The organism is Streptomyces sp. NPDC021225 (genome assembly GCF_044332865.1).
Classification (GTDB): Bacteria; Actinomycetota; Actinomycetes; order Streptomycetales; family Streptomycetaceae; genus Streptomyces.
Window position 1 is genome coordinate 56134 of record NZ_JBIRPV010000018.1, and the last position, 113662, is coordinate 169795.

General features: G+C 70.7%; 101 protein-coding genes, 4 tRNA genes and 1 pseudogene (2 of these 106 running past the window's edge). 76 read left to right on the plus strand and 30 right to left on the minus strand.

What is annotated here, in order from left to right; genetic code table 11:
- The 4 genes from mqnE to ACH4S9_RS43225 all read left to right on the plus strand — a co-directional run.
- Positions 1-303, plus strand: the 3' end of a protein-coding gene (gene mqnE, locus ACH4S9_RS43210; protein WP_311726557.1) for an aminofutalosine synthase MqnE. Its footprint begins 876 nt before the window's first position; 303 of the gene's 1179 nt are visible here — the last part of the coding sequence; its start codon lies beyond the left edge, outside the window; the stop codon is at positions 301-303.
- Positions 304-395: 92 nt separating this feature from the next.
- Complete coding sequence (locus ACH4S9_RS43215; protein ID WP_311726558.1) at positions 396-683, plus strand: DUF4229 domain-containing protein; 288 nt, start codon at positions 396-398, stop codon at positions 681-683.
- Positions 684-1076: 393 nt separating this feature from the next.
- The gene (locus ACH4S9_RS43220) at positions 1077-2408 is read left to right on the plus strand and encodes a dicarboxylate/amino acid:cation symporter (protein ID WP_311726559.1); all 1332 of its coding nucleotides are present in this window, start codon (positions 1077-1079) and stop codon (positions 2406-2408) included.
- 141 nt (positions 2409-2549) lie between these two features.
- Positions 2550-3632 carry an NAD(P)/FAD-dependent oxidoreductase gene (locus ACH4S9_RS43225; RefSeq protein WP_398377090.1) on the plus strand — a complete coding sequence of 361 codons (1083 nt, stop codon included), beginning with the start codon at positions 2550-2552 and terminating at the stop codon, positions 3630-3632.
- An 11-nt stretch (positions 3633-3643) separates the two neighbouring features.
- Here ACH4S9_RS43225 and ACH4S9_RS43230 read toward each other — a convergent pair whose 3' ends face one another.
- Together ACH4S9_RS43230 and ACH4S9_RS43235 are read right to left on the minus strand one after the other, a co-directional pair.
- Positions 3644-4222, minus strand: a complete 579-nt coding sequence (locus ACH4S9_RS43230; protein ID WP_311726561.1) for an XRE family transcriptional regulator — start codon at positions 4220-4222, stop codon at positions 3644-3646.
- A gap of 61 nt (positions 4223-4283) precedes the next feature.
- Positions 4284-5915, minus strand: coding sequence for a GMC oxidoreductase (locus ACH4S9_RS43235; RefSeq protein WP_398377092.1), 1632 nt, complete (start codon positions 5913-5915; stop codon positions 4284-4286).
- Positions 5916-6134: 219 nt separating this feature from the next.
- On the opposite strand from ACH4S9_RS43235, the gene ctaD reads away from it, so the two are divergent.
- The 3 genes from ctaD to ACH4S9_RS43250 all read left to right on the plus strand — a co-directional run bounded on the left by ctaD (position 6135) and on the right by ACH4S9_RS43250 (position 8923).
- A complete protein-coding gene (gene ctaD / locus ACH4S9_RS43240) occupies positions 6135-7748 on the plus strand; it encodes a cytochrome c oxidase subunit I (RefSeq protein ID WP_385345005.1) in 1614 nt (537 codons plus the stop codon).
- A 24-nt stretch (positions 7749-7772) separates the two neighbouring features.
- Complete coding sequence (locus tag ACH4S9_RS43245) at positions 7773-8162, plus strand: hypothetical protein (RefSeq protein WP_311726563.1); 390 nt, start codon at positions 7773-7775, stop codon at positions 8160-8162.
- A gap of 107 nt (positions 8163-8269) precedes the next feature.
- Complete coding sequence (locus tag ACH4S9_RS43250) at positions 8270-8923, plus strand: TetR/AcrR family transcriptional regulator (protein ID WP_398377094.1); 654 nt, start codon at positions 8270-8272, stop codon at positions 8921-8923.
- Positions 8924-8963: 40 nt separating this feature from the next.
- On the opposite strand, the gene ACH4S9_RS43255 is transcribed toward ACH4S9_RS43250, so the two are convergent.
- Positions 8964-9548, minus strand: coding sequence for a hypothetical protein (locus ACH4S9_RS43255; RefSeq protein ID WP_398377096.1), 585 nt, complete (start codon positions 9546-9548; stop codon positions 8964-8966).
- A gap of 68 nt (positions 9549-9616) precedes the next feature.
- Entirely contained in the window at positions 9617-10213 is a 597-nt protein-coding gene (locus tag ACH4S9_RS43260; RefSeq protein WP_311726566.1) for a hypothetical protein, read from the minus strand.
- Between the two features lie 141 nt (positions 10214-10354).
- On the opposite strand from ACH4S9_RS43260, the gene ACH4S9_RS43265 reads away from it, so the two are divergent.
- Positions 10355-12331, plus strand: coding sequence for an AMP-dependent synthetase/ligase (locus ACH4S9_RS43265; RefSeq protein ID WP_311726567.1), 1977 nt, complete (start codon positions 10355-10357; stop codon positions 12329-12331).
- A gap of 159 nt (positions 12332-12490) precedes the next feature.
- Here ACH4S9_RS43265 and ACH4S9_RS43270 read toward each other — a convergent pair whose 3' ends face one another.
- Complete coding sequence (locus ACH4S9_RS43270; RefSeq protein WP_311726568.1) at positions 12491-12694, minus strand: cold-shock protein; 204 nt, start codon at positions 12692-12694, stop codon at positions 12491-12493.
- A gap of 301 nt (positions 12695-12995) precedes the next feature.
- Between ACH4S9_RS43270 and ACH4S9_RS43275 the strand changes: the two genes are divergently transcribed.
- From ACH4S9_RS43275 to ACH4S9_RS43300, 6 genes are all read left to right on the plus strand, one after another.
- The gene (locus ACH4S9_RS43275; RefSeq protein WP_398377098.1) at positions 12996-13928 is read left to right on the plus strand and encodes a menaquinone biosynthetic enzyme MqnA/MqnD family protein; all 933 of its coding nucleotides are present in this window, start codon (positions 12996-12998) and stop codon (positions 13926-13928) included.
- A 96-nt stretch (positions 13929-14024) separates the two neighbouring features.
- Positions 14025-15749, plus strand: a complete 1725-nt coding sequence (locus tag ACH4S9_RS43280; protein ID WP_398377100.1) for a serine/threonine-protein kinase — start codon at positions 14025-14027, stop codon at positions 15747-15749.
- A 95-nt stretch (positions 15750-15844) separates the two neighbouring features.
- Positions 15845-17044, plus strand: a complete 1200-nt coding sequence (gene mqnC, locus ACH4S9_RS43285) for a cyclic dehypoxanthinyl futalosine synthase (protein WP_311726570.1) — start codon at positions 15845-15847, stop codon at positions 17042-17044.
- A gap of 23 nt (positions 17045-17067) precedes the next feature.
- Entirely contained in the window at positions 17068-17517 is a 450-nt protein-coding gene (locus ACH4S9_RS43290; RefSeq protein ID WP_311726571.1) for an imidazolonepropionase-like domain-containing protein, read from the plus strand.
- A gap of 84 nt (positions 17518-17601) precedes the next feature.
- On the plus strand, positions 17602-18294 hold the full coding sequence (locus ACH4S9_RS43295) for a demethylmenaquinone methyltransferase (protein WP_311726572.1): 693 nt from the start codon (positions 17602-17604) through the stop codon (positions 18292-18294).
- A 105-nt stretch (positions 18295-18399) separates the two neighbouring features.
- Positions 18400-19725 (plus strand): geranylgeranyl reductase family protein, encoded by a 1326-nt coding sequence (locus ACH4S9_RS43300; protein ID WP_311726573.1) that lies wholly within the window; start codon positions 18400-18402, stop codon positions 19723-19725.
- A gap of 15 nt (positions 19726-19740) precedes the next feature.
- On the opposite strand, the gene ACH4S9_RS43305 is transcribed toward ACH4S9_RS43300, so the two are convergent.
- Positions 19741-20529 (minus strand): VOC family protein, encoded by a 789-nt coding sequence (locus ACH4S9_RS43305; RefSeq protein WP_311726574.1) that lies wholly within the window; start codon positions 20527-20529, stop codon positions 19741-19743.
- A gap of 217 nt (positions 20530-20746) precedes the next feature.
- Here ACH4S9_RS43305 and ACH4S9_RS43310 point away from each other — a divergent pair, with 217 nt between their 5' ends.
- On the plus strand, positions 20747-21163 hold the full coding sequence (locus ACH4S9_RS43310; RefSeq protein WP_358844096.1) for a CBS domain-containing protein: 417 nt from the start codon (positions 20747-20749) through the stop codon (positions 21161-21163).
- A 140-nt stretch (positions 21164-21303) separates the two neighbouring features.
- Here the strand turns inward: ACH4S9_RS43310 and ACH4S9_RS43315 are convergent, their stop codons facing one another.
- Entirely contained in the window at positions 21304-22137 is an 834-nt protein-coding gene (locus ACH4S9_RS43315; protein WP_311726576.1) for a C40 family peptidase, read from the minus strand.
- Positions 22138-22867: 730 nt separating this feature from the next.
- Between ACH4S9_RS43315 and ACH4S9_RS43320 the strand changes: the two genes are divergently transcribed.
- The 14 genes from ACH4S9_RS43320 to nuoN all read left to right on the plus strand — a co-directional run bounded on the left by ACH4S9_RS43320 (position 22868) and on the right by nuoN (position 39054).
- A complete protein-coding gene (locus ACH4S9_RS43320) occupies positions 22868-23227 on the plus strand; it encodes an NADH-quinone oxidoreductase subunit A (RefSeq protein ID WP_311726577.1) in 360 nt (119 codons plus the stop codon).
- A gap of 38 nt (positions 23228-23265) precedes the next feature.
- On the plus strand, positions 23266-23820 hold the full coding sequence (locus ACH4S9_RS43325; protein WP_311726578.1) for an NADH-quinone oxidoreductase subunit B family protein: 555 nt from the start codon (positions 23266-23268) through the stop codon (positions 23818-23820).
- Complete coding sequence (locus ACH4S9_RS43330; RefSeq protein WP_311726579.1) at positions 23817-24560, plus strand: NADH-quinone oxidoreductase subunit C; 744 nt, start codon at positions 23817-23819, stop codon at positions 24558-24560. The genes ACH4S9_RS43325 and ACH4S9_RS43330 overlap by 4 nt, the downstream gene beginning before the upstream one ends.
- Positions 24560-25894, plus strand: a complete 1335-nt coding sequence (locus tag ACH4S9_RS43335; protein WP_311726580.1) for an NADH-quinone oxidoreductase subunit D — start codon at positions 24560-24562, stop codon at positions 25892-25894. Before ACH4S9_RS43330 ends, ACH4S9_RS43335 begins: the two co-directional genes overlap by 1 nt.
- Before the next feature lie 88 nt (positions 25895-25982).
- On the plus strand, positions 25983-26750 hold the full coding sequence (nuoE, locus tag ACH4S9_RS43340) for an NADH-quinone oxidoreductase subunit NuoE (RefSeq protein WP_398377103.1): 768 nt from the start codon (positions 25983-25985) through the stop codon (positions 26748-26750).
- Complete coding sequence (gene nuoF / locus ACH4S9_RS43345; protein ID WP_311726582.1) at positions 26750-28132, plus strand: NADH-quinone oxidoreductase subunit NuoF; 1383 nt, start codon at positions 26750-26752, stop codon at positions 28130-28132. The genes nuoE and nuoF overlap by 1 nt, the downstream gene beginning before the upstream one ends.
- Positions 28129-30624: an NADH-quinone oxidoreductase subunit G gene (locus ACH4S9_RS43350; protein ID WP_398377106.1), complete on the plus strand. Its 2496-nt coding sequence runs from the start codon at positions 28129-28131 to the stop codon at positions 30622-30624. Before nuoF ends, ACH4S9_RS43350 begins: the two co-directional genes overlap by 4 nt.
- Positions 30621-31991 (plus strand): NADH-quinone oxidoreductase subunit NuoH, encoded by a 1371-nt coding sequence (gene nuoH / locus ACH4S9_RS43355; protein WP_311726584.1) that lies wholly within the window; start codon positions 30621-30623, stop codon positions 31989-31991. Before ACH4S9_RS43350 ends, nuoH begins: the two co-directional genes overlap by 4 nt.
- Entirely contained in the window at positions 31984-32595 is a 612-nt protein-coding gene (gene nuoI, locus ACH4S9_RS43360) for an NADH-quinone oxidoreductase subunit NuoI (RefSeq protein ID WP_311726585.1), read from the plus strand. Before nuoH ends, nuoI begins: the two co-directional genes overlap by 8 nt.
- Positions 32592-33542, plus strand: coding sequence for an NADH-quinone oxidoreductase subunit J (locus ACH4S9_RS43365; protein ID WP_398377108.1), 951 nt, complete (start codon positions 32592-32594; stop codon positions 33540-33542). The genes nuoI and ACH4S9_RS43365 overlap by 4 nt, the downstream gene beginning before the upstream one ends.
- Complete coding sequence (gene nuoK, locus ACH4S9_RS43370) at positions 33539-33838, plus strand: NADH-quinone oxidoreductase subunit NuoK (RefSeq protein ID WP_311726587.1); 300 nt, start codon at positions 33539-33541, stop codon at positions 33836-33838. The genes ACH4S9_RS43365 and nuoK (ACH4S9_RS43370) overlap by 4 nt, the downstream gene beginning before the upstream one ends.
- A 15-nt stretch (positions 33839-33853) precedes the next feature.
- Positions 33854-35749, plus strand: coding sequence for an NADH-quinone oxidoreductase subunit L (nuoL, locus tag ACH4S9_RS43375; protein ID WP_352133196.1), 1896 nt, complete (start codon positions 33854-33856; stop codon positions 35747-35749).
- Between the two features lie 3 nt (positions 35750-35752).
- On the plus strand, positions 35753-37402 hold the full coding sequence (locus tag ACH4S9_RS43380; RefSeq protein ID WP_311726589.1) for an NADH-quinone oxidoreductase subunit M: 1650 nt from the start codon (positions 35753-35755) through the stop codon (positions 37400-37402).
- The gene (nuoN, locus tag ACH4S9_RS43385; RefSeq protein ID WP_311726590.1) at positions 37399-39054 is read left to right on the plus strand and encodes an NADH-quinone oxidoreductase subunit NuoN; all 1656 of its coding nucleotides are present in this window, start codon (positions 37399-37401) and stop codon (positions 39052-39054) included. Before ACH4S9_RS43380 ends, nuoN begins: the two co-directional genes overlap by 4 nt.
- A gap of 86 nt (positions 39055-39140) precedes the next feature.
- Here nuoN and ACH4S9_RS43390 read toward each other — a convergent pair whose 3' ends face one another.
- Complete coding sequence (locus ACH4S9_RS43390; protein ID WP_311726591.1) at positions 39141-39644, minus strand: hypothetical protein; 504 nt, start codon at positions 39642-39644, stop codon at positions 39141-39143.
- A 49-nt stretch (positions 39645-39693) separates the two neighbouring features.
- Complete coding sequence (fahA, locus tag ACH4S9_RS43395) at positions 39694-40923, minus strand: fumarylacetoacetase (protein ID WP_398377110.1); 1230 nt, start codon at positions 40921-40923, stop codon at positions 39694-39696.
- 232 nt (positions 40924-41155) lie between these two features.
- Here fahA and ACH4S9_RS43400 point away from each other — a divergent pair, with 232 nt between their 5' ends.
- The 6 genes from ACH4S9_RS43400 to ACH4S9_RS43425 all read left to right on the plus strand — a co-directional run bounded on the left by ACH4S9_RS43400 (position 41156) and on the right by ACH4S9_RS43425 (position 48358).
- On the plus strand, positions 41156-42406 hold the full coding sequence (locus ACH4S9_RS43400; protein WP_311726758.1) for an ATP-grasp domain-containing protein: 1251 nt from the start codon (positions 41156-41158) through the stop codon (positions 42404-42406).
- Positions 42403-43605 (plus strand): FAD-dependent oxidoreductase, encoded by a 1203-nt coding sequence (locus ACH4S9_RS43405; protein ID WP_311726593.1) that lies wholly within the window; start codon positions 42403-42405, stop codon positions 43603-43605. The genes ACH4S9_RS43400 and ACH4S9_RS43405 overlap by 4 nt, the downstream gene beginning before the upstream one ends.
- Positions 43606-43898: 293 nt before the next feature.
- Entirely contained in the window at positions 43899-44909 is a 1011-nt protein-coding gene (locus tag ACH4S9_RS43410; protein ID WP_358844087.1) for a polyprenyl synthetase family protein, read from the plus strand.
- Between the two features lie 240 nt (positions 44910-45149).
- Positions 45150-46385, plus strand: coding sequence for an outer membrane lipoprotein carrier protein LolA (locus ACH4S9_RS43415; protein WP_398377112.1), 1236 nt, complete (start codon positions 45150-45152; stop codon positions 46383-46385).
- A 64-nt stretch (positions 46386-46449) separates the two neighbouring features.
- On the plus strand, positions 46450-47436 hold the full coding sequence (locus ACH4S9_RS43420) for an ABC transporter ATP-binding protein (protein WP_394816799.1): 987 nt from the start codon (positions 46450-46452) through the stop codon (positions 47434-47436).
- Entirely contained in the window at positions 47423-48358 is a 936-nt protein-coding gene (locus ACH4S9_RS43425; RefSeq protein WP_311726596.1) for an ABC transporter permease, read from the plus strand. Before ACH4S9_RS43420 ends, ACH4S9_RS43425 begins: the two co-directional genes overlap by 14 nt.
- Before the next feature lie 82 nt (positions 48359-48440).
- Here the strand turns inward: ACH4S9_RS43425 and ACH4S9_RS43430 are convergent, their stop codons facing one another.
- The 3 genes from ACH4S9_RS43430 to ACH4S9_RS43440 form a co-directional block, all read right to left on the minus strand.
- Positions 48441-49427, minus strand: coding sequence for a M28 family metallopeptidase (locus tag ACH4S9_RS43430; protein ID WP_311726597.1), 987 nt, complete (start codon positions 49425-49427; stop codon positions 48441-48443).
- A gap of 283 nt (positions 49428-49710) precedes the next feature.
- Positions 49711-50637 (minus strand): EamA family transporter RarD, encoded by a 927-nt coding sequence (gene rarD, locus ACH4S9_RS43435; RefSeq protein WP_398377157.1) that lies wholly within the window; start codon positions 50635-50637, stop codon positions 49711-49713.
- A gap of 153 nt (positions 50638-50790) precedes the next feature.
- A complete protein-coding gene (locus ACH4S9_RS43440; protein ID WP_361187546.1) occupies positions 50791-51648 on the minus strand; it encodes an SDR family oxidoreductase in 858 nt (285 codons plus the stop codon).
- Between the two features lie 100 nt (positions 51649-51748).
- Here ACH4S9_RS43440 and ACH4S9_RS43445 point away from each other — a divergent pair, with 100 nt between their 5' ends.
- Positions 51749-52153: a winged helix-turn-helix transcriptional regulator gene (locus ACH4S9_RS43445; protein WP_398377115.1), complete on the plus strand. Its 405-nt coding sequence runs from the start codon at positions 51749-51751 to the stop codon at positions 52151-52153.
- Positions 52154-52283: 130 nt separating this feature from the next.
- On the opposite strand, the gene ACH4S9_RS43450 is transcribed toward ACH4S9_RS43445, so the two are convergent.
- The 5 genes from ACH4S9_RS43450 to ACH4S9_RS43470 all read right to left on the minus strand — a co-directional run bounded on the left by ACH4S9_RS43450 (position 52284) and on the right by ACH4S9_RS43470 (position 59159).
- Complete coding sequence (locus tag ACH4S9_RS43450; RefSeq protein WP_358844083.1) at positions 52284-53393, minus strand: 2-oxoacid:ferredoxin oxidoreductase subunit beta; 1110 nt, start codon at positions 53391-53393, stop codon at positions 52284-52286.
- On the minus strand, positions 53386-55338 hold the full coding sequence (locus ACH4S9_RS43455) for a 2-oxoacid:acceptor oxidoreductase subunit alpha (RefSeq protein ID WP_358844082.1): 1953 nt from the start codon (positions 55336-55338) through the stop codon (positions 53386-53388). Before ACH4S9_RS43455 ends, ACH4S9_RS43450 begins: the two co-directional genes overlap by 8 nt.
- Before the next feature lie 264 nt (positions 55339-55602).
- The gene (locus ACH4S9_RS43460) at positions 55603-56274 is read right to left on the minus strand and encodes a response regulator transcription factor (RefSeq protein WP_311726603.1); all 672 of its coding nucleotides are present in this window, start codon (positions 56272-56274) and stop codon (positions 55603-55605) included.
- 153 nt (positions 56275-56427) lie between these two features.
- Positions 56428-57768, minus strand: coding sequence for a sensor domain-containing protein (locus ACH4S9_RS43465; protein ID WP_311726604.1), 1341 nt, complete (start codon positions 57766-57768; stop codon positions 56428-56430).
- A 209-nt stretch (positions 57769-57977) separates the two neighbouring features.
- Complete coding sequence (locus ACH4S9_RS43470; RefSeq protein ID WP_385344843.1) at positions 57978-59159, minus strand: sensor histidine kinase; 1182 nt, start codon at positions 59157-59159, stop codon at positions 57978-57980.
- Positions 59160-59395: 236 nt separating this feature from the next.
- Here ACH4S9_RS43470 and ACH4S9_RS43475 point away from each other — a divergent pair, with 236 nt between their 5' ends.
- The 12 genes from ACH4S9_RS43475 to ACH4S9_RS43530 all read left to right on the plus strand — a co-directional run bounded on the left by ACH4S9_RS43475 (position 59396) and on the right by ACH4S9_RS43530 (position 71236).
- Entirely contained in the window at positions 59396-59776 is a 381-nt protein-coding gene (locus ACH4S9_RS43475; protein WP_311726760.1) for an NADH-quinone oxidoreductase subunit A, read from the plus strand.
- Complete coding sequence (locus ACH4S9_RS43480; protein ID WP_311726606.1) at positions 59767-60420, plus strand: NADH-quinone oxidoreductase subunit B family protein; 654 nt, start codon at positions 59767-59769, stop codon at positions 60418-60420. The genes ACH4S9_RS43475 and ACH4S9_RS43480 overlap by 10 nt, the downstream gene beginning before the upstream one ends.
- On the plus strand, positions 60417-61934 hold the full coding sequence (locus ACH4S9_RS43485) for an NADH-quinone oxidoreductase subunit C (RefSeq protein WP_398377119.1): 1518 nt from the start codon (positions 60417-60419) through the stop codon (positions 61932-61934). The genes ACH4S9_RS43480 and ACH4S9_RS43485 overlap by 4 nt, the downstream gene beginning before the upstream one ends.
- On the plus strand, positions 61931-62890 hold the full coding sequence (locus tag ACH4S9_RS43490) for a complex I subunit 1 family protein (RefSeq protein ID WP_311726608.1): 960 nt from the start codon (positions 61931-61933) through the stop codon (positions 62888-62890). The genes ACH4S9_RS43485 and ACH4S9_RS43490 overlap by 4 nt, the downstream gene beginning before the upstream one ends.
- Positions 62890-63477, plus strand: coding sequence for an NADH-quinone oxidoreductase subunit I (locus ACH4S9_RS43495; protein WP_311726609.1), 588 nt, complete (start codon positions 62890-62892; stop codon positions 63475-63477). Before ACH4S9_RS43490 ends, ACH4S9_RS43495 begins: the two co-directional genes overlap by 1 nt.
- Complete coding sequence (locus tag ACH4S9_RS43500) at positions 63474-64097, plus strand: NADH-quinone oxidoreductase subunit J (protein WP_398377120.1); 624 nt, start codon at positions 63474-63476, stop codon at positions 64095-64097. The genes ACH4S9_RS43495 and ACH4S9_RS43500 overlap by 4 nt, the downstream gene beginning before the upstream one ends.
- Positions 64097-64519 (plus strand): NADH-quinone oxidoreductase subunit NuoK, encoded by a 423-nt coding sequence (gene nuoK, locus ACH4S9_RS43505; RefSeq protein ID WP_311726611.1) that lies wholly within the window; start codon positions 64097-64099, stop codon positions 64517-64519. The genes ACH4S9_RS43500 and nuoK (ACH4S9_RS43505) overlap by 1 nt, the downstream gene beginning before the upstream one ends.
- Entirely contained in the window at positions 64516-66519 is a 2004-nt protein-coding gene (locus ACH4S9_RS43510; protein ID WP_398377122.1) for an NADH-quinone oxidoreductase subunit L, read from the plus strand. The genes nuoK (ACH4S9_RS43505) and ACH4S9_RS43510 overlap by 4 nt, the downstream gene beginning before the upstream one ends.
- A 3-nt stretch (positions 66520-66522) precedes the next feature.
- Positions 66523-68184 (plus strand): NADH-quinone oxidoreductase subunit M, encoded by a 1662-nt coding sequence (locus ACH4S9_RS43515; protein ID WP_361187562.1) that lies wholly within the window; start codon positions 66523-66525, stop codon positions 68182-68184.
- Entirely contained in the window at positions 68184-69782 is a 1599-nt protein-coding gene (locus ACH4S9_RS43520; protein WP_311726614.1) for an NADH-quinone oxidoreductase subunit N, read from the plus strand. The genes ACH4S9_RS43515 and ACH4S9_RS43520 overlap by 1 nt, the downstream gene beginning before the upstream one ends.
- A 195-nt stretch (positions 69783-69977) precedes the next feature.
- Positions 69978-70841 (plus strand): zinc metalloprotease HtpX, encoded by an 864-nt coding sequence (gene htpX / locus ACH4S9_RS43525; protein ID WP_311726615.1) that lies wholly within the window; start codon positions 69978-69980, stop codon positions 70839-70841.
- A complete protein-coding gene (locus ACH4S9_RS43530; RefSeq protein ID WP_311726616.1) occupies positions 70838-71236 on the plus strand; it encodes a YccF domain-containing protein in 399 nt (132 codons plus the stop codon). Before htpX ends, ACH4S9_RS43530 begins: the two co-directional genes overlap by 4 nt.
- A gap of 71 nt (positions 71237-71307) precedes the next feature.
- On the opposite strand, the gene ACH4S9_RS43535 is transcribed toward ACH4S9_RS43530, so the two are convergent.
- Positions 71308-71796 (minus strand): YajQ family cyclic di-GMP-binding protein, encoded by a 489-nt coding sequence (locus tag ACH4S9_RS43535; RefSeq protein WP_311726617.1) that lies wholly within the window; start codon positions 71794-71796, stop codon positions 71308-71310.
- 191 nt (positions 71797-71987) lie between these two features.
- On the opposite strand from ACH4S9_RS43535, the gene ACH4S9_RS43540 reads away from it, so the two are divergent.
- Together ACH4S9_RS43540 and ACH4S9_RS43545 are read left to right on the plus strand one after the other, a co-directional pair.
- Positions 71988-72069, plus strand: a tRNA-Tyr gene (locus ACH4S9_RS43540).
- 107 nt (positions 72070-72176) lie between these two features.
- Positions 72177-72815, plus strand: a complete 639-nt coding sequence (locus ACH4S9_RS43545) for a UTRA domain-containing protein (RefSeq protein WP_398377125.1) — start codon at positions 72177-72179, stop codon at positions 72813-72815.
- A gap of 16 nt (positions 72816-72831) precedes the next feature.
- On the opposite strand, the gene ACH4S9_RS43550 is transcribed toward ACH4S9_RS43545, so the two are convergent.
- Positions 72832-75660: an AfsR/SARP family transcriptional regulator gene (locus ACH4S9_RS43550; RefSeq protein ID WP_398377126.1), complete on the minus strand. Its 2829-nt coding sequence runs from the start codon at positions 75658-75660 to the stop codon at positions 72832-72834.
- 108 nt (positions 75661-75768) lie between these two features.
- Between ACH4S9_RS43550 and ACH4S9_RS43555 the strand changes: the two genes are divergently transcribed.
- Entirely contained in the window at positions 75769-77385 is a 1617-nt protein-coding gene (locus ACH4S9_RS43555) for a DUF4135 domain-containing protein (protein WP_398377128.1), read from the plus strand.
- Between the two features lie 11 nt (positions 77386-77396).
- On the opposite strand, the gene ACH4S9_RS43560 is transcribed toward ACH4S9_RS43555, so the two are convergent.
- Positions 77397-77996 (minus strand): hypothetical protein, encoded by a 600-nt coding sequence (locus ACH4S9_RS43560; RefSeq protein ID WP_398377129.1) that lies wholly within the window; start codon positions 77994-77996, stop codon positions 77397-77399.
- Between the two features lie 260 nt (positions 77997-78256).
- On the opposite strand from ACH4S9_RS43560, the gene ACH4S9_RS43565 reads away from it, so the two are divergent.
- Positions 78257-78736, plus strand: a complete 480-nt coding sequence (locus ACH4S9_RS43565; RefSeq protein ID WP_311726622.1) for a DUF3574 domain-containing protein — start codon at positions 78257-78259, stop codon at positions 78734-78736.
- 41 nt (positions 78737-78777) lie between these two features.
- Here the strand turns inward: ACH4S9_RS43565 and ACH4S9_RS43570 are convergent, their stop codons facing one another.
- Positions 78778-79434: an NAD(P)H-binding protein gene (locus tag ACH4S9_RS43570; RefSeq protein ID WP_398377132.1), complete on the minus strand. Its 657-nt coding sequence runs from the start codon at positions 79432-79434 to the stop codon at positions 78778-78780.
- Positions 79435-79538: 104 nt separating this feature from the next.
- Between ACH4S9_RS43570 and ACH4S9_RS43575 the strand changes: the two genes are divergently transcribed.
- Positions 79539-80747 carry a hypothetical protein gene (locus ACH4S9_RS43575; protein ID WP_385347823.1) on the plus strand — a complete coding sequence of 403 codons (1209 nt, stop codon included), beginning with the start codon at positions 79539-79541 and terminating at the stop codon, positions 80745-80747.
- A gap of 32 nt (positions 80748-80779) precedes the next feature.
- Here ACH4S9_RS43575 and ACH4S9_RS43580 read toward each other — a convergent pair whose 3' ends face one another.
- Positions 80780-82039, minus strand: coding sequence for an amidohydrolase family protein (locus ACH4S9_RS43580; protein WP_385347820.1), 1260 nt, complete (start codon positions 82037-82039; stop codon positions 80780-80782).
- 220 nt (positions 82040-82259) lie between these two features.
- Between ACH4S9_RS43580 and ACH4S9_RS43585 the strand changes: the two genes are divergently transcribed.
- The 6 genes from ACH4S9_RS43585 (at position 82260) to ACH4S9_RS43610 (ending at position 85127) form a co-directional block, all read left to right on the plus strand.
- Positions 82260-82332 (plus strand) — tRNA-Thr (locus tag ACH4S9_RS43585).
- A 55-nt stretch (positions 82333-82387) separates the two neighbouring features.
- Positions 82388-82460: transfer RNA gene (locus tag ACH4S9_RS43590), tRNA-Met, on the plus strand.
- Between the two features lie 83 nt (positions 82461-82543).
- Positions 82544-82708 carry a 50S ribosomal protein L33 gene (rpmG, locus tag ACH4S9_RS43595; RefSeq protein ID WP_065962933.1) on the plus strand — a complete coding sequence of 55 codons (165 nt, stop codon included), beginning with the start codon at positions 82544-82546 and terminating at the stop codon, positions 82706-82708.
- Between the two features lie 138 nt (positions 82709-82846).
- Positions 82847-83350, plus strand: a complete 504-nt coding sequence (locus ACH4S9_RS43600) for a MaoC family dehydratase N-terminal domain-containing protein (protein WP_311726626.1) — start codon at positions 82847-82849, stop codon at positions 83348-83350.
- Complete coding sequence (locus ACH4S9_RS43605; protein WP_398377134.1) at positions 83347-83781, plus strand: MaoC family dehydratase; 435 nt, start codon at positions 83347-83349, stop codon at positions 83779-83781. Before ACH4S9_RS43600 ends, ACH4S9_RS43605 begins: the two co-directional genes overlap by 4 nt.
- Positions 83782-84071: 290 nt before the next feature.
- Positions 84072-85127: a UDP-N-acetylmuramate dehydrogenase gene (locus ACH4S9_RS43610; protein WP_311726628.1), complete on the plus strand. Its 1056-nt coding sequence runs from the start codon at positions 84072-84074 to the stop codon at positions 85125-85127.
- Between the two features lie 15 nt (positions 85128-85142).
- On the opposite strand, the gene ACH4S9_RS43615 is transcribed toward ACH4S9_RS43610, so the two are convergent.
- Both ACH4S9_RS43615 and ACH4S9_RS43620 read right to left on the minus strand, forming a co-directional pair.
- Positions 85143-86159, minus strand: coding sequence for an adenosine deaminase (locus ACH4S9_RS43615; RefSeq protein WP_385347815.1), 1017 nt, complete (start codon positions 86157-86159; stop codon positions 85143-85145).
- Positions 86160-86346: 187 nt separating this feature from the next.
- Positions 86347-87585 carry a pyridoxal phosphate-dependent aminotransferase gene (locus tag ACH4S9_RS43620; protein ID WP_311726630.1) on the minus strand — a complete coding sequence of 413 codons (1239 nt, stop codon included), beginning with the start codon at positions 87583-87585 and terminating at the stop codon, positions 86347-86349.
- A 182-nt stretch (positions 87586-87767) separates the two neighbouring features.
- Between ACH4S9_RS43620 and ACH4S9_RS43625 the strand changes: the two genes are divergently transcribed.
- The 14 genes from ACH4S9_RS43625 to tuf all read left to right on the plus strand — a co-directional run bounded on the left by ACH4S9_RS43625 (position 87768) and on the right by tuf (position 105798).
- Positions 87768-87840 (plus strand) — tRNA-Trp (locus tag ACH4S9_RS43625).
- Between the two features lie 109 nt (positions 87841-87949).
- Positions 87950-88240 (plus strand): preprotein translocase subunit SecE, encoded by a 291-nt coding sequence (gene secE, locus ACH4S9_RS43630; RefSeq protein ID WP_311726631.1) that lies wholly within the window; start codon positions 87950-87952, stop codon positions 88238-88240.
- 79 nt (positions 88241-88319) lie between these two features.
- A complete protein-coding gene (nusG, locus tag ACH4S9_RS43635) occupies positions 88320-89177 on the plus strand; it encodes a transcription termination/antitermination protein NusG (RefSeq protein ID WP_311726632.1) in 858 nt (285 codons plus the stop codon).
- Between the two features lie 160 nt (positions 89178-89337).
- Entirely contained in the window at positions 89338-89772 is a 435-nt protein-coding gene (rplK, locus tag ACH4S9_RS43640; protein WP_030412999.1) for a 50S ribosomal protein L11, read from the plus strand.
- A 77-nt stretch (positions 89773-89849) separates the two neighbouring features.
- Entirely contained in the window at positions 89850-90566 is a 717-nt protein-coding gene (gene rplA / locus ACH4S9_RS43645; RefSeq protein ID WP_311726633.1) for a 50S ribosomal protein L1, read from the plus strand.
- A 222-nt stretch (positions 90567-90788) separates the two neighbouring features.
- Positions 90789-91634, plus strand: coding sequence for a hypothetical protein (locus ACH4S9_RS43650; protein ID WP_311726634.1), 846 nt, complete (start codon positions 90789-90791; stop codon positions 91632-91634).
- Between the two features lie 280 nt (positions 91635-91914).
- Positions 91915-92472 (plus strand): 50S ribosomal protein L10, encoded by a 558-nt coding sequence (gene rplJ / locus ACH4S9_RS43655; protein WP_311726635.1) that lies wholly within the window; start codon positions 91915-91917, stop codon positions 92470-92472.
- Between the two features lie 78 nt (positions 92473-92550).
- A complete protein-coding gene (gene rplL, locus ACH4S9_RS43660) occupies positions 92551-92937 on the plus strand; it encodes a 50S ribosomal protein L7/L12 (protein WP_311726636.1) in 387 nt (128 codons plus the stop codon).
- 588 nt (positions 92938-93525) lie between these two features.
- Complete coding sequence (rpoB, locus tag ACH4S9_RS43665) at positions 93526-97008, plus strand: DNA-directed RNA polymerase subunit beta (RefSeq protein ID WP_311726637.1); 3483 nt, start codon at positions 93526-93528, stop codon at positions 97006-97008.
- 101 nt (positions 97009-97109) lie between these two features.
- Complete coding sequence (locus ACH4S9_RS43670; protein WP_311726638.1) at positions 97110-101009, plus strand: DNA-directed RNA polymerase subunit beta'; 3900 nt, start codon at positions 97110-97112, stop codon at positions 101007-101009.
- A gap of 364 nt (positions 101010-101373) precedes the next feature.
- Positions 101374-101745: a 30S ribosomal protein S12 gene (rpsL, locus tag ACH4S9_RS43675; RefSeq protein ID WP_003948652.1), complete on the plus strand. Its 372-nt coding sequence runs from the start codon at positions 101374-101376 to the stop codon at positions 101743-101745.
- Between the two features lie 2 nt (positions 101746-101747).
- Positions 101748-102218: a 30S ribosomal protein S7 gene (rpsG, locus tag ACH4S9_RS43680; protein ID WP_311726639.1), complete on the plus strand. Its 471-nt coding sequence runs from the start codon at positions 101748-101750 to the stop codon at positions 102216-102218.
- 39 nt (positions 102219-102257) lie between these two features.
- Positions 102258-104381, plus strand: a complete 2124-nt coding sequence (gene fusA, locus ACH4S9_RS43685) for an elongation factor G (protein WP_385347807.1) — start codon at positions 102258-102260, stop codon at positions 104379-104381.
- Between the two features lie 223 nt (positions 104382-104604).
- Positions 104605-105798, plus strand: a complete 1194-nt coding sequence (gene tuf, locus ACH4S9_RS43690) for an elongation factor Tu (RefSeq protein WP_311726641.1) — start codon at positions 104605-104607, stop codon at positions 105796-105798.
- A 97-nt stretch (positions 105799-105895) separates the two neighbouring features.
- Here the strand turns inward: tuf and ACH4S9_RS43695 are convergent, their stop codons facing one another.
- Together ACH4S9_RS43695 and ACH4S9_RS43700 are read right to left on the minus strand one after the other, a co-directional pair.
- Positions 105896-108016 carry a PIG-L family deacetylase gene (locus ACH4S9_RS43695; protein ID WP_398377138.1) on the minus strand — a complete coding sequence of 707 codons (2121 nt, stop codon included), beginning with the start codon at positions 108014-108016 and terminating at the stop codon, positions 105896-105898.
- A 285-nt stretch (positions 108017-108301) separates the two neighbouring features.
- Entirely contained in the window at positions 108302-108715 is a 414-nt protein-coding gene (locus ACH4S9_RS43700; RefSeq protein WP_311726643.1) for a hypothetical protein, read from the minus strand.
- A gap of 293 nt (positions 108716-109008) precedes the next feature.
- Between ACH4S9_RS43700 and ACH4S9_RS43705 the strand changes: the two genes are divergently transcribed.
- Complete coding sequence (locus ACH4S9_RS43705) at positions 109009-109440, plus strand: cupin domain-containing protein (RefSeq protein WP_398377140.1); 432 nt, start codon at positions 109009-109011, stop codon at positions 109438-109440.
- Here the strand turns inward: ACH4S9_RS43705 and ACH4S9_RS43710 are convergent.
- Together ACH4S9_RS43710 and ACH4S9_RS43715 are read right to left on the minus strand one after the other, a co-directional pair.
- Complete coding sequence (locus tag ACH4S9_RS43710; protein WP_398377141.1) at positions 109376-110365, minus strand: helix-turn-helix domain-containing protein; 990 nt, start codon at positions 110363-110365, stop codon at positions 109376-109378. The genes ACH4S9_RS43705 and ACH4S9_RS43710 overlap by 65 nt on opposite strands.
- A gap of 775 nt (positions 110366-111140) precedes the next feature.
- Entirely contained in the window at positions 111141-111266 is a 126-nt protein-coding gene (locus ACH4S9_RS43715) for a hypothetical protein (protein ID WP_398377143.1), read from the minus strand.
- Positions 111267-111389: 123 nt separating this feature from the next.
- On the opposite strand from ACH4S9_RS43715, the pseudogene ACH4S9_RS43720 reads away from it, so the two are divergent.
- Positions 111390-111602 (plus strand): annotated as a pseudogene (locus tag ACH4S9_RS43720) (hypothetical protein); the annotation flags it as partial.
- Between the two features lie 33 nt (positions 111603-111635).
- Here the strand turns inward: ACH4S9_RS43720 and ACH4S9_RS43725 are convergent.
- Together ACH4S9_RS43725 and ACH4S9_RS43730 are read right to left on the minus strand one after the other, a co-directional pair.
- Entirely contained in the window at positions 111636-112364 is a 729-nt protein-coding gene (locus ACH4S9_RS43725) for an NAD(P)H-binding protein (protein ID WP_311726646.1), read from the minus strand.
- 97 nt (positions 112365-112461) lie between these two features.
- Positions 112462-113130, minus strand: coding sequence for a nitroreductase (locus ACH4S9_RS43730; protein ID WP_398377144.1), 669 nt, complete (start codon positions 113128-113130; stop codon positions 112462-112464).
- Between the two features lie 148 nt (positions 113131-113278).
- Between ACH4S9_RS43730 and ACH4S9_RS43735 the strand changes: the two genes are divergently transcribed.
- On the plus strand, positions 113279-113662 hold the 5' portion of the coding sequence (locus tag ACH4S9_RS43735) for an FMN-dependent NADH-azoreductase (RefSeq protein ID WP_398377145.1). It continues 276 nt past the right edge of the window; 384 of the gene's 660 nt are visible here — the first part of the coding sequence; it begins with the start codon at positions 113279-113281; the stop codon falls past the right edge of the window.

Below are 113662 nucleotides of genomic sequence, written 5' to 3' on the forward strand. Positions count from 1 at the left end.
CGGCTGCTGTTCGACAACATCCCCCATGTGAAGGTCTTCTGGGTGATGCACGGCGTACGGACCGCCCAGCTCGCGCTCAACCACGGCGCGGATGACATGGACGGCTCGGTCGTCGAGTACAAGATCACTCACGACGCCGACAACTACGGCACGCCGAACAAGCTGACCCGCGACGACCTGCTGGAGCTCATCCGGGACGCGGGATTCCGGCCGGTGGAGCGGAACACCCGCTACGAGATCATCCGCGAGTACGACGGACCGGACCCGGACCGGCGCGAGACGCCGCAGGCCATGCGCGTCTGACGACGGATCTCAGGGTCGTCGCCGGGGCGCTCGGCGGGCCGTGATTCACTGGATGGGCAGGATTTCCCAGGAGAACAGAAAGAAGACGGGCCGTGTCCTTCAAGCCGAGCGCGACGTTCCGCTACACCGCCATGCGCCTGGGGATCTTCGCGGGCTGCTTTCTGGTGATGTGGGGCCTGGTGTACTTCCGGTTGCTGCCCTCCGGGCTCGGCAACGCGAACCTCTTCTGGGTCGTGCTGCTGGCGCTGGTCGTCTCGGCGCCGCTGAGCTTCATTCTGCTGCGCAAGCAGCGCGACGACATGGCGGCCCAGGTCGCGGAGCGGGTGGACCGCGCCAAGGAGCGGCTCGCGGCTAACCAGGGCCAGGAGGACGGCGCCTGAGCCGCGCTCGGCCGCCCACCCCGTCCTGTAACGCTCCTCACACGCCTCCGACGCCCCGCCGGCCAGCTCCCGCTGGCCGGCGGGGCGTTGTTCGCTTCCGCCGCCGTGTGTAAAAGCTTGCCTATGGGGAACTCAAAGCCAGGGTGTTAATGTTTTCGTCATGACGACAGCAGCCGCGCCCCGCATCACCACGAGCGTTCCGCTCGTGGCGCGCCTGCACATCGATCTCTGCCGCTGCCGGTCGGCGGCCTGTCGCCGCCGCTGACCGCTTGTCCCCCGTCCCAGCGGCCGGAGATCCAAGCACGGACTCCTGGCTCACCCCTGTCCGCTTCTTCTCCCCCGACGTCGTCCCCCTGACTTCCCCTGCCTTTTCCTGCCCTCGGAGTGTGTCCGTTGTCATCCGTCCCCGAGACGCCGTCTCAGAGATCCTCCATACGCCTGCCCAAGGTGCCGTTCTGGGCGCAGATCCTGCTGGGCCTGGTGCTCGGCGTGCTGCTCGGCTGGGCCGCCCGCAGCGGTGACGTCGGCTGGCTGGTCACCACCCTCGACAAGATTGGCTCGATCTTCGTCCAACTGCTGAAGCTCGCCGTCGCCCCGCTGGTCTTCTTCGCGATCCTGGTCTCGATCACCAACCTGCGGAACGTCAACAACGCCGCGCGCCTGGCGACCCGCACCCTGCTGTGGTTCATGGCGACCTCGCTGATCGCGGTCGCCATCGGCCTGGCGATCGGCCTGGTCACCAACCCCGGCGCGGGCACCGGCCTCACCCCGCAGGACGGCTCCAAGCCCGAGCACGCGGGCTCCTGGCTGGACTTCCTCACCGGCATCGTGCCGACCGACGTCATCACGCCGTTCACCGAGCTGAACGTCCTCCAGATCGTCTTCATGGCCGCCGTCGCGGGCGTCGCCGCCCTCAAGCTCGGCGAGAAGGCACAGCCGATCCTCACCCTCAGCCAGGCCGTCCTGGAGCTGCTCCAGAAGGCCCTGTGGTGGGTCATCCGCCTCGCCCCGCTGGGCACCCTCGGCCTCATCGGCTACGCCATCGCCGAGTACGGCTGGGACCTCATCGGCAAGTACGCCACCTTCACGGCCGACATCTACGTCGGCTGCGCCCTGGTGATGTTCGGCGTCTACCCGCTGCTGCTGGCCACCGTCGCCAAGGTCAACCCGCTGCACTTCTTCAAGGGCGCCTGGCCCGCGATCCAGCTCGCGTTCGTCTCCCGCTCCTCGGTCGGCACCATGCCGGTCACCCAGAAGGTCACCGAGCGCCTCGGCGTCCCCAAGGAGTACGCCTCCTTCGCGGTGCCCTTCGGGTCGACGACGAAGATGGACGGCTGCGCCTCGATCTACCCGGCCATCGCCGCGATCTTCATCGCCCAGATCTTCGATGTGCACCTCGGCGTCGGCGACTACCTGCTGATCGCCTTCGTCTCGGTCATCGGCTCGGCCGCCACGGCGGGCCTCACCGGCGCCACCGTCATGCTGACCCTGACCCTGTCCACGCTCGGCCTCCCGCTGGAGGGCGTCGGCCTCCTCATGGCCATCGACCCGATCCTGGACATGATGCGCACCGCCACGAACGTGGCAGGTCAGGCGCTGGTCCCGGTCATCGTCTCGGCCCGCGAGAAGATCCTCGACCGGCAGGCCTACGACCACGCCTCGGCGTCCCCCCTGGACGACGCGGCCACCGTCGAAGACCGCCAGGTGGTCCCGGCCGCCGCGTAGCGGCCGCCCGGCCCCGACGTCGCCCCGCTCTCATGGCCCTCGGCCGAGAGCGGGGCGACGTGCTTTTCCGGCTACCGGTCGCGCTTGCTGGAACGGCAAGGAAGTTCGCCGTTCCGGCAGGGGCGGCGCATGGTGGGGGGCATGAGTGAGCACAAGGTTTCCGATGAGTTCGATGTCGTGGTGGTCGGAGGGGGTGTCGCCGGGCTGTCGGGCGCGCTGACGCTGGCGCGCGCCCGTCGCTCCGTATTGGTGATCGATTCCGGCGAGCCGCGCAACGCGCCCGCCGCCGCGGCGCATGGACTGCTGTCCCGGGACGGTGTGCCGCCGCTCGAGCTGTTGCGGATCGGCCGGGAGGAGGTGGTCGGCTACGGCGGGCGGATCCTGTCCGACCGGGCGGTCTCCGCGCGGCGGGTGGAGGGCGGCTTCGCCGTCGAGGCCGGGAGCGGCCGGGTCTTCCGGGCGCGGCGGCTGCTGGTGACGACCGGGCTGGTCGACGAGGTGCCGGAGGTGCCGGGGCTGCGGGAGCGGTGGGGGCGGGATGTGCTGCACTGCCCGTACTGCCACGGCTGGGAGGTCCGCGACGCGCCGATCGGTGTGCTGGGCGGCAGCCCGCTCTCCGTGCATCAGGCGCTGCTGTTCCGGCAGTGGTCGCCCCGGGTGACGCTGTTCCTGCACACCGGTGGCGATCTGGCCGAGGAGGAGTGGGAGCGGCTGGCCGCGCGGGGGATCGCCGTGGTCGACGGCGAGGTGACGGGGCTGGACGTGGTGGAGGACCGGCTGGCCGGGGTCCTGCTGGCCTCGGGCCGCCGGGTGGCGGTGGAGGCCTTGGCGGTGGGGCCGCGGATGGTCGCGCGCGGCGAGGTCCTCGCGGGCCTGGGGCTGAGCGCGGTGGAGCACTCCATGGGGGTCGGGACCTGTGTGGCGTCGGACGCGAGCGGGCTCACCGAGGTGGCCGGGGTGTGGGTGGCGGGGAACGTCACCGATCCGACGGCCGGCGTCCCGGTGGCGCAGGCCGCCGGGGTGCAGGCCGCCGCGGCGATCAACGCGGATCTGGTGAACGCGGACACCGAGGCCGCTGTGGCCCGCCGCAGGGCGGCCGTCTCCGGAGGTTCCGGGGGTGTTTTCAGTGCGGTCGCCGAGGCCGAGGTCGCCGCGCGGGTCCTGGGCGAGCGCCGGCATGGCCTGGACCCGCTGCGGCGCTCCGAAGGGCCCGCGCGACCGTAGCGTGGGCGGGGTCAGCCGGGGCGGACACGCAGGTGGGCGCGTTCGCCCTGCTGGCCGAAGATGATCAGGAGCTCGACCGGACGGTCATCCGCGGGGCCGAGCCAGTGGGGGACGTGGGTGTCGAACTCCGCCGCCTCGCCGGGCGCCAGGACGAGGCTGCGCTCGCCGAGGCGGAGGCGCAGCCGGCCGTTGAGGACGTAGAGCCACTCATAGCCCTCGTGGGTCTTCAGGTCGGGTTCGCCGACGCTGGGCGCGATGACGAGCTTGTGGGCGTGCAGACCTCCGGCGCGGCGGGTGAGCGGCACGAACGTCAGGTGGCCGCGGGTGACCGGGTGCAGATGGACCCGGGGGTCGCCGGTGTGCGGGGCGCCGACGAGCTCGTCCAGGGGGACTCCGTAGGCGCGGGCGAGCGGGAGCAGCAGCTCCAGGTTGGGCCTGCGCCCGCCGCTCTCCAGGCGGGAGAGCGTGCTCTCCGAGATGCCGGTGGTGTGGGCCACGGAGGCCAGGGTGAGGCCGCGCTCCCGGCGCAGCTCCCGGAGCCGGGGACCGACCGCGGCCAGCACGTTGTTGAACTCGTCCACACCCCTCATCGTCCCTCATCGTGCTGAGACGGCATGTTCCTTTGCGACAGCGGCCGGTGGGCGGCGCCGGTCAGCCCACGCCGTCCTCGGCCAGGACGCGGGCCATGTTGCGCTCGGCCAGGGCCGTGATGGTCACGAAGGGGTTGACGCCGATCGAGCCCGGGATGAGGGAGCCGTCGGTGACGTACAGCCGGTCGTAGCCGAGGGCCCGGCCGTACGCGTCCGTGGCGCGGCCCAGGACGCAGCCGCCGAGCGGGTGGTAGCAGAAGTCGGCGGCGAAGGAGCGGGTGTCGCCGAAGAGGTCGAAGCGGTAGATGGTGCCGTTGGCGGAGTTGACGCGGTCGAAGAGGGTCTTGGCGGCGGTGATGGAGGGGGCGCTCTGGGTGCTGGTCCAGTTCAGGACGGCCGCGTCCTTGGCCGCGTCGTAGCTGAAGGTGCCGCGCTCGGGGTTCTTGGTGATGGCCAGATAGAGGCTGGCCCAGGTCTCGAGGCCGGCCGGGAGCGGGGCGATCTCGGCGAAGACCGGGTTGGCGGCGTTGGACCAGTCGTCGAGGGCCATCACCGGGATGGTGGACTGGTTGGCGCCGGTCGGGTTCCAGATGTGGTTGGCGCGGCCGAGCATGACGTTGCCGTTGCCGCCCCAGCCCCGGCCGACCTGGGCGCTGAGGGCGGGCAGCGTGCCGGTCTCGCGGGCGCGCAGCAGGAGTTCGGTGGTGCCGAGGCTGCCGGCGCCGAGGAAGAGCGAGCGGCAGGAGACCTCGTCGGTGGCGATGACGGCGCCCGTGTCGTCGAGCCGGTCCACGGTGAGGACGTAGGTGCCGTCGGCGGCTCTCCGGACGGCTCTGGCGCGGCTGAGGGTGCGGATGGTGACGTTGCCCGTGCCGAGTGCCGCCGGGAGATACGTTTTGTCGAGGCTGCGCTTGCCGAAGTTGTTGCCGTAGATGACCTCTTGGGCGAGGGCGGACTTGGTCGCGGTCCCGGCCGCCTCGCGCTGCATGTAGTCGAAGTCGTAGACGTTGGGCACGAAGACGGTCTTCAGGCCCGCCGCCTTCGCCTGGTCGCGGGCGACCCGGGCGTACTTGTACCACTCGGTGGACTCGAACCACGCGGACGGGACGGGGGCGGCGCCCAGCATGCGGTTCGCGCGCGGGAAGTACGTGGCGTACATCGCGTCCGCGTCGACCTGCGGCAGGACCTCCTGGAGGTACGCGCGGGGCGGGGTGACCGCGATGCCGCCGTTGACGAGCGAGCCGCCGCCGACGCCGCGCCCGACGTAGACGGACATGTTGGGGAAGCGGACGCGGTCCAGGACGCCGGGGTAGGGCGTGATGTCCTTGTTGATGACGTCCAGCCACAGGAAGGTGGCCAGCGGGGCCTCGGTTCTGGTGCGGAACCACATGGAGCGCCGGTCGGGCGAGGTCATGGAGCAGTAGACCTTGCCGTCGGCGGCCGGGGCGTCCCACAGCCGCCCCATCTCCAGGACCAGGGTCCGCACGCCCGCCTCGCCGAGCCGCAGGGCGGCGACCGCCGCGCCGTAGCCGGAGCCGACGACCACGGCCGGGGCGTACTCGGTGCTCGCGGTGGCCGTGGGGCGGTCGGCGGCGGCCGCCGGGGAGAGGGCTATCCGGGTGAGCCCGAGGGCCGCGGCGCCGCGCAGGGCGGCCAGACCAAGAATGTGACGACGCGTCAGATTTGCTGTCATGCCCGCATCATGTGCGGAGGGTCAGGTTCCGGCCATACGGTTCACTCATGGTCTTTTGTCGACCACTCACGCCACACGCCCACCAAAGGGTCATAGCAGCCTCTTCCGCCCCATTCGCGTTATCAACGTCGGACGCGTACGGCGTCGGGTGGAGGAACGATGGCGGTAGAGGCGAGGCGGGCGGAGCAGCGGGAGCCCGATCCGGAGAGCCGGAACAGAGTGGGCACGGTCATCGTCGACTGGCTGACCACGACCGACCACAAGAAGATCGGCACCTTGTACATGGTGACGTCCTTCGTCTTCTTCCTCTTCGCCGGGCTGCTGGCGATGGTGATGCGGGCGGAGCTGGCGCGGCCGGGCACTCAGATCGTGTCCAATGAGCAGTTCAACCAGGCGTTCACCATGCACGGCACGATCATGATGCTGATGTTCGCGACCCCGCTGTTCGCGGGTTTCGCCAACGCCATCATGCCGCTCCAGATCGGCGCCCCGGATGTGGCGTTCCCGCGGCTGAACATGTTCGCCTACTGGCTCTATCTCTTCGGCTCGCTCATCGCGGTGTCCGGTTTCCTCACCCCGGGCGGAGCCGCCGACTTCGGCTGGTTCGCCTATACGCCGCTGTCCGACAAGGTGCATTCGCCGAATGTGGGCGGCGATATGTGGGTCATGGGGCTCGCCTTTTCCGGGTTCGGCACGATCATGGGCGCGGTCAACTTCATCACCACGATCATCACCATGCGCGCCCCGGGCATGACGATGTTCCGGATGCCGATCTTCACCTGGAACGTCCTGCTGACCAGCGTGCTGGTGATCATGGTATTCCCGGTGCTGGCCGCGACCCTCTTCGCGCTGGAGGCGGACCGCAAGTTCGGGGCGCGGGTCTACGACCCGGCCAACGGCGGGGCGCTGCTGTGGCAGCACCTGTTCTGGTTCTTCGGCCATCCCGAGGTCTACATCATCGCGCTGCCGTTCTTCGGGGTGATCACCGAGATCATTCCGGTCTTCAGCCGCAAACCGATCTTCGGATACGCGGGTCTGATCGGCGCGACCATCTCCATCACCGGGCTGTCGGCCACGGTGTGGGCGCACCACATGTTCGTCACCGGGGCGGTGCTGCTGCCGTTCTTCGCCTTCATGTCCTTCCTGATCGCGGTGCCCACCGGGGTGAAGTTCTTCAATTGGGTCGGGACGATGTGGAAGGGGTCGCTGTCCTTCGAGACGCCCATGCTGTGGGCCATCGGATTCCTGGTCACCTTCCTCTTCGGCGGGCTCACCGGCGTTCTTCTGGCCTCGCCGCCCCTCGACTTCCACGTCAGCGACAGCTATTTCGTGGTGGCCCACTTCCACTACGTCGTCTTCGGCACCGTGGTGTTCGCGATGTTCGGCGGCTTCTACTTCTGGTGGCCGAAGTTCACCGGGAAAATGCTTGACGAGCGGCTCGGGAAAATCCATTACTGGACGCTGTTCACCGGTTTTCACACCACCTTCCTCGTCCAGCACTGGCTCGGCGTCAAGGGAATGCCGCGCCGCTACGCCGACTATCTGGCCGCGGACGGATTCACCGGGCTGAACACCATCTCGACGATCGGCGCGTTTCTGCTCGGCATGTCCACCCTCCCGTTCCTCTACAACGTCTGGAAGACCGCCAAATACGGGGAGAAGGTGACCGTGGACGACCCCTGGGGATACGGCCGGTCGCTGGAGTGGGCGACCTCCTGTCCGCCGCCGCGCCACAACTTCCTGGCCCTCCCCAGGATCCGCAGCGAGTCCCCCGCCTTCGATCTGCGCCACCCCGAGATCACCGCCGAGCCGGTGCAGCACGAGCGGGCGTAGGCGCGGGTGCCAGGGCGCCGCGAGATGTCCCGCGAGACGCCGCGCGAGGTCGAGTCGGGCATCGCCCGGCTGGAGGGCTATCTGCTGTGCCGGAGCGAGCTCGACGACGCCCGGGCGGACGCCGAGGCGTTCGCGGGCCGCCTGGCCTGGCTCACCGCCGCCCAGCGCGAGGAGGTGGTCCGCCTGTACGCCGAGGAGCGCGTCGAGCTCTCCCGGCGGATGCTGCGCCGCATCGTCGACCGCTGCGAGGAACTGCGCGCCGAGTACACGGCGCGGTACGAGGAGCTGAGGCGGCGTCTGCTGTGCCGGTGCGTCGCGCTGGCCCTGGTGGCGCTGGCGGTTCTGGTGCTGGTGGCGCTGGTGGCAGCCCCGGCCGCCGTAGCGCTTGACCTTGATCTTCCGGACCCGGTGTGAGGGGTCCTCGGCACCCGTAGGCTTGGCGGCGATCAAGGCGGCCGAGGGGCGCCGGGGCACGGGCGAAGGGGGCGGCCGGCGTGGGCGGGGCGACGAAGAACAGGCGGATGCCGAGGGCGGTGCGCGAGCAGCAGATGCTCGACGCGGCCGTACGGACCTTCGCGCGGCGCGGCTACCGGAACGCCTCCATGGACGACATCGCCGAGCAGGCCGGGGTCTCCAAACCGCTGGTTTATCTGTATCTGCACTCCAAAGACGAGCTGTTCGCGGCGTGCATCCGGCGGGAGGCCGCCTCGCTGGTGGCGGCCATACGGGCCGCCGTCGAGTACGACGCGCCCGCCGACCGCCGGCTGTGGAGCGGGCTGCACGGCTTCTTCGCGCACACCGCCGAGCACCCGGACGGATGGGTGCTGCTGCACGTACAGGCCCGTACACACGGCGGTCCCTTCGCGCTGGAGGTCGTCGCGATGCGGGCGGAGATCGTCGAGTTCGTGACCCAGGCGCTCACGGCGGCCGCGCGGGAGAAAGCGCGGTGCGGGTCGGCGCGGGGGACGGGCCGGATAACCGGCGGCGAGGCGTCCGGGCTCGCGTACGCGCTGGTGGGCGCGGCGGAGTCGCTGGCCGAGTGGGCGGGCGACCCGGCGGGCGGGGGGCCTTCGGCCGAAGAGGCGGCGGCCACACTGATGAACTTCGCCTGGACGGGGCTCGGCAGCCTGATGCGGGGCGAGCGGTGGTCGTCCGGGGAGCACACACCGGCGTAGGCGCGCGCCCGTACGCGCAGGGCGTACGCGGACGCGGGCCTCAGCCGATGAGGGCCTTCGCGTACAGGGCCTTGGGGTCCTTGGCCCGGGAAACCCCGGAGGGGTGCGCGTACCGCTGCGTGGCCGGGTGCGCGGCGCCCTCCTGCCACACCGCGGACACATCGGCCCCGCTGCCCGAGCCGCCCTCGGCGGGGGACAGGTCCACCGGAGTGAAGTTGGACGGGGCGGTGTGCCAGCCGTCCGGGGCCAGCCGGGTGGCCAGGACGTAGGTTCTGCCCGGCTGGAGCGCCGGGGCGTCGCCCACCACGATCCGCTGCCGCCGCAGCGGGTCGTCGCCGCCCTCCTGGGCGACCCGCACGCTGCCGCTCACCTCGCCCTTGAGCGTCTTGCGCACCTCGACCACATAGGTCGTCCACAGCAGCCGGTCGCCGTCGGTGCGCCGCGGCCCCTCGCGCGCCGTGACCTCGCCGATGAACACGTCGTCGGCCCAGCCGGCGGCGAGCTCCGGGGTGTCGAGCCGTACCGCGTAGGTGGGGTGGTACCGCGTGGTGCCGTACGGCACGGTGAACCACGCGGCCGCGCTGCCGCCGATGGCGACGAGGGCCGTGCCGAGCGCGATCGCCATGCCGCGCGCTCCCGTGCGCGTCGCGCGCGCTGCTCCGTCGTAGCGAGAGCCGGTGAACACGGCGCCGTTCACCCCCAGATGGCCCGGTAGGCCGTGATGTCGAGGTCCGACGGGGCGATGGCGGTGCGGGTGTCGTCGCAGTACATGACCGCGCCGGAGGCGGTGCGGTGCCCCAGCCGCAGCGCGTGGCCGAGTTCATGGGTGACCACGCCGCGCCGGGTGTCGGCGGAGTAGTCCTTCAGGAAGTGGTCGTTGAGGATGATGTCGTCGGAGCCGAGGTCATGGGACTCCCACATGCCGGACCAGCCGACGTCGTCGCGGTCGATGTCGCTCGCGTCGACGTCCGCGTACGCGGTGTCCTTGCCCTTCGTGCCGGTGCCCGTGCCGGCGTCGGTCCCGGCCTCCGGCCTGATGTCGACCCGGCCCAGGGCGTTCCACTCGGCGCGGGCCCGGTCCCACTCCGCCGTGTACTTGGTGTGCAGCACATAGGTCAGCACCGCGCCGTCCACGGAGCCGACGGTGTCCGGGTCGTCCCCGCAGGCGGCGAGGGCGGGTGTGGCGGGCAGCCCGGCGCACAGCCCCGCGGTCAGCGAGGCGGTCGTCAGAAGGCGTACGGGGAGGCGTAGGGACCGCCTGGTGAGGCGGCCGCCGCCGGTGCGCACCATGTGCACCACCCCTCGTGGGTGTACGGCCCGAGGGCATCAACGTAAACAGGCGCCGCCACACGGCGCATGCGCACAGGTCTTCCCGGGGGAATCCAAGCATGATTACTCTGAAGTAAGGTTACTGACGGGTCAGGAGACGTCATGGCACAGCGGTCAGCACCTCCCACGGCCACCTCCACGGCCCCGCCCGCGGTCGCGTCCCCGCCCGCCCTCGCCCCGCCCGAACTGCGGTCCGTGGACGGCCGGATACGGCAGGCGGCCGTCCCGCCGCTCGCCCCGCACCCCACCCGCGGCAGCCTGGCCGACATCCCCTTCGACAACGCCGCCCAGGCCCCCGACGCCCCCGTCCTCAGCCGCCCGACCCCGGACGGCGGCTGGCGGGACGTCACCGCCGCCACGTTCGCCGCCGAGGTGCTGGCCTGCGCCAAGGGCCTGATCGCGCACGGTCTGCGCCCCGGCGACCGGCTCGCCATCATGGCCCGCACCACCTACGAGTGGACGCTGTTCGACTTCGCCGCCTGGGCCGCCGGTCTTGTCACCGTCCCCGTCTACCCCACCTCCTCACAGGAGCAGACGCTGCACATCCTGCGGGATTCGGGCGCGGTCGCCTGCGTCGTGGAGAGCGTCGAGCAGTCGCGGCTGGTCAGCGCCGTACGGCGGGAGCTGCCCGGCCTCGCCCACCTCTGGCAGTTCGACGCCGGGGCCGTCGCCAAGATCGACGCGGCCGGGCGGGCGGTCCCGGACGCGGACGTGGCGCGCCGCCGCGTCGGCCGCGGCCCCGACGACCTCGCGACCCTCGTCTACACCTCGGGCACCACGGGCCGTCCCAAGGGCTGTGCGCTCACCCATGGCAACTTCTTCGCCGAGGTGGACAACGCCATCGAACTGCTCCACCCGGTCTTCAAGTCGGTCAGCGTGGAGCCCGCCGCCACACTTCTCTTTCTCCCGCTGTCGCATGTCTTCGGGCGCATGATCGCGGTCGGCTGTCTGCGGGCACGGGTGCGGCTCGGCCACGCGCCCAGCCTCCGCACCGAGGACCTCCTCGCGGGCCTGGCCGGATTCCGGCCGACCTTCCTGCTGGCCATCCCCTATGTACTGGAGAAGGTCTTCAACTCGGGCCGCGCGACGGCCGAACGGATGGGCCGCGCCGCCTCCTTCGACCGCGCCGCCGGGGTGGCCCGGCGGTACGGCGTGGCGCTGGAGGAGGCCCGGCGCGGCGGCCGCGGCCCCGGGCCGGTGCTGCGCGCCGCCCACGCGCTGTACGACCCGCTGGTCTACCGCCGCATCCGGGACGCGCTCGGCGGCAAGGTGCGCTATGTGATCTGCGGCGGCTCCCCGCTCGGCCGCCGGCTCGGCGCCTTCTTCGCGGGCGCGGGCATCGAGATCTTCGAGGGCTACGGCCTGACCGAGACGACCGCGGCCGCCACCGTCACGCCCCCGCTGCGCCCGCGCCTGGGCACGGTGGGCTGGCCGCTGCCCGGCAGCGCCGTGCGGATCGCGGAGGACGGCGAGGTGCTGCTGCGCGGCGGGCAGGTCTTCTCCGGCTACTGGGACGCGGGGCTGGGGCGGGCGGTGCCCGAGGGCGGCGCGGAGGCCTGGTTCGCCACCGGTGACCTCGGGGCGCTGGACGACGAGGGCTATCTGGCCATCACCGGCCGCAAGAAGGAGCTGATCGTCACCTCGGGCGGCAAGAACGTGGCCCCCGCCCCGCTGGAGGACCGGCTGCGCGCCCATCCGCTGGTCGGCCAGTGCATGGTGATCGGCGACAACCGCCCGTATGTGACGGCGCTGCTCACCCTGGACCCGGACGGGCTGGCGCACTGGCGCCGGATGCGGCAGCGGCAGGGTGTCCCGATCCGCCGGCTGGTCGAGGACGAGCTGCTGCTCGCCGAGGTCCAGCGCGCGGTGGACGACGCCAATGAGCTGGTCTCGCGCGCCGAGTCGATCCGGCGCTTCACCGTTCTGCCGGTGCCCTTCACCGAGGAGTCCGGGCATCTGACCCCGTCCCTGAAGCTGCGGCGGGCGGCGGTCGCGCGGGACTTCGCGCGGGAGATCGAGGCGCTGTACGCGGGGGCCGCCGTAAAGGTCAGGGGCGAGGGGCGCGACGAGGGCCTATGAGGCCCTATGCGGGCCGATGGGGATAAGCGAGAGAAAACGCCGGAGAAACCCGAAGTGAATACGCGAATGCCGGAATGCGGGGGCGCGGCGGGCCGGAAAACAAAGGCAGGAGCCCCGGCCCCCGCCGAAGCGGGGTCGGGGCTCCTTGGGTACTGCGGATCAGACCGGGCTGACATTCTCCGCCTGCGGACCCTTCGGGCCCTGGGTGACGTCGAAGGTAACGGCCTGGTTCTCCTCGAGCGAGCGGAAACCACTCGCGTTGATCGCGGAGTAGTGAACGAAGACATCGGGGCCGCCGCCGTCTTGGGCGATGAAGCCGAAGCCCTTCTCGGCGTTGAACCACTTGACGGTTCCGGTAGCCATAAGCCCTCCTTGGGCCAAAGGGTTGCCCTGCTCCAGAACCTGCAAGAAGTCTGAAAATTACAAAAGCCCGCGGTTACATGCTCCGCAGGCTTTGTACTGCAAGGAAACCTAACTGCAACTTGCGGTGAGCTTAGCACGCTGCGTGTGCGCGGGGAAAGAGCCGAAGATCACGAATTCGAGGGGTTTCCCGGGCTGGTGGATTGGATAGTACCGCAGGTCGGGGCCTTACAGCCGGGCTCGGGGCGGAGGCGGGGCGGGCCCCGCCGCCGCCGCATGTGACGCGCGGGTCTAGCCTCCGTATGTGGACAATTCACCGAGTTCCCCCGCCCGGAGTACACCCGACGCCACGACCACCGAGGGCTACCACCCGCCCGGTCGTACTCGGCCAAGGGTCGGCCACATCCAGTACCTCAACTGTGTGCCCCTCTACTGGGGCCTGGCCACCAGCGGGGCCCTCCTGGACCTCGAGCTCACCAAGGACACCCCCGACGCGCTCAACGACAAGCTGGTACAGGGCGATCTCGACATCGGCCCGATCAGCCTGGTGGAGTTTCTGCGCAACGCCGACGACCTGGTGGCGCTGCCCGACATCGCGGTCGGCTGCGACGGGCCCGTCATGTCCTGCGTGATCGTCTCGCAACTGCCGCTCGAGCAGCTGGACCGGGCCCGGGTCGCCCTCGGCTCGGCCTCGCGCACCTCCGTACGGCTGGCGCGGCTGCTGCTCGCCGAGCGGTACGGGATCTCCCCGGACTACTACACCTGCCCGCCCGACCTCAGCCTGATGATGCAGGAGGCGGAGGCGGCGGTGCTCATCGGCGACGCCGCGCTGCGCGCCAATCTGCACTACGCCGAGAAGCTCGGCCTCCAGGTGCACGACCTCGGCCAGATGTGGAAGGAGTGGACGGGGCTGCCGTTCGTCTTCGCGGTGTGGGCGGCGCGCCGCGAGTATCTGGAGCGCGAGCCGGAGATCGTCCACCAGGTGCACCGGGCCTTCCTCGACTCCCGCGACCTGTCCCTGGTGGAGGTCGCCAAGGTCGCCGAGCAGGCGGCGCGCTGGGAGGCGCTGGAGGCGCCGGTCCTGGAGCGCTACTTCACCACCCTGGACTTCAGCCTGGGCGAGCGGCAGTTGGAGGGCATCGCCGAGTTCGTCCGGCGCACCGCCCCGGCGGCCGGCTACCCCGCCGACGTACGGGTACGGCCGCTGGACCTGGCCGGCCCGCGCGGGCTGGTGTAACGGCTTCGCGCCCATCAGGTATTGCCCCGGTGGCCTGTCCGGGGCAGCACCTAAGCTGGAGCGGCGCAGTCGAGGGGAGCGGGGGAGGCAGACGGGATGGAGCCGCTGGGGGCGGACGATCCGCGGGTCATCGGCGACTACCGGCTGCTCGGGCGGCTCGGCTCGGGCGGCATGGGCCGGGTCTTCGTGGGGCGCAGCGCGGGCGGCCGGACCGTGGCGGTGAAGGTCGTCCACGCGCACTTCTCGCTCGACGAGCAGTTCCGCGCCCGGTTCCGGCGCGAGGTGGAGGCCGCGCGGCGGGTCGGCGGGGCGTGGACCGCGCCAGTGCTGGACGCCGACCCGGACGCCCGGGTCCCGTGGGTGGCCACCGGCTATGTGGCGGGCCCGTCGCTGAGCCAGGCCGTCGCCGACGAGGGGCCGCTGCCCGAGCCGTCGGTACGGGCCCTGGGCGCCGGGCTGGCGGAGGCGCTGGCCGCCGTGCACGCGCTGGGGCTGGTCCACCGCGACGTCAAGCCGTCGAACGTACTGCTCGCCCTGGACGGCCCGCGCCTGATCGACTTCGGCATAGCGCGGGCCACGCAGGGCACGGTGTCGCTGACCACCACCGGTGCCTCGATCGGCTCGCCCGGCTATATGTCGCCCGAGCAGATCCTGGGCAAGGGCGTGGACGGGGCGGCCGACGTCTTCTCGCTGGGCGCCGTGCTGGCGTACGCGGTGACGGGCGAGCCGCCCTTCCCCGGCGACAGCTCGGCCGCGCTGCTCTACAAGGTGGTCCACGAGGAGGCCCGGCTCGGCCCCGGCCTGACCGGTGACCTGCGGGACCTGATCGCCGCCTGCCTGGCCAAGGACCCGTCCGCCCGGCCCACCCCGGAGCGGATCGTGAGCCGCCTCGCCCCGGACGGGGGCGCCGCGAGCCTGGTGCGGCCGGGGTGGCTGCCGGGGCCGCTGGTCGAGCGGGTGAGCCGGCGGGCGGTGGAGCTCCTCGACCTGGACGCGTCGGATCCGCCCGCGCCCCCGGCGGCTCCGCCAACCCCCGCGGCCGTGTCGGCTGTGTCGGCATCGGGCGCGCCCGTGCCGCCCCTGGGTGCGTTCGGCCCGCCCGACCCCTCGTACGGCCGCCCGGCCCAGCAGGCGCCCGGCGCGCCCGCCCCGCCCGATGCGCCGCCGTCCGGCGGGCGGCCGTCCGAGGGCCGCAGGGTCTCGGTCTCCGCCGCCATCGGGCGCCGAAACCGTCCGAAGGCGCTCAGCTGCACGCTGGTGTTGTCCGTCGCGGGCGCGCTGGCCGCCGCCACGACCGCGGCCTTCGTGTTCCACCTGCTGCCGGGCACCGGCGGGGGCGAGGGGACGGGCGCCAAGGACTCCGCCTCGTCCCCGAGCCCGGGGTCGGAACCGACGGCGACGGAGGGCCCCGGCGACTACGGCGACGACCCCGGCGGCGACCCCGTCAAGAGCGTGCCCAAGGCGTTCCTCGGCACCTGGAAGGGGCAGCTCACCACCGAGTCCAGCATCCCCGGAGGCGAACTGACCATCACCATCCGCGAGGGGACGCCGGGGGAGAAGGTGGGCAGCGGCCGGGTCGAGCTGGCGGTGCTCCGCTGTGACAGCAGCTGGAAGCTGGTCTCGGCCACCTCGAAGGAGCTGGTCCTCGACTCGCGGGTCGGCAGCGGCGGCCAGACGCAGACCGGCTGCACCGATGGCTCGGCCGAGGATCGGTTCACCCTCACCTCCGACGGCTCGCTGCGCTACAAGACGGCCGATGAGCAGGGGGGCAACCCGAGCGGCACGCTGCGCAAGGTGACCGCCGGATCAGGGGACCGCTGAGGGCCGCGGCGGGGCCGCGGGGCCTCGGCAGAGGCCCATGACCACTGGCGTACGCTGGGGCAGTCCGTCCGCAACCCGCCGAAAGGGACGCCCCGGTGACCGAGAGCGCATCGCTTCAGGCCGTCCTCGACCGCGCCGCCGCCGGGGGCCGTATCACCCCGCAGGAGGCGCTCGACCTGTACCGGTCCGCGCCGCTGCACGCGCTCGGCGCCGCCGCCGACGAGGCCCGCCGCCGCCGTTACGCGGGCATCGAGCACATCGCGACGTACATCATCGAGCGGAACATCAACTACACCAACGTCTGCGTGACGGCCTGCAAGTTCTGCGCCTTCTACGCCGCGCCCAAGGACACCGCCAAGGGCTGGACCCGCGACCTCGACGACATCCTGCGCCGCTGCGCCGAGACCGTCGAACTCGGCGGCACGCAGATCATGTTCCAGGGCGGCCACCACCCGGACTTCGGGGTGGAGTACTACGAGAAGCACTTCTCGGCCATCAAGAAGGAATTCCCGCAGCTGGTGATCCACTCGCTGGGGGCCTCCGAGGTCGAGCACATGGCGCGGATCTCCGGTGTGCCGGCCGAGGAGGCGATCCGCCGCATCCACGACGCGGGCCTGGACTCCTTCGCGGGGGCGGGCGCCGAACTGCTGCCCGAGCGGCCGCGCAAGGCCATCGCGCCGCTCAAGGAGTCGGGCGAGCGCTGGCTGGAGATCATGGAGACCGCCCACAACCTGGGGGTCGAGTCCACCTCCACGATGCTCATGGGCACCGGCGAGACGAACGCCGAGCGGATCGAGCACATCCGCATGATCCGCGACGTACAGGACCGCACGGGCGGCTTCCGCGCCTTCATCCCGTACACCTACCAGCCCGAGAACAACCATCTGAAGGGGCAGACGCAGGCGACCGTCTTCGAGTACCTGCGCATGATCGCGATCGCCCGGCTGTTCCTCGACAACGTGGCCCATATCCAGGGCTCCTGGCTGACCGTCGGCAAGGAGGCCGGCCAGCTGTCGCTGCACTACGGGGCGGACGACCTCGGCTCGGTGATGCTGGAGGAGAACGTGGTCTCCTCGGCGGGCGCCCGGCACCGGTCCAACCGGATGGAGCTGCTCCATCTCATCCGTACGGCGGGGCGGGTGCCCGCGCAGCGCGCCACCACCTACGAGCACCTGGTGGTGCACGACGACCCGGCGAACGACCCGGTCGACGACCAGGTCGTCTCCCATCTGTCGTCGACGGCGATCGAGGGCGGGACCGCCCACCCCGAGCTGAAGCTCATCGACGCCTCCTGACCCCTCTCCTGACACCCCTTCCGATGCTCACCCTTCACGCGGCGCCCCTCGTCCGGCTCACCCCCGACGACGCGGCGCCGCTGCACGACGCCGCCGTCGCGGTCGACGGCGACCGGATCGCCGCGGTCGGGCCGCTGGACGCGCTGCTCCGCACGTATCCGCGGGCCAGGGTGCGCCACTGGCCCGGCACGCTGGGCCCGGGCCTGGTCCACGACGCGCCGGTGCCGGACGCGCCCAGCCCCCGCGAGCGGATCCACGCGCTGCTGCGGCGGGGCGCCACGGCGGTCGTCGCGGCGCGGGTCGCCGACCCCGAGCTGCTGGCCGCCGCGCGGCGGGGCGGCCTCGCCGTCCTGGACCGGCCGCGCCCGCCCGCGCTGGCGGAGACCGGCCGCGCCGACCTGGCGGCCTTCGACGCGGACGGCGCGTGCGTGGCCACGGTGCTCGCGGGGCGGCTGGTGCACCGGCGGCGTTGAGCGCGGCTCGCGCACCGGCGCCGACGGGCGGCGCGGGCGGGGTCCGGCGCCGGGCGCGGCGGGGGCCAGGTGAACAATGGGGGCATGACCCGAGCATCCCTGGACAAGCAGCCGCACGAAGTCGCCGCGATGTTCGACGGCGTGGCGGCCAAGTACGACCTCACCAACGATGTGCTCTCGCTCGGGCAGGCCCGGCTGTGGCGCAAGGCCGTGACGCGGGCCGTCGCCGCGCGCCCCGGCGAGCGCGTGCTCGACCTCGCCGCCGGCACCGGCACCTCCTCGCTGCCCTTCGCCGCCGCGGGCGCGTACGTCGTCCCCTGCGACTTCTCGCTCGGGATGCTGCGGGTGGGCAAGCGGCGCCACCCGGGGCTGCCGCTCACGGCGGGCGACGCGACCCGGCTGCCCTTCGCGGACGGGGTCTTCGACGCCGTCACGATCTCCTTCGGGCTGCGCAACGTCCAGGACACGGACGCCGCGCTGCGCGAGCTGCTGCGCGTGACCAGGCCCGGCGGACGCGTCGTGATCTGCGAGTTCAGCCACCCCACCTGGGCCCCGCTGCGCACCGTCTACACCGAGTACCTGATGCGCGCGCTGCCGCCGGTCGCCACCGCGGTCAGCAGCAACCCGGACGCGTATGTCTATCTCGCCGAGTCGATCCGCGCCTGGCCCGACCAGCCCGGGCTGGCGGCGCGGCTGGGCGAGGCGGGCTGGGCGAAGGTCGCCTGGCGCGATCTGTCCGGCGGGATCGTCGCGCTCCACCGGGGCGTCAAGCCGTAGGCCCACCAAGGCGTCAAACCGCGGGCGCCGCCGGGTTCTCCCGGGGGTGGCCCTCCGTATCGGCCGCGGCACGCCACATAGACTGCAACCGTTCCAGTGCCCGGCGTGACCGGCACGCCGTTACCGAGCCTTCGGGAGACCCGCGTGAGCGAGACCGCATCCACGGAGCGGACCGCCGATGTCATCGTCGTCGGCGCCGGGCCCGCCGGCTCCACCACGGCGTACTACCTCGCCAAGGCCGGGCTGGACGTGCTGCTGCTGGAGAAGACGGCGTTCCCTCGCGAGAAGGTGTGCGGCGACGGTCTGACCCCGCGCGCCACCAAGGAGCTCGTCGCCATGGGCATCGACGTCTCCGAGGAGGCGGGCTGGCTGCGCAACCGCGGCCTGCGGATCATCGGTGGCGGGGTGCGTCTTGAGCTCGACTGGCCGGAGCTGGCCTCGTATCCGGACTACGGTCTTGTCCGCAAGCGCGACGACTTCGACGAGCAGCTGGCGCGGCAGGCCCAGAAGGCCGGCGCCCGGCTGTACGAGCGCTGCAACGTGGGCGCCCCGCTCCTGGACGACCGTACGGGCCGGATCACCGGCGTCGAGGCCAAGCTCGGCGTGGAGAAGACGCCGGTCACCTTCCACGCCCCGCTGGTGGTCGCCGCGGACGGCAACTCCACCCGGCTCTCGCTGGCCATGGGGCTGCACCGGCGCGAGGACCGGCCGATGGGCGTGGCGGTGCGGACGTACTTCACCTCGCCCCGCCACGACGACGACTACCTGGAGTCCTGGCTGGAGCTGTGGGACCGGCGCGGCCCCCAGGACCGGCTGCTGCCCGGCTACGGCTGGATCTTCGGCATGGGTGACGGCACCAGCAACGTCGGGCTCGGCGTGCTCAACACCTCCGGCTCCTTCAAGGAGCTGGACTGGCGCGAGATCCTCAAGGTGTGGTGCGCCTCGATGCCCGAGGAGTGGGGCTACACCCCGGAGAACATGACCGGCCCGATCCGCGGCGCCGCCCTCCCGATGGCCTTCAACCGTCAGCCGCACTACACCCGGGGGCTGTTGCTGGTCGGCGACGCGGGCGGCATGGTCAACCCGTTCAACGGCGAGGGCATCGCCTATGCGATGGAATCCGGCCGGATCGCGGCGGATGTCATCGTCCAGGCCCAGGCCCGCGCCACCGCCGACCGCCGCGAACTGGCCCTCCAGCGCTACCCGAAGGTCATCAAGGACACCTACGGCGGCTACTACACGCTGGGCCGGGCCTTCGTGAAGCTGATCAGCAACCCGACGGTCATGAAGCTGGCGGCCCAGCGCGGTCTGACCCACCCGATGCTGATGCGGTTCACGCTGAAGCTGATGGCCAACCTCACCGACCCGACGGGCGGCGACGCGATGGACCGCGTCATCAACGGCCTGGCGAAGGTGGCCCCGAAGGCCTGACGCGGTTCAGCCCGCTCAGGAGGCCGTCGTCGCCGGGTTGGCGCTGGTGATGACGGCGAAGTGCGCGCCGGAGGGGTCGGCCAGCCAGGCCATGCGGCCGATGTCCTCGGCGGTCATGGCGGGCATCAGCACCGCCCCGCCGAGCTTCTCGGCCCGGTCGACGACGAGATCGCAGTCCGCCACCTCGACGTACGGCAGCCACTGCGCGACATCGTGCCCCTGCTGGAGCTGCGCCATGCCGCCGAAGGACCCCTCGCCGCCGCGCCCGCCCGTCGAGAGCACGGTGTAGGTCCCGCCGGAGAACGACATCTCCTCGGCGTCCCAGCCGAACACCGTGTGGTAGAAGGCGAGATTGGTGACCGGGTCCGGGGTGTGCAGCTCCACCCAGCACAACGTGCCCTGCTCGGTGACCGCTTCGAGGCCCTCGGTCTTGCCGGGCTGCCAGACGGCGAACCGGGCGCCACCCGGGTCGGTGAACTGGGCCATCCGCCCCTCGTCGAAGACGTCGAACGGCGCGGCGCGCACCGCGCCGCCCGCCTCCGCGACCACCGCGGCGGTGGCCTCGGCGTCGGTGGTGCGGAAGTACGGCGTCCAGGCGGGGCGCGCGCCCTCCTCGTGGAGCGGGCCGACGGCGGCGACCGTCCTGCGGTCCTTCTTGAAGAAGCCGTAGCCGCCCGCCTCGGGTCCGGCCGACTCCCAAGTCCAGCCGAACAGGCTGGTGTAGAAGGCGCCGGCCGCGTCGGTGTCGGGGGTGCCGAGGTCGAGCCAGTTGGGGGCGCCGGGGACGAAATCGGTGGTGAGCATGGGGGCTCCTTCGGCGGATCCTGGTCAGCCGGGGGCGTTGGGGCCGGATCCCGCGCCGCCGTGGGGGCGACGGCGGCCACCCCGGCAGTTCTCAGTCTGGCACCGGGGCCCGGGGGCCGCCGCTGGGGAGCGGGGACGCGGCGCCGGTCGCGAGGGCCCGCCGGCGGTGGTGACATGGAAGGAGGGGGCACCAGTCGGGTACCAGGAGGTACACATCATGACCAAGGCCGCAGACATCATGCACCCGGGCGCGCAGTGGATCCCCAAGACCCAGACGCTGGACCGCGCGGCGCAGCTGATGCGGGACCTGAACGTCGGCGCGCTGCCGATCGCCGACGAGAACGAGCGGCTGTGCGGCATCCTGACCGACCGCGACATCGTCGTCGGCTGTGTCGCCGAGGGCAAGGACTGCTCCAGGACGACGGCGGGGGAACTCGCCAAGGGCACGCCGCGGTGGATCCCGGCCGACGCGGACGTCACCGATGTGCTCCGGGAGATGGAGCAGAACAAGATCCGCAGGCTGCCGGTGATCGACAAGGACAAGCGGCTGGTCGGCATGATCAGCGAGGCTGATCTGGCCCACCACGTCAGCGAGCCCCAGATCGCCGAGTTCGTGGAGAAGGTGTACGCCTAGGCGGCTGGTCGGCTGCCGGCCGGCGCGGACAGGGAAAGCGGGCCGCGGACACGGAATGAGGCCGCCGCCCCGGACGTGGACGTACGGGAAGGCGGCCCCATGCGGCGCGCTCTCGGGTCGTGCTCGGGTCGTGAGAGGGCTCAGAGAAGGCGGACGGCGCCGGACGGCGGGTCGTAGCTCAGGTCGCGCTCGACGATGCCGGTGCTCGGGTTCTGGGCGCCGATGAACTTGCCGCCGCCGATGTAGACGCCGACGTGGTACGCGTTGCCGCGGGCGCCCCAGTAGAGGAGGTCGCCGGGCTGGAGGTTGTCCAGCGACACGGCGGTGCCCTGGTTCGACTGGTCCTGCGACACGCGCGGCAGGCTGATGCCGATCTGGTTGAAGGCGGCCTGGGTCAGGCCGGAGCAGTCGTACGAGGAGGGGCCGCTGGAGCCCAGCACGTACGCCTTGCCCACCTGGGCCTTCAGGAAGTTGATCAGCGTGGCGGCGTTGCCGGTCGCCTTCGTCGCGGTCGACGGGGACGGGGTGCTGTTGCTCGACGCGGTGCTGAGGCTGGTGCGCTCGGCGGTGCGGGACGCCCGCTCGGCCTTCTCCTGGGCCGCGCGGCGGGCTGCGGCCTTGCGCGCCGCCTCCCGGGCCTCCTGTGCCTTGCGGTCGGCCTCGGCCTTGGCCTTCTTCGCCGTGGCCTTGGCCTTGGCGGCGGCCTGGTCCTGCTGCGCCTGGAGCTGGTAGTCGGAGGCCGCCTGCTGGGTGGCGTCGGCGGACTGCGCGGCGGAGCTCGCCAGGGTGGAGCCGAGGGTCGGCATCTCGAGCGTCGACTCGGCGGCGGACGGCTCGGCGGCCAGGGCGGGCGCGGCGGCGCCGGCGACCGCGAGCGTCAGGAAACCACCGGTGACCCCGGCTCGGAGTGCACGCGTGGAGGAGGCGGCACGGCGGGGCTTCCGGTGGCTGGGTATCTGTGCGGTCTGGGACATGGACCCAACCGCTATCAGGGTTAGGAGGGCCGGATCAAGAAAAGTGGAGTGCGCCACATTTGACGCGTACATGCTTAGAAATGAGGGTGTTGGATCTTGATTGAGGCCCTCGGCGCCGTGTCCGAATTTTTCGATCATGCCCATACGCACGGCATTTTGTGGCCCCGGCGGCTACCCGCGCCGCCTACCATCAACCCGGTCCACATGCCAAGGATCCTGATCAAATTGAGATCCACAACCTTTTGCGAGGTGGGATACCTCACTCCCCGGCCCGGCTCGTGAACGAAAGCGCGTAGTAGTGATCAAGGGGGCCGCGGGGCGGGTGGCGGGGGTGGGTGACGGCGCGGCGGTCCGGGTGCGGGGTCGCTCGACGGCATGGTTGTCACATATCAGGTATGAGCGCCCATCGCAAATTTGTGTGTAGGTACCATAGCTTGTAAAGAGCGCAAGCCGCTCACCAGTGGCGACGGATTCTTATGTCACTTCTCGTGATCGATCGGATGCTTCGAGTGCAAGATCACCGCTCATCCGACTTCATGATCCTTCGTCAGGTGGTGGAGATCACAAAGACGTTGTTGCACCCCGTGTCGCAGATCACATAGCGGCGGGCATAGGATGCAGGCGAAACGGGCTTGTGAACTGCCTCACATGTGCGCGATCTTCGTGGGAGCGGTCCGGGAGTCCGTACGGTCCGCCAGCCAGTCACCGTCGACTGAAGGGAGCGGGGACGGTGAACGCATACGCGCCCATCCTCGTACTGGGAGCCCTCGGGGCAGCCTTTGCGATCTTCTCGGTCATCATGGCCGCGATCATCGGCCCCAAGCGTTACAACCGGGCCAAGCTCGAAGCCTATGAATGCGGCATCGAGCCGACTCCACATCCGGCCGGCGGTGGGCGCTTCCCCATCAAGTACTACCTGACGGCGATGCTCTTCATCGTCTTCGACATCGAGATCGTCTTCCTCTATCCCTGGGCCGTCACCTTCGACGCGATGGGGCTGTTCGGGCTGGTGGAGATGCTCCTCTTCGTGCTCACCGTCTTCGTCGCCTACGCATATGTCTGGCGGCGCGGAGGCCTGGAGTGGGACTGAGTGGCCGGTGTGGGACCAAGTGAGAGGAGAACCGTCACATGGGTATCGAAGACAAGCTTCCGAGCGGATTTCTGCTGACGACCGTCGAGCAGGCGGCCGGGCTGGCGCGCAAGTCCTCCGTGTTCCCGGCCACCTTCGGGCTCGCCTGCTGTGCCATCGAGATGATGACCACGGGCGCCGGGCGCTATGACCTGGCCCGCTTCGGCATGGAGGTCTTCCGCGGCTCGCCCCGACAGGCCGATCTGATGATCGTCGCCGGGCGCGTCAGCCAGAAGATGGCCCCGGTGCTGCGGCAGGTCTACGACCAGATGCCGAATCCGAAGTGGGTCATCTCGATGGGCGTGTGCGCCTCCTCGGGCGGCATGTTCAACAACTACGCGATCGTGCAGGGCGTCGATCACATCGTTCCGGTCGACATCTATCTGCCCGGCTGCCCGCCGCGGCCCGAGATGCTCCTGGACGCGATTCTCAAGCTGCACGAGAAGATCCGCGAGGAGAAGTTCGGCGTGAACCGCGAGCGCGCGGCCCGCGAGGCGGAGGAAGCGGCGCTGAAGGCACTCCCGACGATCGAGATGAAGGGGCTGCTGCGGTGAGTGAAGCGCCCAAGGCCAATGGGGTCAACCCGGATCAGGACCTCAACGCCGAGAACCTCCCCGGCCGGCGGGGCGACCAGGGCGAGCCCGTCCGCGTCCAGCGCGGCATGTTCGGCGCCAACAACGGCGGGGACACCTCGGGCTACGGCGGCCTGGTGCGGCCGGTGCGGCTGCCGGGGCCGGCCGGCCGACCGTACGGGGGCTGGTTCGACGAAGTCGCCGACGAACTCGAAGGCGCGCTCGAGGAGCAGTCCCTGGTCCCGGAGAACGCGATCGAGAAGACCGTCGTGGACCGCGGCGAGCTGACCTTCCACATCGCGCGCGAGCACCTGCCGCGGGTGGCCAGGACCCTGCGCGACGACCCGGCGCTCCGCTTCGAGCTGTGCACGGGCGTCAGCGGCGTCCACTTCCCCGGCGACAAGGGCCGGGAGCTGCACGCCGTCTACCACCTGCGCTCGATCACCCACAACCGGCTGATCCGGCTGGAGGTCAGCGTCCCCGACGACGACCCGCATCTCCCGTCGATCGTCGACGTCTATCCGACCAACGACTGGCACGAGCGCGAGACGTACGACTTCTTCGGCCTGATCTTCGACGGTCACCCCGCGCTCACGCGGATCATGATGCCCGACGACTGGCAGGGCTTCCCGCAGCGCAAGGACTACCCCCTCGGCGGCATCCCCGTCGAGTACAAGGGCGCCCAGATCCCGGCTCCGGACCAGCGGAGGTCGTACAGCTGATGTCTGCCACCCACGCAACCCCCTCCGCCTCCGCGCGCGAGACCACCGAAGGCACCGTCTACACCGTCACCGGCGGCGACTGGGACGAGGTCGTGGCCGCGGCGTCGCGGGCCGACGACGAGCGGATCATCGTCAACATGGGTCCGCAGCACCCGTCCACCCACGGCGTGCTGCGGCTCATCCTGGAGATCGACGGCGAGACGGTCACCGAGGCCCGCTGCGGCATCGGGTATCTGCACACCGGCATCGAGAAGAACCTCGAATTCCGGAACTGGACGCAGGGCACCACCTTCGTGACCCGCATGGACTATCTGACGCCCTTCTACAACGAGGCCGCGTACTGCCTGGGCGTCGAGAAGCTGCTGGGCATCGAGGAGCAGATCCCGGACCGGGCCACGGTCATCCGGGTGATGCTGATGGAGCTCAACCGGCTCTCCTCCCACCTGGTGGCGATCGCCACCGGCGGCATGGAGCTGGGCGCCACCACCATCATGATCTACGGCTTCCGTGACCGCGAGATGATCCTGGACATCTTCGAGCTGATCACCGGCCTGCGGATGAACCACGCGTACATCCGGCCCGGCGGGCTCGCCCAGGACCTGCCGCCCGGGGCGGTCGACCAGGTTCGCGCCTTCGTGAAGAAGATGCGCAAGAACCTGCCCGAGTACGACAAGCTGGCGACCGGGAACCCCATCTTCAAGGCCAGGCTTCAGGACGTCGGCTATCTCGACCTCGCCGGCTGCATGGCGCTCGGGGTGACCGGCCCGATACTGCGGTCCACCGGTCTGCCGCACGACCTGCGCAAGACCCAGCCGTACTGCGGCTACGAGACCTATGACTTCGAGGTCCCCACCGCCGACACCTGCGATGCCTACGGCCGCTTCCTGATCCGGCTGGAGGAGATGCGCCAGTCGCTGCGGATCGTCGAGCAGTGCCTGGACCGGCTGGCGCCGGGGCCGGTGATGGTCGAGGACAAGAAGATCGCCTGGCCGGCCCAGCTGGCGCTGGGGCCGGACGGGCTCGGCAACTCCCTCGACCACATCAAGAAGATCATGGGCACCTCGATGGAGGCCCTGATCCACCACTTCAAGCTGGTGACCGAGGGGTTCCGGGTTCCGCCGGGACAGGCGTACACGGCCGTCGAGTCGCCCAAGGGCGAGCTCGGTGTACATGTGGTCAGCGACGGCGGCACCCGCCCGTTCCGCGTGCACTTCCGTGACCCGTCCTTCACCAACCTCCAGGCCGTGGCGGCGATGTGCGAGGGCGGCCAGGTCGCCGACGTGATCGTCGCCGTGGCGTCCATCGACCCCGTGATGGGAGGCGTCGACCGGTGACCGACGTACACGCGGCCGCCGGGCCGCAGACGACGACGAAGGCCGCACCTCTGCGCCGCGTGGGCGGAGAAGGGAACGGGGAGACGCTATGACCGACGTACAGCTGGGGATGCCGCAGCTCCCCGCCCCCGACTACCCGGCAGAGGTCCGGGCGCGGCTCGAGGCGGATGCCGAGGACGTGATCGCCCGCTACCCCGACAGCCGCAGCGCACTGCTGCCGCTGCTGCACCTGGTGCAGTCGGAGGAGGGCCATGTCACCCGCACCGGCGTCCGGTTCTGCGCCGAGGTGCTGGGGCTGACCACCGCCGAGGTCACCGCGGTCGCCACCTTCTACTCCATGTACCGGCGGGGCCCCTCCGGCGACTACCAGGTGGGGGTGTGCACCAACACCCTGTGCGCGGTGATGGGCGGCGACGCGATCTTCGAGGCCCTCCAGCGCCATCTGGGCGTGGGCAACGGCGAGACCACCGAGGACGGCAAGATCACCCTCGAGCACATCGAGTGCAACGCGGCCTGCGACTACGCGCCCGTGGTGATGGTCAACTGGGAGTTCTTCGACAACCAGACCGTGGACTCCGCCAAGCGGATGGTCGACGACCTGCGGGAGGGCCGCACGGTCGAGCCGACCCGCGGCGCTCCGCTGTGCACCTTCAAGGAGACCGCGCGCATCCTCGCCGGCTTCCCCGACGCGCGCCCGGGCGCGGTCGAGGCGACCGGCGGCGCCGGCCCGGCCTCGCTCGTCGGGCTGCGGCTGGCCAAGGGCGAGGCCGCGCCGGGCCGGGTCGTATCGCCCAGGTCCGCGGACTATCCGTCGGACGAGCAGGCGTCCGGCCCGGTTGCTGAGGAGGGGGAGTGATGACCGTGACCGTCGAGCGGGGCGAGAGCAGCCCCGAGAAGCTGCTGGCACCCGTGCTGTCGTCGTTCTGGGACGACCCGAAGTCCTGGACGCTGGGCACCTATCTGCGCCACGACGGGTACGAGGGCATGCGCAAGGCCCTCGCCATGCCGCCCGACGATGTGATCGCGCTGGTGAAGGACGCGGGGCTGCGCGGCCGCGGCGGGGCGGGCTTCCCCACCGGGATGAAGTGGCAGTTCATCCCGCAGGGTGACGGCAAGCCGCACTACCTCGTCGTCAACGCGGATGAGTCCGAGCCCGGCACCTGCAAGGACATCCCCCTTCTCTTCGCCAATCCGCACGCCCTCATCGAGGGCATGATCATCGCCTGTCACGCCATCCGCTCCCAGCACGCCTTCATCTATCTGCGCGGCGAAGTCGTGCCCGTGCTGCGGCGGTTGCACGAGGCCGTGCGCGAGGCGTACGAGGCGGGCTACCTCGGCAAGGCCGACGCGCGCGGACAGAAGCTCGGGCGGGACGACCTCACCGATCTCGACATCACCGTGCACGCGGGGGCCGGCGCGTACATCTGTGGTGAAGAGACCGCACTGCTGGACTCCTTGGAAGGGCGGCGCGGCCAGCCCCGGCTCCGGCCTCCGTTCCCGGCGGTCGAGGGTCTGTACGCGTGCCCCACTGTCGTCAATAACGTCGAGTCCATCGCCTCGGTTCCCGCCATCCTCACCAAGGGCAAGGAATGGTTCCGGTCGATGGGCAGCGAGAAGTCCCCTGGCTTCACGCTCTACTCGCTGTCCGGGCATGTCGCGGCCCCCGGCCAGTACGAGGGCCCGCTGGGCATCACCCTGCGGCAGCTGCTGGACATGAGCGGCGGCATGCGCCCCGGCCACCGGCTGAAGTTCTGGACGCCGGGCGGCTCCTCGACGCCGCTGCTCACCGAGGAGCACCTGGACGTCCCGCTGGACTACGAGGGCGTGGGCGCCGCCGGGTCGATGCTCGGCACCAAGGCGCTCCAGTGCTTCGACGAGACGACCTGCGTGGTGCGCGCGGTGACCCGCTGGACGGAGTTCTACGCGCATGAATCCTGCGGCAAGTGCACGCCCTGCCGCGAGGGCACGTACTGGCTGGTCCAGCTGTTGCGGGACATCGAGGCGGGCAAGGGCCGCATGGAGGACCTCGCCAAGCTGGCCGACATCGCCGACAACATCAACGGCAAGTCGTTCTGCGCGCTGGGCGACGGCGCCGCCAGCCCCATCTTCTCCTCCCTCAAGTACTTCAAGGAGGAGTACGAGCAGCACATCACCGGCGGCGGGTGCCCGTTCGACCCCGCCAAGTCCACCGTCTGGGCCGACGATCCGAGCTCCACTCACCTGGGGGTGACCGCATGACCGTGACCACCAATGCACCCTCCGGAGGCGGAGAGGCGGCGGTGCCGCGCGAGGATCTGGTCTCCGTGACCATCGACGGGATCGAGATCTCCGTCCCCAAGGGGACCTTGGTGATCCGCGCGGCCGAGCTGCTCGGCATCGAGATCCCCCGCTTCTGCGACCATCCGCTCCTCGACCCGGCCGGCGCGTGCCGCCAGTGCATCGTCGAGGTCGAGGGCCAGCGCAAGCCGATGGCCTCCTGCACGATCACCTGCACCGACGGGATGGTGGTCAGGACGCAGCTCACCTCGCCGGTGGCCGAGAAGGCGCAGCGCGGGGTGATGGAGCTGCTGCTGATCAACCACCCGCTGGACTGCCCGGTCTGCGACAAGGGCGGCGAGTGCCCGCTCCAGAACCAGGCCATGTCCGCCGGGCAGGCCGACAGCCGCTTCGAGGGCCGCAAGCGCACATTCCAGAAGCCGGTGCCGATCTCCCCGCAGGTGCTGCTGGACCGTGAGCGGTGTGTGCTGTGCGCGCGCTGCACCCGGTTCTCCAACCAGGTCGCGGGCGACCCGATGATCGAGCTGCTGGAGCGCGGCGCCCTTCAGCAGGTGGGCACGGGCGAGGGCGACCCCTTCGAGTCGTACTTCTCCGGCAACACCATCCAGATCTGCCCGGTGGGCGCGCTGACATCGGCGGCGTACCGCTTCCGCTCCCGCCCCTTCGACCTGGTCTCCTCGCCGAGCGTGTGCGAGCACTGCTCGAGCGGCTGCGCGACCCGCACCGACCACCGGCGCGGCAAGGTCATGCGGCGGCTCGCGGCGGACGACCCCGAGGTCAACGAGGAGTGGATCTGCGACAAGGGGCGCTTCGGCTTCCGCTACGCGCAGCTGCCCGACCGGCTCACCACCCCGCTGGTGCGCGACCGGGAGACCGGCGAGCTGGCGCCCGCGAGCTGGCCCGAGGCGCTGGAGGCGGCTGCCGTAGGACTGGCCGCCGCCCGCGGCCGCGCGGGTGTGCTGACCGGCGGCCGGCTGACCGTCGAGGACGCCTACGCGTACGCGAAGTTCGCGCGGGTCGCCCTGGACACCAACGACATCGACTTCCGGGCCCGGGCGCACAGCGCCGAGGAGGCCGACTTCCTGGCCACCCAGGTGGCGGGCCGGGGCCGCGACCTGGACGGCGTCGGCCTGACGTACGCCACGCTGGAGAAGGCCCCGGCGGTCCTCCTGGTCGGCTTCGAGTCGGAGGAGGAGGCGCCCGGAGTCTTCCTGCGGCTGCGCAAGGCCCACCGCAAGCGCGGCCAGCGCACCTTCTCGCTCGCCACCCACGCCACCCGGGGCCTCACCAAGGCGGGCGGCACGCTGCTGCCCGCGGCCCCCGGCACCGAGACCGAGTGGCTGGACGCGCTCGCGGGCCGCACCGGACTGGACTCCGACGGGGAGCGGGCGGCCGAGGCGCTGCGCCTCGACGGTGCGGTGATCATCGCTGGTGAGCGGCTGGCCGCCGTGCCGGGCGCGCTGACCGCCGCCGTACGGGCCGCCGCGGCCACCGGCGCCACGCTGGCCTGGATCCCGCGCCGGGCGGGGGAGCGGGGCGCCGTCGAGGCGGGCGCGCTCCCCGGGCTGCTGCCCGGCGGCCGCCCGGCCACCGACTCGCGGGCCCGCGAGGAGACCGCCGAGGTCTGGGGCGTCGCCGAACTGCCCGGCCGGGCAGGCCGCGACACCGGCCGGATCGTCGAGGCCGCGGCCGACGGCGGGCTCGGCGCGCTGCTGGTCGCGGGCGTCGAGATCGCCGATCTGCCCGACCCCGCGCGGGCCGCCGAGGCCCTGGAGGCGGTCGGCTTCCTGGTCAGCCTGGAGCAGCGGCCCACCGAGGTCACGGCGCACGCGGACGTGGTGCTGCCGGTCGCGGCGGTCGTCGAGAAGACGGGCACCTTCCTCAACTGGGAGGGGCGGGCCCGGCCGTTCGAGGCGGCCATCAAGCCCGACCAGATGACCCGCCGCCACGTCCTTCCGGACGCGCGGGTGCTGCACATGCTGGCCGACGCGATGGACGTGCCGGTCGACCTGCCGGATGTGCAGGCCGTACGGGCCGAGCTGACGCGTCTCGGCACCTGGCACGGCACGCGCGGCCTGGGGCCGATGGAGACCGGAGGGCCGCTGCCCCGCCCCGGCGAGGGCGAGGCGCTGCTCGCCGGCCACCGGCTGCTGCTGGACCAGGGCCTGCTTCAGGAGGGCGACGCGGCGCTCGCCGCGACCCGGCACGCGGCGGTGGCCCGGCTGTCGCCGGCGACCGCGGCGGAGGCGGGGGTGGGCGACGGGGACACCGTCCGGGTCATCGGCCCGGCCGGGGCGGTCCAACTGCCCCTGGCGGTGACATCGATGCCCGACCGGGTGGTCTGGCTGCCGCTGAACTCCACGGGCGGCGGCGCGTATCGCGACCTGGGCGCGAGCCCCGGTGAACTGGTCAAGATCAGCGCTCTCGCGACCGAACCGGAGGTGACCTCATGAACCTGAGCTACCTCGCCGCAGAAGACCTGTCGATGTTCGGGCGCGACCCGTGGTGGCTGGTTCTGATCAAGGCGGTCTTCTGCTTCGCCTTCCTGATGGTGACCGTGCTGATCTCCATCGTCATGGAGCGCAAGGTCGTCGGGTGGATGCAGCTGCGCATCGGCCCGAACCGGCACGGCCCCTGGGGCATGCTCCAGTCCTTGGCTGACGGCGTGAAGCTGATGCTGAAGGAGGACATCGTCGTCAAGGGCGCGGACAAGGTGGTCTACGTCCTGGCGCCGGTCGTCGCGGCGATCCCGGCCTTCATGGCGGTCGCGGTCATTCCGTTCGGCCCGGCCGGCAACGAGATCTCGATCTTCGGTCACCGCACCACGATGCAGCTGACCGACCTGCCGATCGCGATCCTCTACATCCTGGCCACCGCCTCGGTGGGCATCTACGGCATCGTGCTGGCGGGCTGGTCGTCCGGCTCGACGTATCCGCTCCTCGGCGGCCTGCGCTCGTGCGCCCAGATGATCAGCTACGAGATCGCGATGGGCATGTCCTTCGCGGCGGTCTTCCTCTACTCCGGGTCGATGTCGACCTCCGAGATCGTCAACTCGCAGCACGACCGCTGGTACGCGCTGCTGCTGCCGGTCTCCTTCATCATCTACATCATCGCGATGGTCGGTGAGACCAACCGCGCCCCCTTCGACATGCCGGAGTCCGAGGGCGACCTGGTCGGCGGCTTCAACACCGAGTACTCGTCGATCAAGTTCGCGATGTTCATGCTCGCCGAGTACATCAACATGGTCACCGTCTCGATGGTCGCGGTCACCCTCTTCCTGGGCGGCTGGCGGGCGCCATGGCCGATCAGCACCTTCTGGCCGGATGCCAACCACGGCTGGTGGCCGATGCTCTGGTTCGTCGGCAAAGTCCTGTCGCTGCTGTTCGCCTTCGTCTGGATCCGCGGCACGCTGCCGCGCGTGCGCTACGACCAGTTCATGAAGCTGGGCTGGAAGGTGCTCATCCCGATCTCGATGGTCTGGCTGATGCTGGTCGCGACCGTGCGGGCGCTGCGCAACGAGAACTACGACTACCAGGACATCGTGCTGTACGTCGGCGGCGCGGTCCTCGTCCTCCTGCTGCTGTCGTTCGTCGTCGACGTCTTCCGCGACAAGGAGGCCCGCGACCGGGAGGCGGAGGCGGAGGCCGAGGGGGGCCCGGAGCCCGCCTTCGACCCGATGGCCGGCGGCTTCCCGGTGCCGCCGCTGCCCGGCCAGACCCTGCCGCCCGTACCGCGCCGACGCCCGCGACACGACCGCGAGCTGATTGTCAGTGGCGGGCCCGACACTGTCAGTGACGGAAAGGAGGCCGACGGTGTCTGACTTCCAGAACCCGGTGGCCGGCTTCGGCGTGACCTTCAAGGCCATGTTCAAGAAGCGGCTCACCGAGCAGTACCCCGAGCAGAAGAAGCCGACCGCGCCCCGATTCCACGGACGCCACCAGCTCAACCGCCATCCGGACGGGCTGGAGAAGTGCGTCGGCTGCGAGCTGTGCGCCTGGGCCTGCCCGGCGGACGCGATCTATGTGGAGGGCGCGGACAACACGGACGAGGAGCGCTACTCCCCGGGCGAGCGCTACGGCCGCGTCTACCAGATCAACTATCTGCGCTGCATTCTGTGCGGCCTGTGCGTCGAGGCGTGCCCGACCCGGGCGCTCACCATGACCAATGAGTACGAGCTCGCCGACCGCACCCGCGAATCGCTCATCTACACCAAGGAGGAGCTGCTCGCGGGTCTCGAGGAGGGCATGGTCGACTCCCCGCACGCGATCTACCCCGGCATGGACGAGCAGGACTACTACCGCGGTCTGGTGACCGAGGCCGCGCCGGGGACGGTGCGTCAGGTGGCGGTCAGCAAGGGCGAGACCGCTGCTGAGGGCGCGCCCGAGGACGCGTCGGAGGAGAAGCAGGAGGGGGTGCAGGCATGAGCAGCATGCTGGCCGCCGCCGCTTCCACCACCTCGACCGGCGAGGCCGTGCAGTTCTGGATCCTCGCCACGGTGGCGGTGGTCGGCGCCCTGGGCACGATCCTGATGCGCAAGGCCGTGCACAGCGCACTGTGCCTGGCCGGCACCATGATCGTCCTGGCGATCTTCTACCTGGCCAACGGCGCGTACTTCCTGGGCATCGTCCAGATCGTGGTCTACACCGGCGCGATCATGATGCTCTTCCTCTTCGTCGTCATGCTGGTCGGCGTCACCGCCGCCGACTCGCTGAAGGAGACGCTGAAGGGGCAGCGCTGGCTCGCCGCCCTGTGCGGGCTCGGGTTCGGCATCCTGCTGTGCGCCGGGATCGGCAATGCCTCGCTGAAGAGCTTCAACGGCCTGGGCCAGGCCAACTCCGGCGGCAATGTAGAGGGTCTGGCCACCCTGATCTTCACCAAGTACGTCTTCGCCTTCGAGATCACCGGCGCGCTGCTGATCACCGCGGCGGTCGGCGCGATGGTGCTGACCCACCGCGAGCGCACCGAGCGCGCGCTCAGCCAGCGCGAGCAGGCCGAGCGGCGGGTGCGCACCGGCAAGCAGGTGCCGCCGCTGCCCGCGCCCGGCGTCTACGCCCGGCACAACGCGGTGGACATCCCCGGTCTGCTTCCCGACGGCACCACCTCCGAGCTCTCGGTCAACGCGACGCTGCGCGGCCGCGGTCAGGTGCGGGACGTCTCCGAGGAGGCGCTGGCCGAGCTGGCCGCCCTGGAGCAGCGCTCGGCGCGCTGGCTGGGGCGGGGCGCCAAGGGCGCCAAGGGCGCCAAGCGCCGAGGAGGCGGTCAGAGCGTCGAGGGCGCCGACCGCCACGACAGTGCGAACGGCGCGGACACGAATGCCGCAGGCGCGAACGGCGCCGAGCATCCCGAGGACTCGAAGGGGGTCGCCAAGTGAATCCGGTCAACTACCTGTATCTGTCGGCCCTGCTGTTCACCATCGGCGCGGCCGGCGTGCTGATCCGGCGGAACGCGATCGTCCTCTTCATGTGCGTCGAGCTGATGCTGAACGCCTGCAACCTGGCGTTCGTCACCTTCTCCCGGATGCACGGCAATCTCGACGGCCAGATCATCGCCTTCTTCACGATGGTCGTCGCGGCCGCCGAAGTCGTGGTCGGCCTCGCGATCATCGTGTCGGTGTTCCGCGCCCGCCATTCGGCCTCGGTCGACGACGCCAGCCTGATGAAGCTCTAGAAGGGTCGCGTTCACGTGGAGAACCTCATCGGATTGCTTGTCGCGGCCCCGCTTCTCGGCGCGGCCCTGCTGCTGTGCGGGGGGCGGCGGCTGGACGGCAAGGGCCACTTGCTGGGCACCGCGCTCGCGGTCGCCTCCTTTGTGATCGGGGCGGTGCTCTTCGCCGACATGCTCGGCCGCGACGAGCACGACCGGGCCCTGCACAGCCATCTGTTCAGCTGGATCCCGGTCGGCGGCTTCCGCGCGGACGTCGCCTTCCAGCTCGACCAGCTGTCGATGACCTTCGTGCTCCTGATCACCGGTGTGGGCAGCCTGATCCACATCTATTCGATCGGCTATATGGAGCACGACGAGCGCCGCCGCCGCTTCTTCGGCTATCTCAACCTCTTCCTCGCGGCGATGCTGCTGCTCGTCCTCGCCGACAACTACCTGCTGCTGTATGTGGGGTGGGAGGGCGTCGGCCTCGCGTCGTACCTGCTCATCGGCTTCTGGCAGCACAAGCCCAGCGCGGCCACGGCGGCCAAGAAGGCGTTCATCGTCAACCGGGTCGGCGATGTCGGCCTGTCGATCGCCATCATGCTGATGTTCACGACCTTCGGGACGTTCGCCTTCGCCCCGGTGCTCTCCAACGCCGCTGACGCGGGCGAGGGCAAGCTCACCGCCATCGGGCTGATGCTGCTCCTGGCCGCCTGCGGCAAGTCGGCCCAGGTGCCGCTCCAGTCCTGGCTCGGGGACGCGATGGAGGGCCCGACCCCGGTGTCCGCCCTGATCCACGCGGCCACCATGGTGACCGCGGGCGTCTATCTGATCACCCGCTCGGGCGCGATCTTCAACAACGCGCCGGACGCGCAGACCGCGGTGGTCGCGGTGGGTGCGGTGACGCTGCTCTTCGGTGCGATCGTCGGTTGCGCGAAGGACGACATCAAGAAGGCCCTGGCGGGCTCGACCATGTCGCAGATCGGCTACATGATCCTGGCCGCCGGGCTCGGCCCGATCGGCTATGTCTTCGCGATCATGCACCTGGTCACCCACGGCTTCTTCAAGGCGGGGCTCTTCCTCGGCGCCGGCTCGGTCATGCACGGCATGAACGACGAGGTCGACATGCGCAAGTACGGCGGCCTGCGGAAGTACATGCCGGTCACCTTCGTGACCTTCGGGCTCGGCTATCTCGCGATCATCGGCTTCCCGGGCCTTTCCGGCTTCTGGTCCAAGGACAAGATCATTGAGGCGGCCTTCGCGAAGGGCGGCACGGAGGGCTGGATCCTGGGCGGCGTGGCGCTGCTCGGCGCCGCGATCACCGCGTACTACATGACCCGCGTGATGCTGCTGACCTTCTTCGGCGAGAAGCGCTGGGCCGCCGATGAGCAGGGCAATGAGCCGCACCCCCACGAGTCGCCGAAGTCCATGACCATCCCGATGATCGTGCTGGCCTTCGGATCGGTCTTCGCGGGCGCGCTGTTCAGCCTCAACGACGCGTTCCTGAAGTGGCTGGAGCCTGTCACCAGCCACAGCCACGGGAACTCCCCGCTCAGCGCCGCCACGGTCACCGCCGGGACCATGGTCGTCCTGCTGATCGGCGTCGCGATCGCCTGGGCGCAGTACGGGCGCCGGCCCGTCCCGCGCACCGCACCGCGCGGCAGCCTGCTCACCCGGGCCGCCCGGCGCGACCTGCTGCAGGACGACTTCAACCACGTCGTCCTCGTCAAGCCGGGCGAGTACCTCACCCGCGGGCTGGTCTATGTGGACCACAAGCTGGTCGACGGCGTGGTCAACGGCACCGCGGCCTCGGTCGGCGGCCTCTCCGGGCGGCTGCGCAAGCTCCAGAACGGCTACGCCCGTACGTACGCGGTCTCGATGTTCGGCGGTACGGCGGTGCTCATCGCCGCGACCCTGCTGATGAGGGCGGTCTGAGTCATGTCATTTCCCCTGCTGACGGTCACGGCCGCGGTGCCCGCGCTGGGCGCGGTCGCCACCGCCGCCGTGCCCGCCGCCAAGCGCGCCGCCGCCAAGTGGGTGGCCCTGGGCTTCTCGCTGGCCACGCTCGTCCTGGCGGCGATCGTGCTGGTGCGCTTCGACCCGGACGGCGCCCACTTCCAGCTCACCGAGTCCCACGCCTGGATCAAGGACTTCGGCGTGCGCTACGAGCTGGGGGTGGACGGCATCGCGGTCGCGCTGATCGCGCTGACCGCGCTCCTGATCCCCTTCATCATCCTGGCCGGGTGGCATGACGCCGACCCGCTGGAAGAGGCCGACCCCAACCGCCGCTGGCGGCCCACCCAGGGTTTCTTCGCCCTGATCCTCATGGTCGAGGCGATGGTGGTGATCTCCTTCGAGGCCACTGACGTCTTCCTCTTCTATATCTTCTTCGAAGCCATGCTGATCCCGATGTACTTCCTCATCGGCGGCTTCGGGGACGGGGCCGGGGGACGGTCCGAGGAGGAGACGGCCACCCAGCGCTCGTACGCCGCCGTCAAGTTCCTGCTCTACAACCTGGCGGGCGGCCTGATCATGCTGGCCGCGGTGGTCGGCCTGTATGTGGTCACCGCCGATGACCTGGGCGCCGGCACCTTCTCGCTCCAGCAGATCACCGACGCCCGGGCCAGCGGCACGCTGGACATCGCGACCAGCACCGAGCGGCTGCTGTTCCTCGGCTTCTTCTTCGCGTTCGCCGTGAAGGCGCCGCTGTGGCCGCTGCACACCTGGCTGCCCAACGCGATGGGGGAGGCGACGTCCCCCGTGGCCGTGCTGATCACCGCGGTGGTCGACAAGGTCGGCACCTTCGCGATGCTCCGCTTCTGCCTCCAGCTCTTCCCGGAGGCCAGCAAGTGGGCCACGCCGGTGATCCTCGTCCTCGCCCTGATCAGCATCATCTACGGGGCGCTGCTCGCGGTCGGCCAGCGGGACATCAAGCGGCTGATCGCGTATGCCTCGATCTCCCACTTCGGCTTCATCATTCTGGGCATCTTCGCCATGACGACGCAGGGCCAGGGCGGAGCCACCCTGTACATGGTCAACCACGGCATCTCGACCGCCGCGCTGATGCTGGTGGCCGGATTCCTGATCACCCGGCGCGGTTCGCGGCTCATCGCCGACTACGGCGGGGTGCAGAAGGTCGCCCCGGTGCTCGCCGGCACGTTCCTGATCGGCGGTCTGGCCACCCTGTCGCTGCCCGGTCTGGCCCCGTTCATCAGCGAATTCCTGGTCCTGGTCGGCACGTTCAGCCGCTATCCGGCGCTCGGCATCATCGCGACCGTCGGCATCGTGCTGGCCGCGCTGTACGTCCTGGTGCTGTACCAGCGCACCATGACCGGCCCGGTGAAGCCCGAGGTGCGGGGCATGCCCGATCTCAAGGTGCGCGAGCTGGTGGTGGTGGCGCCGCTGATCGCGCTGCTGCTCTTCCTCGGCGTCTACCCGAAGCCGCTGACCGACATCGTGAACCCGGCGGTCGATCACACGCTGTCCGTGGTGGACAAGAAGGATCCCAAGCCCGATCACCCCGTCACTGACGCGGGCTGGTTCAGCTACAGCCCGATGCACGACGGTGCTTCCGGAGGTGCCAAGTGAGCCACGCGGCCACTGTCCACAGCCTGTGGACGACAGCGGCGGTGTCGCCCCCCGACAAGATCCCCACGCCGCACATCGAGTACGGCCAGCTGGCGCCCACCCTGATCGTCCTCGGTGCCGCGATCGTCGGCGTGCTGATCGAGGCGCTGCTGCCGCGCCGCCACCGCTATGCGGCCCAGCTCTTTGTATCCGTGGTCGCCCTGGCCGCCGCCTTCGCCGCGGTCCTGGGCCTGGCGGCCGGGGACTACGGCACGAGCAAGGCGCGCATCGCGGCCATGGGCGCCATCGCGGTCGACGGCCCCGCGCTCTTCCTGGAGGGCACGATCCTCCTGGTCGCGCTGGTCGCGGTCTTCACTTTCGCCGAGCGGCGGCTCGACCCGGCGGCACACGGCAACCGCGTCGACTCCTTTGCCGCGCAGGCGGCCGCCGTCCCTGGCGGAGACGCCGAAAAAGCCGCGGTCAAGGCGGGGTTCACCACCACCGAGGTCTTCCCGCTGCTCCTCTTCGCGGTGGGCGGCATGCTCATCTTCCCCGCCGCCAACGACCTGCTGACGCTCTTCGTCGCGCTGGAGGTCTTCTCGCTCCCGCTGTATGTGCTGTGCGCGCTCGCCCGGCGCCATCGCATGCTCTCGCAGGAGGCCGCCGTCAAGTACTTCCTGCTCGGCGCCTTCTCGTCCGCCTTCCTGCTCTTCGGGATCGCGCTGCTGTACGGCTACGCGGGCACCGTCACCTACGGGGGCATCGCCGATGTGGTCGACGGCACGGTCCGCAATGTCACCCCGGCGCTCGCCGGGACCATGGGCAATGACGCGCTGCTGCTCATCGGTGGCGCGATGGTGCTGATGGGCCTGCTGTTCAAGATCGGCGCCGTCCCCTTCCATATGTGGACCCCGGACGTCTACCAGGGCGCCCCGACCCCGGTCACCGGCTTCATGGCGGCGGCGACCAAGGTCGCGGCGTTCGGCGCGCTGCTGCGTCTGCTGTATGTCGTCCTGCCGGGGCTGCGCTGGGACTGGCGGCCGGTGATGTGGGGCGTCGCGATCGTCACCATGCTGGGCGGCGCGATCGTGGCGGTGACCCAGACCGATGTGAAGCGGCTGCTGGCCTACTCCTCGATCGCCCACGCCGGCTTCATCCTGGCCGGTGTCATCGCCACGACGCCCGAGGGGATCTCCTCGGTCCTCTTCTACCTCGCCGCGTACTCCTTTGTGACCCTGGGCGCGTTCTCCGTGGTCACCCTGGTCCGCGACGCGGGCGGCGAGGCCACCCATCTGTCCAAGTGGGCCGGGCTCGGCCGCCGTTCGCCCCTGGTGGCCGCGGTCTTCGCGGTCTTCCTGCTGGCCTTTGCCGGGATCCCCCTGACGAGTGGTTTCGCGGGGAAGTTCGCGGTCTTCAAGGCGGCGGCGGACGGGGGCGCTGGGCCGCTGGTGGTGATCGGTGTGATCTCCTCGGCGATCGCGGCGTTCTTCTACATCCGGGTGATCGTGCTGATGTTCTTCAGCGAGCCGCGGACCGAGGGCCCGTCGGTCGCGGTGCCGTCCCCGCTGACCTCGGCGGCGATCGCGATCGGCGTCGCGGTGACGATCGTGCTCGGTGTCGCCCCGCAGTACTTCCTCGATCTGGCGGGCCAGGCGGGGGTCTTTGTGCGCTGAGCCGGCCGCTGTCTTCCGCGGCCGCTCGGCGGCCGTCCGCCCGGTCCCCGCGTGGGGCCGGGCGGACGTGGATCAGGGCCGCGCGGTCAGCCGCCGGTGATGCCGCCCACGCTCTCCAGGCCGGGGATGTCGGTCGGGAAGCCGGTGGGGATGTCGGCGGGCGTGGTCACCTTGGTGAAGGTGTCGTTCATGCCGGCGTCCCAGTCGACCGCGAGGGACTTGCCGTCCGCGCTCGCCTTCACCGAACCCATGGTGCGGTCGGTGTTGCCGTCGGCGCACGTGAGCATCAGCATCTTGTTCGCGGCGCCTGTGTCGGTGTACTTACCGGTACAGCTGTGCTTGCCCGCGACCAGGACCGCCGTGCTGCCGTTGATGGACAGGACCATCGCCTCGCCGTCGGACTTGGACATATAGACCCCGGCCGCGTCGCCGCCCGCGCCCCCCTCCGCCGGGGCGCTCGACTGCTCGGCCGACGGGGCCTTCTTGGACGGGTCCGACTTGCTGTCGCCCCCGTCGCTGTCGCTGCCGCACCCGGCCACCAGCAGGACGGCCGCGGCCGCCGCACCGGCGATGCGCACTGCCTTGATCACGTGTTTCTCCTCGGTTGTCAGGACGGGAACACGACAAGCTAGCAGCCGCTCACGGTGTGGACGGGGCGACGCAACCGGTTACTTCCCCGAGTGCGACACGGCTGTTATCGGGGCCGGGGGCCCAGGCCGTGAGGGTCACCTCGTCGCCGTCCTCCAGGAACGTCCGCTCGCCGCCGGGCAGTCGCAGCGGGTCGCGGCCGGACCAGGTCAACTCCAGCAGACAGCCGCGCTGGTGCGGCTCGGGGCCGCTGACGGTGCCGGAGGCGAAGAGGTCGCCGGTGCGCAGCGAGGCGCCGTTGACCGTCATATGGGCGAGCTGCTGGGCGGCCGTCCAGTACATGGCCGCGAAGGGCGGGTGCGAGACGGGGTGGCCGTTGACGGCGACCTCGATGCGCAGGTCGAGGCCGCCCGGCTCGGCGGCGGAGTCGTCGAGGTAGGGGAGGAGCGGGACGTCGCGGCCGGGCGGGGCGGTGCGGGCGGCGGCGAGGGCGTCCAGCGGGGTGATCCAGGCGGCTACGGAAGTGGCGAAGGACTTGCCGAGGAAGGGGCCGAGCGGGCGGTACTCCCAGCTCTGGATGTCGCGCGCGGACCAGTCGTTGAGCAGACAGACACCGAAGACGTGGTCGTGGAACCCGGAGAGCGGCACCGGTGTATTGAAGGGTGAAGGGGTACCGACGACGAAGGCGACCTCCGCCTCGAAGTCGAGCCGGAGCGAGGGGCCGAACGGGGGGAGTGCGGAATGACCAGGCGCGCCGAGCTGGCCGTGGGGGCGCACGACGGGCGTGCCGGAGACCACGACCGTGCCCGCGCGCCCGTGGTAGCCGATGGGCATGTGCTTCCAGTTGGGGGTGAGCGGCTCGCCGTCCGGGCGGAAGATCCGGCCCACATTGGAGGCGTGGTGCTCGCTGGCATAGAAGTCGACGTAGTCGGCGACCTCGAAGGGCAGATGGAGCGTGACGGTGGTGAGGGGTCGCAGAAGGGGCTCGATCGTGGGCCGGTGCACCGGCTCGGTCAGCCAGGCGCGCAGCTCTTCTCGTACGGCCCGCCAGACCGGACGGCCCGCGGCCATCAGCGGGTTGAGCGTCGGTTGGCCGAGCAGCGCGGCGTGCGGGGAGCCCACGGCGGCCGCGGCGGCGCCCGCGTCCAGCACATGGTCGCCGTAGCGGACCCCGATTCTGCGCAGGTCGGGTGCGTCGGATGGGGTGAAGACGCCATAGGGGAGGTTGTGCGGGCCGAAGGGATCGTGAGGGGGGAGGTCGAGCGGGCTCTGCTGTGGCATGGGGCTGCCTCGCCTTCTCGTCGTCGCCGGGGGTTGCCGGGATCGCCGGGCCACACCCTATGGGGCCCGAGCCTGAGGGGAGGAGTGTGCCGACTACCACCTAAACAGATGACAATGTCCGGATAGTTGTTGCTCTGGTCGTCAATTTCCCAGTAGCGTCCTTCACCGGGTCACGCACAGTGGGGGGCCACTGCGCCGCGGTGACCGAGGGGGGCTCGTGGCGAGCAGTGACATGCCGTTCGAGGTGGACCGCGCGGTGCCCGGTCTGATCGTGAAGATCGGCGGCTATCCGCTGCACCACGGGGGCGTCGGCGCCATCCGGTCCCTGGGCCGGCTGGGCATCCCGATGTACGCCGTCACCGAGGACTGTCTGACCCCGGCCGCGCTCTCGCGCTATCTGGAGCGCGCCTTCGTCTGGCCGACCACCGGCAAGGAGCGGCCGGAGCGGCTGGTGGAGGGGCTGCTGCGGATCGGGCGGGCGATCGGGCGGGCGACCGTCCTGGTGCCGACGGACGAGGAGGCTGCGGTGCTGATCGCCGAGCACGCCGACACCCTCGCCGGGGAGGGCCGCTTCCTCTTCCCGCGTGCCGAGCCGGGGCTGCCGAGGCGGCTGGCCAGCAAGCAGGGGCTGCATGAGCTGTGTCTGGAACACGGTGTGCCCACCCCGGCCGCGGCGTTTCCCGACTCGTACGCCGACGTCCGGGAGTTCGCGGCGACCGCGCGCTTCCCGGTGGTCGCCAAGAACCGGGAGGCGTTCGAGCGGCGCAGGAGGCCGGCGGTCGGCGGCACCACGCGGATCGCGGGCCCGCGTGAGCTGCTGGCGCTGGCGGCCGGGTGGGGGCCGCGGCCCGGGGTGATCCTTCAGGAGTATCTGCCGAGAGAGGAGGCCGAGGACTGGATCGTCCACGCGTACGTCGATGTGGAGAGCGTGCCGCTGGCGCTGTTCACCGGGGTCAAGGTGCGGTCCTGGCCGCCGCACGCGGGCATGACGGCCTGTGCCTACGCGGTGGACAACGCCGAGCTCGCGGAGCTGGCCGCCCAGTTCATCAGACGGATCGGCTTCTCGGGGATCGTCGATCTGGACTGGCGCTTCGACCGTCGGGACGGGCGGTACAAACTGCTCGACTTCAACCCCCGGATGGGCGCGCAGTTCCGGCTCTTCGAGAGCGAGGCGGGGATCGACGTGGTGCGCGCCCAGCACCTGGATCTGACGGGGCGCAAGGTCCCGGAGGCCGAACAACGGGCGGACCGGCGGTTCATGGTCGAGAACATCGACCTGCCCGCGCTGCTCGCCTACCGCCGCGGCGGCTACACCACACCGCACGCGCCCGCCCGTGCGAGTGCGACCGAGCTGGCGTGGGCCGCGCGGGACGACATGAAGCCGTTCTTCACGATGCTGGCGCGCATGGTGCGGCCCGGCGCGGTCCATCTGTACCAGCGGTGGCGCGCCACGAACAGGACGTCTCGGGGAGGGGACTTGTGAACGATCCGATAGTGGTCATCGGGGCCGGTCCGTACGGCCTGTCGGCGGCCGCCCATCTGCGGTCGCGTGGGCTGCCGGTCCGCGTCTTCGGAACACCGATGGTGAGCTGGCGTGAGCACATGCCGGCCGGAATGCTGCTCAAATCCACCCCGGTCGCCTCGAATATCGATGCGCCGCAGGTGGGGCACACCCTGCTCGACTTCTGCCGCGCCGAGGGCGGCAGGCGCTATGAGTCGGACTGGGACATCATCCCCGTGGAGGCCTTCGCGCGATACGGGCTGTGGTTCCAGGAGCGGCTGGTGCCGGAGCTGGAGCGGGTGCGGGTGGTGTCGGCCGACCGGCGGGGCGGCCGCTTCGAGCTGAAGCTGGACTCCGGGGAGCAGTTCGCCGCGCGCGCCGTGGTGGTCGCCAGCGGGCTGGCCGGGCTCGCCCATCTGCCCGCCGAGTTCGCCGCCGCCGTTCCTGACGGTCCCTCGCCCACGGGGCCCGTCTCGCACAGCTCGCAACACCGCGACCTGGCGAGTTTCGCCGGGCGTGAGGTGGTGGTGGTCGGGGCCGGGCAGTCGGCGCTGGAGTCCGCGGTGCTGCTGGCCGAGGCGGGCGCCGCGTCCGTGCGGGTGGTGGCGCGGGGGAAGCGGGCCGTGGCGTTCGGGGCGCCGCCGGACCGGCAGCCGCGGCTGCGCCCCGAGTCGCCCTTCGGGCGCGCCTGGTCGCTGTACGCGCTCTCGTACTACGCCGGGGCCTTCCGGCGGCTGCCCGCGCCGGCGCGGCGCTATCTGGTGCGCACGGTGCTGGGGCCGCTGGGCGCCTGGTGGCTGCGGGAGCGCTTCGCGGGGCGGGTGCAGGTCACCCAGGGGCAGCGGGTCGCCCGGGTGGAGGTGGAGAGCGGCGGGCGGGTGGCGCTCGCCCTGCGCGGCGGCGGGCGCGCCGGAGAGCTGGCCGTGGACCATGTGCTGGCCGCGACCGGCTACCGGATGAATGTGGCGGCGCTGGGCTTCCTCGGGCCCGAGCTGCGGGCCGAGGTGGTGACCCGCGCCGGAGGGCCGCTGCTGGACGTGGGCTACTGCTCCTCCGTACCGGGGCTGTACTTCACCGGGCTGCCCGCGGCGGCGAGCTTCGGGCCGGTCATGCGGTTCGTCTGCGGCACGGAGTACGCCTCGCCCCGGCTGGCCAAGGCGGTGGCCATGGCTCATGGATGACCTGTCGGTCCGGGGCGTCAACCGCCGGTGTCACAGCCGAACACGGGTTGACCGACCGTCGATCGGTGATAGACCCACGGTCGATCACTGAAAGATCGTGGACCGGAGCACGATTGATCTGCCGTTGATCGCGGAAAAAGTCGGGGGGAGCGGGTCGGCAGGGCGCGGAAGTGATAGCTCGCACAAGGCGGGAAGGCGCCCATGGTGATCGATAGCCGACCGGATACGCTGCCACTAGTGGAGACAGCGACACATCGACATTGCGTGTGACCGCAGGCAGACAGGAGCACCCCGTGAGCGTCGTCGGGCCCTTCGGGCTGAGCGTGCGGGACCGGTCTCTCGAAGCCGATACCCAGGCCGGGCTGACAGCCGTCGAAGACGGGCTGCTGGAGGCCACGAAGAGCGACGTGCCGTTCATCACCGAGGCCGCCCAGCACCTCATGCGGGCGGGCGGCAAGCGGTTCCGGCCGCTGCTGGTGCTGCTCGCCGCGCAGTTCGGCGACCCGTACGCGCCCGGGGTGGTGCCCTCGGCCGTCGTCGTCGAGCTGACCCACCTGGCGACGCTCTATCACGACGACGTCATGGACGAGGCGGACGTCCGCCGGGGGGTGGCCAGCGCCAACGCCCGCTGGGGCAACTCGGTGGCGGTCCTCACCGGTGACTTCCTGTTCGCCCGCGCCTCGCACATCCTGGCCGACCTGGGCCCGGAGGCGGTGCGGATCCAGGCCGAGGCGTTCGAGCGGCTGGTGACCGGGCAGATCCTGGAGACGGCCGGGCCGCGCGGCGGCCGTGACCCGATCGAGCACTACCTGGACGTGCTCGCGGGCAAGACGGGCTCGCTGGTCGCGGTCTCCGGCCGATTCGGCGCGATGATGTCGGGGGCCGACGAGTCCGTCGTCTCCATCCTCACCCAGTACGGCGAGCGGCTGGGCATCGCCTTCCAGCTGGCGGACGATGTGCTGGACATCGCCAGCGACAGCCATGAGTCGGGCAAGACCCCCGGCACCGATCTGCGGGAGGGCGTCGCCACCCTCCCCGTGCTCCATCTGCGGGCGCAGGCGGAGGCGTCCGGCTCGGCCGAGGACCGCGAGCTGTGCGAGCTGCTGACCGGCGACCTCGGCGACGACGGGCTGCTCGGCGAGGTGCTGCGGCGGCTGCGCGCCCACCCGGCGCTGGAGCAGGCCCGCAGGGACACGCTCCGCTATGCGGCGGAGGCCCGGGCGATGCTGGCGCCGCTGCCCGAGGGGTCGGCGAAGGCCGCGCTCGAGGGGCTGTGCGACGCGGTGGTGCACCGGGCCGGCTGACCCCGACTCCGCGGTGGGCCCCCGGGTTTCCCCTGACAGTGCGCTCCCCGGCGTCCGACTTGCGGGGCACCGGTGTCCTACCTCAGCCGTATCCGAAGGTGATCCTGTCGGCTGACGCGCGGGGACTGCCGATTTGGTGGGATTGAGGGACCACCACATGGCGGTATCGGGTGACAATGGCCCGAGAGGTGGACGAGTGCGAGGCTGACAACCGCCGCCGACGACGGAGGTAGAGCACATATGGCACGGATCCGACCGACACAGGTCGCCGACGACGGTTTCTGGGACGAGGATCGACCGAAAGGGCGCCATAAAGCCGTCCGGTACGCCGTGCCGGTGGCGGTGGCGGGAATCGCGGCGGCGACGATCGGGCTGGTCCCGGCCCTCGCCAGCACCGGGGACCCCGATCTGCCGAAGATCACCGCGGAGGAGCTGATCAGCAAGATCGCCGCATCGGACGCCGAGCAGCTGTCCGGCTCGGTGAAGATCACGACCGATCTGGGCATACCGTCCCTGCCCGGCGGCGGCTCGCTCGCCGACCTCGCGGGCGGGCAGCACGGCGACGGCGGCGCGGCGGCCTCGCCGGATGCCAAGCTCATCGAGCTCGCGTCCGGCTCGCACACCCTGCGGGTGGCCGCCGACGGCCCGGAGCGGCAGCGGGTCTCGATCATCGAGAAGGCCGCCGAGTACAGCGTCATCCACAACGGTGACGAGGTGTGGGCGTACAACAGCGCCGACAACTCCGTCTACCACGCCAAGTCCCCCGAGCGGTCAGCCAAGGGCGACCACCGGCGGGATCTGCCCGAGGACCTGAGCGGCCTCACCCCCCAGAAGGCCGCCGAGAAGGCGCTCGCCGCGGTGGACGACACGACCGAGGTCAAGGTCGACGGCACCGCGCGGGTCGCCGGGCGGGACGCCTACCAGCTGCTGATACGTCCCAAGCAGAGCGACGCGGCCCATTCGACGGTTGGATCCATCCGTATCGCCGTGGACGCGGACAACGGCGTGCCGCTGAAGTTCACCCTGGAGCCCAGGAGCGGTGGCAAGGCGGCGATCGACGTGGCCTTCACCCAGGTGGACTTCGGCAAGCCCAAGGCGAGCACCTTCGACTTCACCCCGCCCAAGGGCGCCAAGGTCACCGAGGAGAGCCGCACCGGGCACAAGGCCGAGGCCAAGGCCAAGGACAAGGCGAAGGAGAAGGGCCTCCAAGAGCTGTCCGGGCTGAATGTGGTCGGCAAGGGCTGGGACTCGGTGGCGCGGCTGGACCTCCCCGGCGGTCTGCCCGCCGGCGCGAGCGGCGGGGGCGGCCCCAGCGAGTTCCTCGGCGGCCTGGGCAAGAAGGTCAAGGGGGACTTCGGCTCCGGCACGGTGCTCAGCACCCGCCTGGTCAACGCCTTGATCACCGATGACGGCAAGGTCTTCGTCGGCGCGGTGGACAAGAGTGCCCTGATCGACGCCGCCGACGCGGCCAAGTGACCGCCTGACGAAAGGGGAGCCCGTGGAGGAGCCGTCCGCCGAGGACACGGCCGGGGCGGCCGGGGTGCCGCCCGCCCGGGCGGTGCCGGACGCCCGCGCCGTGCCGGACGCCGCGGTCGAGACCCGCGGGCTCACCAAGCGTTACCGAGGCGGACAGCTCGCCGTCGACGCGCTCGACCTGACCGTGCCGCGCGGCAGCGTCTTCGGCTTCCTCGGGCCCAACGGCTCGGGGAAGACGACGACGATCCGCATGCTCATGGGCCTGATCGAGCCCACCGCCGGAAGAGCCCGGCTGCTCGGCGCGCCCATGCCGCGGGCCGCCCGCAGCGTGCTGCCCAGGGTCGGGGCCCTCATCGAGGGCCCCGCCCTGTACTCGTTTCTGAACGGCCGGGACAATCTGATCCGCCTCGACGCCGCCGACCCCACCGCGGATCCGCGCACCCGGGCCGCGCGGGTCTCGACGGCCCTGGAGCGGGTGGGGCTGACGGCCGCGGCGCGCAAGAAGGCCCGCGCCTATTCCCTCGGGATGAAGCAGCGCCTGGGCCTGGCCGCGGCGCTGCTCCAGCCACGCGAGCTCCTCGTCCTCGACGAGCCGACGAACGGCCTCGACCCGCAGGGCATGCGGGAGATCCGCACGCTGGTGCGCGAGCTGGCCGACGACGGCACCACCGTCTTTCTCTCCTCCCACCTCCTCGACGAGATCGAGCAGGTGTGCACCCACGCGGCGGTCATGGCCCAGGGCCGGCTGATCGTCCAGGGCACCGTGGCCGAGCTGGCGGCAGGCAGCCGCGGTCGGCTGTCCGTCACCACCCCGGACCCCGCGGACGCGGTCCGCGTCCTGAAGGAACACGGGGTGACGGACCTCGTGGTCCTGGACGAGCGCGTCACGGGCGAGCTGCCCACGACCGGGCCGGCGCCGCTCGACCTCGCGGACCTCAACGCCGCCCTCGTCCACGCCGGGGTGCGGGTCCGGGCCTTCGGCGCCGAGCGGGCCTCGCTCGAGGACGCCTTTGTCGCACTGACCGGGGAGGGCTTCGATGTCGCGGGCTGAGGCGAGCGTGAGCGAGGGAGCGGGCCCGGCGAAGCCCGGCGGCCCGGCGCCCGTGGGGCAGGCCCGGCGGCCGAGCCCGCTGTGGACGCTGGCCCTGTTCCGCAGCGAGCTGGGCACCACCTTCCGCCGCTGGCGGACCATCGCCCTGCTCGGCGTGCTGGCGGCCGTCCCGGTCCTGGTCGGCATCGCGGTGAAGATCGAGACGAGCGACGGCGGTTCGTTCGGCGAGGGGCGCGGGGGAGACGGCCAGGGCCCCGCCTTCTTCTCCCAGATCACCAACAACGGCATCTTCCTGGTCTTCGCCTCGCTGGCCGCCACGCTTCCGGTCTTTCTGCCGATGGCCATCGGGGTGATCGCCGGTGACTCCATCGCGGGCGAGGCGGGCTCCGGGACGCTGCGCTATCTGCTGGTCGCCCCGGCCGGGCGGACCCGTCTCCTGCTCGCCAAGTTCACCACTGTGATGGCCTTCTGCCTGGTCGCCACGGTCGTGGTGGCCGCCGCCGGACTGGCGACCGGGGCGCTGCTCTTCCCCCTCGGCGATGTCACGCTGATCTCGGGCACCACCGTCTCGTTCACGGAGGGGCTGGTCCGGGCGCTGGCGGTGGCGGGCGTCGTGGCGTACTCCGTCATCGGCATCGCGACGGTGGGGCTGTTCATCTCGACCCTGACCAGCAGCGGGATAGCGGCCATGGCGGCGACCGTCGGTCTGCTGGTCACCGTGCAGATCCTGGACACCATCCCGCAATTGCACGCGATCCAGCCCTATCTGTTCCCGCACTACTGGCTGTCCTTCGCGGACGTTCTCCGGGAACCGGTCTATTGGGATCAGCTCACCAAGAACTTCGGCCTACAGGCGCTCTACGTGGCGATATTCGGCTCGGCGGCCTGGGCGCGATTCACCGCGAAGGACATCACCGCCTGAACGCCTGAACGCCTGAACGCCTGAACCCGGCCCGGCAGCGGTGCCATGAGCGGCGCCGCTGCCGGGGTGCCGAGCGTCGGCGTCAGCTGCTGAGGGTCCAGATGGCATAGGCGATGGCGTCGCTGTTGCGGTCCAGGGCCGTGTCGTTGACGTTGGCCGTGGTGTCGCAGGACCGGTGGTAGCAGCGGTCGAACGCCTGGCCCGAGGTGCCGCCCCACTTCTGCGCCTGGGCGGCGGTCTTGGTGGTCTCGGCGCCGCTGAACAGCCCGCCCACCGGCACGCCCACGTTCTTGAACGGCGCGTGGTCGGAGCGCCCGTCGCCCTCCGTCTCGATCTCGGTGGGCACGCCCTTCGTCGCGAAGAAGTCCTTGAACACGGACTCGAGCCGGGTGTCGTCGTCATAGACGAAGTAGCCGGGGTTGGGCGAGCCGATCATGTCGAAGTTGAGATACGAGTCGATCTTCGCGCGATTCGCGGTCGACAGGCTGTTCACGTAGTACCGCGAGCCCACCATCCCCAGCTCCTCGGCGCCCCACCAGCCGAACCGCAGGTGCTTGGTGGGCTTCAGCCCCGCCCGGGAGACGGCGAGCGCGGTCTCCAGCACGCCCGCGGAGCCCGAGCCGTTGTCGTTGATGCCGGGGCCCGCCGTGACGGAGTCCAGATGGGAGCCCGCGAACACCACGTTGTCGGTGTCGCCGCCGGGCCAGTCGGCGATGAGGTTGTAGCCGGTGGCGCCGCCGGAGGTGAACTGCTGCACGGTGGTGGTGAACCCGGCCGCGTCGAGCTTGGCCTTGATGTAGTCGAGCGAGGCCTTGTAGCCGGGGCGGCCATGGGCGCGGTTGCCGCTGTTGGCGGTGGCTATGGACTGGAGCTGGCTCAAGTGGGCCTTGACATTGGCGACCGGGATGTCGGGCGCGGCGAGGACGGCCGCGGCCGCGGGGGCCGGGGCCGGTCCTGCGGGGGACAGCTGCGCGGCGGGCGCCGCCGTGGCCAGGGTCGCGACGACCGCGCCGGCCGCCGTGACGGAGATGGCGGCGCGGCGTATCAGGGATCTTCCGGATGACGACATGGGGGGCTCCGAATTCCGAACGAGGACAGGACGGAATGAACGTGACGCTGCGTGGTGCACGCACCCGGTGGGGCGGGGGAGCGCTGAAGCGGTGGCACGGTATGGCGGTGGCACGTGGTGCGGAGTGTCGCAAAGGCAGATGCTCCGGCCCCGGCTGATACCGCGTCAAGGGCGGAAACCGGACAGTACGGGCCGCATATCGGTCCCGTCGCGAACCGGTTCGCCATATCCCGGCCCGGCGTCTCCCGGCCCCGCCGTATCCCGGTCCCGGAGCCGTGAGGGCTCAGCCGAGGACGGGGTCCTCGGCCGTGTCGCCGTTCCGCTTCGCCGTGGCGGCGCGCGCGGCGGCCTCGTGCAGCTGGGCGCGCGCCCGGCGGGCCGTGCGCAGCGCGTCCCAGATGAGCAGCGCGAGCGCGAGCCATACGAGGGCGAAGCCCGCCCATCGCTCGGGCGGCATGGACTCATGGAAGACGGCGACGCCGAGCGCGAACTGGAAGATCGGGGCGATGTACTGGAGCATCCCGATCGTCGACAGCGGCAGCCGCACGGCTGCCGTCCCGAAGCAGATCAGCGGCACCGCCGTGATCAGCCCGCTGCTCACCAGCAGCGCCGAGTGCCCGGCGCCCTCGCTGCCGAAGGTGCTCTCGCCGCTCGCCGTCAGGAAGATCACGAAGCCGAGCGCGGGCAGGAACTGGACGGCCGTCTCGGCGGCGAGCGACTCCAGGCCGCCCAGGCCGATCCGCTTCTTGACCAGGCCGTAGGTGGCGAAGGAGAAGGCGAGCGTGAGCGCGATCCAGGGCAGCGTGCCGTAGCCGATCGACAGGACGGCCACGGCGGCCACGCCGACGCCGACCGCCGCCCACTGCGCCGGCCGCAGCCGCTCGCGCAGCAGCACGACGCCGAAGCCGATGCTGACCAGGGGATTGATGAAGTAGCCGAGCGAGGTCTCCACGACATGGCCGCTGTTGACGCCCCAGATGTACAGGCCCCAGTTGACGGAGATGACGGCCGCGGCGATCGCGATCATCCCCAGCCGCGCGGGCTGGCGCAGCAGCGGGGGTATCCAGGACCAGCGGCGCATGACGAGCAGGATGAGCACGACGGCCAGCAGCGACCACACCATGCGGTGGGCGAGGATCTCGACGGCCCCGGTGGGCTCCAGCAGCGGCCAGAACAGGGGCACCAGGCCCCACATGCCGTAGGCGGCCATTCCGTAGGCGAGTCCGCTGCGGTGCTGCTGGCTCTGCGGCGTCACATGTCCTCCCCGACGGCACGGCGACGCGTCGAACGTAGCGCCGAAGCGGCCCGCCTGTCATCTCCGTATCGCCATACGGTCATGACAGGCGGGCCGCCGTGCCGGGGATCAGCCCTTGAGGGCCGCCGCGATCGAGTCCGCGATGGGGGTGGTCGGCCGGCCGATGAGGCGGGAGAGGTCGCCGGGCGTGGCGGCCAGCAGGCCGCGGGAGATCGCGGCGTCCACGTCCACCAGGATCTCGGCAAACGGCTGGGGAAGGCCGGCGCCGGTGAGGATGGTCTGGTGGGTCTCGGCCGGCACGGGGCCGTACGCGATCTCCTTGCCGGTCTGCTTGGCGACCTCGGCGGCGTACTCCTCGAAGCTCCAGGCGGTGTCGCCGCTGAGCTCGTACGCCTTGCCCTCGTGGCCCTCGCCGGTCAGCACCACCACGGCGGCGTCCGCGTAGTCGGCGCGCGCGGCGGAGGAGACGCGGCCGCCGCCCGCGCTGCCGACGACGGCGCCGTGCTCCAGCACGGGAGCCAACTGCTCGGTGTAGTTCTCGTTGTACCAGCCGTTGCGCAGCAGGACGTACGGCAGACCGGAGGCCTGGATGGCCTGCTCGGTGACCTTGTGCTCGTCGGCCAGCCTGAAGTCGGCCGCGGGGCCGCCGAGGACGCTGGTGTACGCGAGCAGGGCGACGCCCGCCTCCTTGGCGGCGTCGATCACGGCCTGGTGCTGCGGGACGCGCTGCCCGACCTCGCTGCCGGAGATCAACAGCACCTTGTCGCCGGCGGCGAAGGCGCCCTGGAGGGTCTCGGGGCGGCTGTAGTCGGCGATGCGCAGCTGTACGCCGCGCTCCGCCAGGTCGGCCGCCTTTCCGGGGTCCCGCACCACGGCCACGACCTGGTCCGCGGGGACCTTCTCCAGCAGGCCCGCGACGACGAGGCGGCCCAGGTGGCCGGTGGCTCCGGTGACGACGATGCTCATGTCTGTTTTCTCGCTTTCATCCTCTTGGTGTTGTTCTGGGAACCACCTTAATCTCAGCGCTAACTGATGGAAAGTACCCACTTTGAAGTAAGGTACTGGCATGCCGGTGAGTGAGAAGGTCAGCAAGAAGACGCGGGGCGGGCTGACAGTGGGCCCCGATGCCGCCATGTGTCCGTCGAGGCTGGTGCTGGAGCATGTCACCAGCCGCTGGGGTGTCCTCGTCCTCGCCGTGCTGATGGACGGCACCCATCGCTTCAGCGAGGTGCGGCGGGCGATCGGCGGCGTCAGCGAGAAGATGCTCACGCAGACCCTCCAGACCCTGGAGCGGGACGGCTTCGTGCGCCGCGAGGCCCACCCCGTCATTCCGCCGCATGTGGACTACTCGCTGACCGAGCTCGGCGAGGAGGCGGCGCGGCGGGTGGGGGCGCTGGCCCGCTGGACGGAGGAGAAGGTTCCGGAGGTCTTGGCCGCCCGGGAGGCGTACGACGCCGCCAAGGCGCGATAGAAGGCGCGATAAACGGGCGCGATAAACCGGCGCGATAAAAAAACGGGTGCCCACCCGGGGCGTCGTCAGACGCTCCGGGGGGCACCTCCCAGCGGTGGCTGGGGGAGGGCGACCCGCCCGCGTGTACAGGTCAGCCGACGACCGTCCAGGTGTCCTGGCCGGTGAGCAGGGCGCCGAGGTCGCCCTTGCCCTTCCGCTCCACGGCGGCCTCGAGCTGGCCCGCCATCTCGGCCTCGTAGACCGGACGGGTGACATCGCGCAGTACCCCGATGGGGGTGTGGTGCAGCGTGTCGGGGTCGGCGAGGCGGGTCAGCGCGAAGGCGGTGGTCGGGGAGGCGGCGTGGGCGTCGTGGACCAGCACCGCGCCGGTGCCCTCCCGGGTCACATCGATGACCTTGAGGTCGCCGGTGGCCGGGTCGCGGACGACGCCCTTGGAGCCGAGGCCGTCCCCGCCGTCCTCCTCGCTGAACGGCGTGCCGAAGCGGATCGGCTTGCCGTGCTCCAGCCGGATGACGGCCTCCTCCGCCTGCTGCTTGTCCTTGAGGACCTCGAAGGCGCCGTCGTTGAAGATGTTGCAGTTCTGGTAGATCTCCACCAGCGCGGTGCCCGGGTGGGCGGCCGCCTCCCGCAGCACCTGGGTGAGGTGCTTGCGGTCGGAGTCCACGGTGCGGGCGACGAACCCGGCCTCGGCGCCCAGCGCGAGCGAGAGGGGGTTGAAGGGCGCGTCGAGCGAGCCCATCGGCGTGGACTTGGTGATCTTGCCGACCTCGGAGGTCGGGCTGTACTGGCCCTTGGTGAGGCCGTAGATCCGGTTGTTGAAGAGCAGGATCTTCAGGTTGACGTTGCGGCGCAGCGCGTGGATCAGGTGGTTGCCGCCGATGGACAGCGCGTCGCCGTCACCGGTGACCACCCACACCGACAGATCCCGGCGCGAGGCCGCCAGGCCGGTGGCGATGGCGGGAGCGCGGCCGTGGATCGAGTGCATCCCGTAGGTGTTCATGTAGTACGGGAAGCGGGAGGAGCAGCCGATGCCGGAGACGAAGACGATGTTCTCCTTCGCCAGGCCGAGCTCGGGCATGAAGCCCTGGACGGCGGCGAGGACCGCGTAGTCGCCGCAGCCGGGGCACCAGCGCACTTCCTGGTCGGACTTGAAGTCCTTCATGCTCTGCTTCGCGCCGGCCTTCGGCACCAGCGAAAGCGCGTCGACGGAGGACAGCCCTTCCGCGATCGTCTCAGTCATCGATGGCCTCCTTAAGGGCCTTCGCAAGCTGCTCGGCCTTGAATGGCAGCCCCCGCACCTGGGTGAAGGAGCGGGTGTCGACCAGATACTTGGCGCGGAGCAGAGTGGCGAGCTGACCGAGGTTCATCTCGGGCACGACCACCTTGTCGTAGCGGGCCAGGACCTCGCCCAGGTTCGCCGGGAAGGGGTTGAGATGGCGCAGATGGGCCTGGGCGATGGAGTCTCCGGCGGCACGGACCCGGCGCACGGCGGCGGTGATCGGCCCGTAGGTCGAGCCCCAGCCCAGAACCAGGGTGCGGGCGTCGCCGGTGGGGTCGTCCACCGTGAGGTCCGGCACCTCGATGCCGTCGACCTTGGCCTGCCGGATGCGCACCATGTGCTCGTGGTTGGCCGGGTCGTAGGAGATGTTGCCGGTGCCGTCCTGCTTCTCGATGCCGCCGATGCGGTGTTCGAGGCCGGGGGTGCCGGGCACCGCCCAGGGGCGGGCGAGCGTCTCGGGGTCGCGCTTGTACGGCCAGAAGACCTCGGTGCCGTCCTCGAGCGTGTGGTTGGGGCCGGTGGCGAACCGGACCCGCAGATCCGGCAGATCGTCGACGTCCGGCACCCGCCACGGCTCCGACCCGTTGGCCAGATAGCCGTCGGAGAGCAGGAAGACGGGGGTGCGGTAGGTCAGCGCGATGCGCACCGCTTCCAGCGTCGCGTCGAAGCAGTCCGCCGGGGTCTTCGGGGCCACGATCGGCACCGGGGCCTCGCCGTTGCGCCCGTACATCGCCTGCAACAGGTCGGCCTGCTCGGTCTTGGTGGGCAGACCGGTAGACGGGCCGCCCCGCTGGATGTCGATCACCACCAGCGGCAGCTCCAGGCTGACCGCGAGCCCGATGGTCTCCGACTTGAGTGCCACACCGGGGCCGGAGGTGGTGGTCACGGCGAGCGCCCCGCCGAAGGCGGCGCCCAGGGCCGCGCCGATGCCCGCGATCTCGTCCTCGGCCTGGAAGCTGCGCACGCCGAAGTTCTTGTGCCGGGACAGCTCATGCAGGATGTCCGAGGCCGGCGTGATCGGGTACGAGCCCAGGAACAGCGGCAGATCCGCCTGGTGCGAGGCCGCGATCAGCCCGTACGACAGTGCCAGATTGCCGGAGATGTTCCGGTATGTACCCGGCGGGAACGCGGCGGAGGCGGGGGCCACCTCGTAGGAGACCGCGAAGTCCTCCGTCGTCTCGCCGAAGTTCCAGCCGGCCCGGAAGGCGGCCACGTTGGCCTCGGCGATCTGCGGCTTCTTCGCGAACTTCTGGCGCAGGAACTTCTCGGTGCCCTCGGTCGGGCGGTGGTACATCCACGACAGCAGACCGAGCGCGAACATGTTCTTGCTGCGCTCCGCCTCCTTGCGGGACAGCCCGAAGCCCTTGAGTGCCTCGATGGTCAGCGTCGTCAGCGGCACGGGGTGGACGTTGTACCCGTCCAGCGAGCCGTCCTCGAGCGGGCTCTGGTCGTAGCCGACCTTGGCCATCGGACGCTTGGTGAACTCGTCGGTGTTGACGATGATCTCGGCGCCGCGCGGCACATCGCCGAGGTTGGCCTTCAGCGCGGCCGGGTTCATCGCCACCAGTACGTTCGGCGCGTCGCCCGGCGTCAGGATGTCGTGGTCGGCGAAGTGCAGCTGGAAGCTCGACACGCCGGGGAGGGTGCCTGCGGGGGCACGGATCTCGGCCGGGAAGTTCGGCAGCGTGGACAGGTCATTGCCGAATGACGCCGTCTCCGAGGTGAACCGGTCACCCGTGAGCTGCATACCGTCGCCCGAGTCACCAGCGAACCGGATGATCACCCGGTCCAGACGGCGGACCTCTTTACCGCCGTCCGACGCTCGCTGTCCCCCGACGAGCGTCTGCCCGTCCTGCTGATCGGCTGGTTCGGCCTGCTCGGCCGGGCTACTGACCTGGCTGGTCACTGATTCGGACCTCCCTTGAGGCGGCGCTCGTGGACATCGGTGCCGACCGGTTGTCCCACGGCCATCGTACGTCGGTAAGGGTCGCCTTCCCTGACCGGATCGCATAGTGGACGGCCTGACACTGCCTCGTTATGTAGTGAATTGTCATGCTCTGCATGCGCCCCCGTACTCATGTCGAGCGATCCTCACCCCTCGGTCTTTGGTTCTACGACCATCACTCGACCGGGCGGTCGGCCGGCCGCACCGGCCGAGGGCCGGGACGCGTCAGGAGTCGAGATAGGTCAGCACCGCCAGCACACGGCGGTGATCCCCCTCGCTCGGCGACAGCCCGAGCTTCAGGAAGATGTTGCTGACGTGCTTCTCGACCGCGCCGTCGCTCACCACCAGCTGCTTGGCGATCGCCGAGTTCGTACGGCCCTCGGCCATCAGACCCAGGACCTCCCGCTCGCGCGGGGTGAGCCCGGCCAGCACGTCCTGCTTGCGGCTGCGCCCCAGCAGCTGCGCCACGACCTCCGGGTCGAGCGCGGTGCCGCCCCGGGCCACCCGCACCACGGCGTCCACGAACTCACGGACCTCGGCCACCCGGTCCTTGAGCAGATAGCCGACCCCGCGGCTGTTGCCCGCCAGCAGCTCCGTGGCGTACTGCTCCTCCACGTACTGCGACAGCACCAGCACACCGAGTCCGGGGTGGTCGCGCCGCAGACGGACGGCCGCCCGGATCCCCTCGTCGGTGTGGGTCGGCGGCATCCGTACGTCCGCGACCACCACATCCGGCAGCGTGCCCCCGTCGGCCAGCTCCCGGATCGACCTGATCAGGGCGTCCGCATCGCCGACCCCGGCGACCACCTCATGCCCTCGGTCGGTCAGCAGGCGGGTCAGCCCCTCCCGGAGCAGCACCGAATCCTCGGCGATGACCACCCGTACCCTGTCCTCCACAGCCCGCCCCCACTCGTCGGATCCTCGACCCCCAGCATCCCAGGGATCGGGCCCGCCCGGCGCCACCCACGCTCACCTGAGCGGAACGGGGGAGCGGGGGAGCGGGGCGGGGGTGCGGCGGCGGGAGCGCGGCGGCGGGGGTGCGGCCGCGGGTCACTCGCGCCAGGGCAGCTCGGCGGTGATGGAGGTCGGGCCGCCGGCCGGGGAGTGCACGACGAGGAGGCCGTCGACCGCGCCCAGCCGCTCGGCCAGCCCGGCCAGCCCCGACCCGGCCCTGGCGTCCGCCCCGCCCCGGCCGTCGTCCGAGACCTGGAGCATCACCCGGTCCTCCGAACGCCACACATCCACGGCGCCCGTCCGTGCCCCGCTGTGCTTGCTGATGTTCTGGAGCAGCTCGGAGACGGTGAAGTAGGCGATGCCCTCGATGGCGGGCGCGGGCCGCTCGGGCAGGTCCACCGTGACCTGCACCGGCACCGTGCAGCGGGCCGCCAGGGCTGACAGGGAGGGGCCGAGACCCCGGTCGGTGAGGATCGCCGGGTGGATGCCGCGGGCGAGGTCGCGCAGCTCCTGGAGCGCCAGCTTCACCTCGCCGTGCGCCTCGTCCACCATCCGCGCCGCCGCCTCCGGGTCCTCCTGGAGCTTCTCCTTCGCCAGCCCCAGATCCATGGCGAGGGCGACCAGCCGGGCCTGGGCCCCGTCGTGCAGATCGCGCTCGATGCGGCGCAGGTCCGCCGCCGCCGTGTCCACCACCACGCCCCGGTCCGACTCCAGCTCCCACACCCGCTCCGCGAGCCGCGAGGGGCCCAGCAGCCCGGAGACCATCAGCCGGTCGACCGAGGTAAGACCCCGGATCACAAACGGCGTCACCAGCAGCAACAGCACCCCGATGACGCAGGTGGCGGCTATCTCGAACGGGGTGTTCAGAAAGAAGCCGCGGCCGTCGTGCTCGAAGATCTGCGCGCCCGGCTGGTCGGTGTAGGTGGGGAAGACCCACCACCACAGCGGATAGACCGCGAACGCCCACGCGGTCACCCACAGCGTCAGCGACAGGACGAAGGCGAAGATCGCCCACGGGAAGTGGATCAGCGAGTAGATGACATGGCGCCATGAGGTGCCGCTCCTGATCAGCGCGCTCACCCAGGCGAACGGGCCGGACTTGCGCGATCCGCGGGTGATCGCCCGCACCGGCTCGGGGTCGGCGACCTCCAGCCGCAGCAGCGACCGCGCGCGGGCCCGTTCCATGGCCCCGAGCGCCCGGCACCCCGCCAGGGCGACACCGAGCACCGGAATGCCGAGGAAGGTGATCAGGAGCCCCACGCCGAGCGCGAGCATCGTGATCGCGTAGCAGAAGGTGACCAGGGCCACCGGAAGGCTGAGCATCAGATACAGGAACTCGCGCCAGACACGGGCCTGGAAGGGTGCCCGCAGTGCCGCGGGCACCAGGGAGCCGCGGGGCTCGGCCCCCGGCCCGTACGGTTCGTATGCGGTGGCCATCTCTCTTCCGTTCTCCCAAGGGTGAGGCTGGTGCCCGGTGGTGCGCGGCCTGACGTACCACCAGGTTCCCGGAACGGGGCCGGTGGGGCCATGGAGCAAGTAGGCGTCTTGACTGTGGGGTTAGCCCTACCGTCACGGTGGTCCTGGGCCTCATACCCGCCCCGCGCCGCCGGACCTCGCCCCGCGCCGCCGGACCCCGCCGTGCGAAGCTACGCCTTCGCCGTCCCCCGGTCGCGCCACGGCAGCTCGGCGGTCACGGCCGTCGGGCCGCCCACCGGCGAATCCACCGTGAACAGGCCGTCGACCGACCCGAGCCGCTCGCCGAGCCCGGCCAGGCCGCTGCCCCCGACCGGGTCCGCGCCGCCGCGCCCGTCGTCCCGCACCTGGATCAGCAGCCGCTCCTCCGACCGCCACACCTCGACATCGGCCATCCGTGCCCCGCTGTGCTTGCTGATGTTCTGGAGCAGCTCGGAGACGGTGAAGTAGGCGATGCCCTCGATGGCGGGCGCGGGCCGCTCCGGCAGGTCCACGAGGACCCGCACCGGCACCGTGCAGCGCGCCGCGACCGACGACAGCGCCGCGTCCAGGCCCCGGTCGGTCAGCACCGCCGGGTGGATGCCGCGGGCGAGGTCGCGCAGCTCCTGGAGTGCCAGCTTCACCTCGCCGTGCGCCTCGCCGACCATCGCGGCCGCCGCCTCCGGGTCCTCCAGCACCTTCTCCTTCGCCAGCCCCAGGCCCATGGCGAGGGCGACCAGCCGGGCCTGGGCCCCGTCGTGCAGATCGCGCTCGATGCGGCGCAGGTCCGCCGCCGCCGTGTCCACCACCACGCCCCGGTCCGACTCCAGCTCGGCGATCCGCCGCTCCAGCTCGTCGGAGGGGGACAGCAGCGCGCGCACCATCGCCCGGTCGGCGTTCGTCAGGCCCCGGGCGATCCAGGGCAGCACGGGCCAGGCGACGAAGAGGGAGACGAGGGTGACGCAGAAGGTGAGCACCGCCCAGGGCAGCCGCATGATGGCGTACAGCGTGGTCCGCCAGCCCACCGGATCCCGCAGCCGCGACCAGAGCCAGACGAAGAAGCCGCCGCCCGGACGGGCCCGCCACTGGCTCGGCTCGTCCACGCGCACCCCCAGCAGCGCGCGGGCGCGCCGCCGCTCGAACGCGCCGTACAGCCGGCTGCCGTGCAGCCCCAGGGCCAGCAGCGGCAGCCCCACCACGGTGACCGTCAGCCCCAGGCCCAGGGCGAACCACACGATGGCGCAGGCGAAGCCGAGGACGCCCACGGGCAGATTGGCGAGGAGGTGGGCGATCTCCTTCCAGGTCTGCGCGGGAAAGCCGAAGGCGGGCGGCCGGGGCAGCCGCTCCTCGCCCCCGTCGGATGAACTCGAGGTCATGGGGCCAAGATTGCCGCCCCGGCCCCCGCCCCGCCATGGGGTAGGTCGCCATACGTGGGTAGGGGTAACCCCACCGCATCCCGGACGGGCGGCTCACCTGGACGGCGGCAGGGCCTACACTCCCGTGCGTACGCAGCGTCGAACACACGGCTTCGACTGCGAATCCGACGGACAGCAGGCGGGACAGGGAGCGAGGGGCGGACGTGCCGGAGGCGACGACCGTGCACACCACAGCCATGCCGCTCGCGGCCGACTACTACCAGGGCTACTCGGTGGTCGGCCTGCTCGCCGTGGTCGGCGCGCTCTTCGTCGCCGTGGCCTTCGGGGCCGGGCGGCTGCTGCGGCCCGTGGTGCCGACCCCGGAGAAGCTGCTGACGTACGAGTGCGGGGTCGACCCCGTCGGCGAGGGCTGGGCCCACACTCAGGTCCGCTACTACGTCTACGCTTTTCTGTATGTGATTTTCGCGGTGGACTCGATCTTCCTCTTCCCCTGGGCGACGGTGTTCGCCGCACCGGGCTACGGCGGAACGACGCTGGTGGAGATGTTCGTCTTCCTCGGCTTCCTCGCCGTGGGCCTGCTGTACGCCTGGAAGAAAGGCGTCCTGGAATGGACGTGACACCGAACCCCGCCCCCGCGCCGGCCCCCACACCTGTGGATCTCCCGGAGCCGCGCCGCCTCGGGGCGCTCGCCAGACTGGCCCCCGAGCCGATGAAGGTGGTCCTGAACTGGGGCCGCCGCTACAGCCTGTGGGTCTTCAACTTCGGGCTGGCCTGCTGCGCCATCGAGTTCATCGCCGCGTCGATGGCCCGCCACGACTTCATCAGGCTCGGCGTGATCCCCTTCGCCCCCGGGCCGCGCCAGGCCGACCTCATGGTGGTGTCCGGCACGGTGACGGACAAGATGGCGCCCGCGGTGAAGCGGCTGTACGAGCAGATGCCCGAGCCGAAGTACGTCATCTCCTTCGGTGCCTGCTCGAACTGCGGCGGGCCGTACTGGGACTCGTACGCGGTCACCAAGGGCGTCGACCAGATCATCCCCGTCGATGTGTATGTGCCGGGCTGCCCGCCCCGGCCGGAGGCGCTGCTCCAGGGGATCCTGAAGCTTCAGGAGAAGATCGCGCGCGAGTCGCTCGGCGAGCGGTACGGGCGTGACGGCGGGGCCGCCCGGCCGTCCGCCTCGGCGCTGCGCAGCGGCCTGGTCGCGCCGCCCGCCCCGGCCGCCCCGTCCGCCGCCACGGACACGGAGGAGGGCACGCCGTGACCGCGCCCGACGACCGGAACCGCCCTGCCGATGCCGATGCCGATGCCGATGCCGTTGCCGAGACTGCCGGGGCCGCCGGGGCTGCCGCTCAGCCGCCGGTCGGCTGGCTGCCGCGGCCTGCCGCCGAGCTGTTCGGCGAGGGCGCGGCGGCGGCGGAGGCGTACGGGCTGCTCACCGTCGACGTCCCCGCCGACGCGTGGATCGCCGCGCTGGAGACCGCCCGCTCCGCGCTGGGCTGCACCTACTTCGACTGGCTGAGCGCGGTCGACGAGCCCGGCGAGGGCTTCCGCGTGGCCGCGCATGTCGTCGCCCTCGGACCGGCGACCGCCGCCGCGCCCGAGGCTCCCGCGACTCCCGCCGTGCGCGGGCTGCTCGTACGCACCACCGTCCCGCACGACGCGCCCGCCCTGCCGACCGCGACCGGCGTCTACGCGGGCGCGGCCTGGCACGAGCGCGAGACCCACGAGATGTTCGGCATCGACTTCCCCGGCCACCCCCACCTCGCGCCGCTGCTGCTCCCGGACGGCTTCGAGGGGCATCCGCTGCGCAAGGACTTCGTCCTCGCGGCACGGGTCGCCAAGGCATGGCCCGGCGCGAAGGAACCGGGGGAGTCCGAGGCCGCCCACGCGCCCAGACGGCGGCAGATGCTGCCGCCCGGCGTCCCCGACCCCAACGAGTGGGGCCCCCTCAAGGGCCAGCTCCCCCCTGCCCCCGCCCGCCCGGCGCGCGCGGCCCGCACAGCGGGCGCGGCAGGCGCAGCAGGTGCCGGGGGCGAGCGCCCGGCGCGCCGGGCCCGCAGCGCCTCCGCGGGCTCGGCCGGCCAGCGCGCCGCCACGGGCCCCGAGACATCGGCGGAGGAGGCCGCCCGGCCCGCGCGCCGGGCCCGCAGCGCGAGTGAGGGCTCGGCGAGCCAGCAGGGCACGAGTACGGAGACAGCGGCGGGCACGTCCGCGGAGGGGGCGCCGGGCGGCGCCGCCCGGCCCGCGCGCCGGGCCCGCAGCGCGAGCGAGGGCTCGACGAGCCAGCGCGCCGCGACGGGCGGTCAGGCCCAGGCGCGCGCGGACCGCCCCGCCGCCCGCCCGCGCTCGACCGACGCCCCGTGGCACCACGCCCGCCCGGCCCGGGACGAGCCGACGGCTCCCGGCTCCTCCGCCTCGGCGGAAGACGGCACAGGGACCGCCGCCGAGGGCGCCGCCGAACCGCCGCGCTCGGACGCTTCCCGTCCGTCGCAGGCCGTTCCGGGCGTCGCGTCGCCGTCGCGCGGTGAGGCGGCGGGCTCTGCCGCCGGGGCCGGGCCCAAGGCGCCCGCCACGGGCGGCCCCGTCCCCGGCGACGAGGAACAGCCTCGCGCGGGGGCAGCCGGTCAGGCTGATGGGCCGGACGGGCCCGAGCCCGCGCCCGGCGCCGCCGCTGCGCCGGAAATCGGTGCCGAGCCGCCGTCCGGCACCGGGGCGGACGGCGACCCTGCCGCACCCGACCCCGACAACGACGACCCGGCGGGAGGCACCGCGTGAACGACGTCCTGGACGTCGCGCTGCGACTGCTCGCCGTGCTGCTCGCCTTCCTCGTGCTGCCGCTGGTCGTCGGGCAGACCGAGCACAAGGTCATGGCCCATATGCAGGGCCGGCTCGGGCCGATGTACGCGGGTGGGTTCCACGGGTGGGCCCAGTTGGTCGCGGACGGGGTGAAGTTCGCGCAGAAGGAGGACGTCGTACCGGCCGGTGCCGACAAGCGGGTCTTCCAGCTCGCGCCCGCCGTCGCGCTCCTGCCGTATCTGCTCGTCCTCGTCGCGATCCCGGTCGGGCCGGGCGCCGTGGGCCGGTTCATCGACGCGGGGATCTTCTTCGTGCTCGCCGTGATGGGCGTCGGCGTGCTGGGCTCGCTCATGGCGGGGTGGGCGTCGGCCAACAAGTTCTCGCTGCTCGGCGGGTTGCGTACGGCCGCGCAGCTGATGGCGTACGAGCTGCCGATGCTGCTCGCCGCCGCCTCCGTGGCCATGGCCGCGGGCACCGTCTCGCTGCCCGGCATCCTCGACGCGTTCGAGTGGTGGTGGGTGCCGTGGCAGATCGTCGGCGGGCTGGTGTTCTTCACGGCCGGGCTCGCCGAGCTTCAGCGCCCGCCCTTCGACGCGCCGATCGCCGACTCCGAGATCATCTTCGGTGCGTACACCGAGTACACCGGGATGCGCTTCGCGCTGTTCCTGCTGGCCGAGTACGCGGGCATCGTGGTGCTCTGCGGGCTGACCACGGTGCTGTTCCTGGGCGGCTGGCACGGTCCGTTCGCCGATGACCTGGGCTGGGTGTGGACGCTGCTGAAGACGGCGGTGCTCGCCTTCGTGGTGATCTGGCTGCGGGTGAGCTATCCGCGGCTGCGCGAGGACCAGCTCCAGAAGCTCGCCTGGACCGGCCTCATCCCGCTCGCACTGGTCCAGATCGCCCTCACCGGCGTCGTCAAGGTGGTGATCTCCTGATGGGCATCCCCGGTTCCGGTCTGGCCAAGGGCCTGGCCGTCACCCTGCGCACGATGACCCGGAAGGCGCACACCGCGCAGTACCCGGACGTCCAGCCCGAGCTGCCGCCCCGTACCCGCGGCGTCATCGGGCTGTTCGAGGAGAACTGCACGGTCTGCATGCTCTGCGCGCGCGAATGCCCGGACTGGTGCATCTACATCGACTCCCACAAGGAGACGGTGCCGCCGGCCGCGCCCGGCGGGCGCGAGCGCAGCCGCAATGTGCTGGACCGGTTCGCCATCGACTTCGCGCTGTGCATGTACTGCGGCATCTGCATCGAGGTGTGTCCTTTCGACGCGCTGTTCTGGTCGCCGGAGTTCGAGTACGCGGAGGAGGACATCCGCGACCTCACCCATGAGCGCGACAAGCTCCGCGAGTGGATGTGGACGGTGCCCGCGCCGCCCGCGCTCGACCCGGGCGCCGAGGAGCCGAAGGAGATCGCCGCGGCCCGCAAGGCCGCCGACAAGATCGCCGCGGCCGAGGCGGCGCAGGCCGCGCAGGCCACGGGCACGGACACGGACTCCGGCCGGGACGGAGCGGCCTCGTGAGCGCCGCAACGCAGCTCGCGGCCGCCGGGCATGGCTTTCTGTCACCCACCGGTGTGGAGATCGCCTTCCTTCTGGTCGCGGTCGTGACCCTGGGCGGGGCCGTTGTCACCGTCACCACCAAGCAGTTGGTGCACGCCGCGCTGTGGCTGGTGGTCACGCTCGGCGGGCTCGCCGTCGAATTCCTCCTCCTCACGGCGGAGTTCATCGCCTGGGTGCAGGTGCTGATCTACGTCGGCTCCGTCGTCGTCCTCATCCTGTTCGGGCTGATGCTGACCAAGGCGCCCATCGGCCGGTCGCCGGACGCCGATTCGGGCAACCGCCCGGCCGCCCTGGCGGTGGCCGTGGCCTCCGCGGGCGCCCTGGTCTGGGTGGTCGTGGACGCCTTCCGGGCCACCTGGATCGACGTCGGGGAAGTGCAGGGGTCCACCAAGGTCACCGGTGAGAGCCTCTTCCGGCACTGGGTGCTGCCGTTCGAGGCGCTGTCCGTGCTGCTGCTCGCCGCGCTCGTCGGCGCGATCGTGCTGTCCCGGCTGCGCTCCGCCCAGCGGACCTCGGGCACCCCGTCTCGCGCAGGCGGCTCGCGCGCAGGCGGCTCCCGCGCCCCCGAGAAGGAGGGCTGATGCACCTCGCCTACCCCGCCGTGCTCGCCGCCCTCCTCTTCTGCACCGGCCTGTACGGCGTCCTTGCCCGCCGCAACGCGATCCTGGTGCTGATGTCCGTTGAGCTGATGCTCGGCGCCGTCAACCTCAACCTCGTCGCCTTCGACGTCTGGCTCCGCGACACGCTGCACGCGGGCCAGGCCCTCACGCTGTTCGTCATCGCCATCGCCGCCGCCGAGATCGGCATCGGGCTGGCCATCGTCCTCCTCGTCCACCGCGACCGCGGCACCGCCGACATCGACAAGCTCCGGGGCCTCGCCGAGCCCCCGCCCACCGAAGACAGCGTGACAGCCGCCACTGACAACGCCACTGACAACGGCGCCGACAACGGCCCAGGCGACGGCGCCGGCCAGGGAATCCCCGCCCGGAGGCAGACCGCGTGACGACCACGACCGCCGCCGTCCTCGTCCCCGTCCTGCCCTTCCTCGGCGCCCTTGCCGGACTGCTGCTGGGGCGCCGCGCCCCCGGTTTCGTACGCCCCCTCGCGGTGCTGCCGACCGTCGCCGCGACCGCCCTCGCCGTCCTCGTCGCCGTACGGCAGGGCGGCGGCAAGGGAGCCGTGGACGCCGCGACCCGGCTCACCGTCACCGGCTCGCTCCCCATCGATCTCGCGCTGCACATCGACGGCTTCGCCGCGCTGGTCGCGGTCCTGGTCGGCGTCGTGGCGTGCTGTGTGCAGATCTACTCGACCGGCTATCTGCGCGACGACCCGCGCTACCCCTCGTACGCCGCGCTCGTCTCCCTCTTCACCGCCGCGATGCTGCTGGTGGTCTACTCCGACGACCTGATCGTGCTGCTCGTCGGCTGGGAGGTCATGGGCATCTGCTCGTACTTCCTGGTCGGCCACTACTGGGAGACCGCGGCCGCGCGCTCCGCCTCCCTCAAGGCGTTCCTGGTCACCAAGCTCGGCGATGTGCCGTTCCTGATCGGGATCTTCGCGCTGGCGACCGACGCCGGTACGTTCCGCATCAGCGTCATCTACACCCGGCTGACCTCCTCCGTCGCCGACTTCCAGCTCGACCACCCCACCCTGATCGCGCTGCTGCTGCTGGCCGGGGTCGCGGGCAAGTCGGCGCAGTTCCCGCTGCACACCTGGCTGCCGGACGCGATGGCCGGCCCCACCCCGGTCTCCGCGCTGATCCACGCCGCCACCATGGTCGCCGCCGGTGTCTACTTCATCGCCCGGCTGCTGCCCGTCTTCGCCGCCTCCGCCGCCGCCCTCGCCGTGCTCGCCGTCATGGCCGCGGTCACCATGGTCGGCTCCGCGCTCGCGGCTCTCGCCCAGGACGACATCAAACGCGTGCTGGCCTACTCGACCATCGGTCAGCTCGGCTATATGACCGGCGCGCTCGCGGTCGACAACCGCGGCGCCGCCGTCTTCCACCTGCTGGCCCACGGTGCGTTCAAGGCCCTGCTCTTCCTCGGCGCGGGCGTGATCATCCACGCGGCCGGGACGAACTCGCTGGCCGCGATGTCGCGCATGAGCGGCCTGGCGGGGCGCATCCCCGACGCCTACTGGACGATGACGGTCGCGCTGCTCGCGCTCGCCGCCATCCCGCCGTTCGCGGGCTTCTTCTCCAAGGAGGCCGTCCTCGGCGCGGCCGAGCACGCGGCCACCGGCCACGCCCCGGCCGTCCCGGCGGCCGTCGGCTGGACCGTCCTGGTCGCCGGGCTGCTCACCGCCCTGCTCACGGCCGGCTACGCCGCCCGGCTGTGGCTGCTCGCCTTCCGCGGCAAGGGCACGGAGGCCCCCGACCACGGCCGGCAGCCCGTCGTCATGAACGCCGTCCTGTGGGTGCTCTTCGTCCCCGCCGCCGGGCTCGGCCTGGCCTTCGGCGCCCTCCCGGACTGGTTCGACGGCGAGTCCCTCGCCCCGACCCTCACCACCTCCGTGCTCGGCACCGGGCTGGCCCTCGTCGGCGTCCTCGTCACCTACGGGGCCTGGCGGCACACCACCGCGCCGGCCGCCCGCACCCCGCTCGGCGCCGTGGCCGCCCATCCGGACGCCGAGCCGGCGCTCTCCGAGGCCGAGGCCATCGCCGCCCACGAGCCCGCGTACGGCGACATCGCCGCGGCCGACGACCCGGCCGACCCCGGCCGTCTCCTCCTCGGCCCGCTGCACCGCCACGCGGCGGCGGGCTTCCACCTCGACGCCCTGTACGCCGCGCTGTTCGTACGCCCCGTGCGCGCCGCCGCCCGGCTCGTCGGCTTCCTCGACCGGGCGGTCGTGGAGACCTATGTGCGCGGCGCGGGCGGCGCCCCCCGTCTGCTCGGCGCGGCCGTACGGCGCGCCCAGACCGGCAATGTGCAGACCTACGTCGGCGCGCTGATCGCGGGCTCGCTCGTCCTGGCCGTCGCCGTCCTCGTCGCAGCGGGAGCCTGAGCCGTGAACCACACCGTCCTCCAGTCGCTCCTCGTGGCCCTGATCGCCCTCCCTCTGCTCGGCTCGGCGGCCGCGCTGCTCCCCGCCCCGCCCGGGCTGCGCGGGCGCGGTCCCGACCAGGCCGTGCTCCGGCACGGCGTCACGGTCACCGGGGTCGTCCTGGCCGTCGCCATCGCGCTCGCCGCGGGCTTCGACCACGACCGCCCGGCCGCCATGCAGGCGCAGACCGACGTCAGCTGGATCCCGGCGCTGGACATCCGGATCCACCTCGGCGTGGACGGCGTCTCGCTGCCCCTCCTCGTGCTGACCGCGCTGCTGACCTTCCTGTGCGCCCTCTACGGCTACTTCAACATGCCCGCCGGGCCCTCCCCGAAGGCGTTCGTCGCGCTGCTGCTGCTCCTGGAGGCCGGCAGCCTGGCCACCTTCGCCGTCCTCGACCTGATGCTGTTCTTCCTGGCGTTCGAGACGGTGCTCATCCCGATGTACTTCCTCATCAACCGGTGGGGCGGCGCGGGGCGCGAGCGCGCCGCCTGGAGGTTCATCCTCTACACGCTGCTCGGCTCCGTGATCATGCTGCTCGGCCTCCTCCTGGTCGGGCTCAAGGGCGGCACCTTCGACATGGTGGCCCTCGCCTCCGGCAATGGCGCGAAGCTCAGCCACACCACCCAGCTGATCGCGGTCCTGGCCATCGGCGTCGGCCTCGCCGTCAAGGCCCCCATGTGGCCCCTGCACAGCTGGCTCCCGGACGCCCACACCGCCGCGCCCACCGTCGGCTCGGTCCTCCTCGCGGGCGTGCTGCTCAAGATGGGCACCTACGGGCTGGTGCGCATCGTGCTGCCCATCGCGCCCGAGGGCGCCCACACCTTCGCGCCCTATCTCGCCGCCTTCGCCGCCGTCGGCATCATCTACGGGTCCCTCGCCTGTCTGGCCCTGGCCCGCACCGGGGCCAAGGGCGACCTCAAGAGGCTGATCGCGTACTCCTCCGTCGGCCATATGGGCTTCGTCCTGCTGGGCATCGCCACGCTCACCCCCACCGGGGTCAACGGCGCGCTGTTCGCCAACATCGCGCACGGCCTGATCACGGGCCTGCTCTTCTTCCTCGTGGGCGCACTCAAGGACCGCTTCGGCACCACCGATCTCGACCAGCTCTCCGGCACCGGGGGCGCCGCCCTGTACGGCAGGGCGCCGCGCCTGGGCGGCCTGCTCGCCTTCGCCGCGGTCGCCTCCCTCGGGCTGCCGGGGCTCGCCGGGTTCTGGGGCGAGATGCTCGCCATGTTCGGCGCGTTCGACCCCGCCGACGGGCTGAGCCGCCCCGCCTTCCTCACCTTCATGGCGCTCGCGGGCCTGGGCACCCTGCTGACCGCCGCGTATCTGCTCGTCGTCGTGCGCCGCGTCTGCATGGGCGAGCACCCGGAGACGGAGATGGGCGGGACGCTCACCGGGGCGCCCGCGCACGGGACCGCCGGCGGTCCCTCCGAGACCGCCGCGGGGGCCGCCGAAGCGCCCCCTGGACCGTCCCGCCCCGCCCTGGCCGACGTACGCGGCTACGAGTTCGCCGCCTGGACCCCACTGGTCGTCCTCACCGTCCTCGGCGGACTGTGGCCCGCGGCCATCCTCGGCCTCACCGACCCGGCCGTGCAGCAGCTCCTCGGGGGAGGCCACTGATGACCGCGCTCGCCGGGGGCACCGTCCAGTCCGTCGACTGGCTCGCGATCGCCCCGCCCACCATCGCCGCCGCGGCCGCCCTGGCCGTCCTGGTCGCCGACCTTTTCCTGGCCGAACGGAATAAACCCCTCCTGGGCTGGCTCGCGACGGGCGGCCTGGCCCTGGCCGCGCTGTTCCTGCTGCCGCTCCGCGACGGGGACCGCCGCACCTTCTGCCTGACCTCCGATCCAAACGTATGCAGCTACGCGGCCGACGATTTCGCCGTCGTCATCCAGTTCCTGGTGCTCGGCGGGGCCCTGCTGACGGCGCTGCTGTCGATGAGCGAGGTCCACGAGCGCCGGTCCCCGTCGGAGGTGTCGGAGGGCCTGTCCGGAGGCCGCGAGGGACACAGCAAACTTCCCGCCGGTGAATTCTGGTTCCTGCTGCTGTCCTCCGCCTCGGGCGCGGCCCTCCTGCCCGCCTCCCGCGACCTGGCCACCCTCGTCGTCGCCCTGGAGGTCGCCTCCCTGCCCGCCTTCGCGCTCGTGGGGCTGCGCCGCGGCGACCGCCTCTCCTCCGAGGCCGCCCTGAAGTTCTTCCTCTCCTCGGTCACCGCGACCGCCGTCATGCTGATGGGCGTCAGCTTTGTCTACGCCGCCACCGGCAGCCTCCACCTGTCCCGGATCGCCGGCGCCCTCGGCCACACCGACCCGCGGCTGGCCACCCTCGCCCAGGCCGGTGTCGTGCTCACTCTGGTGGGCTTCGCCTTCAAGACCGCCGCGGTGCCGTTCCACTTCTGGGTCCCCGAGACCTACGTCGGGGCCCCGCTCCCGGTGGCCGCGTACCTCTCCGTCATCGGCAAGGCGGTCGGCTTCTCCGGTCTCATCCTGGTGACGGTCCTCGCCTTCCCCGCGTACGCCGATGTGTGGGGCCCGGCCCTCGCGCTGCTGGCCGCGCTCACCATGACCGTCGGCAACGTCGCCGCGCTGCGCCAGCGCCCCGACCGCCCGCACAGCGCCGTACGCCTGCTGGCCTGGTCCTCCGTCGCCCAGGCTGGCTATCTGCTGGTCCCCATCGCGGCGGCCGGATACGCCGACACCTCGCGCGGCGCGTCCCGCGCCATCGGCTCCACGGTCGCCTACGCCCTCATGTACGCCGCGGTGAACCTCGGCGCCTTCGCCGTCGCCGCCCTGGTGACGCGCACCCACCCCACCGGCCGTCTGGCCGACTACCGCGGCCTCTACGCCGCCCGCCCCCTGGCCGCCCTCGCGCTCGGCTTCTTCCTGCTCTGCCTGGCGGGGCTGCCGCCCGGCGTCATCGGCCTGTTCGCGAAGGTCACCGTCTTCTCGGCGGCCGTCGACGCGGGGCTGGGCTGGCTCGCCGTCGTCATGGCCGTCAATGTGGTGATCGCGCTCTACTACTACCTCCAGTGGACGGCCGCCCTCTTCCGCGCCCCCGCGACCGCCGCCGGGGCCGCGGCCCCGGAGCCGACGGCCCCCGCCGCCCGCGCGGTCCCCGCCTCCCTCACCGTGGTCATCGGCCTCGCCGCCGTGCTCGGCGTCGCGCTGTCCGGGGCCCCGCAGCTCGTCCTGCGCTTCGCCTCCGGCGCCCTGCTCTGACCCCACCCTGAGCCCCCGCCCGAGCCCCCGCCCCGAGACCTCACCCGGACGGCCCAACTGCCCGCCGCGTGTGCACGAGGGAACCAGCGACCTTCATATGGCGTTGACCAATGCGGAAGGGTCCACTGGAAGGTGGAGACACCGCGAAAACCGCGAAAAAAGGGTTCCCTTGCGGCATCTTTTGGAGGGCACACCGTGCATCGTCGGCACAACGGGCTCAAGACCGCCGTACTTCTCGGAGGACTGTCCGCCCTCATCATCGTCGTCGGCAGCCTCTTCGGCCGCACGGGCCTGATCATCGCGGTCCTGGTCGCGCTGGGCACCAACGCGTACGCGTACTGGAACAGCGACAAGCTCGCCCTGCGCGCCATGCGCGCGCGGCCCGTGAGCGAGTTCGAGGCCCCCCAGCTCTACCGCATGGTCCGCGAGCTCTCCACCGCCGTGCGCCAGCCCATGCCGCGCCTCTACATCTCCCCGACCGAGGCCCCCAACGCCTTCGCGACCGGCCGCAACCCGCGCAACGCGGCCGTCTGCTGCACCGAAGGCATCCTGCGCCTGCTGGACGAGCGCGAGCTGCGCGCCGTCCTCGGCCATGAGCTCAGCCACGTCTACAACCGCGACATCCTCATCTCGTCCGTCGCGGGCGCGCTCGCCAGCGTCGTGATGTTCCTGGTCAACTTCGCCTGGCTGATCCCGATCGGCCGGTCCGACGACGACGAGGGCCCCGGCTTCCTCGGCATGCTGCTGATCATGATCCTCGGCCCGCTCGCGGCCACCATCATCCAGCTGGCCGTCAGCCGCTCCCGCGAGTACGAGGCCGACGCATCCGGCGCCCAGATCACCGGCGACCCCCTGGCGCTCGCGGGCGCCCTCCGCAAGCTCGAAGCGGGCACCCAGCAGCTCCCGCTGCCGCCCGAGCCCAGACTGGAGACCGCGAGCCACATGATGATCGCCAACCCTTTCCGCGCCGGTGAGGGCATGGCCAAGCTCTTCTCCACCCACCCGCCCATGGCGGAGCGCATCGCCCGCCTCGAGGAGATGGCAGGTCGCCGCCCGTGAAGACCATCCTCAATCTGATCTGGCTCGTACTCTCCGGCTTCTGGCTCGCCTGCGCCTACGTCATCGCCGGGCTGATCCTCTTCATCACCATCATCGGCATCCCCTTCGCCTTCGCCTCCTGGCGCATCGCGGGGTTCGCCCTGTGGCCCTTCGGCCGCACCGCCGTCCCCCGCCGCGACGCCGGCGCGCCCTCGTGCATCGGCAATGTGCTGTGGCTGGTCCTCGCGGGCTGGTGGCTGGCGCTCGGCCATGTCATCACCGGCGTCATCCTGTGCGTCACGATCATCGGCATCCCGCTCGGCCTGGCCAACTTCAAGCTGATCCCGATCTCCCTGACCCCCCTGGGCCACGAGATCGTCTCCACGGACCGCCCCTTCACGGCCGCCCGCTGGTAGACCGCGCCCCACTCGTCACCCAGGAAGACACCGAGGGCGGGCGGCCCGAACACAGGCTGCCCGCCCCACTGTCACCGGTAGTTGACGAACTGCACCGCGAAGTCCAGGTCCTTGCCCTTGAGCAGCGCGATGACGGCCTGAAGGTCGTCCCGGCTCTTGGACGACACCCGCAGCTCGTCGCCCTGTACCTGCGCCTTGACGCCCTTCGGGCCCTCGTCACGGATGATCTTGGCGACCTTCTTGGCGTTCTCCTGGGAGATCCCCTCCTCCAGCGAGGCGAAGATCTTGTACTCCTTGCCGGAGGCCTGCGGCTCGCCCGCGTCCAGCGCCTTCAGTGAGATCCCGCGCTTGATCAGCTTGGACTGGAAGACATCGAGGATCGCCTTCACCCGCTCCTCGGAGTTGGCACGCATCTCGATCCGCTCGCCCGACCACTCGATCGAGGCGCCGACGTTCTTGAAGTCGTAGCGCTGGGAGATCTCGCGGCTCGCCTGGTTGAGAGCGTTGTCGACCTCCTGCCGCTCGACCTTCGAGACGATGTCGAAACTGGAGTCGGCCATCTTGAGTTGGCTCCTCGTACATAGATCTGTCAGGGGCACGGCCCGCCGGACCGCACGGGCCAGCCTAGCCATCTCAGCCATGATCGAGACGGGATCAACCCGGTGGCGGAGCACCCCCTGTCATCGGGTATTGTTTACGTCGTCGCCAGGGGGTTCCCGACAGTGGGAACGGAGCCCCTGGTCACATCCCAGGCGGTGTGCCCGAGTGGCCAATGGGAGCGGACTGTAAATCCGTCGGCTTAGCCTACCCAGGTTCGAATCCTGGCGCCGCCACGCCAAAGAAACGGCCCCTGAGCTGCGAAAACGCAGCCAGGGGCCGTTGGTGTTCGGCAAGGACATACGCTGAGATGGTCCGGCCTCCCGAGGACGGTGAGCGCCCTATGGCCAAGCACGAGCGGATCGCCGAGAGGCATGGCACGGTGGCCTTCGCCCACGAGCCGCGTCGGCGGGTGGAGCGGAACAACGACCGGCATCAGTGGGAGAAGGGCCGGGTGCGCCGGTCCCGGGCCGAGCGCCTGAAGACGGGCGTAACGGAGCGCGACACCGGCCTGGCGGTCACCGACCTCTCCTTCCGCGCCGAGTACCGCGCGGCGAAGGCCGACGAGGATCACGCGGCGGCGTTCGGTGTGCCGGTGGGTACCCGGCTGCTGGAGCGGAGGTACCGCGCCAACTGCCGTGAGGAGGGCTCGCCCTTCGCGCTGGTGCGCTCGTATCTCGTCCACGATGTGGTCGCGGCCAACCCGGAGCTGCTCGACGACGCGAACGAACCGTGGCCCGGCGGCACACAGAACCAGCTCTACACGATCGGCGTGGAGCTGGACCGTGTGGAGGAGCGGATCACGGTCCGGCCGCCGACCGCCGAGGAAGCCGGGGAACTCGGCCTCAAGAAGGGCGTCCCGGTGATCGTCCTCCGGAAGATCTCCACCGACACCCAAGGCCGGGTCGTGGAGGTCTCCGACGTCATCCTGTCCGGAGACCGCACCGAGCTGGTCTTCACCACCCTCCTGAAGCGGTGGTGACCGAACGCCGGCACCATCACCGCCGCAGCTCGCCCGGACCGTCCTCCGCGCACGCCCCCAGCTTCTCCCGGAGCTCGGCCGCGGTCGAGAGGTCGATCTCGTCGGCGATCTTCAGGGCGAGTTGCCATACGGACCGGGCCGCGTCGGGCGCGCCGCGGGCGGCGTGGCTGTCGCCGAGGTGGCCGAGGACCTCGACCTCCCCGCACCGGTCGCCGAATTCACGCACGAGGTCCAGGGCCCGCTGGTAGCAGGTGACGGCCTCGGTGTGGCGGCCGAGGTGGTGGTGCGCGTAGCCCAGGCTGTCCCAGGCCCCGGCCTCGGCGTGGCGGTTGCCGGACTTCTGGTTGAGCTCGATGGCTTCGGTGCAGTAGTCGAGGGTGTGCTCGTATTCGCCGAGCATGGCGTGCAGCCAACCGGCGTTGTTGAGCGACTTGGCCCGTCCGGTGGGGTGGTCCGTCCGCCGGTAGATCGAGAGGGCCTGTTCGTTGTGGACGAGGGCCTCGCGCAGGCGGTCCTGCTCCACGAACACCCAGCTCAGTCCCCGGTGGGCATGTGCCTCACCGAGGGGTTCGCCCGAGTCGCGGTAGAGGTCGAGGGCGTGCTGGAAGTGGGTGTGGCCGTCGTCGAGGCGTCTTATCTGGGTGTGGACCGCGCCGAGGCCGCGATGGGCGCCGGCCTGCCAGGACGGGTCGCCGAGGCGCTGGGCGGCGAGCAGCGCGCTGTGCTGGGCGTCGGCCCAGTCGCGCCAGTGGCCGCGGTAGTCGAAGAACGGCTCGAGGGCCTGAGCGAGCAACCAGACGTGGGAGTCGAAGCCGAAGGCGCGGGCCAGGTCCAGCGCGCCGAGCAGAAACGGGTGCTCGGTGGTGAACCACGTCAGGGCGCTCTCCTCGTCGGTGAACTCCTGGAGGGTGACGCCCGGCCGGGGGTCGGGGAGGGGGATCCGGTCCCGGTGCGGGTCGAGGAGTCCGGCGGCGGCGCCGGCGGTGTGGACGCAGAAGTCCAGCAGGCGGAGCCGGGCGGACTGGCGGTGGGCGGTGGGCAGGGACTCGGCCTGTTCGGCGGCGTAGAGGCGGACGAGGTCGTGCATGCGGTGGCGCTGGGGGGAGTGCTGCTGGAGCAGATGCGCGGCCTGAAGGGTGCGCAGGTGTTCGCGGGCCCGGGGCGCGGGGAGGCCGGTGAGGCTCGCGACCGCGGGGACGCTGATGTCGGGCCCGGGGGCGAGGCCGAGCAGGCTCAGGGTCTCCGCCGCGTCGGATCCGAGGGCGCGGTACGAGGAGGAGAACACCGCCCGCAGATCGGCGGCCACATCACCGGTGTCCAGGGCGTCGAGCCTGGTGGCGGCCTCCTCGACCTCCTCGGCGAGGGCCGAGAGGGGGAGGTCCGGGTGGGCGGCGGCGCGGGCGGACAGGATGCTGACGGCCAGCGGAAGTCCTCCGCAGTGGTTCAGGAGCGTGTGGACGGCGGCGGGTTCGGCCGCCACACGATGGTCGCCGAGGTGGCGGGTGAGGAGCGTGCGCGCCTCGGCCTCGGAGAGTACGTCGAGGCCGAGGGCGCGGACCCCATGGGTGGCGGCGAGGCCGGTGAGGCGGTGGCGGCTGGTGATCAGCACGGTGCAGGTGGGGCTGCCGGGCAGCAGGGGCCGGACCTGGTCGCTGTCGCGGGCGTTGTCGAGCAGGACGAGCAGGCGTTTGCCCGCGACCAGGCTCCGGTACAGCCCGGCCTGCCCCTCCACATCCGACGGTATGGCCGCGGGGTCGGCCCCGAGGGCGTCGAGGAGGCCGCGTATCGCCGCCGCCACCGGAACGGGCTCGGCGGAGGGGTCGAAGCCCCGCAGATTGACGTAGAGCTGTCCGTCGGGGAAGTCCGGCAGACGGTGATGCGCCCACTGAAGGGCCAGCCAGGTCTTGCCGATGCCGCCCGGCCCGGTGATCGCGGCCATCATCAGGGGGCCGTCGTGTCCGGGCCCTCCGCCCAGGAAGCGGGCCAGCTGGTCCAGTTCATGGGCGCGGCCGGTGAACCTGGCCGGCGGAGCCGGGAGATGGGCGGGCACCGGGTGGCGTGCCGACCGGGCCGGCGCGGGGGCGGGGGTGGGGGCGGGCGAGGTGAGCTCCGGGTCCGAGGTGAGGATCCGCTGGTGCAGCAGCCGGAGTTGCGGCCCGGGGTCGACGCCCAGCTCCTCGGCCAGCCGGCGCCGGAGGCCTTCGTAGTGGGTCAGCGCCTCCGCGGCCCGGCCGCTGCGGTACAGCGCCAGCATGATGTGGCCGGCCAGGCGCTCGTTGAGCGGCTGCTCCTCGACGAGGGCGAACAGCTCGGTCAGCAGCTCCTGGTGGCGGCCGAGCAGGAGCTGGGCGTCGCCGCGGTCCAGCAGGGCGGCGAGCCGCTCCTGCTGTAACCCCTCACGCACGGAGCCGATCCACGGGGTGTCGCAGGACGCGCAGAAGTCCCCCTGCCAGGAGCCCAGCGCCTGATCGAAGAGCGGCGCGGCGACCGAGGGCTCGCCGGCCGCGCGAGCCTGCTCGACCAGGGCGCGGAAGCGGTGCAGGTCCACGGCTTCGGGGTCGACCAGCAGCGCGTATCCGCCCGAGCGCCGGGCGATCCGGCACTCCTCCCCGGCCTCGGCCAACGCCCCCCGCAGCCGCGACATATAGCTGTACAGCGTGGATTTCGCGCGCTGCGGGGCGTCGTCGCCCCAGATCCGGTGGACGATCTGCTCCACCGACACCGTGCGCCGGGCCTCCACCAACAGCACGGCCAGAACCGAGCGCTGCTGTGCATGGCCCAGATCCAAGGCCCTTCCGTCGAGGTACGCCCCGACGTCGCCGAGCACACGGAACTCAACCGGCATGGGCTCACTCCCCGTTGTCAGGCCTCCACCCTGCCAAAACCGGCTTCGAGCAGCCAGTTCAAGTTCAGGCCAAGGTTCCGCCAACAGCGCCGCGGCACGCTGCTGACCATGTCCTTCAGCGAGCTCCCCTGGCACAACGCCGCGTATCTGCACGAGAGGCCGCCGTCGCCGGCGGAGGGCGATCCGAGGCGCTGGAGAGACACGCTCGGCCCGGGCGGGGCCCTGGAGCCGGCCGTCCGCGCGCTCGGCCTCACCTACGACGGCTTCCTCAGCCGCCTCGGCCCGCAGTGCCGGCAGGACTGGCCGACGCCTACCCCGGAGTGGGTACGGGCCGCCGACCGCCGCGCGGCCCTGGGCGAGGCGGACCCGGCGGCGCAGGCGTATCCGCACCCGTATCCGTATCTGGTCCGCGACGACGAGATGGCGCTCCTGCGCCCGGCCGCCGCCCTGGTCCGCGGCAGCCAGCGCGAACTCCGCGCCCGGGTCGCCGAGAGCACCGCGGGGTCGCGGCTGACGGCCCTCCCCGACCTGCTGGCCCGGGCGTGGCCCGGCGAGGACATCGAGCGGATCATGGGGCGCACCATGGCGCTCGAACTCGGCACGGCCAGGCTCGAGGGGCCGCTGCGCGGGGACACGCCGCAGGAGCGGTACGCCGACTACGTCCGACTGCTCGGCGAACCCGCGACGCAGCGGGCGCTGTGGGCGGAGTACCCGGTGCTGCTGCGCCATATCGGGGACCTGCTGACGGGCTGGGTGGACTCGCGCGCCGAGCTCGCGGAGCGGCTGGTGGCCGATCTGGGCGAGCTGGACACATGGTGCGACGGCGGGCTCGGCGAGGTCACCGACGTACGCTTCGGGACGGGCGACACCCACCGGCGCGGCCGGAGCGCGGCCGTCGTCTCCTTCACCGGCGCCACCGTCGTCCACCGGCCGTGGCCGCCCGACGCCGATCAGGGCTGGGACGAGGTCCTGGACTGGTTCCACCGGCAGGCCCCGCCACGCGACCTGATCGCCCGGGCCACCCTGGCCCGCGACGGCTACGGCTGGTCCCGGTTCGTTGAGGCCCTGCCGTGCCGGACACCCGAGGAGGTACGCGCCTTCTCCTGGCGCACCGGGGCGCTGCTCGCCCTGCACCACGCCCTGTGCGGGGTGGATGTGCACCACGAGAACCTCATCGCCCACGGCGCGTACCCGTTGGTGGCCGACATGGCGGCGCCGTTCCGCCGCGCCCTGCCCGCCTCCGCCGCCCGGACGTCGCCCACCCCGGCCGACCTGGAGGCGGGCTTCGCATGGACGTACCGGGCGATCGCGGCGGACCGGGCGGGCTGGACCGCTCTGCTGGACCGGTTCGCCGACGTCGAGCTGCGCCACATCCCGCGCGCCACCGCGTACTACTCCGCCCTGCTGGAGGACAGCCGGCACCCCGACGTCCTCCGCGACGCGCTCGACCGCGACCGGCTCCTCGCCCGGCTGGCGCTCGGCGCGGACGGCAGCCGGCCCTGGGAGCGGCTGGTGCCCTCGGAACTGCGCGACCTGCGCCGCGGAGACCTGCCCTGCTTCGCGTCGACGCCCGGCTCGCGGGACCTCGTGGACGGCGACGGCCTACGGATCCCCGACTGCCTGGAGGAGGCCCCCATCGAGGTGGCCCGCCGACGGCTCGCCGGGTTGGGCGAGGAGGACCTGGCCGCCCGGACGACGCTGATCAAGCGGGCCTTCGCAGACTGACGACCTTCGCCCTAAGGCGCGGTCGGCTGTTGCTGCTGCTGTTGTTGCGGGTCCGGCTGGGGCGGCGGCTGCTGCTGCGGCTGGGACTGGTTCGGGTCCGGCTGCTGCTGCTGGTTCGGGTCGGACGGCGGGGGCGGGGGCGGGGGCGGCGGCGGGTTCTGCTGGTTCTGGTCCGGTGAGGGCTGCTGGGACTGGTCGGACGGGGGCGGCGGGGGCGGGGGAGGGTTGGGCTGGGTCTGGTCAGGCGTGGGCTGCTGGGTGTCCTGGGGCTGCTGGGTGTCCTGCGGCTGTTGGGACGGGGGCTGCTCGGGTGTCGGCTGATCGGACTGATCCGTGGGGTCCTGCGCGGGCTGCTCCGCGGACGGGGGATCGGACGACGGGGGCGAGGCATCCGCCGCGGGCGGGTCGGTCGCGTCCGCCGAGGAGTCGGATTTGGGTGGGGCGGCCGACTCGGAGGCGGAATGGGATTTCTTGGGTGTGTTCGACTTGGGTGGGGAATTGGCGCTCGACGCATAGAAGACCGCGAAAACGATCAGGGCGGCCGCCGCGAAGGCGGTACCGACGATCATTGCGATGCGACGCGAGGTGAAACGCCATGAGTGCATACTCATATCTCTCCATCCTTCCGTCGCTTCCACTGTGCGTCCGCCACGGTCCGCGCACCTCCCCCGGGGGCGGGGGAATATCCCCCTACCTTTGGGGGGCTGCCGCGGCGAATTCGCCCGGTCGGAGAACGCGGCGGCGGCCTGTAATACGCGATTTATCGTCGAGCGCGCCGCGATAACCCGTATTCCTGCCGCTGAATTCGGGTGGCTCAGAGGCGCCGGGAGGCGGTCTGTCGCGCGGCCCGCGGGGACGGGACCATCGGGGGATGTCGACCTTGAAGCCGCGTGCGCGGCTCGCCGCCGTCGGAGTGGCCTTCGCCCTCGCCGCGGCCACCCCCGTCGCCGCGTACGCCGCGCTCGACGACGAGCCCGCGTCCGCCACGTCCGCGTCCGCCGCCTCCGCCGTGAGCCGGGGCAAGCCCTATGTCGAGACCCGGCTGTTCTTCGGGACGCAGCGGCCCGACGGCGGCCCGCCCGTGACCGACAAGCAGTTCATGGCCTTCGTCGACGAGGAGGTCACGCCGAGCTTTCCGTCCGGGCTGACGATCCAGGACGGCCGGGGGCAGTGGCGGGACCAGAACGGCACGATCGAGCGGGAGCGCTCGTACGAGCTGATCCTGCTGTACCCGGTGTCCGAGGCGCGGGCGCAGGACCCGCAGATCGAGCGGATCCGGGACGCCTACGAGCAGCGTTACGCGCAGGAGTCCGTGGCCCGCGCGGACGACACCACCCGGGTGGACTTCTAGGGAGGTGTCCGGCGCAGGCGGCGAGATCCGCCGGGCAGGGCCTAGGCCGGCGCCCCGACCGCGTCGGCGATCGGCGTCGGGCCGTTCACCAGCTCCAGCGTGCGGCCCGCCGCGCGGGGTTCGTCGAGGAGGGCCAGCAGCACGGCGGCCACGTCGTCGCGGGTGACCGAGCCGTACTCGACGTGGTCGGCCAGGGTCACCCGGCCGGTGCCCGGGTCGTTCGTCAGCCGGCCCGGGCGCAGGACGGTCCAGTCGAGGGCCGTGCGGGCCCGTACGGCCGTGTCCGCCTCGGTCTTGGCGTGCAGATACGCGGCGAAGACCGGGTCGGTGTCCCGGGGGATCTCGCGGTCGGCGCCCATGGAGGAGACGATCAGGAACCGCCGTACGCCGGCTCGCTCGGCCGCGTCCGCGAAGAGCACGGCGGCGGCGTGGTCGACCGTCTCCTTGCGGGCGGCGCCGCTGTTGGGGCCCGCGCCGGCCGCGAAGACCGCGGCGTCGGCGGCCTCCAGATGCCGGGCGACATCGTCCACCGACGCCTTTTCCAGGTCGCAGACGACCGGTTCGGCCCCGGCGGCCAGCAGGTCGCCCGCCTGTTCGGGGTGGCGGACGATGCCCGCGGACTCGTCTCCGCGCCGGGCGAGCAGCCGCTCCAGCCGCAGCGCGATCTGACCGTGTCCTCCAGCGATGACAATGCGCATGATCCCGACCGTACGCCGTGCAACCTTCCCTGGCACTCGGGAGTCTGATCGGAAGATCAGGTGCTCTGTCTGATCAGCCCATCCGAGGAGTCCCGATAACAGCCATGAGCGCCATCCGTATGTCCCCGGTCAAGTCCCGGGCCACGTCCCTGGTCAAGCCGCTGGTCGCACTCGGCTGCACCACCGCACTGGTCACGGGCGTCGCCGCGTGCGGTGCCGTCGAGAACATCTCGGCGGGCAAGCGGCTGGAGAACGCGACCGACAAGCTCGGTGAGCGCAGGTCCCTGTCGGTGGAGCTGGATCTCGACGCGACGCCCGAGCAGCTCATCGCGCTCTCCAAGAGCGACAGTTCGGCGGAGCCGATGACGCGCGAGGAGGCCGAGGCGCTGGCCGGGATGCGGGTCAGCGTGGCCGTGCAGGCCAAGAAGCCGCTGGCGGAGGCCGGTGACAAGGACATCACCGGCGTCCGGATGAAGCTCAGCGGGCCCGACGGCGATCTCGTCGAGTACCGGATCATGGGCGAGACGGCGTACATCCGGCTGGACGTGAAGGCGTTCGGCGAGCTGAGCGGCGCGCCCGTGCCGTCCGCCGACGAGCTGCCCGAGGACGTGCCGGGCGGCAAGGTGCTGCGGAAGCTCTTCGATGGCGGGTGGGTCAAGGTCGACACCGCCGAGATGAAGAAGGCCCAGGAGGAGCTCGGCGCCGGGGGCGGGCAGAAGAAGGGGGCCGGCGGGGCCGATATCGACCCCGAGACCAGCCGGAAGATCACCAAGCAGCTCAAGAAGCTCTTCGCGCGCGAGGTCACCATCAAGGACGAGGGTCGCCGTGACGGGGCGGACCACCTGGTGGCCACCGGGCCCGTCAGGACCCTGCTGACCGGCGTCTTCAACGAGCTGCGGCCGTTCACCGACGAGATCCCGGGCGGCGAGGACCTGCCGACCGCCAAGGACTTCAAGGATGTGCCCAACAAGAAGATCGCGGTCGACTTCGCCATCAAGAACGGCGCGCTCACCGAGGCCAGCGCGGATCTCGCGCCGTTCGCCGAGGGGCTGAAGAAGGGCGACAAGCTGCCGCTGAAGCTGACGTTCGGCGAGGCCGGGAAGATCGCCGCCCCGTCCGGCGCCACCGAGCTCGACATCAAGGAGCTGATGGAGGCGGCCGGCGCGATGATGATGGGCGGCATCGACGACGCCGGCGCCGTCTCCGACGACGACTTCATCGTGGACGACGATGTGCAGGGGGGTCCCGACGGCATCGACGGCCTGGACATCGACCTCAGCGACCTGGAAAAGGCGGACGCCTCGAACAGCTGACCCATCCAGCCCCCCTCTTCTACTCCGTTCTTCTACTCCGTCCGCGCCTGCCGCGGCAGCTCCAGCGCGGCCGCGGCGGCCGAGGTGCAGTACTCCCGCACCGCGCTGGTGCGCGCCACCACGCGCCCCTGGTGGACCACCACCCGGCTGTAGGCGAGCGAGAGCACGCCCGGCAAGCCGTCCCCGCGCACCGCGAGCAGCTCCGCCGGGAACCCGGCCTCCACGCGCACCTCGGGCAGCCCCAGCGCGGCCCGGGCGCGCTCGCAGACCGCCTCGTACGCCTCCTCGGGCTCCGCCTCGCCCCGCGAGGCCAGGAGGAACGCGGCCTCCAGCGGGTCGCCGCGGCCGACCGGGTTGGCCGCGTCCCGCAGCGCCCCGCTGCCCGCGGCCACCCGGACCCCGGCCGAGCGCAGCAGCCGCACCGGCGCGCAGCCCGGCGGGTGCGCCCCTCGCGCGCGCCGGTCGTCCAGCCCGGCACAGTCGCCCTGGGGCAGGCAGACGACGGTGACCCCAGCCGCCGCGAGCCGCTCCGCCACCCGTGCCACCACGTCGTGCGGCAGCCGCGCCAGCCCCGTGCAGGGGCCGATCGTCACGCCCGGCCGCAGCCCGCCGGCCATCGCCGCGAGCCGGGCGAGCCGGGCCGGGTCGTCACCGTCCGTGTGCAGGTCGACGGCGCAGCCGTGGCGGGCGGCGATGTCGAGTACGGCCTCCACATGGCCGGTCGGGTCGGGGTCGAGGTCGGGGCAGCCGCCGATGACCCCGGCGCCCATCTTCACGGCGTCCCGCAGCACCGCCAGGCCGTCCGCCCCGGCCGCGCCGGTCAGTACCCGGGGCACCGCCACGGAGGACAGGTCGGTGAGCCCGCGCAGCGCCTCCCGGGCGCTCAGCACGGCCTCCAGGGACCGCAGCCCGTGCACCCCGCCGATGGGTACGTGCGTGCGCAGCGCGGTCGCCCCGTGGCCGAGCTGGAGCAGGGCGGCCTCGGTGGTGCGGCGCTGGACGTCCTCGGGCAGATACGAGACGGGCCCGGGGGCGTCGGCGGTGAGGGCGGTGTCGCAGTGGGCGTGCGGCTCGGCGGGGGCGGGGAGCAGCAGATAGCCGTCGAGGTCGAGGCGGGTGCCGGGGACCAGGCTGCCCGCCGTGCCGACCGCCTCGATGCGCCCGCCGCGGACCCGTACGTCCACGGTCCGGCCGTCGGCGAGCCGGACGCCGCCGAGCACCAGGGCGGGGGCGGCCTCGGGCGCCCGGCCGTCGTGCGTGGGCGGCTGCTGCTGCGGATGGCTGTCGGGCATCGCGCTCCTGGATGTCCGGTGGGATGTCCTGTGGCTGTCCTGGGCTTTCAAGATCGCTCGGCGTGGTCAGAGGCCGAGCCTAGGGCGCGCCGCGGGCGGCTTCCGGGAGGAGCCGAATAGTCGTACCGGTGTGGTGCCTGAGCGGGCGGTGGCGGACCGTGACGACGCCCGGATACGGATTTCACCTTCGGCGCCCGAGCGTGTAATGTCTTCATCGCTCGCCCCAATAGCTCAGTCGGCAGAGCGTCTCCATGGTAAGGAGAAGGTCTACGGTTCGATTCCGTATTGGGGCTCTGATGTGTGAGGTGTCCCGCTCGGCTCCGGTCGGGTGGGGGCCAATCGCATCGAAGCGGTGTAGCTCAGTCGGTAGAGCAAGCGGCTCATAATCGCTGTGTCACCGGTTCAAGTCCGGTCACCGCTACACACCGTAGCCGATTGTGGGGTCGGTCCTTCGATCGGCTACTATTTCTGCGTTCATCCATCCGTTCGTCAAGGAGCACTCACGTGGCTGCCACCGACGTCCGCCCGAAGATCACGCTGGCCTGCGTGGAGTGCAAGGAGCGGAACTACATCACCAAGAAGAACCGGCGTAACGACCCGGATCGTCTTGAGCTGAAGAAGCACTGCCCGCGTTGCAACGCGCACACCGCGCACCGCGAGACGCGATAAAGCGCGACGATCAGATAGATCGAACCGCACAGACCGTATTCAAGGTCGCCCCCCATACGCGGGGGCGGCCTTGTTTCGTTCCGTAAGCACATCCCCAGCAACATCAACCGCAGGACTACCGCAGGAGGTGCCGAGTCGATGGCGCTCGACCAGTCGTTCGTCGGGCGGTCCTACCCGCCCACCGCGCCTTACGAGGTCGGCCGGGAGAAGATCCGCGAATTCGCCGAGGCGATCGGCGACACCAATCCGGTCTACACCGATCCGGAGGCGGCCAGGGCATTCGACCACCCGGATGTGATCGCCCCGCCGACGTTCGTCTTCGCGATCACTTTCAAGGCCGCCGGGGAGCAGGTGATCGAGGACCCGCAGCTGGGCCTGGACTACAGCCGGGTGGTGCACGGCGACCAGAGGTTCGTCTACACCCGCCCGGTGCGCGCGGGCGACCGCCTCACGGTCACCTCGACGATCGACTCGATCAAGTCGCTGGCCGGCAACGACGTCCTGTCCGTCCGCGGCGAGGTGCACGACGAGGCCGGGGAGCACGTGGTGACCGCCCACACGACCCTCGTCGCCCGCGCCGTCGAGGCCCGGGACACCCCGGCGCCGGCCCAGGAAACCCAGGCAGCGGAGGACAACGGATGACAGCCAAGGTCTCGTACGACGACGTCGAGGTCGGCACCGAGCTGCCCGGACAGGAGTTCCCGGTGACCCGCGCCGCGCTCGTCCAGTACGCGGGCGCCTCCGGCGACTTCAACCCGATCCACTGGAACGAGAAGTTCGCCAAGGAGGTCGGCCTCCCCGACGTCATCGCCCACGGCATGTTCACCATGGCCGAGGCGGGCCGCGTGGTGACCGACTGGGCGGGGGACCCGGCGGCCGTGCTGGAGTACGGGGTGCGCTTCACCAAGCCGGTCGTCGTGCCGAACGACGAGAAGGGCGCGGTCATCGAGGTGACCGCGAAGGTCGCCGCCAAGCTGGACGACGAGGCCCGTACGGTCCGTGTGGACGTCGTGGCGACCAGCGCGGGGCAGAAGGTGCTGGGCCGGGCCCGCGCCGTCGTCTGCCTGGCCTGAGGCCCTGAGGGGCCCCGAGATACGCGAGGCGCGCCCCGTGCCCCGTGGGCCGCGGCACCGCCGCCCGGCCCCGCCGGGGCGCCCCCTTACGACCTGGGGGGCGAGAGGGATCGGCGTCGCGACGCCCTGCACGGCCGCTCGCGGCGTTGCCAAAAAGCCCTAGTAGCTCCGCTACGAGGGCTTTCCGGCGCCTTGCGACCGTCCTCCCCCAGCTACCGCTGGGAGGTGCCCCCAGGACGCCGCTCCTTCTCCCGATCCCCCTCGCCCCCCAGGTCGTTACTCTTGAGCGCGTGCAGGAACTCCACGACGCGCCCCTGGCCCCCTTGACCACCTTCCGGCTCGGCGGCCCGGCGGGCCGGCTGCTCACGGCCACCACCGACGACGAGGTGATCACGGCGGTCCGGGAGGCCGACGCGGCCGGGACCCCGCTGCTGGTCATAGGCGGCGGCAGCAACCTGGTCATCGCCGACAAGGGCTTCGACGGCACCGCCCTGCGCATCGCGACCAGCGGCTTCGCCCTCGACGGCGACACGCTGGAGCTGGCCGCGGGCGAGAACTGGTCGGACGCGGTGGCCCGTACGGTCCGGGCCGGTCTCGCCGGGATCGAGTGCCTGGCCGGAATCCCCGGGTCCGCGGGGGCGACCCCGATCCAGAACGTGGGGGCGTACGGCCAGGAGGTCTCGGCCACGATCACCGAGGTCGTCGCCTACGACCGGCGCGCCGAGACCGTCGTGACCATCCCGAACGCCGACTGCGGCTTCGCCTACCGCCACAGCCGCTTCAAGGCCGATCCGCAGCGCCATGTGGTGCTGCGGGTGCGCTTCGCGCTGGAGGACGCGGGCGGCCTGTCCGCGCCCGTCAAGTACGCGGAGACCGCCCGCGCCCTCGGCGTGGCGGTCGGGGAGCGGGTGCCCGTCGCCACCGCCCGCGACACGGTGCTGAAGCTCCGCGCCGGGAAGGGCATGGTCCTCGACCCCGACGACCACGACACCTGGTCCGCCGGCTCCTTCTTCACCAACCCGGTCCTGGCCGAGGACGCCTACGCGGCCTTCCTGGCCCGCGCCGCCGAGCGCCTGGGCCCCGACGTCACCCCGCCCGCCTACCCGGCCGGCGAGGGGCGGATCAAGACCTCCGCCGCATGGCTGATCGACAAGGCGGGCTTCGCCAAGGGCTACGGCACCGGCCCGGCCCGCATCTCCACCAAGCACACCCTCGCCCTGACCAACCGCGGCGCCGCCACCACCGAGGACCTGCTCGCGCTCGCCCGCGAGGTCGTCGCCGGGGTCGAGGCCGCGTTCGGCGTCACGCTCGTCAACGAGCCCGTGACGGTCGGCGTCAGCCTCTGACGCCCGCTTCCCCGGTCACCCGGCCGCCAGCCAGCCGTCGATGTCGGCGAGCAGCCGCGCGGTCACGTCCTTCGGGGCCGCCGAGCCGCGCACGGACTGCCGGGCCAGCTCGGCCAGCTCGGCGTCCGTGAAGCCGTGGTGCTCGCGTGCCAGCTCGTACTGGGCCGCCAGCCGCGACCCGAACAGCAGCGGGTCGTCGGCGCCCAGCGCCATCGGCACCCCGGCCTCGTACAGCGTGCGCAGCGGCACGTCCTCCGGCTTCTCGTAGACCCCCAGGGCCACGTTCGAGGACGGGCACACCTCGCAGGTCACGCCCCGCTCGGCGAGCCGGCGCAGCAGCCGCGGGTCCTCGGCGGCCCGCACGCCGTGGCCCACCCGCTGCGCGCCGAGGTCGTCCAGGCAGTCGCGGACGCTGCTGGCACCCGACAGCTCGCCGCCGTGCGGGGCCGCCAGCAGGCCGCCGTCCCGGGCGATGGCGAAGGCCCGGTCGAAGTCCCGGGCCAGGCCGCGCCGCTCGTCGTTGGACAGCCCGAAGCCGATCACGCCCCGGTCGGCGTAGCGGACCGCCAGCCGGGCCAGCGTGCGCGCCTCCAGGGGGTGCTTCATGCGGTTGGCGGCGATCAGCACGCGCATCCCGAGCCCGGTGTCCCGGGAGGCGGTCTCGACCGCGTCCAGGATGATCTCGATCGCCGGGATCAGGCCGCCGAGCCGAGGGGCGTACGAGGTGGGGTCGACCTGGATCTCCAGCCACCCGGCGCCGTCCCGCACATCCTCCTCGGCGGCCTCGCGCACCAGCCGCCGGATGTCCTCGGCGTCGCGCAGACAGGACCGCGCGATGTCGTACAGCCGCTGGAACCGGAACCAGCCGCGCTCGTCGGTGGCCCGCAGCCTGGGGGGCTCGCCGCCGCTCAGTGCCTCCGGCAGGTGGACGCCGTACTTGTCGGCCAGTTCGAGCAGCGTGGCGGGGCGCATCGAGCCGGTGAAGTGGAGGTGCAGATGCGCTTTGGGGAGCAGATGTACGTCACGTGCCATCTGGAGATATTGCCCCACCCCGGCGCGCCCCGGTACCGCTTTCGCCGAACGGGGCCTTGCCCGCACATGAATCCGAGGTGCCGGGCAGCCCGGCACCACGCCCCGGGCCGGGACAGCCCGGGAAAAGCGGAAGGCGGGCCGGGGTGCCTTTCAAAGGCACGGCCGGCCCGCCCGGGGGAGCGCACCGTCAGGCGCGCGCCTCGCCCAGCAGCTTCTGCAACCGGGAGACGCCCTCGACGAGGTCCTCGTCGCCCAGCGCGTACGACAGACGCAGATAACCCGGGGTGCCGAAGGCCTCACCCGGGACGACCGCGACCTCGGCCTCCTCCAGGATCAGCTCGGCCAGCTCCACGGAGCTCTGCGGGCGCTTGCCGCGGATCTCCTTGCCGACCAGCCCCTTCACCGAGGGGTAGGCGTAGAAGGCGCCCTCGGGCTCCGGGCACTCCACGCCGTCGATCTCGTTCAGCATCCGCACGATGGTGCGGCGGCGCCGGTCGAAGGCCTGGCGCATCGTGGCCACGGCCTCCAGGTCGCCGGAGACGGCGGCCAGCGCGGCGGCCTGTGCGACATTGCTCACGTTCGACGTGGCGTGCGACTGGAGGTTGGTCGCGGCCTTGACGACGTCCTTGGGGCCGATGACCCAGCCCACGCGCCAGCCGGTCATGGCGTACGTCTTCGCCACGCCGTTGACCACGATGCACTTGTCCCGCAGCTCGGGCACCACGACCGGGAGCGAGTGGAATTCCGCGTCCCCGTAGACCAGGTGCTCGTAGATCTCGTCGGTGAGCACCCACAGCCCGTGCTCGGCCGCCCAGCGCCCGATCGCCTCGACCTGCTCGCGCGAGTAGACGGCGCCCGTGGGGTTGGACGGGGAGACGAAGAGCACCACCTTGGTGCGCTCGGTGCGGGCTGCCTCCAGCTGCTCCACGGAGACCCGGTAGCCGGTGGTCTCGTCGGCGACGACCTCGACCGGCACGCCGCCCGCGAGCCGGATCGACTCGGGGTAGGTGGTCCAGTACGGCGCGGGGACGATGACCTCGTCACCCGGGTCCAGGATCGCCGCGAACGCCTCGTAGATCGCCTGCTTGCCGCCGTTGGTCACCAGCACCTGCGCCGCCTCGACCTCGTAGCCGCTGTCGCGCAGCGTCTTCGCGACGATCGCGGCCTTGAGCTCGGGCAGCCCGCCGGCCGGCGTGTAGCGGTGGTACTTGGGGTTGCGGCAGGCCTCCACGGCGGCCTCGACGATGTAGTCGGGCGTGGGGAAGTCGGGCTCGCCCGCGCCGAAGCCGATCACCGGGCGCCCGGCGGCCTTGAGGGCCTTGGCCTTGGCGTCGACGGCCAGCGTGGCGGACTCGGAGATCGACCCGATACGGGCGGAGACGCGGCGCTCGGTCGGGGACTGTGCATGGGGAGAAGCAGCGGTCATAGGTGCATGGTCCCAGACCGCCGAATACGGCGGCACGCGGGTTTCCGGGCGCCATGAGGGCTATTCGTTCGACGCCCGGCCCCGGACCACGTACACTCATCCGTCGTTGGCCGCTCAACAGCCGTTCCGTCCCGCGCACTCCATGGAGCCGGGTGGATGCGGTAGGTTGGGTGGAGCCGCAAAGGGTCGTAGCTCAATTGGTAGAGCACTGGTCTCCAAAACCAGCGGTTGGGGGTTCAAGTCCCTCCGGCCCTGCTACCACGCACGTTTTTCAAGGTGCGTGCGCGCGTAGTGAGTAATGAATGCACCGCTGTGCGGCCGGCCGGACGCGGCACGGCCACGACCCGGATTCAGGTGAGGACGAGTGACGGAAGCCCTAGGCTCCACCGCGACGCCTGAGAGCGGCCGTCCCGAGGACGAGGTGGCGGCCAAGAAGGGCCGCCGTGGTGGAAAGCGGGCGAAGAAGGGCCCCCTCGGCAGGCTCGCGCTCTTCTACCGCCAGATCATCGCTGAGCTGCGCAAGGTCGTGTGGCCCACGCGTGGCCAGCTTTCGACGTACACCACTGTGGTGATCGTCTTTGTGCTCATCATGATCGGCATCGTTACCGTGATTGACTATGGGTTCAACCAAGCCATCAAGTACGTCTTCGGCTGAGCCCTCGAAGGGTGGCGCTGTTTCCGAGTTGCCCCTTTCGCACGTTCCACCACCTTGAAGCCAGGAAGAAGCAGCCACCGTGTCTGACCCGAACCTGAACAAGGCCGCCGAGGCCGTCGAGTCCGTCGAGGACGAGCTCGACATCGTCGAGGCTGCCGATGAGGACCAGGCCGAGGCTGCGGACGCTGAGGCGGGAGAGTCGGCCGAGAAGGCCGCGGTCCGCGTCGAGGACGAGGCCGCTGTCCTGGGGGCCGAGGAAGCCGCCGAGGCCGACGCAGAAGCGGCCGAAGAGGCTGAAGAGGTTGAAGAAGAGGCAGCGGTCGACCCGGTCGAGGCGCTGCGCGAGGAGCTGCGTACCCTCCCCGGCGAGTGGTACGTCATCCACACCTACGCGGGGTACGAGAACCGCGTGAAGACCAACCTCGAGCAGCGCGCCGTGTCGCTGAACGTCGAGGACTACATCTTCCAGGCCGAGGTGCCGCAGGAAGAGGTCGTCCAGATCAAGAACGGCGACCGCCGCACCGTGCGCCAGAACAAGCTCCCCGGCTATGTGCTGGTGCGCATGGACCTGACGAACGAGTCCTGGGGCGTGGTCCGGAACACCCCGGGTGTCACCGGCTTCGTGGGCAACGCGTACGACCCGTACCCGCTGACCCTGGACGAGATCGTCAAGATGCTCGCCCCGGAGGCCGAGGAGAAGGCCGCCAAGGCCGCCGCCGAGGAGGCGGGCCTGCCGGCGCCGAGCCGCAAGGTCGAGGTCCAGGTGCTGGACTTCGAGGTGGGCGACTCGGTCACGGTCACCGACGGCCCCTTCGCGACGCTCCAGGCGACGATCAACGAGATCAACGCCGACTCGAAGAAGGTCAAGGGCCTGGTGGAGATCTTCGGCCGGGAGACCCCGGTCGAGCTGAGCTTCGACCAGATCCAGAAGAACTGACCATACGAACCTTCCGATCAGGTCAGACGGGCTTTCGCAGCCGGTCTGACCTGCTCGGTTTTAGGCCGCACAGGTATACCCGTTATTGTTGTGCGGTATGCCTCCATCCGGACGAAACCGGTTCGGGGGCGAACCACCTCTCATAGGACCCGGAGAGAGCATGCCTCCCAAGAAGAAGAAGGTCACGGGGCTGATCAAGCTCCAGATCCAGGCCGGCGCCGCGAACCCGGCCCCGCCGGTCGGCCCCGCGCTGGGTCAGCACGGCGTCAACATCATGGAGTTCTGCAAGGCCTACAACGCCGCGACCGAGTCGCAGCGCGGCATGGTCGTGCCGGTGGAGATCACGGTCTACGAGGACCGTTCCTTCACCTTCGTCACCAAGACTCCGCCGGCCGCCAAGCTGATCCTCAAGGCCGCAGGTGTGGAGAAGGGCTCCGGCGAGCCGCACAAGACCAAGGTCGCCAAGATCACCCGCGACCAGGTCCGCGACATCGCCACCACCAAGATGCCCGACCTGAACGCCAACGACCTGGACGCCGCCGAGAAGATCATCGCCGGCACCGCCCGTTCCATGGGCATCACGGTCGAGGGCTGACACCCCCGTAGCACCGCCGTGGCAGGGCCGAGCGCGGCCCGGACCACGACTCCACACGAATTTCATCAGGAGCAGCAGTGAAGCGCAGCAAGACTTTCCGCAGCGCGGACGCCAAGATCGACCGGGAGCGCGTGTACGCCCCGCTCGAGGCCGTCCGGCTCGCGAAGGACACTTCCGCGTCGAAGTTCGATGCGACCGTCGAGGTGGCCATGCGCCTGGGTGTCGACCCGCGCAAGGCCGACCAGATGGTCCGCGGCACCGTGAACCTTCCGCACGGCACCGGTAAGACCGCCCGGGTCCTGGTCTTCGCGACCGGTGACCGTGCTGCGGCCGCGGAGGCCGCCGGCGCCGACATCGTCGGCTCCGACGAGCTCATCGACGAGGTTTCCAAGGGCCGGCTGGACTTCGACGCCGTCGTCGCCACCCCGGACCTCATGGGCAAGGTCGGCCGCCTGGGCCGGGTGCTCGGTCCGCGTGGTCTGATGCCGAACCCGAAGACCGGCACCGTCACCCCCGACGTGGCCAAGGCCGTCACCGAGATCAAGGGCGGCAAGATCGAGTTCCGCGTCGACAAGCACTCGAACCTGCACTTCATCATCGGCAAGGTCTCCTTCGACGAGGCCAAGCTGGTGGAGAACTACGCCGCGGCGCTGGAGGAGATCAACCGTCTCAAGCCGTCCGCCGCGAAGGGCCGCTACATCAAGAAGGCGACCCTGACCACCACGATGGGCCCTGGCATCCCGCTGGACGCCAACCGCACCCGCAACCTGCTGGTCGAGGAAGAGGCCGTCTGAGCACGTGCTGAACGTGTTCTGAGCGCGCTCTGAGCGCCGTCCGAGACGGCGTGGCACTCCCGCGAGCCGGGTTCCCGTACTTCCCCTGTGAAGTGCGGGAACCCGGCTCGCGGCGTTGAGCGTCCCGTCATATACAGTCACAGCAGTCGTAAAAGATAAATAAGAAGCAAAGACATAGGGGGACCTGTGCGCGGTACTCGATTTGGTGCTCGGTGCGCGGCGGTGCTCAGTGGTGTGGTCCTGGTGGCCGGCCTGACCGCCTGTGGGGGTGACAAGGGCGACAGCGACAAGTCGTCCTCGGACAAGGCCAAGGAGGCGGCAGGCAGCCCGCTGGCCGCGCTGAAGCTCGCGTCGAAGCAGACCGACCAGCAGCACTCGGCCAAGGTCGAGGGCACCACGCAGATGGGCACGCAGAACTCGACCATGTCCGGCGCGATGGACTGGGCGAACGGCATGCACGCCAACATGACCATCACGCAGAAGGGCGGGGCCGTCGAGTCCTCGCCGCTGGCCGGCAAGCCCATGCAGGCGCGCTACACCCCCGACGCGATGTTCATGAACCTCGGCCCCGAGTTCGCGGCGCAGGCCGGCGGCAAGCACTGGATGAAGTACGACTACGACACCCTGGCCAAGCAGGCCGGCGCCTCCGGTGAGTTCCTCAAGGACCAGATGCAGAACACCGACCCGGCGCGTTCGGTGCAGCTGCTGATCGCCACCGGCAAGGTCAAGAGCGTGGGCACGGAGACGGTCAAGGGCGTCAAGGCGACGCACTACACCGGCACCGTGGAGGTCTCGGAGCTGGCCAAGATGCAGTCCAAGGACCTCTCCCAGTCGGACCTCGAGGCCCTTCAGAAGCAGCTGGAGACCTCGGGCATGGAGACCGAGACCATCGACCTGTGGATCGACGGTGACAACCTCCTGGTCAAGAAGCGGGAGCAGGCCGAGAGCAACAACGGGAAGTACGACTCGACGGTCTTCTACTCGGACTACGGCACCAAGGTCACCGTCGAGGAGCCGCCGGCCTCGGACACCATGAACTTCGAGGACGCCCTGGCCCAGCAGAGCTGACCCCCGGAGCCGATTTGCCTGGCCGCGGCCCGTTCGCGTAGCCTTCTACAGAAGCCAAAGACCGCTGGTCGCTGCTGCGCTCCCGCAAGGGGTGCGGCGGCCGAAGGATCCGCTAGCTGCGGACGACCTGCGCAGGTGATTGTGGATTGACTCCCGATCGGGCCCGCCTGGCCCTTACGGTCGAGTCACGCCCCGAGCGCCTGCGCCGGGGCGTTTCGTTTTGTTCAGCCTCCTTTCCCAACCGATGCGGTCCTCATCACCCGGAAGGAGGCCGAGGCTCATGGCGAGGCCTGACAAGGTCGCGGCCGTCGAGGAGATGACGGACAAGTTCCGTAACTCCAACGCTGCTCTCGTGACCGCGTACACCGGTCTCACCGTGGCACAGCTCAAGGAGCTGCGCCGTTCGCTCGGTGAGAACGCTCAGTACCGTGTGGTGAAGAACACGCTGACCAAGATCGCGGCCAACGAGGCCGGGATCACCACGCTCGACGACCTGTTCGCGGGTTCGTCGGCCGTCGCCTTCGTGACCGGTGACCCGGTCGAGGCGGCGAAGGGTCTTCGTGACTTCGCCAAGGACAACCCCGCTCTCGTCATCAAGGGCGGTGTCCTTGACGGCAAGGCGCTGTCCGCTGACGAGATCAAGAAGCTCGCGGACCTCGAGTCCCGCGAGGTGCTGCTCGCCAAGCTGGCGGGCGCCATGAAGGGCAAGCAGTCCCAGGCTGCGGCGCTCTTCCAGGCGCTCCCGTCGAAGTTCGTCCGCACCGCGGAGGCGCTTCGCGTCAAGAAGGAAGAGCAGGGCGGTGCCGGCGAGCCGGCTCCCGCCGAGGCCGCGGAGTAACTCTCCCGCTGCCCAGCGGGCCCGCGCCCGCCGACATGTACATCCGGCACCAGCCGACTTAGTGGAAGGACCGCCATCATGGCGAAGCTCAGCCAGGACGACCTGCTCGCGCAGTTCGAGGGCATGACCCTCATCGAGCTCTCCGAGTTCGTGAAGGCCTTCGAGGAGAAGTTCGACGTCACCGCCGCCGCCCCGGCCGCCGTCGCCATCGCCCCGGGTGCCCCGGGTGCCGCGGCCGAGGCCGAGCCGGAGAAGGACGAGTTCGACGTCATCCTCACCGGCGCCGGAGAGAAGAAGATCCAGGTCATCAAGGTCGTGCGTGAGCTGACCTCGCTGGGTCTGAAGGAGGCCAAGGACCTCGTCGACGGCACCCCGAAGCCGGTCCTGGAGAAGGTCAACAAGGAGCAGGCCGAGAAGGCCGCCGAGTCCCTCAAGGGCGCCGGCGCCTCCGTCGAGGTCAAGTGACCCGAGGGGTTCAGGGGCCCTGCCGGGCCCGCTGACCCGCTCCGTTCCGTGAGGGCGATCACCCGTTGGGGTGGTCGCCCTTCGGCGCTTCCGTGACGGCTGCGTTGCCTTGTCGGTCCCTGCGGGTATGGTGATCTTCGTTGCCCGCCGCCACGCCCTGTGACGATCTCGCCGGAGTGGGGGGCCTTGACGAACGGCACGCAGCGCGCAATTCTCAGGACGCGACGTCACACCGATCCAAGTCCGAGGCATGGATCGTCGGCGAAGCGGGCAGTATCGATATGCGCCTGAGGCGCATGGTCGGCTGCAGGCGTTCGAAAACAACGAGAAGACAACGAGGGGGAGCGGCCCCCTCAGCGGAGGGAGAGATTGGCTCTGCCGGTCTCAGAAACTCGGAGCTGGACATCAGTGTGCCAAGTGGCTACACTGACCCTTTGCGCTGCCTGTTAGCTGCCTCCTGCCCGTCACCAGGGGCATGCCCACCCTAGAGCACGGCCGAGAAAATCTCTCTGACCAGGGATTTCCTCCATGGCTTGAGGTGGGACCGGCACGCGCGTAGTGAGTCCGAGCCCTCGGAAGGACCCCCTCTTGGCCGCCTCGCGCAACGCCTCGACTGCCAATACGAACAACGGCGCCAGCACCGCCCCGCTGCGCATCTCATTTGCGAAGATCAAGGAGCCTCTCGAGGTTCCGAACCTCCTCGCGCTGCAGACCGAGAGCTTCGATTGGCTGCTCGGCAATGCCGCGTGGAAGGCTCGCGTCGAGGCTGCGCTGGACAGCGGTCAGGACGTCCCCACCAAGTCCGGTCTGGAAGAGATCTTCGAGGAGATCTCCCCGATCGAGGACTTCTCCGGGTCGATGTCCCTGACCTTCCGTGATCACCGCTTCGAGCCCCCGAAGAACTCGATCGACGAGTGCAAGGAGCGCGACTTCACGTACGCGGCTCCGCTCTTCGTCACGGCCGAGTTCACCAACAACGAGACCGGTGAGATCAAGTCCCAGACGGTCTTCATGGGCGACTTCCCGCTCATGACCGACAAGGGCACCTTCTGCATCAACGGCACCGAGCGTGTCGTCGTCTCGCAGCTGGTCCGCTCGCCGGGTGTCTACTTCGACTCCTCCATCGACAAGACCTCCGACAAGGACATCTTCTCCGTCAAGGTCATCCCGTCCCGGGGTGCCTGGCTGGAGATGGAGATCGACAAGCGCGACATGGTCGGTGTGCGTATCGACCGCAAGCGCAAGCAGTCCGTCACCGTCCTCCTGAAGGCGCTCGGCTGGACGACCGAGCAGATCCTGGAGGAGTTCGGCGAGTACGAGTCCATGCGCGCCACCCTGGAGAAGGACCACACCCAGGGGCAGGACGACGCGCTGCTCGACATCTACCGCAAGCTGCGCCCGGGCGAGCCCCCGACGCGTGAGGCCGCGCAGACGCTGCTCGAGAACCTCTACTTCAACCCGAAGCGCTACGACCTCGCGAAGGTCGGCCGCTACAAGGTCAACAAGAAGCTGGGTTCGGCCGCTCCGCTGGACGCGGGCGTCCTGACGGTCGAGGACGTCATCGCCTCGATCAAGTACCTGGTGAAGCTGCACGCCGGTGAGACCGAGACCGTCGGCGACAACGGCCAGAGCGTGGTCGTCGAGACCGACGACATCGACCACTTCGGCAACCGTCGTATCCGTAACGTCGGCGAGCTGATCCAGAACCAGGTCCGCACGGGTCTGGCCCGTATGGAGCGCGTCGTCCGCGAGCGCATGACGACTCAGGACGTCGAGGCGATCACGCCGCAGACCCTGATCAACATCCGGCCGGTCGTCGCCTCCATCAAGGAGTTCTTCGGCACCAGCCAGCTGTCGCAGTTCATGGACCAGACGAACCCGCTGTCGGGTCTGACCCACAAGCGCCGTCTGAACGCCCTGGGCCCCGGTGGTCTGTCCCGTGAGCGGGCGGGCTTCGAGGTCCGTGACGTGCACCCGTCGCACTACGGCCGCATGTGCCCGATCGAGACGCCCGAAGGCCCGAACATCGGTCTGATCGGCTCGCTCGCCTCGTACGGCCGGGTCAACGCGTTCGGTTTCATCGAGACCCCGTACCGCAAGGTCGTCGACGGTGTCGTCACCGACGACGTCGACTACCTGACGGCCGACGAAGAGGACCGCTTCGTCATCGCGCAGGCCAACGCGCCGCTGACGGACGACCTGCACTTCGCCGAGAACCGCGTCCTGGTCCGCCGCCGTGGCGGCGAGGTCGACTACATCCCCGGCGACGACGTCGACTACATGGACGTCTCGCCGCGCCAGATGGTGTCGGTCGCGACCGCGATGATCCCCTTCCTGGAGCACGACGACGCCAACCGCGCGCTCATGGGATCGAACATGATGCGCCAGGCCGTGCCGCTGATCAAGGCGGAGTCCCCGCTGGTCGGCACCGGCATGGAGTACCGCTGTGCGGTCGACGCCGGCGACGTCATCAAGGCCGACAAGGACGGTGTCGTCCAGGAGGTCTCCGCCGACTACGTGACGGTGGCCAACGACGACGGCACCTACACCACCTACCGCGTGGCCAAGTTCTCCCGCTCGAACCAGGGCACCTCCTTCAACCAGAAGGTGGTCGTGGACGAGGGCGCCCGCGTGATCGCCGGCCAGGTGCTGGCCGACGGCCCGTCCACCGAGGACGGCGAGATGGCGCTCGGCAAGAACCTGCTCGTGGCGTTCATGCCGTGGGAGGGCCACAACTACGAGGACGCGATCATCCTCAGCCAGCGTCTGGTGCAGGACGACGTCCTCTCCTCGATCCACATCGAGGAGCACGAGGTCGACGCCCGTGACACCAAGCTCGGCCCCGAGGAGATCACCCGGGACATCCCGAACGTCTCCGAGGAGGTCCTGGCCGACCTCGACGAGCGCGGCATCATCCGCATCGGCGCCGAGGTCATCGCCGGCGACATCCTGGTCGGCAAGGTCACCCCGAAGGGTGAGACCGAGCTGACCCCGGAGGAGCGCCTGCTGCGCGCGATCTTCGGTGAGAAGGCCCGTGAGGTCCGTGACACCTCGCTGAAGGTGCCGCACGGCGAGACTGGCAAGGTCATCGGCGTGCGCGTCTTCGACCGCGAGGAGGGCGACGAGCTGCCCCCGGGCGTGAACCAGCTGGTCCGCGTCTACGTGGCGCAGAAGCGCAAGATCACCGACGGTGACAAGCTCGCCGGCCGCCACGGCAACAAGGGCGTCATCTCCAAGATCCTGCCGGTCGAGGACATGCCGTTCCTGGAGGACGGCACCCCGGTCGACATCATCCTCAACCCGCTGGGCGTCCCGTCCCGGATGAACCCGGGACAGGTCCTCGAGATCCACCTCGGCTGGCTGGCCTCCCGCGGCTGGAAGGTCGAAGGCTCCGAGGACTGGATGCAGCGGCTGAAGGCGATCGGCGCCGACGAGGTGGCTCCGGGCACCAATGTCGCGACCCCGGTCTTCGACGGCGCCCGCGAGGACGAGATCTCCGGTCTCTTCGACTCGACGATCCCGAACCGCGACGGCGACCGCCTGGTCCAGTCGTCCGGCAAGGCCCGGATGTTCGACGGCCGCTCCGGCGAGCCGTTCCCGGACCCGATCTCCGTCGGCTACATGTACATCCTCAAGCTGCACCACCTGGTGGACGACAAGCTGCACGCCCGCTCCACCGGTCCGTACTCGATGATCACCCAGCAGCCGCTGGGCGGTAAGGCTCAGTTCGGTGGCCAGCGCTTCGGTGAGATGGAGGTGTGGGCGCTGGAGGCTTACGGCGCCGCGTACGCCCTCCAGGAGCTGCTGACCATCAAGTCCGACGACGTCACCGGCCGTGTGAAGGTCTACGAGGCCATCGTCAAGGGCGAGAACATCCCCGAGCCCGGCATCCCTGAGTCCTTCAAGGTCCTCATCAAGGAGATGCAGTCCCTGTGCCTCAACGTGGAGGTGCTGTCGTCCGACGGCATGTCCATCGAGATGCGCGACACCGACGAGGACGTCTTCCGCGCTGCGGAGGAGCTCGGTATCGACCTGTCGCGGCGCGAGCCGAGCAGCGTCGAAGAGGTCTGACGGGTCTGACCGGGGCGCAGGACTCCACCCCTCGCCCCGGTCTCTCCCCGGACCCCCAGTCAGACCCGAAGACACGACCCTGAAAGAGGGATTGACGACAAGTGCTCGACGTCAACTTCTTCGACGAGCTGCGGATCGGCCTCGCCACTGCTGACGACATCCGTCAGTGGTCCCACGGTGAGGTCAAGAAGCCGGAGACCATCAACTACCGCACCCTGAAGCCCGAAAAGGACGGACTCTTCTGCGAGAAGATCTTCGGTCCGACCCGGGACTGGGAGTGCTACTGCGGAAAGTACAAGCGCGTCCGCTTCAAGGGCATCATCTGTGAGCGCTGTGGCGTCGAGGTCACCCGCGCCAAGGTGCGCCGTGAGCGGATGGGCCACATCGAGCTGGCCGCTCCCGTCACCCACATCTGGTACTTCAAGGGCGTTCCGTCGCGTCTGGGCTACCTGCTCGACCTCGCCCCGAAGGACCTCGAGAAGGTCATCTACTTCGCCGCCTACATGATCACGTGGGTGGACGACGAGCGCCGCACGCGCGACCTGCCCTCGCTGGAGGCCCATGTCTCCGTCGAGCGCCAGCAGATCGAGCAGCGCCGCGACGCCGACCTGGAGGCTCGCGCCAAGAAGCTCGAGGCGGACCTCGCCGAGCTGGAGGCCGAGGGCGCCAAGGCCGATGTGCGCCGCAAGGTGCGCGAGGGCGCCGAGCGCGAGATGAAGCAGCTGCGCGACCGCGCCCAGCGCGAGATCGACCGTCTCGACGAGGTGTGGAACCGCTTCAAGAACCTCAAGGTCCAGGACCTGGAGGGCGACGAGCTGCTCTACCGCGAGCTGCGTGACCGCTTCGGCACGTACTTCATGGGTGGCATGGGCGCCGCCGCGCTTCAGAAGCGCCTGGAGTCCTTCGACCTCGACGAGGAGGCCGAGCGCCTCCGCGAGATCATCCGGACCGGCAAGGGCCAGAAGAAGACCCGTGCGCTCAAGCGCCTCAAGGTCGTCTCCGCCTTCCTCCAGACCCGCAACAGCCCCAACGGCATGGTGCTGGACTGCATCCCGGTGATCCCGCCGGACCTGCGTCCGATGGTGCAGCTGGACGGTGGCCGCTTCGCGACCTCCGACCTGAACGACCTGTACCGCCGCGTCATCAACCGCAACAACCGCCTCAAGCGTCTCCTTGACCTCGGTGCCCCCGAGATCATCGTGAACAACGAGAAGCGGATGCTCCAGGAGGCCGTCGACGCGCTGTTCGACAACGGCCGCCGCGGTCGCCCGGTGACCGGCCCCGGTAACCGCCCGCTGAAGTCCCTCAGCGACATGCTGAAGGGCAAGCAGGGTCGTTTCCGTCAGAACCTGCTCGGTAAGCGAGTCGACTACTCGGCCCGTTCGGTCATCGTCGTCGGCCCGCAGCTCAAGCTGCACCAGTGCGGTCTACCCAAGGCCATGGCGCTGGAGCTCTTCAAGCCGTTCGTGATGAAGCGCCTGGTGGACCTGAACCACGCGCAGAACATCAAGTCGGCCAAGCGCATGGTCGAGCGCGGCCGCACGGTCGTGTACGACGTGCTCGAAGAGGTCATCGCCGAGCACCCGGTGCTGCTGAACCGTGCGCCGACCCTGCACCGCCTGGGCATCCAGGCCTTCGAGCCGCAGCTGGTCGAGGGCAAGGCCATTCAGATTCACCCGCTCGTCTGCACCGCGTTCAACGCGGACTTCGACGGTGACCAGATGGCCGTGCACCTGCCGCTGTCCGCGGAGGCCCAGGCCGAGGCCCGCATCCTGATGCTGTCCTCGAACAACATCCTCAAGCCGGCCGACGGCCGCCCGGTGACCATGCCCACCCAGGACATGGTGCTCGGCCTCTTCTTCCTCACCACCGACGAGGAGGAGCGCGAGGTCATCGGTGAGGGGCGGTCCTTCGCCTCGGCCGCCGAGGCGATCATGGCGTTCGACGCCCGGGAGCTCTCGCTCCAGGCGAAGATCGACATCCGCTTCCCGATCGGCACCGTCCCGCCGCGCGGCTGGACCCCGCCGGTTCCGGAAGAGGGCGAGCCCGCCTGGACGCCGGGTGACAGCTTCCGGCTGCGCACCACGCTGGGCCGCGCGCTCTTCAACGAGCTGCTGCCCGAGGACTACCCGTTCGTCGACTACTCGGTGGGCAAGAAGCAGCTCTCCGAGATCGTCAACGACCTCGCCGAGCGCTACCCCAAGGTCATCGTCGCGGCGACGCTGGACAACCTGAAGGCGTCCGGTTTCCACTGGGCCACCCGCTCCGGTGTCACCGTCGCCATCTCCGACGTGGTCGTGCCCGAGGCCAAGAAGGCCATCATCGAGGGCTACGAGGCGCAGGACGAGAAGGTCCAGAAGCAGTACGAGCGTGGTCTGATCACCAAGGACGAGCGCACCCAGGAGCTGATCGCGATCTGGACCAAGGCGACCAACGAGGTTGCCGAGGCGATGAACGCGAACTTCCCGAAGACCAACCCGATCTTCATGATGGTCGACTCGGGCGCGCGCGGAAACATGATGCAGATGCGTCAGATCGCCGGTATGCGTGGTCTGGTGTCCAACGCGAAGAACGAGACCATCCCGCGGCCCATCAAGGCGTCGTTCCGTGAGGGTCTGTCCGTGCTGGAGTACTTCATCTCCACCCACGGTGCCCGTAAGGGTCTCGCGGACACCGCCCTGCGTACCGCCGACTCGGGTTACCTGACCCGTCGTCTGGTGGACGTCTCGCAGGACGTGATCATCCGCGAGGAGGACTGCGGCACCGAGCGTGGTCTGAAGCTCGCGATCGCGACCAAGGGCGCCGACGGCGTGCTGCGCAAGACCGACGACGTCGAGACCAGCGTGTACGCGCGCATGCTCGCCGAGGACGTCGTCGTGGACGGCAAGGTCATCGCGCCGGCCAACGTCGACCTGGGCGATGTGCTCATCGACCAGCTCGTGCGGCACGGCGTGGAGACGGTCAAGACCCGCTCGGTCCTCACCTGCGAGTCCGCCGTGGGCACCTGTGCCTACTGCTACGGCCGCTCGCTGGCGACCGGCAAGCTGGTGGACATCGGCGAGGCGGTCGGCATCATCGCCGCCCAGTCCATCGGTGAGCCCGGCACCCAGCTGACGATGCGGACCTTCCACACCGGTGGTGTGGCCGGTGACGACATCACCCAGGGTCTGCCGCGTGTCGTCGAGCTCTTCGAGGCCCGTACGCCCAAGGGTGTCGCCCCGATCTCGGAGGCGGCCGGCCGCGTCCGGATCGAGGAGACCGAGAAGACCAAGAAGGTCGTCGTCACTCCGGACGACGGCTCGGACGAGACGGCTTACGGCGTCTCCAAGCGAGCCCGTCTGCTGGTGGGCGAGGGCGACCACGTCGAGGTCGGCCAGCCGCTGACCCTCGGTGCGGTCAACCCGCACGACGTGCTGCGCATCCTCGGCCAGCGCGCCGTCCAGGTGCACCTGGTCGGCGAGGTCCAGAAGGTCTACAACTCGCAGGGTGTGTCGATCCACGACAAGCACATCGAGATCATCATCCGGCAGATGCTGCGCCGCGTGACGATCATCGAGTCCGGCGACGCGGAGCTGCTGCCGGGCGAGCTCGTGGAGCGCTCGCGCTTCGAGTCCGAGAACCGTCGTGTGGTCCAGGAAGGCGGCCACCCGGCCTCCGGCCGTCCGCAGCTGATGGGTATCACCAAGGCCTCGCTGGCGACCGAGTCGTGGCTGTCGGCGGCGTCCTTCCAGGAGACGACCCGGGTGCTCACCGACGCGGCGATCAACGCCAAGTCGGACTCCCTGATCGGCCTCAAGGAGAACGTGATCATCGGTAAGCTCATCCCGGCCGGTACGGGCCTGTCCCGCTACCGCAACATCCGGGTCGAGCCGACCGAGGAGGCGAAGGCCGCGATGTACTCGGCCGTCGGTTACGACGACATCGACTACTCGCCCTTCGGCACGGGCTCCGGCCAGGCGGTCCCGCTGGAGGACTACGACTACGGTCCGTACAACCAGTAGGTTCCAGGCCGGTAAAACCGGTCCTGACCTGCGCAGGGCGGCCACCCCATGGCGGGGTGGCCGCCCTGCGGCTATGCTGGCGGGCCGGTGTGCCTTGCCGCGTGTGCATTTGTTTTGACCGGAGCCGATGCGGTAGGTACGCTCTGACCTTGTGCCTGGGGTGTCCCTGGGCTCCCGTATGCGCACTCTTCAGCGGCCTCAGGGCCCGGAAGGGGCTCCCGGGAGACCGAGGTGTCGACACCAACAATCTGCACTCTCCCGCAATCTGCGCGGGGGTCTGCAGTGCGCGACACACCCGACCTCGTGGGTCGGAGAAACCCCAGGTTAGCTTTATCGAGACTGGCACACAGAAACCGGAGAAACGGTGCCTACGATCCAGCAGCTGGTCCGCAAGGGCCGGCAGGACAAGGTCGAGAAGAACAAGACGCCCGCGCTCGAGGGTTCCCCCCAGCGTCGTGGCGTCTGCACGCGTGTGTTCACGACCACCCCGAAGAAGCCGAACTCGGCCCTGCGTAAGGTCGCGCGTGTGCGTCTGACCAGTGGCATCGAGGTCACCGCTTACATTCCGGGTGAGGGCCACAACCTTCAGGAGCACTCCATCGTGCTCGTGCGTGGCGGTCGTGTGAAGGACCTGCCGGGTGTTCGTTACAAGATCATCCGTGGCTCCCTCGACACGCAGGGCGTCAAGAACCGCAAGCAGGCTCGCAGCCGCTACGGCGCCAAGAAGGAGAAGTAAGAATGCCTCGTAAGGGCCCCGCCCCGAAGCGCCCGGTCATCATCGACCCGGTCTACAACTCTCCTCTGGTGACCTCCCTCATCAACAAGGTGCTGCTGAACGGCAAGCGCTCCACCGCTGAGCGCATCGTCTACGGCGCCATGGAGGGTCTGCGCGAGAAGACCGGCAACGACCCGGTCATCACGCTGAAGCGCGCGCTGGAGAACGTGAAGCCGACCCTCGAGGTCCGCTCCCGCCGCGTCGGTGGCGCCACGTACCAGGTCCCGGTCGAGGTTCGCCCCGGCCGCTCCTCCACCCTCGCTCTGCGCTGGCTCGTGGGTTACTCCCGCGCCCGCCGCGAGAAGACCATGACCGAGCGCCTGCTGAACGAGCTGCTGGACGCCAGCAACGGTCTGGGCGCCTCCGTCAAGCGTCGCGAGGACACCCACAAGATGGCCGAGTCCAACAAGGCCTTCGCGCACTACCGCTGGTAGTCGCTACCCCCATCGAGAACCGAGAGAAGACTGAGCCATATGGCCACCACTTCACTTGACCTGGCCAAGGTCCGCAACATTGGGATCATGGCCCACATCGACGCGGGCAAGACGACCACCACCGAGCGGATCCTGTTCTACACCGGTGTGAGCTACAAGATCGGTGAGGTCCACGATGGCGCTGCCACCATGGACTGGATGGAGCAGGAGCAGGAGCGCGGCATCACGATCACGTCGGCCGCGACGACCTGTCACTGGCCGCTCGAGAACGTCGATCACACCATCAACATCATCGACACCCCGGGTCACGTCGACTTCACCGTCGAGGTGGAGCGCTCGCTGCGCGTGCTCGACGGCGCCGTGACGGTGTTCGACGGTGTGGCCGGTGTGGAGCCGCAGTCGGAGACTGTGTGGCGTCAGGCGGACCGCTACGGCGTTCCGCGTATCTGCTTCGTCAACAAGCTCGACCGCACCGGTGCCGAGTTCCACCGCTGTGTGGACATGATCGTGGACCGCCTGGGCGCGGTTCCGCTGGTCATGCAGCTGCCCATCGGTACCGAGGCCGACTTCAAGGGCGTCGTCGACCTCGTCACCATGAAGGCGTTCGTCTGGTCCGCCGAGGCGACCAAGGGCGAGATGTACGACACCGTCGACATCCCCGACACCCACCTCGAGGCCGCCGACGAGTGGCGCGGCAAGCTCCTCGAGGCCGTCGCCGAGAACGACGAGCAGATGATGGAGCTGTACCTGGAGGGCGAGGAGCCCACCGTGGAGCAGCTGAACGCGGCGATCCGCCGTATCACCATCGCCTCCACCGGCACCGAGGGCTCGCCGACGATCACCCCCGTGTTCTGTGGCACCGCCTTCAAGAACAAGGGTGTGCAGCCGCTGCTCGACGCGGTCGTGCGCTACCTGCCTTCGCCGCTGGACATCGAGGCCGTCGAGGGCCACTCGGTGAAGGACCCCGACGAGATCATCAAGCGCAAGCCGTCCGAGGACGAGCCGTTCGCGGGCCTTGCGTTCAAGATCATGAGCGACCCGCACCTCGGCAAGCTCACCTTCGTCCGGGTCTACTCGGGCCGCATGGAGACCGGCACCCAGGTGCAGAACTCCGTGAAGGGCAAGAAGGAGCGCATCGGCAAGATCTACCGGATGCACGCCAACAAGCGTGAGGAGATCGACTCGGTGGGTGCCGGCGACATCGTCGCCGTCATGGGTCTCAAGCAGACCACCACCGGCGAGACCCTCTGCGACCCGGCGAACCCGGTGATCCTGGAGTCGATGGACTTCCCGGCCCCGGTCATCGAGGTCGCCATCGAGCCCAAGTCGAAGGGCGACCAGGAGAAGCTGGGTGTGGCCATCCAGCGCCTCGCTGAGGAGGACCCGTCCTTCCGGGTCAAGACCAACGAGGAGACCGGCCAGACCATCATCGCGGGTATGGGCGAGCTGCACCTCGATGTGCTGGTCGACCGTATGAAGCGCGAGTTCAAGGTCGAGGCCAACGTCGGTAAGCCGCAGGTGGCCTACCGCGAGACGCTCCGCAAGAGCGTCGACCGGGTCGACTACACGCACAAGAAGCAGACCGGTGGTTCGGGCCAGTTCGCGAAGGTCCAGATCGCCATCGCGCCGCTCGAGGGCGACGGCTACGAGTTCGAGAACAAGGTCACCGGTGGCCGTATCCCGCGGGAGTACATCCCGTCCGTGGACGCGGGCTGCCAGGAGGCCATGGAGTTCGGCGTGCTCGCGGGCTACCCGCTGACCGGCGTCAAGGTCACGCTTCTCGACGGTGGCTACCACGAGGTCGACTCCTCCGAAATGGCCTTCAAGATCGCCGGCTCGATGGCCTTCAAGGAGGCCGCCCGCAAGGCCTCCCCGGCCCTGCTGGAGCCGATGATGAAGGTCGAGGTCACCACGCCCGAGGACTACATGGGCGACGTGATCGGTGACATCAACTCCCGCCGTGGACAGATTCAGTCCATGGAGGACCGCAGTGGCGCCAAGCTGGTCACCGGCCTGGTTCCGCTGTCGGAGATGTTCGGTTACGTGGGTGACCTCCGGAGCAAGACCTCCGGTCGCGCCAGCTACTCCATGCAGTTCGACTCCTACGCCGAGGTTCCCAAGAGCGTCGCCGAGGAGATCATCGCGAAGGCCAAGGGCGAGTAAGGCGGATTCATCCGCGTTTCTCACCCTTTAGGCTGGAGCAAAGGCATCGGGGCAATCCGTCGCAGATCGCTCATCGTGGCGTCTGTGACGGGCCCCGGCCGCCGGCCCCCACACGAATACGGCGAAGGGCATCCCCCTCGGGGTCCTGGCCGGTTCGGTAAGACCACCTGAACCCATCCGCAAAGTGTGGATGCGTACAGAACCACTCCACAGGAGGACCCCAGTGGCGAAGGCGAAGTTCGAGCGGACTAAGCCGCACGTCAACATCGGCACCATCGGTCACATCGACCACGGTAAGACGACCCTTACCGCGGCGATCACCAAGGTGCTGCACGACAAGTACCCGGACCTGAACGAGGCCTCGGCCTTCGATCAGATCGACAAGGCTCCTGAGGAGCGTCAGCGCGGTATCACCATCTCCATCGCGCACGTCGAGTACCAGACGGAGTCGCGTCACTACGCGCACGTCGACTGCCCGGGTCACGCGGACTACATCAAGAACATGATCACCGGTGCCGCGCAGATGGACGGCGCCATCCTCGTGGTCGCCGCCACCGACGGCCCGATGCCGCAGACCAAGGAGCACGTGCTCCTGGCCCGCCAGGTCGGCGTTCCGTACATCGTTGTCGCCCTGAACAAGGCCGACATGGTGGACGACGAGGAGATCATGGAGCTCGTCGAGCTGGAGGTGCGTGAGCTCCTCTCCGAGTACGAGTTCCCGGGCGACGACCTTCCGGTCGTCAAGGTCTCGGCGCTCAAGGCGCTCGAGGGCGACAAGGAGTGGGGCGAGTCCGTCCTCAAGCTGATGGAGGCCGTGGACGAGGCCATCCCGCAGCCCGAGCGCGACGTTGACAAGCCGTTCCTGATGCCGATCGAGGACGTCTTCACCATCACCGGTCGCGGTACGGTCGTCACCGGCCGTATCGAGCGCGGTGTGCTGAAGGTCAACGAGACCGTCGACATCATCGGCATCAAGACCGAGAAGACCACCACCACGGTCACCGGCATCGAGATGTTCCGCAAGCTGCTCGACGAGGGCCAGGCCGGTGAGAACGTCGGTCTGCTGCTCCGTGGCATCAAGCGCGAGGATGTCGAGCGCGGCCAGGTCATCATCAAGCCCGGTTCGGTCACCCCGCACACCGAGTTCGAGGCCCAGGCCTACATCCTGTCGAAGGACGAGGGTGGTCGCCACACCCCGTTTTTCAACAACTACCGTCCGCAGTTCTACTTCCGTACCACGGACGTGACGGGCGTTGTGACCCTCCCCGAGGGCACCGAGATGGTCATGCCGGGCGACAACACCGAGATGTCGGTCCAGCTGATCCAGCCGATCGCCATGGAGGAGGGCCTGAAGTTCGCCATCCGTGAGGGTGGTCGGACCGTCGGCGCCGGCCAGGTCACCAAGATCAACAAGTGACCTGACGCTCCACGGAGCGGGCTGTTCCAAGGCCCCGCACCCCCGTCCGCGAGGACGGTGGCGCGGGGCCTTTGGCGTCTTTCCGGAACGGCGGTGCCTACGCCCGGGAGGTGGGGCGGGGGTGCCAGATCCACGGGGTGGAGCCGGGGGACATGCCCACGACCCGCACCTGCTCGCCCTCGCCCGGCAGCAGCGCGGGCGTGCCCACGGGGACCAGCCGGCTCGCGGAGCGCAGCGGCCTGGCGCCGGGGGACGTGCCGTACTGGACCTGGACCTCGCCGTCCAGGCCCCGGCCCAGCAGCAGGAGCGGCCCCTGGCGGCCGCCGGAGGTGGCCAGGGCGTGGGCGGTGACCGGGCCATAGCCCTCGAACTGGCGCAGCGGCAGGTCCGCGCCGTTGCCGTGGAGGTACGGCACCGGGTCGGCGGGGGAGCGGTACACGAGCGCGATCGACCCGTCCGGGGCGGGCACGGCGCCCGGCTGCACGCCGGGCAGCGGCAGGCCCGCGAGCGGCCGGAGCGCCACCGGGCCGCCCGGCCGGTCCTGGGCCCAGTGGTGCACGGTGTCGCGGCCCGCGGCGACGACATGCACCCGCGCCTGCTGGTCGAGCAGCACGGTCAGCCCGTCCTGGATCTCGGCTCCGCCCAGCCGCTCCCAGGGCCCCCAGCGCCCGGCCGCGTCCCGTACCCGGGTGGCCAGGCCCTTGTCTGCGGTGCGCACGAAGAGGTGGACCCGCCCATCGGGGGTGGCCACGGCCGTCGGACAGCCGACCCGGCGCCCCCGCTCGGGGTCGCCCTCGGGGGTGCCGAGGCCCGTCCAGGCCCGGAACTGTCCGCCCGGGGTGTGCTGTTCCAGCGCCACCAGCTCGCGGGTGTTGGCGCCCCCCTGCCCGTCCAGTGCGGAGAAGCGCAGCGCGATCAGCACCTCGCGGCCCCGGGAATCCCGCACCGCGCACAGCGCCGGGGCCAGCGGCCCGCCGCCCAGGCCCCGCGGGGGGCCGAAGCGCCCGCTGCCGGGGGCGGTCTCGCGCCACCGGACGGCCTGGGCGCCCAGCACCCCGTACGCGACGACCGCGCCGTCGCGGTCGGCGAGGGGCGTGGGCAGGGCGCCGGGGTAGCGGTAGTGGGTGGAGCGGATCCAGCCCTTGCGGTTGGTCAGCGGCCGGGTGCCGCCCTGGCCGTAGTCGCCGCAGCCCGCCTGGTTGCCGCAGTTCCACAGCGGGCTGCCGCCGTACGCCGCCACGGCGCGGGCCTTCTGCGTGACCACGGCGGGCGGCAGATTGTGCGGCCAGCGCTGGTTGTAGTAGCCGCGGAACGAGGTGGTCGTGAAGCGCGGCGCCCGCCTCCCGCGCCCCGGGCCACCCCCGTCCGCCCACTGCGCGATGGCCTTCCAGGCGAACAGCGCGACCGGGGTGTGGTCCCGGTGGTCGGAGCAGCCCGGCTGGTCGTTGTCGCGGGGGTGGGTTGCGTCGTGCACCTGGAAGTCGGGGTCCGGGTCCAGGGTGTGGATCACGGTGGGCCGGTAGCGGTCCATGATCCTGACGAGCACGTCGACCAGGGTCTGGTGGCCGTAGGTGCTGGGGGTCCTGACCGGGGAGCCGGTGGCGACCAGCGTGCGCATGACGATGCCCGGGACGTCCCACAGCTGGGGAATCCGCACCTGGCCCGCGGACAGCATGGCGATGTTGAGAAAGATCAGCCGCACGCTGCGCCCGCCGCTCGCCAGCACATTGGTCTCCGCGGTCACCCCGCGGGGCAGCTCCAGCACCGAGCGCTCCCAGCGGGTGAACCGGTCGACCCCCAGCATCTGGGCGTATGCCTGGCGCAGCCCCTGGTGGCGGGCGGAGGAGTAGGCCGCCTTGTCCACGTGCGGCAGCGGCGTACCGGCCTCGCGGTTGATCCCCGCCGCCTCGCCCGCCGTCACATACACGCAGACCACGGGCACCCCGGCGGTCAGCATGTGCTCGGCGTCCGGGTTCATGAAGTACAGGTCGTCGTCGGGGTGGGCCAGGATCTGAAGCAGCAGCGCGTTCTCCTCGCCCGCGAACGACTCCGCGGCGCGCGGCGACAGCGGCCGGGCCGGGATGGTGGGGGCGGGCGAGGCACCCGAAGAACGGCTACAGGCCGCGGTGGTGGCGGCGGTGAGGGCGGCCAGCGCGGCGAGCGCCTGCCTGCGGCTGGGCTTGTGCCCAGCGGCAGGCGAGGAGGTTCGAATGTTCAACCTGGTGACCCCGTCCCTTTGCGCAGCACGTTGTATCCGGCTGCTTCTCCGTGCTATGGGACGGCTGGTGATCTTGAGAGGTTGTCCAGGTTGGGCATGGTGTCGGTCACGAATCGGGCAAGAGTTGGTTTGTCGCTGCCCGGTCGCTGTCCGGTCGGTGCCCGGTCCGGGCAGGATTGCGCGCCGCGATGGGCCGGAGCAACGCCGCCCGGCCTCGCGGCAGTCGCGGCAGAGGCCGGGCAGGGTGGTGCGCGGAAGGGGCGCGAGCCTCGGGACGGGAGCGGGTCAGGCCGTCCAGGTTTCGTCGTCCGGGTACGCGATGTAGTTGCCCTCTGTCAGGGCCACCATGAAGCTGTACTTACGGCCCTCGACGAGGTTCCATCCGGCGACGGAGGCGTCACGGCGCTTGCAGTTGCCGTTGCCGCCGACGGTGAGAGTGCGGGTCTGGCCGGTTTTGGGGTCGTAGATCTCGGCGTAGGCGGCGAAGCCGTCGGCCTCGATGTCGCAGAGCTCGATGATGTCGCCGTCGGCCTCGAACCGCAGGCGGGCACCGGGGTCCCCGTCGTCCGAGTGGATCGTGTGGTCCCAAGCGATGGCGTGGGCGTTCGGCGAGGCCAGGACAGGCAGCGCGACGGCGGCGGCGAGGACCGCGCCGGCCCGCAGGACGGATCCCTTGGCGGGTCTCCGAAGCTTGGGCATAGGTGCTCCTTGATCTTCCCCCATCACGGGCCACGTCAACGGGCCCGTGATGCAGTGGACTTGTGGCGGAAGACTAGCCAGGGTGTTTCCGGCCATGAACAACTTCCCGCGCTTGTTGAGCATCTCCTGAGCTAGTGCCTGCGGTATCAGGCAAGTAGCGCCGGATCGCGCTGGATGCCGCCGGCTCCCGGATTGCGGCGGCCGCCGACGGGAGGCACGGTGGTGTCGAGGCCGTTTGGGCGAGGCCGAAGGCACACGGCCTCCATTCGGGCAGGCTTACGGAGGTGTGGTACATGCCAGCGAAGAACCCAGAGCACGGGAGTGCCCACGAGGTCTCCTTGCCGCCTGAAGTCAAGTTGCTCCAGGAAGTCACTCCACCCTTCTTTCCCGAAGGTGGTTCGGGAATGACCATTCTCGTCGAGTGGCCTCCCAGTCACCCCGGGCTCCCTCCGCATCGCCACTCGGGCCCGTCGTTCGGCTACGTGATGGAGGGCGCGCTCCGGTTCGAGCTCGAGGGTGAGCCGGAGCGTGTGGTCGAGGCCGGTGGGACGTTCTGGGAGCCAGGCGGTGACGTGATCCACTACCAGGACGGCAACGCCCTGTCGGACGCACAGACCAAGTTCGTGGTGATCATGGTGTGCGCGCCGGGTCAGCCGATGCTCACGCTGGTGGACGAGGAGGAGCTGAAGGAACGGGCGCACCTGCGCGCCCCGCGTCCCTTGTAGTAGCGGCTTCGGCCGTCACGCCGTTGAACGCCATGGCGGCCCGTGCCGGAGCCTGCTCGGTCTCTCGGCAGTCGCGGCAGAAGCCGGGGCTGGGTGCGCGGAAGGCGCGGTCGCAGCCGTCGCAGTTCTGGAGGGGGACGGGGCGCGATCCGGGCTCGGCCGCGGGAAGCGGTGGTGGCAGCAGCACGGTGAGGCGGTGCGTGAGCAGAGCGGCCGGGTGGCGCAGGTCGGGTGGGAGGCCCGCGGTCAGGGTTCGGCGTACGGCGTCCGGGGCGGCGCCGCGCTCCAGCCAGGCGGCGACGCCCGGGGCGAGGCGGCGTACGTCGTGCTCGGAGAGCAGTAAGCGGGCGTCGTCGCGGCGCAGTTCGGCGAGGAGCGCGGTGGCGGTGTGGTGGCGCTGTGGGGCGGGTGCGTTGGGGTGGGGGAGCGGTGGCGGCGCGGGGCGGTCGGGCCGCGCGGGGGCGGCATCGCTGCTCGGCGGTGGTGTGGTGGCTGCCGGGGGCGGTACGGCGCGCTCGGGCGCGACCGGCTTGGTCACGGGCTCGGCCGCGCGGCGGGTGCCAGTCGCTCGGGGGACGTTGTAGGAGAGCGTCCGCGTGACGATCCGCCCCTCGGGCGTACGCTCCCGGATCCGCCTGATGTACCCGTACTCCTCCAACTCCCGCAGCGCGGCGGCGACCCGGTCCCGCCCTTCCGTGAACTTCCCGGCCAGCGTGCGGATGTCCACGGCGGCCCCGTCGGGCAGCGACTGGATGTGCGCGCCGAGCCCGATCGCGGTCAGGGAAAGGTCGCGGTTCTGGGTGAGGTGATCGCCGATGATCGTGTATCGCTTGGGCTGGTAGTCACTGATCTGGGTGACGCCGCTTGCGGATCGGCGAACCTCGGAACGGGCGCGCGGGCGCGCGCTAAGCTGCTGCTCAGCCATCGGGAAGTTGCTTCTTCCTCGTTGGTCAGGCCCTCGATCGGGATCGCTAGTCCCGGCCGGGGGCCGTCGCATGTCTGGGGTTGTTGAGCCCGAGCCTGCCCCGCCGAACCGCTTGAGCGCCAGCCCGGTCGGGCGGAATCACCCGCGCGGGTGACGGGGGTGGGGTTTGGTTGGGTTGGGTGGGTTCTTTCCAGGGGTTCTTTGTCTTTGACCACCCGAGGCCGAGGCGCCCAGGCCGCCGGGGCCCGTCTTTCCGGGCTTCGGTGACGCCGCTGGCTCGGCGTGCGAACATCCACGCGTTTTGCCGGATTGATCGCTTCCGCTGCCAGTTGATCACCAATTTCGGTGATTGTCGTATCTCGGTAGTAGGGTCGTGCGCCACGGCGGTTGACGGACAACCACCCATGTCGGTCAAGGCTGTTGGGGAGGGCGTGCATGGTCGGGCGGGAGCTGTCTGCCGCGGATCATCCGACTGCCCGCGCGAGGGGCGCTGCCTGGCCATTCCCGTGCCGGGCACGCCGCAGACCGCCGCGCTGCCACGCAGTATGGCCACCGTGGGCGATCTGCTGCTGGTGCTGTCCAGCCGCTCCGTCGCCCCCACGACGCCACTCGCGCTGGTCTGAGCTGCCGCATGGACTTGTGGTGAGTTTGAGACGGCGACGCGCCGAAGCGGAGGCGTGTCGCCGTCTCAAACTCACCACAAAGTCGCTGACATTGGGGCTGGCGGGCGTGATAGGCGGCCCGGGATGCCGGACGCCGCTTCGGACGGACGAGGTCAGGGGCGGAGGGTGAGTTCAGCCCACACCGTCTTGCAGATCAGCTCGGGTGCGACGCCCCAGCGGTCCGCCAACTCCTCGACGAGCAGAAGTCCGTGACCGTTCTCGCGGGGGGGCGTTCGCACCTTCTTTGGGGCGGATGGTCGGCAGCCGTTCCGGGCAGGGGGCCCGCATCTCGATGTGGAGGGTGTCGCCGGTGACGCTGAGCGTGAGACGGAAGTTCCGGCCCGGTACGCGGCCGTGCATTCGTCGATGACCTTGACACGATTGCGGCAGTAAGCGTCGGCACGATGATCCGCGATGGCTATGGCGGCCCTGACACCTGCCATGCCCTCTACTGTGCGCTTCCTCGCGCCGAGTTCACAGGTATGTCGATTCTGCTGACGGACAATGAGGGCGGGTATCCGCCCGGGGTTCCGACCGTCGATATCGACTCGCCCGGCATGCTGGGATTCCACTGATCTGGTCTGCGCGCCTGAGAGGGCGCGAACGAGTCAGGAGAGCCAGTCGGCGTAGCGGGTGGGGGCGAGGTGGGCGTCCGGGTCGGTGAGGACGTCGCCCTTGACGACGGCGAACATGCCGGCGGTGGGGTCGGTGACGACGGTGCGGTTGTCGCCCTTGTGGGAGAGGGTGATCCGGCCCAGCTCGTCCAGAGGGAAGATCTCGGGGCCGCCGATGTTGCGAATGCCGTTCAGCGGGGCGCCCGCGGCGACCTCCGCCACCGCGTTGGCCACGTCCTTGGCGGCGATCGGCTGGATCGGCGTGGCGGGCAGCCGGACGGTGTCGGCGTCGGCGGTCCAGGACATCGCCGCGTCCATGAACTCCATGAACTGCGTCGCCCGGACGATCGAGTAGGGGATCGGCCCGGCCGCGAGAATCTGCTCCTGGAGCGCCTTGGCCTGGTAGTAGTCCAGCTCCGGCACCTGGTCCGTGCCGACGATCGAGAGGATGACGAAGTGGCCGACGCCGCCCTTGTGGGCCGCGGCCAGGAGGTTGTCCATCGAGGTCTGGAAGAAGGCCGGGGAGGCTTCGTCGAAGGTCGGGGAGTTGGTCAGGTTGACGACGACGTCGGCTCCCGCCACCGCCTCGTCCAGCCCCTGGCCGCTGATGACGTCGACTCCGGTGGACTGCGAGTGCGGTATCGCCTCGTGCCCGGCGGCGTTCAGATTCTTGACGACCTGCGACCCGATCAGCCCGGTACCGCCGATGACTGCGAACCTCATGATGTTCCTTTCGGTGTGATATGTGGGTAATGCGCCATATGAACAACTATGCGGGCGCGACGAGAAACAGCGACTCGATCAGCTGAGGCGGGCGGTGTCAGTGACCATCGAGGAACGTGACCGTCTCGTCGAGCGGCGCCCGGTGCGTACGGGTGTCATCCGCCGTGTCGTCCTCGTACCCGATCGACATGCCGCAGAAGAGGATGAGCTCGTCCGGGGGTGACAGGACCTCCGCGACGCTCCTGTGGAACTTCGCCCATGCCATCTGTGGGCAACTGTGCAGCCCTTCGGCGCGGAGCAGCAGCATGACGGTCTGTAGGAACATGCCGGCGTCGGCCCATTGGGGCGAGCCCATGTCGCGGTCGATGTAGCAGAACAGTGCGGCGGGCGCGCCGAAGCAGTTCCAGTTCGCGGAAGCGGCTCTCTGGCGCGCCTCCAGGTCCTCGCGCGGAATGCCGAGTGCGCCGTAGCGCTGCTCACCGAAGGCGGATCGGCGCTCGCGGTACGGGGACTTCAGCGCGGGCGGGTACTGCTCGTACTCCGGCTCGTCCCAGGGGTCGCCCGTGGCCAGGCGCTCGCAGGCGCGCTTCTTGACCTCGGCCAGCGGTCCGCCGGTCAGTACGTAGGCGTGCCACGGCTGAATGTTCGATCCGGACGGCGACCAGGCCGCGGCGGAGAGCACGCGCTCCAGCGTCTCCCTCGGGACGGGCCGGTCGGCGAATCCACGCACCGCCCGTCGGCTCGTGACTGCCTCGTAGACGTCCATGATCGCCTGCCTCCCAGCTGCTCGACGTGTCCGTCTCCGTTACACTCGCAATTGTATCATTCGATACCGTCGCGACCGTAACTAACATCGAGCGCGAATCCTCAGCCCCGGGTTCCCCGCCTCGGGCGCCACTCTTTGGAGAAAGTCCATGGTCACGCTGTTGCACCTCGACTCGTCCGTGCTCCCCGGCGAGGTGTCCTCGTCCCGTTCGATCACGAACGTCTTCCGCAAGGCGTGGGAGGAGCAGCACCCGCAGGGCACGGTGATCTACCGCGACCTCGCCGCCGACCCTGTGCCGCACATCACCGCCGCCGCCTGGTCCGCTGGTTTCACCGCCCCGTCCGAGCGCACTCCGGAGCAGTCCGCCGCGTTCGCCGCGCGCGAGAAGCTCATCGAGGAACTGGAGCAGGCGGACGCCGTCCTGATCGGCGCTCCCATGCACAACTACTCGATCCCGTCGACCCTCAAGGCGTGGCTGGACAACGTGTTCCTGATGGGCCGCACCGCGGGCGAGGCCCCCTCCGCCCAGGGC

What these genes read in the sequence shown, in the direction of transcription:
- ACH4S9_RS43225 (WP_398377090.1), top strand. Translation starts at nt 2,550, where the DNA reads ATGAGTGAGCACAAGGTTTCCGATGAGTTCGATGTCGTGGTGGTCGGA.
- ACH4S9_RS43230 (WP_311726561.1), bottom strand. Translation starts at nt 4,222, where the DNA reads ATGAGGGGTGTGGACGAGTTCAACAACGTGCTGGCCGCGGTCGGTCCC.
- ACH4S9_RS43235 (WP_398377092.1), bottom strand. Translation starts at nt 5,915, where the DNA reads ATGACAGCAAATCTGACGCGTCGTCACATTCTTGGTCTGGCCGCCCTG.
- ACH4S9_RS43245 (WP_311726563.1), top strand. Translation starts at nt 7,773, where the DNA reads ATGTCCCGCGAGACGCCGCGCGAGGTCGAGTCGGGCATCGCCCGGCTG.
- ACH4S9_RS43250 (WP_398377094.1), top strand. Translation starts at nt 8,270, where the DNA reads ATGCCGAGGGCGGTGCGCGAGCAGCAGATGCTCGACGCGGCCGTACGG.
- ACH4S9_RS43255 (WP_398377096.1), bottom strand. Translation starts at nt 9,548, where the DNA reads ATGGCGATCGCGCTCGGCACGGCCCTCGTCGCCATCGGCGGCAGCGCG.
- ACH4S9_RS43260 (WP_311726566.1), bottom strand. Translation starts at nt 10,213, where the DNA reads ATGGTGCGCACCGGCGGCGGCCGCCTCACCAGGCGGTCCCTACGCCTC.
- ACH4S9_RS43265 (WP_311726567.1), top strand. Translation starts at nt 10,355, where the DNA reads ATGGCACAGCGGTCAGCACCTCCCACGGCCACCTCCACGGCCCCGCCC.
- ACH4S9_RS43270 (WP_311726568.1), bottom strand. Translation starts at nt 12,694, where the DNA reads ATGGCTACCGGAACCGTCAAGTGGTTCAACGCCGAGAAGGGCTTCGGC.
- ACH4S9_RS43280 (WP_398377100.1), top strand. Translation starts at nt 14,025, where the DNA reads ATGGAGCCGCTGGGGGCGGACGATCCGCGGGTCATCGGCGACTACCGG.
- ACH4S9_RS43290 (WP_311726571.1), top strand. Translation starts at nt 17,068, where the DNA reads ATGCTCACCCTTCACGCGGCGCCCCTCGTCCGGCTCACCCCCGACGAC.
- ACH4S9_RS43295 (WP_311726572.1), top strand. Translation starts at nt 17,602, where the DNA reads ATGACCCGAGCATCCCTGGACAAGCAGCCGCACGAAGTCGCCGCGATG.
- ACH4S9_RS43305 (WP_311726574.1), bottom strand. Translation starts at nt 20,529, where the DNA reads ATGCTCACCACCGATTTCGTCCCCGGCGCCCCCAACTGGCTCGACCTC.
- ACH4S9_RS43310 (WP_358844096.1), top strand. Translation starts at nt 20,747, where the DNA reads ATGACCAAGGCCGCAGACATCATGCACCCGGGCGCGCAGTGGATCCCC.
- ACH4S9_RS43315 (WP_311726576.1), bottom strand. Translation starts at nt 22,137, where the DNA reads ATGTCCCAGACCGCACAGATACCCAGCCACCGGAAGCCCCGCCGTGCC.
- ACH4S9_RS43325 (WP_311726578.1), top strand. Translation starts at nt 23,266, where the DNA reads ATGGGTATCGAAGACAAGCTTCCGAGCGGATTTCTGCTGACGACCGTC.
- ACH4S9_RS43335 (WP_311726580.1), top strand. Translation starts at nt 24,560, where the DNA reads ATGTCTGCCACCCACGCAACCCCCTCCGCCTCCGCGCGCGAGACCACC.
- nuoE (WP_398377103.1), top strand. Translation starts at nt 25,983, where the DNA reads ATGACCGACGTACAGCTGGGGATGCCGCAGCTCCCCGCCCCCGACTAC.
- nuoF (WP_311726582.1), top strand. Translation starts at nt 26,750, where the DNA reads ATGACCGTGACCGTCGAGCGGGGCGAGAGCAGCCCCGAGAAGCTGCTG.
- ACH4S9_RS43350 (WP_398377106.1), top strand. Translation starts at nt 28,129, where the DNA reads ATGACCGTGACCACCAATGCACCCTCCGGAGGCGGAGAGGCGGCGGTG.
- nuoH (WP_311726584.1), top strand. Translation starts at nt 30,621, where the DNA reads ATGAACCTGAGCTACCTCGCCGCAGAAGACCTGTCGATGTTCGGGCGC.
- ACH4S9_RS43365 (WP_398377108.1), top strand. Translation starts at nt 32,592, where the DNA reads ATGAGCAGCATGCTGGCCGCCGCCGCTTCCACCACCTCGACCGGCGAG.
- ACH4S9_RS43380 (WP_311726589.1), top strand. Translation starts at nt 35,753, where the DNA reads ATGTCATTTCCCCTGCTGACGGTCACGGCCGCGGTGCCCGCGCTGGGC.
- fahA (WP_398377110.1), bottom strand. Translation starts at nt 40,923, where the DNA reads ATGCCACAGCAGAGCCCGCTCGACCTCCCCCCTCACGATCCCTTCGGC.
- ACH4S9_RS43400 (WP_311726758.1), top strand. Translation starts at nt 41,156, where the DNA reads ATGCCGTTCGAGGTGGACCGCGCGGTGCCCGGTCTGATCGTGAAGATC.
- ACH4S9_RS43415 (WP_398377112.1), top strand. Translation starts at nt 45,150, where the DNA reads ATGGCACGGATCCGACCGACACAGGTCGCCGACGACGGTTTCTGGGAC.
- ACH4S9_RS43425 (WP_311726596.1), top strand. Translation starts at nt 47,423, where the DNA reads ATGTCGCGGGCTGAGGCGAGCGTGAGCGAGGGAGCGGGCCCGGCGAAG.
- ACH4S9_RS43430 (WP_311726597.1), bottom strand. Translation starts at nt 49,427, where the DNA reads ATGTCGTCATCCGGAAGATCCCTGATACGCCGCGCCGCCATCTCCGTC.
- rarD (WP_398377157.1), bottom strand. Translation starts at nt 50,637, where the DNA reads ATGGCCGCCTACGGCATGTGGGGCCTGGTGCCCCTGTTCTGGCCGCTG.
- ACH4S9_RS43440 (WP_361187546.1), bottom strand. Translation starts at nt 51,648, where the DNA reads ATGAGCATCGTCGTCACCGGAGCCACCGGCCACCTGGGCCGCCTCGTC.
- ACH4S9_RS43445 (WP_398377115.1), top strand. Translation starts at nt 51,749, where the DNA reads ATGCCGGTGAGTGAGAAGGTCAGCAAGAAGACGCGGGGCGGGCTGACA.
- ACH4S9_RS43450 (WP_358844083.1), bottom strand. Translation starts at nt 53,393, where the DNA reads ATGACTGAGACGATCGCGGAAGGGCTGTCCTCCGTCGACGCGCTTTCG.
- ACH4S9_RS43465 (WP_311726604.1), bottom strand. Translation starts at nt 57,768, where the DNA reads ATGGCCACCGCATACGAACCGTACGGGCCGGGGGCCGAGCCCCGCGGC.
- ACH4S9_RS43470 (WP_385344843.1), bottom strand. Translation starts at nt 59,159, where the DNA reads ATGACCTCGAGTTCATCCGACGGGGGCGAGGAGCGGCTGCCCCGGCCG.
- ACH4S9_RS43475 (WP_311726760.1), top strand. Translation starts at nt 59,396, where the DNA reads ATGCCGCTCGCGGCCGACTACTACCAGGGCTACTCGGTGGTCGGCCTG.
- ACH4S9_RS43480 (WP_311726606.1), top strand. Translation starts at nt 59,767, where the DNA reads ATGGACGTGACACCGAACCCCGCCCCCGCGCCGGCCCCCACACCTGTG.
- ACH4S9_RS43495 (WP_311726609.1), top strand. Translation starts at nt 62,890, where the DNA reads ATGGGCATCCCCGGTTCCGGTCTGGCCAAGGGCCTGGCCGTCACCCTG.
- nuoK (WP_311726611.1), top strand. Translation starts at nt 64,097, where the DNA reads ATGCACCTCGCCTACCCCGCCGTGCTCGCCGCCCTCCTCTTCTGCACC.
- ACH4S9_RS43520 (WP_311726614.1), top strand. Translation starts at nt 68,184, where the DNA reads ATGACCGCGCTCGCCGGGGGCACCGTCCAGTCCGTCGACTGGCTCGCG.
- ACH4S9_RS43535 (WP_311726617.1), bottom strand. Translation starts at nt 71,796, where the DNA reads ATGGCCGACTCCAGTTTCGACATCGTCTCGAAGGTCGAGCGGCAGGAG.
- ACH4S9_RS43545 (WP_398377125.1), top strand. Translation starts at nt 72,177, where the DNA reads ATGGCCAAGCACGAGCGGATCGCCGAGAGGCATGGCACGGTGGCCTTC.
- ACH4S9_RS43550 (WP_398377126.1), bottom strand. Translation starts at nt 75,660, where the DNA reads ATGCCGGTTGAGTTCCGTGTGCTCGGCGACGTCGGGGCGTACCTCGAC.
- ACH4S9_RS43555 (WP_398377128.1), top strand. Translation starts at nt 75,769, where the DNA reads ATGTCCTTCAGCGAGCTCCCCTGGCACAACGCCGCGTATCTGCACGAG.
- ACH4S9_RS43560 (WP_398377129.1), bottom strand. Translation starts at nt 77,996, where the DNA reads ATGAGTATGCACTCATGGCGTTTCACCTCGCGTCGCATCGCAATGATC.
- ACH4S9_RS43565 (WP_311726622.1), top strand. Translation starts at nt 78,257, where the DNA reads ATGTCGACCTTGAAGCCGCGTGCGCGGCTCGCCGCCGTCGGAGTGGCC.
- ACH4S9_RS43570 (WP_398377132.1), bottom strand. Translation starts at nt 79,434, where the DNA reads ATGCGCATTGTCATCGCTGGAGGACACGGTCAGATCGCGCTGCGGCTG.
- ACH4S9_RS43575 (WP_385347823.1), top strand. Translation starts at nt 79,539, where the DNA reads ATGAGCGCCATCCGTATGTCCCCGGTCAAGTCCCGGGCCACGTCCCTG.
- ACH4S9_RS43580 (WP_385347820.1), bottom strand. Translation starts at nt 82,039, where the DNA reads ATGCCCGACAGCCATCCGCAGCAGCAGCCGCCCACGCACGACGGCCGG.
- ACH4S9_RS43600 (WP_311726626.1), top strand. Translation starts at nt 82,847, where the DNA reads ATGGCGCTCGACCAGTCGTTCGTCGGGCGGTCCTACCCGCCCACCGCG.
- ACH4S9_RS43605 (WP_398377134.1), top strand. Translation starts at nt 83,347, where the DNA reads ATGACAGCCAAGGTCTCGTACGACGACGTCGAGGTCGGCACCGAGCTG.
- ACH4S9_RS43615 (WP_385347815.1), bottom strand. Translation starts at nt 86,159, where the DNA reads ATGGCACGTGACGTACATCTGCTCCCCAAAGCGCATCTGCACCTCCAC.
- ACH4S9_RS43620 (WP_311726630.1), bottom strand. Translation starts at nt 87,585, where the DNA reads ATGACCGCTGCTTCTCCCCATGCACAGTCCCCGACCGAGCGCCGCGTC.
- rplK (WP_030412999.1), top strand. Translation starts at nt 89,338, where the DNA reads ATGCCTCCCAAGAAGAAGAAGGTCACGGGGCTGATCAAGCTCCAGATC.
- rplJ (WP_311726635.1), top strand. Translation starts at nt 91,915, where the DNA reads ATGGCGAGGCCTGACAAGGTCGCGGCCGTCGAGGAGATGACGGACAAG.
- rplL (WP_311726636.1), top strand. Translation starts at nt 92,551, where the DNA reads ATGGCGAAGCTCAGCCAGGACGACCTGCTCGCGCAGTTCGAGGGCATG.
- rpsG (WP_311726639.1), top strand. Translation starts at nt 101,748, where the DNA reads ATGCCTCGTAAGGGCCCCGCCCCGAAGCGCCCGGTCATCATCGACCCG.
- fusA (WP_385347807.1), top strand. Translation starts at nt 102,258, where the DNA reads ATGGCCACCACTTCACTTGACCTGGCCAAGGTCCGCAACATTGGGATC.
- ACH4S9_RS43700 (WP_311726643.1), bottom strand. Translation starts at nt 108,715, where the DNA reads ATGCCCAAGCTTCGGAGACCCGCCAAGGGATCCGTCCTGCGGGCCGGC.
- ACH4S9_RS43705 (WP_398377140.1), top strand. Translation starts at nt 109,009, where the DNA reads ATGCCAGCGAAGAACCCAGAGCACGGGAGTGCCCACGAGGTCTCCTTG.
- ACH4S9_RS43710 (WP_398377141.1), bottom strand. Translation starts at nt 110,365, where the DNA reads ATGGCTGAGCAGCAGCTTAGCGCGCGCCCGCGCGCCCGTTCCGAGGTT.
- ACH4S9_RS43725 (WP_311726646.1), bottom strand. Translation starts at nt 112,364, where the DNA reads ATGAGGTTCGCAGTCATCGGCGGTACCGGGCTGATCGGGTCGCAGGTC.
- ACH4S9_RS43730 (WP_398377144.1), bottom strand. Translation starts at nt 113,130, where the DNA reads ATGGACGTCTACGAGGCAGTCACGAGCCGACGGGCGGTGCGTGGATTC.